At 61.2% G+C, this 115,343-nt stretch carries 87 protein-coding genes, 3 tRNA genes and 1 pseudogene (1 of these 91 running past the window's edge); 50 read left to right on the plus strand and 41 right to left on the minus strand.

Annotated elements, in window-relative coordinates:
- Positions 1–100: 100 nt before the first annotated feature.
- From HS122_10565 to HS122_10580, 4 genes are all read right to left on the minus strand, one after another.
- Entirely contained in the window at positions 101–613 is a 513-nt protein-coding gene (locus HS122_10565; GenBank protein ID MBE7538845.1) for a hypothetical protein, read from the minus strand.
- A complete protein-coding gene (locus HS122_10570) occupies positions 610–1,926 on the minus strand; it encodes an RHS repeat-associated core domain-containing protein (protein ID MBE7538846.1) in 1,317 nt (438 codons plus the stop codon). The genes HS122_10565 and HS122_10570 overlap by 4 nt, the downstream gene beginning before the upstream one ends.
- A gap of 279 nt (positions 1,927–2,205) precedes the next feature.
- Positions 2,206–3,147 (minus strand): RHS repeat protein, encoded by a 942-nt coding sequence (locus tag HS122_10575; GenBank protein ID MBE7538847.1) that lies wholly within the window; start codon positions 3,145–3,147, stop codon positions 2,206–2,208.
- The gene (locus HS122_10580; protein ID MBE7538848.1) at positions 3,144–3,638 is read right to left on the minus strand and encodes a hypothetical protein; all 495 of its coding nucleotides are present in this window, start codon (positions 3,636–3,638) and stop codon (positions 3,144–3,146) included. Before HS122_10580 ends, HS122_10575 begins: the two co-directional genes overlap by 4 nt.
- A 507-nt stretch (positions 3,639–4,145) precedes the next feature.
- Between HS122_10580 and smc the strand changes: the two genes are divergently transcribed.
- Both smc and HS122_10590 read left to right on the plus strand, forming a co-directional pair.
- Positions 4,146–8,009 (plus strand): chromosome segregation protein SMC, encoded by a 3,864-nt coding sequence (gene smc / locus HS122_10585; GenBank protein ID MBE7538849.1) that lies wholly within the window; start codon positions 4,146–4,148, stop codon positions 8,007–8,009.
- 73 nt (positions 8,010–8,082) lie between these two features.
- Positions 8,083–8,523, plus strand: coding sequence for a YraN family protein (locus HS122_10590; GenBank protein ID MBE7538850.1), 441 nt, complete (start codon positions 8,083–8,085; stop codon positions 8,521–8,523).
- Positions 8,524–8,694: 171 nt separating this feature from the next.
- On the opposite strand, the pseudogene HS122_10595 reads toward HS122_10590, so the two are convergent.
- Both HS122_10595 and HS122_10600 read right to left on the minus strand, forming a co-directional pair.
- Positions 8,695–10,106: pseudogene (locus tag HS122_10595) on the minus strand (sulfatase).
- A gap of 401 nt (positions 10,107–10,507) precedes the next feature.
- Positions 10,508–11,773, minus strand: coding sequence for a dipeptidase (locus HS122_10600; GenBank protein ID MBE7538851.1), 1,266 nt, complete (start codon positions 11,771–11,773; stop codon positions 10,508–10,510).
- A gap of 119 nt (positions 11,774–11,892) precedes the next feature.
- Between HS122_10600 and HS122_10605 the strand changes: the two genes are divergently transcribed.
- Both HS122_10605 and hisI read left to right on the plus strand, forming a co-directional pair.
- On the plus strand, positions 11,893–12,198 hold the full coding sequence (locus HS122_10605) for a DUF971 domain-containing protein (GenBank protein ID MBE7538852.1): 306 nt from the start codon (positions 11,893–11,895) through the stop codon (positions 12,196–12,198).
- Positions 12,199–12,311: 113 nt separating this feature from the next.
- Positions 12,312–12,770 (plus strand): phosphoribosyl-AMP cyclohydrolase, encoded by a 459-nt coding sequence (gene hisI / locus HS122_10610; GenBank protein ID MBE7538853.1) that lies wholly within the window; start codon positions 12,312–12,314, stop codon positions 12,768–12,770.
- A 35-nt stretch (positions 12,771–12,805) separates the two neighbouring features.
- Here the strand turns inward: hisI and lpxA are convergent, their stop codons facing one another.
- Complete coding sequence (lpxA, locus tag HS122_10615) at positions 12,806–13,597, minus strand: acyl-ACP--UDP-N-acetylglucosamine O-acyltransferase (GenBank protein ID MBE7538854.1); 792 nt, start codon at positions 13,595–13,597, stop codon at positions 12,806–12,808.
- A 3-nt stretch (positions 13,598–13,600) separates the two neighbouring features.
- Positions 13,601–14,935, minus strand: coding sequence for a bifunctional UDP-3-O-[3-hydroxymyristoyl] N-acetylglucosamine deacetylase/3-hydroxyacyl-ACP dehydratase (locus tag HS122_10620; protein MBE7538855.1), 1,335 nt, complete (start codon positions 14,933–14,935; stop codon positions 13,601–13,603).
- A gap of 190 nt (positions 14,936–15,125) precedes the next feature.
- On the opposite strand from HS122_10620, the gene efp reads away from it, so the two are divergent.
- A complete protein-coding gene (efp, locus tag HS122_10625) occupies positions 15,126–15,683 on the plus strand; it encodes an elongation factor P (protein ID MBE7538856.1) in 558 nt (185 codons plus the stop codon).
- A 92-nt stretch (positions 15,684–15,775) separates the two neighbouring features.
- On the opposite strand, the gene HS122_10630 is transcribed toward efp, so the two are convergent.
- Positions 15,776–17,119 carry a thymidine phosphorylase gene (locus HS122_10630; GenBank protein MBE7538857.1) on the minus strand — a complete coding sequence of 448 codons (1,344 nt, stop codon included), beginning with the start codon at positions 17,117–17,119 and terminating at the stop codon, positions 15,776–15,778.
- A 178-nt stretch (positions 17,120–17,297) separates the two neighbouring features.
- Here HS122_10630 and argS point away from each other — a divergent pair, with 178 nt between their 5' ends.
- The 5 genes from argS (at position 17,298) to HS122_10655 (ending at position 24,973) form a co-directional block, all read left to right on the plus strand.
- Positions 17,298–19,052 (plus strand): arginine--tRNA ligase, encoded by a 1,755-nt coding sequence (gene argS, locus HS122_10635; protein MBE7538858.1) that lies wholly within the window; start codon positions 17,298–17,300, stop codon positions 19,050–19,052.
- Between the two features lie 99 nt (positions 19,053–19,151).
- Positions 19,152–19,904 (plus strand): hypothetical protein, encoded by a 753-nt coding sequence (locus HS122_10640; protein ID MBE7538859.1) that lies wholly within the window; start codon positions 19,152–19,154, stop codon positions 19,902–19,904.
- Positions 19,905–19,917: 13 nt separating this feature from the next.
- Positions 19,918–21,408 (plus strand): YihY/virulence factor BrkB family protein, encoded by a 1,491-nt coding sequence (locus HS122_10645; protein ID MBE7538860.1) that lies wholly within the window; start codon positions 19,918–19,920, stop codon positions 21,406–21,408.
- 179 nt (positions 21,409–21,587) lie between these two features.
- Positions 21,588–23,213 (plus strand): peptidyl-prolyl cis-trans isomerase, encoded by a 1,626-nt coding sequence (locus tag HS122_10650; GenBank protein ID MBE7538861.1) that lies wholly within the window; start codon positions 21,588–21,590, stop codon positions 23,211–23,213.
- 221 nt (positions 23,214–23,434) lie between these two features.
- Positions 23,435–24,973: a TolC family protein gene (locus HS122_10655; protein ID MBE7538862.1), complete on the plus strand. Its 1,539-nt coding sequence runs from the start codon at positions 23,435–23,437 to the stop codon at positions 24,971–24,973.
- Positions 24,974–25,019: 46 nt separating this feature from the next.
- Here the strand turns inward: HS122_10655 and miaA are convergent, their stop codons facing one another.
- The 4 genes from miaA to HS122_10675 all read right to left on the minus strand — a co-directional run bounded on the left by miaA (position 25,020) and on the right by HS122_10675 (position 31,061).
- Positions 25,020–26,060 carry a tRNA (adenosine(37)-N6)-dimethylallyltransferase MiaA gene (gene miaA / locus HS122_10660; protein MBE7538863.1) on the minus strand — a complete coding sequence of 347 codons (1,041 nt, stop codon included), beginning with the start codon at positions 26,058–26,060 and terminating at the stop codon, positions 25,020–25,022.
- Positions 25,966–26,805, minus strand: a complete 840-nt coding sequence (locus HS122_10665) for a sugar phosphate isomerase/epimerase (protein ID MBE7538864.1) — start codon at positions 26,803–26,805, stop codon at positions 25,966–25,968. The genes miaA and HS122_10665 overlap by 95 nt, the downstream gene beginning before the upstream one ends.
- Positions 26,806–26,872: 67 nt before the next feature.
- Positions 26,873–30,382, minus strand: coding sequence for a ThuA domain-containing protein (locus HS122_10670; protein MBE7538865.1), 3,510 nt, complete (start codon positions 30,380–30,382; stop codon positions 26,873–26,875).
- Between the two features lie 235 nt (positions 30,383–30,617).
- Positions 30,618–31,061, minus strand: coding sequence for a CBS domain-containing protein (locus tag HS122_10675; GenBank protein ID MBE7538866.1), 444 nt, complete (start codon positions 31,059–31,061; stop codon positions 30,618–30,620).
- Between the two features lie 382 nt (positions 31,062–31,443).
- Between HS122_10675 and HS122_10680 the strand changes: the two genes are divergently transcribed.
- Together HS122_10680 and HS122_10685 are read left to right on the plus strand one after the other, a co-directional pair.
- Positions 31,444–31,920: a tRNA (cytidine(34)-2'-O)-methyltransferase gene (locus HS122_10680; protein MBE7538867.1), complete on the plus strand. Its 477-nt coding sequence runs from the start codon at positions 31,444–31,446 to the stop codon at positions 31,918–31,920.
- Between the two features lie 229 nt (positions 31,921–32,149).
- Positions 32,150–32,557, plus strand: coding sequence for a DUF1425 domain-containing protein (locus tag HS122_10685; protein MBE7538868.1), 408 nt, complete (start codon positions 32,150–32,152; stop codon positions 32,555–32,557).
- A 21-nt stretch (positions 32,558–32,578) separates the two neighbouring features.
- Here the strand turns inward: HS122_10685 and tsaE are convergent, their stop codons facing one another.
- From tsaE to HS122_10700, 3 genes are read right to left on the minus strand one after another with little or no spacing between them, the layout of a single operon-like run.
- Complete coding sequence (gene tsaE, locus HS122_10690; protein MBE7538869.1) at positions 32,579–33,022, minus strand: tRNA (adenosine(37)-N6)-threonylcarbamoyltransferase complex ATPase subunit type 1 TsaE; 444 nt, start codon at positions 33,020–33,022, stop codon at positions 32,579–32,581.
- Positions 33,015–34,037 (minus strand): thiamine-phosphate kinase, encoded by a 1,023-nt coding sequence (gene thiL, locus HS122_10695; protein MBE7538870.1) that lies wholly within the window; start codon positions 34,035–34,037, stop codon positions 33,015–33,017. The genes tsaE and thiL overlap by 8 nt, the downstream gene beginning before the upstream one ends.
- Positions 34,034–34,936 (minus strand): CPBP family intramembrane metalloprotease, encoded by a 903-nt coding sequence (locus HS122_10700; protein ID MBE7538871.1) that lies wholly within the window; start codon positions 34,934–34,936, stop codon positions 34,034–34,036. The genes thiL and HS122_10700 overlap by 4 nt, the downstream gene beginning before the upstream one ends.
- 268 nt (positions 34,937–35,204) lie before the next feature.
- On the opposite strand from HS122_10700, the gene HS122_10705 reads away from it, so the two are divergent.
- A complete protein-coding gene (locus HS122_10705; GenBank protein MBE7538872.1) occupies positions 35,205–36,140 on the plus strand; it encodes a class I SAM-dependent methyltransferase in 936 nt (311 codons plus the stop codon).
- Here HS122_10705 and HS122_10710 read toward each other — a convergent pair.
- Positions 36,137–37,228, minus strand: coding sequence for an A/G-specific adenine glycosylase (locus HS122_10710; GenBank protein ID MBE7538873.1), 1,092 nt, complete (start codon positions 37,226–37,228; stop codon positions 36,137–36,139). The two genes, HS122_10705 and HS122_10710, sit on opposite strands and share 4 nt — an antisense overlap.
- Before the next feature lie 196 nt (positions 37,229–37,424).
- On the opposite strand from HS122_10710, the gene HS122_10715 reads away from it, so the two are divergent.
- The 6 genes from HS122_10715 (at position 37,425) to HS122_10740 (ending at position 43,054) form a co-directional block, all read left to right on the plus strand.
- Positions 37,425–38,438, plus strand: a complete 1,014-nt coding sequence (locus HS122_10715; protein MBE7538874.1) for a ribonuclease HIII — start codon at positions 37,425–37,427, stop codon at positions 38,436–38,438.
- 32 nt (positions 38,439–38,470) lie between these two features.
- A complete protein-coding gene (locus HS122_10720; GenBank protein ID MBE7538875.1) occupies positions 38,471–39,256 on the plus strand; it encodes a ribonuclease HII in 786 nt (261 codons plus the stop codon).
- 142 nt (positions 39,257–39,398) lie between these two features.
- A complete protein-coding gene (locus HS122_10725) occupies positions 39,399–40,583 on the plus strand; it encodes a PAS domain-containing protein (GenBank protein ID MBE7538876.1) in 1,185 nt (394 codons plus the stop codon).
- 97 nt (positions 40,584–40,680) lie between these two features.
- Positions 40,681–42,144, plus strand: coding sequence for a sigma-54-dependent Fis family transcriptional regulator (locus HS122_10730; GenBank protein MBE7538877.1), 1,464 nt, complete (start codon positions 40,681–40,683; stop codon positions 42,142–42,144).
- Positions 42,145–42,222: 78 nt separating this feature from the next.
- Positions 42,223–42,298: transfer RNA gene (locus HS122_10735), tRNA-Gly, on the plus strand.
- 679 nt (positions 42,299–42,977) lie between these two features.
- Positions 42,978–43,054: transfer RNA gene (locus tag HS122_10740), tRNA-Asp, on the plus strand.
- A 14-nt stretch (positions 43,055–43,068) separates the two neighbouring features.
- On the opposite strand, the gene HS122_10745 is transcribed toward HS122_10740, so the two are convergent.
- The 7 genes from HS122_10745 to HS122_10775 all read right to left on the minus strand — a co-directional run bounded on the left by HS122_10745 (position 43,069) and on the right by HS122_10775 (position 51,838).
- Positions 43,069–46,266, minus strand: coding sequence for a type I restriction endonuclease subunit R (locus tag HS122_10745; GenBank protein MBE7538878.1), 3,198 nt, complete (start codon positions 46,264–46,266; stop codon positions 43,069–43,071).
- A gap of 210 nt (positions 46,267–46,476) precedes the next feature.
- The gene (locus HS122_10750) at positions 46,477–47,127 is read right to left on the minus strand and encodes a hypothetical protein (protein ID MBE7538879.1); all 651 of its coding nucleotides are present in this window, start codon (positions 47,125–47,127) and stop codon (positions 46,477–46,479) included.
- Complete coding sequence (locus tag HS122_10755) at positions 47,124–48,506, minus strand: restriction endonuclease subunit S (GenBank protein MBE7538880.1); 1,383 nt, start codon at positions 48,504–48,506, stop codon at positions 47,124–47,126. The genes HS122_10750 and HS122_10755 overlap by 4 nt, the downstream gene beginning before the upstream one ends.
- Positions 48,507–48,798: 292 nt before the next feature.
- Positions 48,799–49,464 carry a four helix bundle protein gene (locus tag HS122_10760; GenBank protein ID MBE7538881.1) on the minus strand — a complete coding sequence of 222 codons (666 nt, stop codon included), beginning with the start codon at positions 49,462–49,464 and terminating at the stop codon, positions 48,799–48,801.
- A gap of 114 nt (positions 49,465–49,578) precedes the next feature.
- On the minus strand, positions 49,579–49,758 hold the full coding sequence (locus HS122_10765; protein ID MBE7538882.1) for a hypothetical protein: 180 nt from the start codon (positions 49,756–49,758) through the stop codon (positions 49,579–49,581).
- A gap of 40 nt (positions 49,759–49,798) precedes the next feature.
- The gene (locus HS122_10770; GenBank protein ID MBE7538883.1) at positions 49,799–50,161 is read right to left on the minus strand and encodes a four helix bundle protein; all 363 of its coding nucleotides are present in this window, start codon (positions 50,159–50,161) and stop codon (positions 49,799–49,801) included.
- Positions 50,162–50,176: 15 nt separating this feature from the next.
- Complete coding sequence (locus HS122_10775; protein MBE7538884.1) at positions 50,177–51,838, minus strand: SAM-dependent DNA methyltransferase; 1,662 nt, start codon at positions 51,836–51,838, stop codon at positions 50,177–50,179.
- 422 nt (positions 51,839–52,260) lie between these two features.
- On the opposite strand from HS122_10775, the gene HS122_10780 reads away from it, so the two are divergent.
- The gene (locus HS122_10780; protein MBE7538885.1) at positions 52,261–55,023 is read left to right on the plus strand and encodes a DEAD/DEAH box helicase; all 2,763 of its coding nucleotides are present in this window, start codon (positions 52,261–52,263) and stop codon (positions 55,021–55,023) included.
- An 18-nt stretch (positions 55,024–55,041) separates the two neighbouring features.
- Here the strand turns inward: HS122_10780 and rnc are convergent, their stop codons facing one another.
- The 4 genes from rnc to HS122_10800 are packed head-to-tail and all read right to left on the minus strand — an operon-like array spanning position 55,042 to position 58,160.
- On the minus strand, positions 55,042–55,761 hold the full coding sequence (rnc, locus tag HS122_10785) for a ribonuclease III (GenBank protein MBE7538886.1): 720 nt from the start codon (positions 55,759–55,761) through the stop codon (positions 55,042–55,044).
- The gene (locus HS122_10790; GenBank protein MBE7538887.1) at positions 55,758–56,555 is read right to left on the minus strand and encodes an ABC-2 family transporter protein; all 798 of its coding nucleotides are present in this window, start codon (positions 56,553–56,555) and stop codon (positions 55,758–55,760) included. The genes rnc and HS122_10790 overlap by 4 nt, the downstream gene beginning before the upstream one ends.
- Before the next feature lie 3 nt (positions 56,556–56,558).
- Positions 56,559–57,365, minus strand: coding sequence for an ABC-2 family transporter protein (locus HS122_10795; GenBank protein MBE7538888.1), 807 nt, complete (start codon positions 57,363–57,365; stop codon positions 56,559–56,561).
- 6 nt (positions 57,366–57,371) lie between these two features.
- Positions 57,372–58,160 carry a ParA family protein gene (locus HS122_10800; protein ID MBE7538889.1) on the minus strand — a complete coding sequence of 263 codons (789 nt, stop codon included), beginning with the start codon at positions 58,158–58,160 and terminating at the stop codon, positions 57,372–57,374.
- A 160-nt stretch (positions 58,161–58,320) separates the two neighbouring features.
- Here HS122_10800 and glgA point away from each other — a divergent pair, with 160 nt between their 5' ends.
- The 3 genes from glgA (at position 58,321) to HS122_10815 (ending at position 63,286) form a co-directional block, all read left to right on the plus strand.
- The gene (gene glgA / locus HS122_10805; GenBank protein ID MBE7538890.1) at positions 58,321–59,763 is read left to right on the plus strand and encodes a glycogen synthase GlgA; all 1,443 of its coding nucleotides are present in this window, start codon (positions 58,321–58,323) and stop codon (positions 59,761–59,763) included.
- Between the two features lie 193 nt (positions 59,764–59,956).
- Positions 59,957–62,353, plus strand: coding sequence for a hypothetical protein (locus tag HS122_10810; protein ID MBE7538891.1), 2,397 nt, complete (start codon positions 59,957–59,959; stop codon positions 62,351–62,353).
- 857 nt (positions 62,354–63,210) lie between these two features.
- Positions 63,211–63,286 (plus strand) — tRNA-Ala (locus tag HS122_10815).
- Positions 63,287–63,857: 571 nt separating this feature from the next.
- On the opposite strand, the gene HS122_10820 is transcribed toward HS122_10815, so the two are convergent.
- Together HS122_10820 and HS122_10825 are read right to left on the minus strand one after the other, a co-directional pair.
- Positions 63,858–64,643 carry a DeoR/GlpR transcriptional regulator gene (locus HS122_10820; GenBank protein MBE7538892.1) on the minus strand — a complete coding sequence of 262 codons (786 nt, stop codon included), beginning with the start codon at positions 64,641–64,643 and terminating at the stop codon, positions 63,858–63,860.
- Positions 64,640–65,731, minus strand: coding sequence for a glycosyltransferase (locus tag HS122_10825; protein MBE7538893.1), 1,092 nt, complete (start codon positions 65,729–65,731; stop codon positions 64,640–64,642). Before HS122_10825 ends, HS122_10820 begins: the two co-directional genes overlap by 4 nt.
- 41 nt (positions 65,732–65,772) lie before the next feature.
- Here HS122_10825 and HS122_10830 point away from each other — a divergent pair, with 41 nt between their 5' ends.
- The 7 genes from HS122_10830 to HS122_10860 all read left to right on the plus strand — a co-directional run bounded on the left by HS122_10830 (position 65,773) and on the right by HS122_10860 (position 75,159).
- Positions 65,773–66,198, plus strand: coding sequence for a phage holin family protein (locus tag HS122_10830; GenBank protein ID MBE7538894.1), 426 nt, complete (start codon positions 65,773–65,775; stop codon positions 66,196–66,198).
- A gap of 46 nt (positions 66,199–66,244) precedes the next feature.
- On the plus strand, positions 66,245–67,642 hold the full coding sequence (gene lpdA, locus HS122_10835; protein ID MBE7538895.1) for a dihydrolipoyl dehydrogenase: 1,398 nt from the start codon (positions 66,245–66,247) through the stop codon (positions 67,640–67,642).
- Between the two features lie 123 nt (positions 67,643–67,765).
- Positions 67,766–69,232 carry a sulfatase gene (locus HS122_10840; protein MBE7538896.1) on the plus strand — a complete coding sequence of 489 codons (1,467 nt, stop codon included), beginning with the start codon at positions 67,766–67,768 and terminating at the stop codon, positions 69,230–69,232.
- Positions 69,233–69,334: 102 nt separating this feature from the next.
- Positions 69,335–69,949, plus strand: a complete 615-nt coding sequence (gene lexA, locus HS122_10845) for a repressor LexA (GenBank protein MBE7538897.1) — start codon at positions 69,335–69,337, stop codon at positions 69,947–69,949.
- Positions 69,950–69,971: 22 nt separating this feature from the next.
- Positions 69,972–70,625: a hypothetical protein gene (locus HS122_10850; protein ID MBE7538898.1), complete on the plus strand. Its 654-nt coding sequence runs from the start codon at positions 69,972–69,974 to the stop codon at positions 70,623–70,625.
- The gene (locus HS122_10855; protein ID MBE7538899.1) at positions 70,622–72,067 is read left to right on the plus strand and encodes a hypothetical protein; all 1,446 of its coding nucleotides are present in this window, start codon (positions 70,622–70,624) and stop codon (positions 72,065–72,067) included. Before HS122_10850 ends, HS122_10855 begins: the two co-directional genes overlap by 4 nt.
- Positions 72,067–75,159, plus strand: a complete 3,093-nt coding sequence (locus HS122_10860) for an error-prone DNA polymerase (GenBank protein MBE7538900.1) — start codon at positions 72,067–72,069, stop codon at positions 75,157–75,159. Before HS122_10855 ends, HS122_10860 begins: the two co-directional genes overlap by 1 nt.
- A gap of 45 nt (positions 75,160–75,204) precedes the next feature.
- Here HS122_10860 and HS122_10865 read toward each other — a convergent pair whose 3' ends face one another.
- Both HS122_10865 and HS122_10870 read right to left on the minus strand, forming a co-directional pair.
- The gene (locus HS122_10865; GenBank protein MBE7538901.1) at positions 75,205–76,230 is read right to left on the minus strand and encodes a YdbH domain-containing protein; all 1,026 of its coding nucleotides are present in this window, start codon (positions 76,228–76,230) and stop codon (positions 75,205–75,207) included.
- A gap of 454 nt (positions 76,231–76,684) precedes the next feature.
- Complete coding sequence (locus HS122_10870) at positions 76,685–77,467, minus strand: four helix bundle protein (GenBank protein ID MBE7538902.1); 783 nt, start codon at positions 77,465–77,467, stop codon at positions 76,685–76,687.
- 264 nt (positions 77,468–77,731) lie between these two features.
- On the opposite strand from HS122_10870, the gene infA reads away from it, so the two are divergent.
- From infA to HS122_10890, 4 genes are all read left to right on the plus strand, one after another.
- Positions 77,732–77,998 carry a translation initiation factor IF-1 gene (infA, locus tag HS122_10875; GenBank protein ID MBE7538903.1) on the plus strand — a complete coding sequence of 89 codons (267 nt, stop codon included), beginning with the start codon at positions 77,732–77,734 and terminating at the stop codon, positions 77,996–77,998.
- Between the two features lie 59 nt (positions 77,999–78,057).
- The gene (gene xerD, locus HS122_10880; GenBank protein MBE7538904.1) at positions 78,058–79,047 is read left to right on the plus strand and encodes a site-specific tyrosine recombinase XerD; all 990 of its coding nucleotides are present in this window, start codon (positions 78,058–78,060) and stop codon (positions 79,045–79,047) included.
- A gap of 84 nt (positions 79,048–79,131) precedes the next feature.
- Entirely contained in the window at positions 79,132–81,048 is a 1,917-nt protein-coding gene (locus HS122_10885; GenBank protein ID MBE7538905.1) for an amidophosphoribosyltransferase, read from the plus strand.
- 17 nt (positions 81,049–81,065) lie between these two features.
- Entirely contained in the window at positions 81,066–82,172 is a 1,107-nt protein-coding gene (locus HS122_10890; GenBank protein MBE7538906.1) for a phosphoribosylformylglycinamidine cyclo-ligase, read from the plus strand.
- Positions 82,173–82,190: 18 nt separating this feature from the next.
- On the opposite strand, the gene HS122_10895 is transcribed toward HS122_10890, so the two are convergent.
- The gene (locus HS122_10895; protein ID MBE7538907.1) at positions 82,191–83,492 is read right to left on the minus strand and encodes a DEAD/DEAH box helicase; all 1,302 of its coding nucleotides are present in this window, start codon (positions 83,490–83,492) and stop codon (positions 82,191–82,193) included.
- 115 nt (positions 83,493–83,607) lie between these two features.
- Here HS122_10895 and HS122_10900 point away from each other — a divergent pair, with 115 nt between their 5' ends.
- Entirely contained in the window at positions 83,608–85,329 is a 1,722-nt protein-coding gene (locus tag HS122_10900) for a DEAD/DEAH box helicase (protein MBE7538908.1), read from the plus strand.
- A gap of 19 nt (positions 85,330–85,348) precedes the next feature.
- On the opposite strand, the gene HS122_10905 is transcribed toward HS122_10900, so the two are convergent.
- Entirely contained in the window at positions 85,349–85,891 is a 543-nt protein-coding gene (locus HS122_10905; protein MBE7538909.1) for a dihydrofolate reductase, read from the minus strand.
- A 125-nt stretch (positions 85,892–86,016) separates the two neighbouring features.
- Between HS122_10905 and gmd the strand changes: the two genes are divergently transcribed.
- From gmd to HS122_10925, 4 genes are all read left to right on the plus strand, one after another.
- The gene (gmd, locus tag HS122_10910) at positions 86,017–87,033 is read left to right on the plus strand and encodes a GDP-mannose 4,6-dehydratase (GenBank protein MBE7538910.1); all 1,017 of its coding nucleotides are present in this window, start codon (positions 86,017–86,019) and stop codon (positions 87,031–87,033) included.
- 28 nt (positions 87,034–87,061) lie between these two features.
- A complete protein-coding gene (locus tag HS122_10915; protein ID MBE7538911.1) occupies positions 87,062–88,000 on the plus strand; it encodes a GDP-L-fucose synthase in 939 nt (312 codons plus the stop codon).
- Positions 88,001–88,108: 108 nt separating this feature from the next.
- The gene (locus HS122_10920) at positions 88,109–89,353 is read left to right on the plus strand and encodes a M48 family metallopeptidase (GenBank protein MBE7538912.1); all 1,245 of its coding nucleotides are present in this window, start codon (positions 88,109–88,111) and stop codon (positions 89,351–89,353) included.
- A 41-nt stretch (positions 89,354–89,394) separates the two neighbouring features.
- A complete protein-coding gene (locus HS122_10925) occupies positions 89,395–90,300 on the plus strand; it encodes an endonuclease/exonuclease/phosphatase family protein (GenBank protein MBE7538913.1) in 906 nt (301 codons plus the stop codon).
- A 68-nt stretch (positions 90,301–90,368) separates the two neighbouring features.
- On the opposite strand, the gene HS122_10930 is transcribed toward HS122_10925, so the two are convergent.
- On the minus strand, positions 90,369–91,286 hold the full coding sequence (locus HS122_10930) for a cell surface protein (GenBank protein MBE7538914.1): 918 nt from the start codon (positions 91,284–91,286) through the stop codon (positions 90,369–90,371).
- A gap of 50 nt (positions 91,287–91,336) precedes the next feature.
- On the opposite strand from HS122_10930, the gene hemW reads away from it, so the two are divergent.
- From hemW to HS122_10945, 3 genes are read left to right on the plus strand one after another with little or no spacing between them, the layout of a single operon-like run.
- On the plus strand, positions 91,337–92,512 hold the full coding sequence (gene hemW, locus HS122_10935) for a radical SAM family heme chaperone HemW (GenBank protein MBE7538915.1): 1,176 nt from the start codon (positions 91,337–91,339) through the stop codon (positions 92,510–92,512).
- Positions 92,509–93,009 (plus strand): hypothetical protein, encoded by a 501-nt coding sequence (locus tag HS122_10940; GenBank protein MBE7538916.1) that lies wholly within the window; start codon positions 92,509–92,511, stop codon positions 93,007–93,009. The genes hemW and HS122_10940 overlap by 4 nt, the downstream gene beginning before the upstream one ends.
- 42 nt (positions 93,010–93,051) lie before the next feature.
- Positions 93,052–94,035 (plus strand): M23 family metallopeptidase, encoded by a 984-nt coding sequence (locus HS122_10945; protein ID MBE7538917.1) that lies wholly within the window; start codon positions 93,052–93,054, stop codon positions 94,033–94,035.
- Here the strand turns inward: HS122_10945 and HS122_10950 are convergent.
- Entirely contained in the window at positions 94,032–96,506 is a 2,475-nt protein-coding gene (locus HS122_10950) for a DEAD/DEAH box helicase (GenBank protein MBE7538918.1), read from the minus strand. The two genes, HS122_10945 and HS122_10950, sit on opposite strands and share 4 nt — an antisense overlap.
- A 316-nt stretch (positions 96,507–96,822) precedes the next feature.
- Here HS122_10950 and HS122_10955 point away from each other — a divergent pair, with 316 nt between their 5' ends.
- Positions 96,823–101,724 carry an immunoglobulin domain-containing protein gene (locus HS122_10955; GenBank protein ID MBE7538919.1) on the plus strand — a complete coding sequence of 1,634 codons (4,902 nt, stop codon included), beginning with the start codon at positions 96,823–96,825 and terminating at the stop codon, positions 101,722–101,724.
- Positions 101,725–101,784: 60 nt separating this feature from the next.
- On the opposite strand, the gene HS122_10960 is transcribed toward HS122_10955, so the two are convergent.
- The 5 genes from HS122_10960 to rho all read right to left on the minus strand — a co-directional run bounded on the left by HS122_10960 (position 101,785) and on the right by rho (position 108,038).
- On the minus strand, positions 101,785–103,734 hold the full coding sequence (locus tag HS122_10960) for a 1-deoxy-D-xylulose-5-phosphate synthase (protein ID MBE7538920.1): 1,950 nt from the start codon (positions 103,732–103,734) through the stop codon (positions 101,785–101,787).
- 27 nt (positions 103,735–103,761) lie between these two features.
- Positions 103,762–103,953, minus strand: a complete 192-nt coding sequence (gene xseB / locus HS122_10965; GenBank protein MBE7538921.1) for an exodeoxyribonuclease VII small subunit — start codon at positions 103,951–103,953, stop codon at positions 103,762–103,764.
- A 156-nt stretch (positions 103,954–104,109) separates the two neighbouring features.
- Positions 104,110–104,871: an imidazole glycerol phosphate synthase subunit HisF gene (hisF, locus tag HS122_10970; GenBank protein MBE7538922.1), complete on the minus strand. Its 762-nt coding sequence runs from the start codon at positions 104,869–104,871 to the stop codon at positions 104,110–104,112.
- A gap of 83 nt (positions 104,872–104,954) precedes the next feature.
- Complete coding sequence (locus HS122_10975; protein ID MBE7538923.1) at positions 104,955–106,685, minus strand: hypothetical protein; 1,731 nt, start codon at positions 106,683–106,685, stop codon at positions 104,955–104,957.
- Between the two features lie 138 nt (positions 106,686–106,823).
- Entirely contained in the window at positions 106,824–108,038 is a 1,215-nt protein-coding gene (gene rho, locus HS122_10980; protein ID MBE7538924.1) for a transcription termination factor Rho, read from the minus strand.
- Positions 108,039–108,163: 125 nt separating this feature from the next.
- Here rho and acs point away from each other — a divergent pair, with 125 nt between their 5' ends.
- The 7 genes from acs to HS122_11015 form a co-directional block, all read left to right on the plus strand.
- A complete protein-coding gene (gene acs, locus HS122_10985) occupies positions 108,164–110,116 on the plus strand; it encodes an acetate--CoA ligase (GenBank protein MBE7538925.1) in 1,953 nt (650 codons plus the stop codon).
- 162 nt (positions 110,117–110,278) lie between these two features.
- Positions 110,279–110,854, plus strand: a complete 576-nt coding sequence (locus tag HS122_10990) for a hypothetical protein (protein ID MBE7538926.1) — start codon at positions 110,279–110,281, stop codon at positions 110,852–110,854.
- Positions 110,855–110,876: 22 nt separating this feature from the next.
- The gene (locus tag HS122_10995) at positions 110,877–111,461 is read left to right on the plus strand and encodes a hypothetical protein (protein MBE7538927.1); all 585 of its coding nucleotides are present in this window, start codon (positions 110,877–110,879) and stop codon (positions 111,459–111,461) included.
- A gap of 204 nt (positions 111,462–111,665) precedes the next feature.
- Positions 111,666–112,142, plus strand: a complete 477-nt coding sequence (locus HS122_11000) for a hypothetical protein (protein ID MBE7538928.1) — start codon at positions 111,666–111,668, stop codon at positions 112,140–112,142.
- Positions 112,142–112,663: a hypothetical protein gene (locus HS122_11005; protein MBE7538929.1), complete on the plus strand. Its 522-nt coding sequence runs from the start codon at positions 112,142–112,144 to the stop codon at positions 112,661–112,663. The genes HS122_11000 and HS122_11005 overlap by 1 nt, the downstream gene beginning before the upstream one ends.
- Positions 112,664–112,677: 14 nt before the next feature.
- Positions 112,678–113,823 carry a prepilin-type N-terminal cleavage/methylation domain-containing protein gene (locus tag HS122_11010; protein ID MBE7538930.1) on the plus strand — a complete coding sequence of 382 codons (1,146 nt, stop codon included), beginning with the start codon at positions 112,678–112,680 and terminating at the stop codon, positions 113,821–113,823.
- On the plus strand, positions 113,786–115,343 hold the 5' portion of the coding sequence (locus HS122_11015; protein ID MBE7538931.1) for a hypothetical protein. The gene runs 1,268 nt beyond the window's last position; the window shows 1,558 of its 2,826 coding nt (coding positions 1–1,558); the start codon lies at positions 113,786–113,788; its stop codon lies beyond the right edge, outside the window. The genes HS122_11010 and HS122_11015 overlap by 38 nt, the downstream gene beginning before the upstream one ends.

The raw sequence follows: 115,343 nt of genomic DNA on the forward strand, positions 1-115,343 counted from the left end.
GTTTCGTGGAGGTTCCATTCCTCCACACTCGCAAACCATACTGCTTAGTCGGAGAGATTGTCCTTTGATGTCGCTCGACGCCGGCGACTTTACGGTTGAACTACTTTCGTGCCTTCTGGGGAATGTATCCAGGACCAAAGACATAGCCATGGCCTTGATTTCGCTCCCCCGCCGGAGAAATCATTGGTAAGCTTCGAATAGGTTTTTCTGGACCTCGTTTGGCCAATGTCAGAGTTTCCTTATCCAAGTAGATTCCCGCATTTGTATTCAGAGAAAATAGAGCACTATCATTTGCATCACGTTCCGAGTTCCTCTTGCGCACATTCCCATTTCCGACGGCTTGAAAAGATACAAACCACGAATTTCCTTCATCCAAAATTATAATGTTTTCAAAATATTCTGAGTCATCCAGAATCAGTATATTTCGTGCGGCTTGAATTATCCGCCCAACATTTTCCAATGTTGGCCTACTAGTCCTTCCATCCCGAAAAGGGAAGGCCTCACGAGACAGGAAAAATACAGTTGGATAGATTGGCACGTAATCCACCTTGCGCGAATCTTGTGCAAAATTCGTCAAGCAGAAAATGACTGCAAATACAATAAATCGGCTCATTTTTCGCATCCAGTCATTATAGCATCAACAAATTCCTTACTGGAGGTAACTTCGATGCCAGGCGAACTACTCAGCACTGGATAGGATCCTCTATAAGATGATAATTCACCTGACTTGTCCTCAATTGCCTTCACTCCAACCGAAATTACTGTCGCACTTTCGGGATTGAATAATACGATTGGTACTACTGGCGCCCCGGTGCTAAGTGCTACCGATTCGGGAAGATCTGATGAATTCACGCGGGAAGAGTGCGTCATGAATATCGCAATCACGCCAATCTCCTCAATCGTTTCTTCTATGATCTTACTTTGGAAGTAGCTATTCAAAGCCTCTGAACTTGAGAAAATATGTGTATCAAATACTTCTAGCGCTTTCCCCGTGACTATATCTCCGATGACTGCAGGGGCTTCATTCTTCCCACCAAAGATTACTTGAGTGAGTTCAGCTATCATTTCTCCCCACTTGTTGAATGCAGTCCCAGCTCTATCTATTAGTTGCTTGCGCTTGTCGCATGGCAACTGCTGAAGTTTTTCAACCAGTCTCTTAGTAGTCGGATTTCTCTCTGTTTCAATTGGAGTTGGATCCGATGAACCACCCCCTTCGTCCGAACTGCTGTCTCCGCTACCGTAGTCCACAGTTGTGTCGCCGTAGTCGAGATACCATTCAGCCGCGGAATATCCATTACTACGGATCCGCGCCGCTGTAACAGTGAACGCATCCAACTCGATGATTTCTTTGAGTCCGAGATCATCCCATTTATTGATTGGGTTGTTTCTCACGAAGGCATACAAATTCAATCCTCCGTTCTCCTGAATCGGATCCCGGCCGATGAAGCGGCCGGTTTTTGGGTCGTAGAATCGTCGGCCATAGTTGTACAGCCCGATGTCCGAAAAGTATTCCTTGGTTCCGTGGGCGTAGGTGAGGAGACCTATCGGCATGTTGGCAGGCAGGCCACTGGGATAGAATGCCACCTCGCCGAAGGCGCTCAGGCTTCGGCTGTAGCCGCCGCTGAAGCCCCAGATGTTTCCGCGTCCGTCATAGTGCGGCAGGTAGCCGATTCCATTGGACCACACAACGAGCAAGCCTCCGGTGCCGTCGCCGCTCGCATGCCGTCCGGCCAGATCCCTTCCCCAGAGGTATTGCGCGGTCTGCGTGTAGCCTCCCACGGTGTCGTACCGCAGAGCGACACGGTCACCATCGTAGAGGCGCCATGAGGTGCCTGGCACGCTGTAGCCGTAACCGGGCCACGGTTGCCAATAGCCGGTGTACTTCACGAGCCGGTGCCGATAGTCGTAGGCAAAGCTGTAGACCATCGAACCCTTTGTCACCTGAACGAGCCGATTCTCCGCATCGTAGACATTGGTCTGCGTGCCATTGCTGAGGAGATTGCCGTCGGCATCGTGGGTCCACGCGCTGCCCCCAACCGCCGTGTACTGGTTGAGCGCATTGGCCTGATAGGCGGCTCCATTTCCGTCACGCGGTTGCCTTGTTCGTCATAGCTCGACGCTTCCCGGTCCGATGTCAGTTCCGATCGTGGATTGTAGGAGAAGGGAATGCCGGAAAGAGACTGTCCTCCTTGTACTGCGTTTCGATCACGATGCGCGAAAAATCTCATCGCGGGTGTACTCGAAGCGGTGCGCGCTGAAACTCCCGCCACTGTACCGATTGTCATAAGACACGAGATCATCGCGGTGCGCCGCCCAAGTAAGTTCCTTTGTGTCGCTTCCGCCGATCGAAGCCGGCAGCCCTGAATTCGCGAGGTACGTGTAGGTGAATGTCGCCGGTCCGCTGACCGAGGACAGGAGCCCGGTTCCCGCTGCACAGGCGTAGTTCACCCCTTGCCCGAACGCAGTTGAGCCGGTGGGCTGCATCATCGGCGAGCTCTGCGTCCGCCGGCCATAGACATCATGGGTGTATGCAATCGACCCTGTGCCGAATCCAGTCAGCGTCAGCGCCTCGTTGGAGAGTTGATCGTAAGCCGTGTAACTCATTGTACGGCTGCCCACGCCATCGACAACCGTGGCGATGCGCCCGCGTCGGTCGTAGGTGTAGGTGATCCCCGGTGTGCCGTCCGAATAGGTCGTCGACAGGAGCTGTCCGGTGGCCGGGTCGTAGCCATAGTTCGTCACCACCCCGCGCGCCCAGGCGCGCGAGCTCATGCGTCCGGCGGCGTCATACGCATACGTCACGCTCATGGAGTTTGCATCGGTCTTCGCCAGAAGCAACCCTGTCGCCGATCCATATGTCCAAGTCGTCCGGTCATACGCGCCGGTTGTCGCCGTCGGCCAGGTGGCGCCGCTCCAGCCCGTGCCTCCCCGGTAGCTGCGCAGTTCAACGATCTTTCCGCACGAGCAGTAGCTGCGCTCGACCGGGTACGATGCCGATCCCCATTCCCTCACAACCCGGCCATGGAGGTCATACTCGACGCGCCGCGTCTGATTCTTCGCATCGGTGGTGGCGATGCGGCGCCCCGCAGCATTGTACTGGTAAACCTCGGTGATGCGGCTTGCGGCCAGATCGGCGGGATCGATCATGGCGCCGCCTCCTTTCCGCGGCCAAGTCGCGGTGTGAGTTTGCTCGGCGGAGCCGCCTTCTCCGGTCCGCGATCCGGCTTTCGTTCCTGCGCGTTCAGCCGGGATTCAAGTGCGAGCGCCTCCGCGGAAATCGGGTTCACCGCGAGCACGCGGGCCAGTTCGCGCCGCGCAGTTGTGCGGTCGCCGAGAATCAAAGCATGAACCCGGGCCTTGATCAGAATGGCCTGCTCCCGGCGGGCGGGATTCGAGTCCAACTCGCCCAGGAGGGAAAGGACCGCCGCGAAACCCTTTCGCGCTTCGTCCAGGCGGCCGTTCTCAAGATCGGCGCTGGCTTGCGTCCACGCCTTGAAAAACGCCGTTGCCTGAGCCTTCGGCAGGCTCAGCTTCAGGAATGCATTGGGATCCGACGGCGGTGCCTGCTCGCGCGCGGCCGTTTGCCCGCTCAGGCGTCCCTCGCTGGGCAGCACCGCCAGCAGCAGAATCGCCAGCAAAACTCCTTGGACAAATCGCCTGCACGCCGGCGAGCACGCAACGAGATGAAACGATCCTTTACGATTGTCGCGGTAACCGCCTACGGCACGGCAGCTTGTGTGTGTTGGGGGCGAACATGGGGTGCTGCACGAAGCCTCCGTGAATGCGATGATCGGGGGAAGGATCAGAGCCTTGGTGCGCTGCGAGATCAGCCGACACTCCTCAAGGTCCGCAATGAAATTCTTCAGTCACCGCCCCAATTGCGTGAGCTTCGCAAACTTCGGTGAGAGTTTTTTTGCGACACTCTGTTCGTGCCTCGATCTTCATGCCTCTCGTTCAGTCGACCCTCCTGCCAGCCTGCGGGCATTCACCATTTAACCCGTCGTTGAACCGGTGGCCGAATAGGATGCGTGAGCATGCCTCGGTTTGATCGCCCAGCCAGATGAAATGTCCGTGCACCGGCCCCATGCCGGGCAAATTTTTCCTTTGCGCGGGTAGCGTGGGGCGTCTGAATCGAGCGCTTATTCATGCATCTCAAGGCCCTCAAGCTTCATGGGTTCAAGTCATTCGCGGATCCAACCACGCTTCGTTTTGAACCAGGCGTCACTGCGGTTGTGGGGCCCAACGGCTGCGGCAAGTCCAACATCGCCGACGCCATCCGGTGGGTGCTGGGTGAGCAGAGCGCCAAGGCCTTGCGCGGCGGCAGGATGCAGGATGTCATTTTCGAGGGAGCCGACACCCGCAAACCCGCGCAGCTCTGCGAGGTATCCCTGCTTCTGACGGAGTGCGAGAAGCAACTCGGCAGCGAGTTTCATGAGATCGAGATCATGCGCCGGGTGCATCGCGACGGGCAGGGCGAGTATTTTTTCAACGGTCAGCCGTGCCGCCTGAAGGACATTCAGAAGCTATTCATGGACACCGGCATCGGCCGGACCTCGTACTCGATCATGGCGCAGGGGCAGATCGACCAGATCCTGTCGTCGAAACCCGAGGAACGGCGCGCGGTGTTTGAGGAGGCGGCCGGGATCACCAAGTACAAATCGCAGCGTCGCGAGGCGATGCAGAAGCTGGCGATGACCGACCAGAATCTGGCGCGCGTGGCGGATGTGATCGGTGAGGTGTCGCGGCAGATCGGCTCGCTGCGCCGGCAGGCGGCGAAGGCTTTGCGCTACAAGCGGCTCAGTCATCGTCTGCGGCACCTGGCTCTTGCCCAGTCCGGACACCAGCATGGCGGTCTCGCGGGCACGCTTGAGCAGCTTGAAACCCAGGTTGTCGCGCTGCGCGCCGCTGCTGAAACGCGTCGCGTGGAGCTGCAGCAGCGTCAGTCGGCGCTGGAGGAGAAACGCGCCGAGCGTTCGCGTCTCAATCAGCGCGTGCAGGAGGCGCAGCAGGCGACGTACGATCTTCGTTCCGAAAAGGAGCAGGCCGAGAACCAGGCCAACCTCGCGCAGATCAGGCGCACGGGTCTTGTGGAGCGGCTCGAATCCTCGCAGGAGAACCTCGGCGAACTGGAGATGCAGTTGCATGAACTGGCGTCGCAGGTCGATTCCGGCGCGAGCGACAAGCAGATGCAGCTCACGCTCCTCGGCAGTTCCGACGATGTCTTCCAGCAGCGCAACCGCGACCTCGCGATCGTCGAGGGCGAGTTGTCGAAGCACGAGCAGGAGCTGCAGCAGGCGAAGTTCCAGTTGCTCCAGCACGAGAGCACCGTGGCGCGGCTGCGCACCGACACAACCAGCCACGAGATCGACCAGCGGACCAGCGCGCAGCGCCACGACGCGATGACCGAGGAAATCGAAGGCGTGCGCGGACAGCAGGCGGCGGCCGCCGCAGCCCTCGCCGAGGTCGAGGCCCGCGTTGAGGAGGCGATGGTTGAGAAATCGCGCGCGCACCAGGAGGTCGGCGAGGCGCAGCAGGCGATCTCCGATCTGACGAAGGAATTTCGCGAGGCGCAGCGCAGGCTTCAGGAGATCGATCGCGGACTCGCCCAGCGCAGCGCCCGGTTGAAGCTGCTGCAGCAGCTTCAGGAAAAGCTGGAGGGCTTCGGCGAGGGTGCGAAGGCCGTGCTTCAGGGGAGGCTGCAGGACAGTCTCGCCGGGGCGACCGCGACACCGATCATGCAGGGACTCGAGGTGAAGCCCGAGTTTTCCAGGGCGGTCGAGGCGCTGCTGGGGTCGGCGGTGGAAGCGATTGCCGTGGCGGAAATCGGGACCGCGCAGCGGATTCTTGCGCAGTTGGAAAATGAGCAGATCGGCGCCGTTGTGCTCCGCGTGGCGGAGGTTGTCCCGACGGGCGATGCCGCCGCGCGCACGCTGCCCGCGGGACTTCGTCCAGCCAGCGAGGCGCTCGGCGTTGTCGACGAGAATCATCCGGCGCTGGCCCTGCTCGATTCCTGCTACCTTGCGGACGACATCCATGCGTTTCTTGAGTTCTGGAAGGCCAATCCCTCGTTCGCATTCCTGTCCGTGGCCACACGATCGGGCAGTCTGGTCGACCGTCGCGGTCTCGTCTACGGCGGGCACCGGAAGAAGTCGTCGAACAGCATCATGCAGCGCGAGGTGGACCTGCGCGAAACGGCGCGCGCGCTGGCGGATGATCAGCTTCAGCACGATTCGCAGCGGCAGGCCATCGACGCCCTGCAGGCGCGGCTGGCGGAGAACGAGGCGCGACTCGAGCAGGCGCGGCAGGATTTGCTGCTCGTGACGCAGAGTGTGGCGTCGGTTCAGCAGGAGCAGCGCGGCGCGGCAAGGTCCTGCGAGGACATCGGCAACCGTCTCGCTCGCCTGGAGCACGAGGTGTCATCGCTCGAGCAGGCGCGGCATGAGGCGGAGGCGAGATTTGAAAAGGCGCAGCGCGGCCTGGCGGAGGCCAACGCCGCTGCTGAAGCTCAGCGTGAGCGCATTGGCGCGCTCGAGGCGAAGATCGTTGAACTGCGCACCAATCGCGATGTGAAGCGCGAGACGCTCGCGCAGGCCCGCCTTGAACTCGCGGAGCACCGCCAGCGCGTGGAGGTGCTCGACCGCGGTCTCGCCGACATGCAGCGCCGCAGCAGCCAGCTCTCCGAGCTGCTGATTCAGCGCCAGCAGGAAATCGAGGTCTGGACCGCGCAGGTTTCCGAGCTCGAACAGGATGCCGCCCGGCAGAAGACCCGTTCCGCCCAACTGGCGGAGACTCTCGTGGTCGCGCAGGAACAGGTCGAGGTCATCCGCTGCGAGCTGGTGGCGATCGAACAATCCATCACCGGAGTCGAGTCCGGGCAGCTCGACATCCGCAATGACGCGGACCGTGCGCAGGCGGAGCTGAACCGCTGCGAAATTCGGCTGGCGGAGGACAGGCAGCGCGCGGCCTTCATCGAAGAGGAGGTGCAGCGGGAGTTCCAGATCCGCGTGGGCACGTACGACTGGCGCGCGCTGCTCTGGCGCTCGGATGACGATCCGCCCGACCTGAAGCAGCTTGACCTCGATGAAGAGGATGAGGATGCGGGCTCGCATTCGGGCGGCAGCCAGCCGGCGTCCGCAGAATCGGATGTGGCGACTGCCGCGCAGTCGACTGGGACCGCGTCTCCGGCACCGGCGCGGCGCAGGAAAAAGAAGGGTCCGCGCCCCGATCCCACCGAGGATGACCTGAAGCAGCAGGAGAGCACGGCGGACTGGGTGGCCATCAAGGCGGAGATCGAAGCGCTGCGGCAGAGGCTCTCCTCGATGGGCGCGGTCAACCTGGTCGCGATCGAGGAGTATTCCGAACTGAAGCAGCGCTATGATTTCCTGAAGACGCAGAATGACGACCTGACGAATTCAAAGGCCTCGCTCCTCGCGATGATCGATGAAATCAACCAGACCTCGCAGAAGCAGTTCTCCGTCACATTCGAGCAGATCAGGAAGAACTTCGCGTACACGTTCCAGACGCTGTTTGGCGGTGGCGTTGCGAATCTCGATTTGATCCAGACGGAGGACATTCTTGAGAGCGGGATTGAAATCACCGCGCAGCCTCCCGGCACGAAGCTCAAGAGTATCTCCCTGTTGTCCGGTGGACAGAAGACCCTGACGGCGGTCGCGCTGCTGTTTGCGCTCTACATGGTGAAGCCGTCGCCATTCTGTCTGCTCGACGAGCTCGATGCGCCGCTCGACGAATCGAACATAGGGCGGTTCACGGACCTGTTGAAGAAGTTCGTGGACGAGTCCCAGTTCATCATCATCACGCACAACAAGCGCACGGTTTCCGCGGCGCAGGCGATCTATGGCGTGACGATGGAGGAGCGCGGCGTGTCGAAGACCGTTTCGATGCGGTTCAATCACCTTGTCGGCGAGGCGGAGGCCGCTCCGGCGACGATCGCCGACGCGGTCCGCGGCTCCCGGGCCCCGGTTGAAGCACCCGCGGAAGTGGGTGTGTAGCGGGGCGAGGTCCCCCGCATCCGGTGAAGCGCGCGCGGGCATCGATCTATTGCTGAACACCGATTGACGGGGAATGGTCATGTGGACGCGACTCCAGAACCTGCTCGGCCTGGGCGAACCGCTTTCGACGGGGGCTTGGGGGGAGCAGGCTGCGGCCGGGTGGCTGGAGCGCGAATGCGGATTCAAGATCCTGGCCCGCAACTGGCGGAGCCCCGGAGACAGGCGCGACGAACTGGATCTTGTGGCGCTGGATGGGGCGATGCTGGTGTTTGTCGAGGTGAAGACCCGGCGTGCGTCGGCCCGGGTGTCAGGATACCATGCGATCAACCGAAGAAAACGCGCCGTCTTGAGAAGGGCCTGTGATGCATTCCTGCGGTGGCTCCCGCCCTCGCAGCGACCGGAGCACTTTCGGTTCGACGTTGTCGAGGTGGCGGTGAAGACGGGCGCCCAGCGAACGGCGACGATCTCCCATTTCAAGAACGCGCCGCTTTTCAGAAGGTACTACCGCCGGTGAGCCGAAGGAGAGTTTTTCCCTTCCCTGAGCATGACAAAGCATGCCCCTCCAACGGAGGGGGGAAAGCGAGCGATGGGTGGATGAATGCGATTCTGGAGGGGCACGCTCCGTCGTGACCGGATTGAGATCGGTGCAGACCGCCGCGTGCCGCCTGAGTGAACCGGCGTCAGTTCAGTTCCTGGAAAACCGGGCGTGAAGCTGGGCGCGGAGGCCCGCCACGACTTCGGTTTGTGCGGGTTGTTTGGCGAGATTGTGGCTCTCCAGCTGGTCGCGGCGGTGATCGTACAACTCCACGCCGTCCGCTCCGGCGGCGCCCCATTCCGTGTAACGCCAGTCTTCTGTCCGGATCGAGCGGCCATTCCGGACCTGGGTGAATGCGGGATACGGCCAGGGAGCGTCCGCATTTTTCAGGAGGGGCGCCAGGCTCCGCCCTTGCAGCGTCACTGGCGCGGGCAGACTGGCCAGCTCGGCCACCGTCGGGTAGATGTCGAGGAATTCGACGATGCGTTCGGTCTTGCCCGGTTTGGCATATCCGGGGCGTGGAACGATGATCAGCGGAGCTCGGGCGGATTCCTCGAACAGGCTTTGCTTCTGCCACTGGCCGTGCTCGCCGAGCAGATAACCGTGGTCGCTCAGAACACGACGATCGTGTTGTCGGTGAGGCCAAGGACATCGAGTTCGTGCAACAGGCGGCCCACCTGCGCATCCATGAATGAAACACACGCGTAGTAGGCGCGGATGATCTCCCGCTGCTGCCGGGTGGTGAGTCCCCAGAAAAGCGGATGACTCCTGACGTTGTCGGGCAGCCACAGTGCGGCGGATGGCACCTGGCTGAGGTCGGGGATGGCGGGGGCCGGGATCGAATCGGTCGGGTAGAGATCGAAGTATTTCTTCGGAGCGATGTACGGCGTGTGCGGACGATAAAAACCGGCCGCGAGAAAGAAGGGCTGGTCGCGGTGGGCGCGCATCAGCTCAATGGCGTGCGTGGCGACAAGGCCGTCGGTCTGCTCCCCGTCGGTGCCGTCGGCGGCGAGAAAGGAAGGGGCGATGCCGAGGCCCATCTTTGGAATGAAATTGGTGACGAGATCCTCCTCCTCCTTGTCGCGACCGCGGGGATTGACGGTTTCGTCCCATGACGCCGGGTCGTCGAGCCCCGGTGTGCCGACTTGTTTGGGAACGCCATAGTGATAGATCTTGCCGACGCGCATCGCACGATAGCCGTGGTTTCGAAAAAGCTGGGGCAGCGTCACGACATCGGGGAGTCTTTCGCGGAAGTGGGTGGTGAGGTTAAACACGCCAGTGGAGTCCGGGCGCATGCCGGTCATGACCGATGCGCGCGCGGGATTGCAGAGGGGAAACTGCGTGTAGGCGCGGTCGAAGGCCATGCCCCGGCGCGCGAGCGCATCGATGTTGGGAGTCCTGACGATGGGATTGCCATAGACACCGAGAGCGCAGGTCAGGTCGTCGACGGCGATGAAGAGCACGTTCGGCGGACGAACGGGCGCGGGCGCCTGCGCGCCTTGGCCGACCGTGGCGGCGCCTGCGAGGAAGAGGAGGGCAAGGATTGCGTCGATGGCCTTCATGGAGTTGAGGCGTTGATCATTTCTCGCTGGCGGCGGCGAGTCGACATCCCAATTCACGGTCGGCCGGGCAGCGGAGAAAATGAATGATGATGGGATTGGTGATACAGAGTCGGAGTTTTTCACGCGGAGCCGCGGAGCAGGCGGAGAGGAGAGAAAATCGAGGGGATTGACTTTCATCTGGAGGGGCACGCTCCGTCGTGACCGGGGGACGCGCGTCGCGGCTTGTTGGCGGAAGGATTTAACGCGAAGAGGCGGAGACGCGGGGAGGCAAGGGTCCGCAGATTGCGCGGATTTTCGCGGATTGAATTCCGAGATCGGAGAGTCTGCGCCAATCTGCGAAATCTGCGGATGGCGCGGTTTGCTCAGGCCTTTGCGCCCGCACAGGGCGGCAATGTCCTGCGCTACCTGGCCGCAAGGGACGGCGGTTTAGCATGTGCCGCGGCGTAGTCCTCCGCGACTTTCAGGACGCGCAGGGCGTTGCCACTCCAGAATTTTTTCACGTCGGCCTCCGTGTATCCGGCCGCGAGAATGCGTTCTGTGATTCTTGGGGCGCCAGTCACGTCCATCAACCCTTCCACGCCGCCGCCTCCGTCGAAATCGCCGCTGAACCCCACGTGGTCGGGTCCCGCGACCTTCAGAGCGTGGAGCACGTGCGCCATGTACTGGTCGAAGGTGGCCATGGGCATGGGATACTGACGCTCCAACTCGGCGCGCGCCTTGAGGTATTCCGCAAAACGTTCGGGTGACTCTATGTTCGAGCGACCGCCGAACCGGGCCATGAGGGCGGCCATGGCGTGATTGCGCTCCGGATTGATCTTCAGCGGCGCCACGTACGCGCTGAAGGCGTTCACCTGAATGACGCCCCCCTTGGCTGCCAGCGCTCTCAGGAGGTCGTCGCCGATGTTGCGGGGATGATCGTAGACATCCTTGCACCCGGAATGCGACAGGATGACGGGAGTCGCCGACAGTTCCAGAAAGTCGCGGAGCACCTGGTCCGACGCGTGCGACGCATCAAGCACGATGCCCAGCCGGTTGCACTCCTTCACGAGCTGTTTTCCCATTGCGCTCAGCCCGCCGTGCTCCGGACCATCTTTGTCGGTGGCGGAGTCCGCGAGATCATTGTTCGCCAGATGCACCGGCCCGAGGATGCGCACGCCGATGTCGTAGAACGTCTGCACGAGCGTGAGGTCATTGCCGAGCGGATAGCCGTTCTCCATCGAAAGGTAGACGATCTGCTTCCCCTCGGCGGCAATGCGCTCGGCATCCTCGCTTCGGGTGGCCAGCTCGAAATGGTCCGAATGCCGGGCCGCCATCTCGCGTATGCGAAAGGCGATCTTCAGCGCGGTGTCGCGCGCCTCCGCGTTGCCCGCCGGCGTGCGCGGCCCCTGCCGCACGTACAGCGCCCAGAAGCCTCCGTCGAAGCCGCCGTCCACCAGACGCGGGTAGTCCACCTGGGTGAAGTCGTCCCTCCAGGTGTGGCGCTGCATGACATCCCAGCCCGGACGCGCCAGGTTCACTGCGGAGTCGAAATGCGTATCGAGCACCAAGGCGCGTGCATGGATTTCAGCGGCGGTTTCGGCCATGCCCGTGGCGGCAAGCGTCATGCTGGCAATGATTGCCAGAAGGCTGGCGGATGCTTCGCGCAGACGCGATGGGAGTATCTTCATGGGAAAGGGCGGGGATTTCACTTCCAACGTGGACAAACAGTCGCCAGGGGCAAGCGTGGCGACTGGGGATTTTTTTCTGGGCAGTGCCGGGTCGCATTGATTGGCTCGCTCACTTGCCAATGCACACGCCGGTCGACATCCAACTCGTCGGGCCCGAGGTCGCCATTCGCTGGAGCGACGGACTCGAGTCGTTCCTGTCCGGCGAACAATTGCGCGCGGCCTCGCCCAGCGCGGAAACGCAGGGCGAAAGGGACATCTTTGGCAGGCAGTACGGCGGCGACGGCCCGAAGCGTTTCCAGGGCGTGTCCGTGCTGGGCTGGGAAAAGATCGGAAACTACGCGCTGCGCTTCGAATTCAGCGACGGTCATCGCACCGGGCTCTACAGCTACGATCTGCTTCGCGATCTGGCGGACCGACATTCGTAGGATCCCGCCGGATTGCCGGTCGTCGACGGAGTGGCGCGTCTCCGCTGCCCCCGTACGAAATTTGCGAACTCGTTCAGCACCGTTTCCTCCATCACCATCATCAACAATCCTCCATGTCACTTCCCCTGCGAACCACCACCACCGAGATCGAGCTAGGCCGGCAGCTTCAACCCAAGTTTGGATCCGATGGGTTGATTCCGTGCATCACCCAGGACTTCTCCACCGGCGAGGTCCTGATGTTTGCCTACATGAATGCGGATTCCCTAGAGCACACGCTGAGGACGCGGAAGGCCACGTACTGGAGCCGGTCCCGTCAGAAGCTCTGGGTGAAGGGGGAGGAGTCCGGCAATGTGCAGATGGTGCGCGAACTCCGCACGGACTGCGACCAGGATGTCCTCCTCATCCGCGTGGATCAGACAGGCGCGGCCAATGCGTCGTGCCACAATGGATACAGGAGCTGTTTCTACCGGCGCCTGGTCGATCTGGATTCGGCGGCTAACCGGGGTGACTTCTCGCTGGAATACACCGCGGAGCGGCTTTTCGATCCAGCGACGGTTTACAAGAAGAAGTAGCCCGCCGCGTTTCACGGCGAGATCGTCCGGGTGGATCAGGCACCGGGCCCGGGGGCGAGGCCCCGTTCGCTTTCGTGGGCGAAGCAGATCACCCGTTGAAATTCATCGGTGCCGGCGGACCCGTGCTGCGAGAGTCGTTCAAGCGCCTGGGTTCGATTGAGTCCGTCGCGGAAAAGAATCCGGAAGATCTGCTTCACCCGCTCGATCTGATCGGGTGTGAAGCCCTTTCGCTCCAGCCCGACCTTGTTGAACGCACGGTGAATCGCGGGCTGGCCGTCGGCGATGAGAAAGGGCCCGACGTCCTGAACGACCTTCGCGTACGCGCTGACCATGGCGTAGGCTCCGATGCGGCAGAACTGGTGGACGCCGCACACGCCGCCCAGGGTGGCGTGGTCCTCGACGACAACATGTCCGGCGAGCGAGATCGAATTGCTCATCACAATGTGGCTTCCAAGCCGGCAGTCGTGCGCCACATGGCTGTAGGCGAGTATCGCATTGTCGTCGCCGATCACGGTGAAGTTCCCGTCGTCCGTGGCGGCGTGTACTGAAACATATTCCCGGAGGATGTTGCGCGAGCCGATCCTCACCCCGGGCGATCCGCCCTTGTACTTCAGGTCCTGGGTTCTGGCGCCGATGCTTGTAAACGGGTGGATCTCGCAGTCCGCCCCGAGCGTGGTGAGTCCCTCGACGGAGGCATGGTGAAGGAGACGGCAGCGGTCCCCCAGGGTCACACCCGCGCCCACATAAGCGAAGGGGCCCACGTCGACATCGGCGCCCAGTTGCGCGGAGGGATCGACCAGGGCCGAGGGATGAATGCGCACGCCCATGCTTCAGGCCTCGTCGGGATTGTCGACCAGGGCGAACATCAGCTCTGCGGATGACACCAGCAGGCCATCCACGGTGCAGTTGCATTCGGCGGTGGCAAACTTGTCCCCGCGCGTCTTGGTCAGTTTGGCGACGATGGTGATGCGGTCGCCCGGTCTGACCGGCTTGCGGAATTTCGCCCGGTCGGCGCTCATGAAATAGGCGGTGCGCCCCTCGCTGGTGGAGCGCCGCAGCATGAGCACGCCGGCCGCCTGGGCCATGCATTCGAGCTGAAGCACGCCGGGCATGACGGGATTGCCGGGGAAGTGGCCCTGGAAAAACGGCTCGTTGATCGTCACGTTCTTTATCGCGACGAGCTCGTCATCGCCGCGGAACTCCGTCACGCGGTCGACAAGGAGAAACGGATAACGGTGAGGCAGGGCCTCGAGCAGGCGGCGGATGTCGAGTTCGGTCTCGGTGGGGCTGACCGTTGACGTGGTGCCCGCCTTTTTCCTGCCGGAGGGTTTGGCCGTCTGCTGCATGCGCTCGAAGATGGCGCGGGTGAGTTCAGCGTTGAGCTGATGTCCCGGGCACGTGGCGACAAGGTGGGCCTTGAGCGGCATGCCGAGGAGCACGATGTCCCCGATGATGTCCAGAATCTTGTGGCGGACAAACTCGTCCTTGTAGCGCAGGGCCTCCTTTGAGAGGATCGTGCCGCCCTTGATGACTATCGCGGAATCGAGGCTTCCCCCGCGGATCTTGCCGAGTTTGAGGAGCTCCTCGATGTCCTCGTAGATGGTGAAGGTCCGCGCACCGGCGATCTGCGCGATGTAGGTCTCCGGGTCGATTTCGATCGAGAGGTGCTGCGTGTGGTAGCCGCGATCGTCGGTGGATGTGCAGGTGATCTTGAGACCGTCGTGGGGCAGGGCGACGATCGAGCGGTTGCCCTTGATCACGGAGACCGGGGCGTCGAGCCGGTAGTAGACGCGGTCCTTGTCCTGCTCGACCGGTTCTCCCTCGAGGATGAGATTGACGAATGGCCGTGCGGAACCGTCGAGGATCGGCGGCTCGGCGGCATTCATTTCGATGATGACATTGTCAATGCCGCAGCCGTGCAGGGCGCTGAGCACATGCTCGACAAGATTGATCTTCGCGTGCCCCTCCTGGACCGTGGTATTGCGGACGAGATCGCCGACGAATTCGATCTTCGGTTTGATCTCGGGGTGACCGTGCAGGTCCGTGCGCCTGAAAACCAGACCATGGTTTGCAGGTGCGGGCTTGAAAGTGAGCTGGACGGGAGATCCGGAATGGAGGCCGGTGCCAGTGATGGAGACGGCGCGCGCGAGCGTGCGTTGTTTCATAGCGGAGGTCGCGAGAGTGACGTTGCGACCTCGGGAAGCGCAAGCGCGGAGGCGGGTTCGGCGGTCTGATAATCAGTCATTTGCCGGAAGATGAACCGGAAATTTGCCGGGAGTCCGGGAGTGGAATTCTTGACATGGCGTCTCTCAGGGGGGTATTTCCATACCCTTTTAACCCGATTCATCCCAGCCCATGCCCGCAGCCAACGACATCCGCAAAGGCCAAGTCATCAAGTTCAACGGCGAGCCCCACCTCGTCATGGAAACGCAGCACAGGACGCCCGGCAACCTGCGTGCGTTTGTGCAGATCAAGATGCGGAATCTCCGGTATGGGAAGGCCCTCGACCAGCGTTTTGCGTCGACGGACACGATTGAAGTGCTCCCGACCGATCGCCGGACGCTGGAATTCAGCTACGCGGATCGCGACTCCTATGCATTCATTGATCCGGAGAGCTTTGACCAGATCGAGCTGAGCGAGGGCACGTTGGGAGACGTCAAGAATTACCTGACCCCGGGCGGCAAGGTGGACGTTCTCTTTGTCGACGAGAAACCACTTTCCGTGGACCTGCCGTCTGCGGTGAATCTAAAGATTGTCGAAAGTGCGGAAGGTGTGAAGGGTGATACCGCCAGCAATGTCCAGAAGCCTGCGAAGCTTGAGACAGGACTCGTGGTCCAGGTGCCGCTCTTCATCAAGGAAGGCGAGGTCATCCGAGTCAGCACGGCGGATGGCACGTATCTGGGTCGCGCCTGAGGACGGGCGCATCATCCGGGCACGCTCCGTCGTGACCAAAGAAAAAGCCGACCTTCCTGGTCGGCTTTTTCTTGGTAGGGTTTGTGGGCCGTTCAGGCAACCCGCTCGACCACAAGGGGCGGCGGGGTGGGGCGCTTGGGTGCGAGGCGGTAGGCGTCCTTGAAGTAATTGAGCGCCTGCTCAAGCTTGGATTCGTCGTTGTAGTGAATCATCATGAGCGGCTCGCCCTGCTTGACCTGGGTCCCGACCTTGCGGATCTCGGACACTCCAACCGCGTGATCGATCCTGTCGGTCGGCGAATTCCTGCCGGCTCCCAGAATGTGCACGCCGTGCGCGATCATCGCGGCATTGATCGTATGCACGTAACCGCGTTTTGGCGCCGGAAGCTTCCGGATGTGCCGGGCCTGCGTGAATTTCTCCGGATGATCAATGTAGGTGGCGTCGCCCCCCTGCGCCTTGACCAGCTCCTTGAGTTTCTCGAGGGCGGTGCCGTCGGTGAGGTGGCGTTCGACCGTCTGTTTGGCTGACAGCGTGGAACCGGCAACGCCGGCGAGGCGGACGATTTCCATGCCGAGTTTGAGCACGAGTTCCTTCATGTCCTCGGGGCCCTCTCCCTTCAGAAGCTGGATCGCCTCCTTGATCTCCAAGGCGGTGCCCACGGAGTCGCCAAGCGGCTGGTTCATGTCGGTGACAAGCGCGACGCAGCGCCGTTTCATCGAGCGGCCCACGCGGGTCATCGAACGGGCGAGCTGCTTTGCCTGCTCGAGGTCCTTGATGAAGGAACCGTTGCCCCACTTGACATCGATGACAAGGCCCTCGGATCCCTCCGCGAGTTTCTTGGAAAGCACGGAGCCGGTGATCAAAGGCAGGCTCGGGATGGTTCCCGTTTCCTTGCGCAGGTCGTAGAGCCTGGCATCCGCGGGGGCGAGATCCTCGGACTGCGCCACGATCGCGCCGTTGATGCGTGCGAGCTGGTTGACAAACTGTTCGTTGGAAAGGTGCGCCTTGAAGCCCGGGATCGCGGCGAGTTTGTCGAGCGTGTTGATGACGTAGTCATGTTCATTGCCGCACATCATCGGAACGACGACGCCGGCGGCCATGGCGAGCGGCACGAGCACAAGCGAAGTCTTGTCGCCGATGCCGCCCGTCGCGAACTTGTCGATCTTCGGTTTTGCAATGCCGGAAAGATCGATCACCTCGCCTGACAGCATCATCTCCTCCGTCAGATCCGCGGTCTCCTGGGCGGACATTCCCTGAAAATAGATCGCCATCGCCAGCGCGGCGAGCTGGTGCCGGGGCATTTCACCGTCGAGCGTGCTATCGATCAGATAGCGGACCTCGTCCTTGGTGAATTCTCCGCCGTCGCGTTTCTTTTCGATCAGGAATTCAAAACTTGGCTTGATAAACCTCCTGGGAGGGATGTTGCGTTTCGTCATTGTGCTGTGTGAATAACTCGTCGCGGCCCGTGAGCCGGAAAAGTTTACGAGCCAAACATTCCTAGCTGTAATGTCGAGCCAAAACGGGCTGTGATGCCGTGGTTTTGCGCAGAGAAACCCGAGGGCGGGTCTCAGATCTCGCTTGCCCGTACCGGCTTGGATTTGTCTCGTGGGACCGATGCACGCATCGTTCCAAGTCTCGGCTGACCTGAATGCCGCCTTTCTCGCGGCCGCACGGGCTGCAGATCTGAATTCGAACTTCAGACCGGAGGTCCGCACCGCTGACCCCCGGAATGGCGATTTCCAAGTGAATGGTGTGCTTGGTTATGCGAAATCGAATGGCCTGAATCCACGCGCCTTGGCCGAGAGGCTTCTGGGCGAGCTGGGTGCCGAATTCCGAGAGCAATTCGATGTCGCTGTCGCTGGTCCCGGCTTCATCAACATCCGCATGAAACCCGAGGCCGTGCTTGCCTGGCTGCGCACGTATGGGAGCGCCGGTCAATTGAAGGAAGGGGCCGCAAACTTTTATCGGGGCAGGCGCTATGTCGTGGACTTTAGTTCACCAAATACAGCCAAACAACTGCATGTTGGGCATGTCCGGGGGATGGTCATTGGAGTGGCCATCTGTCGTTTGCTTGCGTTTTGCGGCGCCGAGGTGATTCGCGACAATCACATTGGTGATTGGGGCACGCAGTTCGGGAAATTGATCTGGGGCTACAAGCATCTGCGTGACGACGCGGCATTGGGCGACGATCCGCTCGAGGAACTGGAGCGCATTTACAAGGCTGCGGATGCGGCGGCAAAGGCTGATCCGGCGACGCTCGACGCCGCCCGGGGTGAGCTGGTCAAACTCCAGGCGGGAGATGCGGAGAACCGTGCTCTTTGGGAGAAGATCAATGCGATCAGTTCGGGAGCGTTTGAAGAAATCTACCGAAAGCTCGGCATACATTTTGATCACCAGTTGGGGGAGAGCTTCTATAACGACCGGCTGGCCCAGGTGTACCGCGAGTTGTCGCAGGCGGGCCTGGCGACGGAGTCGGAAGGCGCGCTCGTCGTTTTCCATCCTGAACACCCGCGCTTCAATGAGCAGCCCTTCATCATTCGCAAGTCCGATGGTGCGGCGAACTATGCGTCCACCGACCTTGCGACTATGCTTTACCGCGTGGAGCATTTCAGGGCCGATGCGGTGGTTATCCTGACCGATGCGCGACAGACCGATCATTTCGAGCAGCTCTGGCTGACAACGCAGAAGTGGTTCGCGGCGACCAAGCGCCCGCTTCCGCATTTTGAGCACGTGTCCTTTGGCTCGATACTCGGTGAGGACGGCCGGGCGATCAAGACCCGCTCCGGTGACCCCATCAAGCTGAAGACGCTCCTTGCGGAGGCGGAGGAACGCGCATTGAGAGTCGTGACCGAGAAATCTCCGGAGCTGCCGGAATCGGAGCGCCGGGAAATCGCCTCGGCGGTTGGAATCGGCGCGGTGCGTTATGCGGATCTTTCCCAGAACAGAAGCAGCGACTACGTTTTCTCCTGGGACAAGATTCTTTCCTTTGAGGGCAACACCGCGCCCTACCTGCTTTATGCAGTGACGCGGATTCGCTCGATCTTCAGGAAACTCGGGGTGGATCCGGCGGACGCTTCGGTCACAGCCGGCGCGACTGCGCCCGAGACCGAGGCGGAGATGACCCTGGCGAGAAAACTGATCGGGCTTGCCAGTGTCCTTGAGCTCACGACGCAGCAGCTTCGTCCCCACTATCTTTGCACCTACCTCTACGATCTGGCGGGTGCATTCAGCGGGTTCTACACGGCGGACAAGGTGATTGTCGACGAAGCTCCCGTGCGTGCGCGCCGTTTGCTCCTTTGTGCGAGGACGCTCCTGGTTCTGGAGGAAGGCCTGCATCTCCTAGGGCTGCGCACCCTTCAACGTATGTAGGGTTTCTGGGGGGGGGCGCCCTCAGGGGCGGGATCCGCCGATTCATGCCAAAAGAGCCTTGCGGCTTGTCGCCGTGCCTAGCAGCATTTCGGCAAACCAATGGCCACGCAGGAGTTTTATATCCGCGCCGCGACAGAGACCGACGCGCGAGGTCCGTTCACCCTTGAGCAGTTGACCTCCCTTGCCGAGGCCGGGCAGGTATCACCAGCGACGCTCTACTATGATGCGTCGACGGAGCAGTGGGCGACGATCGATTCCAATCCGGAAGTTCTCGCGGCGCTTTTCCCCGAGAAGAAGCGCCTGCGGATGAAGCCGAAGGATCTTCCTGGAATCGGCAGCAGCGACCGCTCCTCGACGCCGATCACGGTTGATGACATGCTCCTTGCGGCGGAGGGCAAGACCGCGGACACGCGCGATCGTTCGGATCCAATTGTCACTCAACTGCGTGCCGCCCGGATCGGCATGTGGGCGCTGATCGTCCTGCTTCTGGCGAGCGCCGCGTCACTCATACTTTCCCGCCCGTCGATCGATCTTCTGATCGCAAAGGATTTCGGCGCGCTGCTGGGCCAGCCGTTCGCGATCCTCGGCGCAATCGATCTCTTCTTTGCGGTGATGCTTCTGCTGCAGATGGTGAGCCTTTATTCAGTCATTCGATTCAGGATCATCTTCGGCCTCGGGTTCATTGGTTTTGTCCTGTGGTCGCAGAGCGACGTTGTGCCGATGATCGCGCTCGCCGTTGCCTCGGCGGGAATGTACCTCTGCACCATCTTTGTGTCCTACGTGCCGCTTGCCGTTGCGATCGCCGCAGGGTTTACGGGCATGGCTGGGTTCGCCTATTTCATGCTCGCCTAGCGGCGGTCCGGCCATGGAGACGCTGGCAACCCGGTGGGCGAGACTTGTCCGCCTTTTCCAGGTCACCATCTGGCAGGTGCAGTTCTTGAACGAGCGCTCCGTCCGCGGGCGCGTTTTCGCGATTCTGCGCGTCATATCGATCACGTACTCGGGCCTGACGAAGACCAATGCGGCGAGCCGTGCCGCGGCACTGAGCTTCAGCTCGCTGCTGGGCATCGGACCGGTGGTGGCCATCGCCGTGATGGTCGCGGGGTTTGCGCTGGACAAGGACGACCCCAACCTCGTCGCCAACACGGTGCATCGCCTCGTGGGATACGTCGCTCCCCAACTCGTCCAATACGAGCGCATGGCCGCCGCGGAGCGCGCGAAGGAGGGGGGCGCCGCAGTGGACGCAGGCGCGGCGGCGCAGCTCAATCCCGAGCTGATTGAGATCGTCAATGGATTTGTCGCGAGTTCGAGCCGCGGGGCGCTGGGTGCCTTCGGTGCGCTCATGCTTGTGGTGATTGTGCTCCAGCTGTTCACCTCGATTGAAACGGCGTTCAATGAGATCTGGGGTGTGCGGCGCGGCCGATCATGGCTGCTGCGCCTCGTGTTCTACTGGACCATACTGACGCTGGGAGCCGCGTTGTTTTTCACCGCCGCGACCGGTTTGTCGGCGGGGGCGCTGCTCAATGCCTTTGCGGAGAAACTGCCGTTTCGAAATGAGATCCAGTCCCTGCTGCAGCTTCTCCTGCCCGTGGCATCGGCTGTACTTCTGACGGTTCTGCTCGCCGTCTTCTACCGGACAATACCGAACACCCGGGTGCTTTGGAGCGCGGCGTTTGCCGGTGCCGTTGTTGTCGCCTTGCTCATACTCCTGAACAATTTCCTGGCGGCGCTATATCTGAAGCGCGTGCTGTTGACGCGAAGCCTCTACGGTTCCCTCAGCATTGTGCCGGTGCTGATGCTGGGCCTGTACATCTTCTGGCTGTTTGTGCTTCTGGGCGGGACCGTCAGCTATGCGGTTCAGAATGTGCACTTCCGAAACAGCCAGGCGGCGTGGAACAGCCTGTCGGAAACACTGCGCGAGCGCCTGACATTGATTGTGCTCCTGAGCATCGGCCGGCGGTTTGAAGCCTGTCTGGAACCGTGCACAGCGACTCAGCTGAGCGAGAAGCTAAAGGTGCCGACGCAGATCCTGAATGAGTGCCTGAACCGCCTCGTGCAAATCCAGCTCGTGTCGCCGGTGCCCGCGCAGGAGGCCGACACCGCGGCTGACTTCCGCTACCAACCCGCACGGCCGCTTGGGCGCGTGACCCTGAAGGATTTCAAGCGCCGGGATGACGAACTCGGCGAGACGCCGATGTCGATCTCGCTCACGCAGACCGATCCCATTCTGGCGCTTTATGATGCAGAATTGGGGTCGATTCTCTCGAACGAGCTCTTTGCCACTCCGCTGGAGGTTCTGTTTGAGAAGTATCCATATGAGGCGGCAAGACAGGAGCAACGGGGAGTTCCGGCCTGAGCGGTGTCCAACAGCGGCGGCTGGCGTGATGGAGGGATGCCTTTGGCGCGCGATCGTCGGTTCACGCGGCCTCTGTATCGGACGGTTGACACTTGGAGCCGCGAATCTAGCGTCGGCGGTTTCATTCAATGATTTCTTGGATCCAGAGAACGTTCCAGCAGCACTTTCGACTGATATTCATGGTCCTGCTGGCACTCACGATTGTTGCCTTCGTCTTCACGATCGGTGCCTCCCCTGGCATCGGCAATGCGGGCCAGAAGCAGCTGAGCCGGCCGTTTTTTGACGTCAATCTCGGCAATCAGGATGATGTGGCCCGCGTCATGGGCGACGCGCAGCTCAGCATTTACCTTCAGGTCGGATATCCCGCTCTCAGCGGCGATCAGCTCGAGCTGTTTGGACTGCATCGTCACGCGGCGCTGGTGCTCGCCAACAAGCTCCGCATCCCGGGTCCGACGCCGGCGGAACTCGAGGCATTTGTCAAAACACGCGGCGCATTCATGGGGCAGAACGGAACCTTCGACCCCGCCCGCTATTCTCAGTTTCGCGATCGCATCAAGCTGAACCCGGGTGCGGGAGAAGGTGATGTGGCGCGGGTGCTTGCCGACGACTTTCGGTATGAGAAGATGCAGAAACTGCTCGCGGGGCCCGGTTATGTGCTTCCCGGTGACATCAAGGCCGAACTCGCCCAGAGCGACACCTCGTGGACGCTTGCGGTTGCGACTACGGACTATGCCGCCTATTCTCCCAAGATTGAGCCGACCGATGCAGACCTGAAGAAGTACTTCGAGGAAAACAGCTTTCGGTATGAGATTCCTCCGCAGGTGCGCGTGCGTTCCGTCGACTTTCCGGCTTCATCGTTCCTGGCGCAGTTGAAGATCAAGGATGCCGATGTCCGCGCCTACTATGACGCCAATCCGGCTCGTTTTCCGAAAGCGCCCGTGAACGGGCCGGACAGCAAACCGGCGGTCCAGCCCGACCCCGGTGCCGCCGCAGATGCCGATTTTGCGGCGGTGCGCCCCCAGGTCCTTGCGGCGTTGACGCAGGAGCGCGCGCAGCACCTGGCCGCTGAGGCTGCGAGCAATCTGACCCTTGCGCTCTATGAGGGGAAGGTCACCCGGGCTGGAGTCGAAGCCTTCCTCAAGGAGCGAAACCTGGTTGCGCGCAGCATCCCGCCTTTCGGCCGCGATGCGGTACCCGCGGAATTTGCGGCGTCATCAGAAGCCGGCGAGGCGGCTTTCAATCTCAATGACAACCGGTACTATTCCGACGCCGTTGCCACACCAGGCGGAAGCGCCGTGCTTCTTTGGGAGGAATCGATTCCCGCCAGACATCCCGAGTTCGCTGAAGTCCGCGCGCGGGTTGTGACCGACTATGTGGAGAACGAGAGGCGGAAGCGTTTTGTCGCAGCAGGACAGGCTGCGCGGGGACAGATTGCAGCACGGCTCAAGGCTGGCGACAGTCTTGAGGCTGCAGTGGCTGCAGCGGGCACCTCGGGGCTGAAATTTGAGGTGAAAACCTATCCGGCCTTCACCGCGCAGTCGCCGGCGAAAGACCTGGACCACTCGATCCTTGGGGCGATTCAGAATCTTTCGAAGGGTGCGTTGTCCGAGATGATCATTTCCGGGCCCAAAGGCAGCATTGTGCAGGTGGTTGATCGCAAGATGCCGGTTGTTGATGATACGAACCCCCGCTATGCGGAAACCCGCGCGCAACTGGGGCAGTATCTCGGTGCAACCGCGGCCCGCAGCCAGCTCTCCGCCCTCGTTGACGCGGAACTTGCGAAATCTGCGCCGATCAATCCCTGAGCACCGGCATCCCGACCGCGCTTTTCACCGCAGCGTGAATCGGGTCCGGCGGTTTGGAAATTGATGCTTGTTCCTGAAACCGCGGACGGTCTCGCTGCGTCATGAAAGCCGAGCTGTCGGCATTCACCACGATTCGCCAACGGTCTCACGTAACCCGAATTTGGGCGAAACTTTCCAGTCGCGCCCATGATCACATTGCATTCTCATCATCGTTTCGCCGCATGAGTCGTCGCTTCCTTCCGGTTCTGCTCCTGAGTCTTGCATCCAGCCTGTCACCGGCGATTCTGGCGCAGGAGGCAGCGGCAGCTCCGGCCGCCACCCAGTCGAGCCCTGCGCCCGCTTCCTCCACAGCGTCGGAACTGACCCTCGAGGAGTGCATTGCGCGTGCGCTTCAGAAAAATTTTGCCCTGGAGGTTCAGCGGATAACAACAAGTCAGGCGAAGGAGAATGTCATCGTCGCTGAATCCGCCTTCGATTCGGCACTTCAGATTGTGGCCAGCCGCAGCACGCTTCAGCGGCCGGATGCCGTGACAACCGTCGACGGCATTACGACGGGAGGATCCCGCAATGACGCCGACAGCCTGCGTGCGGGCGTCACCAAGACCCTCGCAACAGGAGCGACGGTCAATGCCAGCACCTCTCTCGACCGTGGCAAGAGCTCGCAGAGTCAGTTCCTGAATCCCGCCTACAACGGCGATGTCAGTTTCTCCATCACGCAGCCTCTGCTTCGAGGCGGTGGCACGGAGGTGAACCGTGCTGCGATCCGCCGGGCTGAGATCGGCGTCGATCGCTCGAATCTCGATCTGAAGGGGAGCGTTCTCGATCTGGTCCGCGATGTGGAGGAGGCGTACTACAATCTGGTTTATGCCCGCGGAGACCGGGCCGTGCGTGATCTGAGCCTCCAGCTCGCACAGCAGTTGGTGGAGGAAAACGAGATCCGGCGGCAGGTGGGAAGCGCGATTGAACTAGACATCCTGACCGCGCAGGTGGGGGTTGCCAATGCCCGGCGCAATGTGCTGCTGTCCCAGCAGACCGTGAACAACCGGGAGGATGCGCTGCTTCAGCTCATCGGACAATTTGAGTTCAACCAGCACCTGGGAACTGTTGCATTTCCTGTTTACGAGGTGCCTGAACCGAGTTTTGACACCTCCTACAAGCTCGCGCGCGACAACGATCCGTCGCTGGCGTCGCAGCAGGCGTCGGTCCGGCAGCTTGAGATCGACACTGCCGTCGCACGCCGCAACCGCCTGCCCTCGCTCGACCTGGGCGGCGCCGTTGGATTGACGAGTCGGGAGGGAACCTACCAGGACGCCGCCACCCATGTTTGGGACGGTGATGGCTACGACTGGCAGGTGGACCTGACCTTTCGCATGCCGTGGCGTTTCCGCGGGGAGAAGGCCCGGTATCGCATCGCCCAAAGCAGTGCGATCCGGGAGGAGGTTCGCTTCCGGCAGCTCGACCAGGCGCTGATGGGCCAGGTTAGATCGGCCGTGCGCGCCGTGCAGACAAACAAGGAGAGCGTCTCGATTTCCGCGCTGGCCACCTCTCTGAGTGCACGCCAGTATGACCTTGAACGCGAGCGGTTGAAGGCCGGCCTCTCGACGAGTAGACGTGTGCTCGAGGCACAGGATGACCTTGAGTCAGCCCGCGTGAGCGAGCTTCAGTCCAAGGTCGCGCTCAGGATCGCCATGGCTGAATTGCAGCGGCTGGAAGGAACGTCGCTCGCGCGGTTCAAGATAAATGTGAATGAAGTCCGGTGAGCATCCGGATCGCTCCGGAGCCCGGCAGCGGGCGGAGGAGTCCGTTTCATTCACCTGAAAAAAGAGAGTCCAATGTGGCCTCGCCCGTCGCGACCACCCGGTGTTCAGGCAATTGCGTTCGGAACCAGGTGCGCTGCTTCTTGACCAGCTTCCTCGTGTTTGAGGCAATCTCCGATGAGAGCCTCTCGACCGGGAGACTGCCGTCCAGCATGGCCAGGGTTTCGCGGTAACCGATGGCCCGGGAGGCGCTCGGATTTGACTCCAGCCCCCGGCCCCGAAGCGAACGCACTTCCGCGACCAGTCCGCGTTTCAGCATCTGCTCCACGCGTCGGTCGATGCGGGCGGCAAGCGCCTCCGGCGTATCATCGAGCCGGGTGAGCCTCACGGTGCATCCGGCGAACGGACCGGGCTGCCGGGAGAATTCCTCAGCCAGCGAAGCCAGGGTTCGCCCTGAGCTGAGACATCGCTCCAAGGCCGGCAGTACGCGCCTCGGGTTGGAGGTGTCCAGCGTGCCAAGGCCGTCTGGATTCAACTCTTCCAGAGCTCTGACAAGCGCGGGCAATCCTTCACGCTCCAGGCGAGTCCGCAGTGAATTCCGGAGATCGGGGGAGACCTGCACGTGATCACCGACCGGACCAAAAAAGCAGGCGAGATAGAAGCCGCTGCCTCCAGTGACAAGGACCTTGCGGTTCCTCGCCTGGATTTGGGAGACGACAGTCCTGGCGCGTTCGACGTAATCGACGACATTGATCCTCTCATTCACGTCGCAGATGTCGATCAGGTGGTGGCGCACACGTTGCTGCTCCTCGGGGGTTGGCTTGGCGGTGCCGATGTCCATGCCGCGGTAGAAGAGCAGGGAGTCGCAGGAAACAATCTCCGCCCGCCGCGACTCCGCCCACCGCAGGGCCCATTCGGTTTTTCCCACCGCGGTCGGGCCTGTCAGGACAAAGATCGTGCCGGCCACGGAACAAAAAACTGAATCACCGGTTCGATCAGGAGGATTTCCAAACCTTCGCCAGTTCCTCGCGAAGCCGCACGGCGTCGGTCCAGGCGGGGGGAAGACCGGTGATGTTGTAGCCGCCGCCATTGGTCTGGTGGGGCCCCATCTCGGGACACACAAACAAAGTCCGACTGCGGTTGCGCGGCGCCGTTTTCCAGCACTTGAAGAGCGCACGCACGAATTGAAGGTAGCTCTGCACCTCCGGGGTCAGGGAACCGTTGCGGGTGACTGCGACCTGGCAATGGTGCCCGTTGAACGGCCGGCAGTGAGACTGGTCCGAATTCCTGACCAGATCAGGGTGATCAAGCAGGCGCGCCGCGTAGTTGTCCGGGTTCAAGTGCTTGACGACGGCGAAATGCGAGAAGTCGAAGTTTAGCCGGATCAGATTTCCGGTCGCTCTGTGATAGCGCTCGGCGATCTCGTAGGTCTTTTCGGGTGTCTCCGTGCAGGTGTCCCGATGAACTTCCAGCGACGGTATGAGTCCGCCGATTTTCTCAGCGAGTCGTTCAAACTGGATCCAGTGCCGCGCGGCCAGGGCGGGCGGCGTGTCATGGTCGTCGAGCTGGACATTGATGTGTGCGGCGCCTCCCTCCTTCTGCTCCTTCAGCATCCTGGCGAATTCCGCGGGGTTGCTTGTCGAAATGAAGCCGAGCCGGTGTTCGAGCCCGTGTTTGTCCGCGGCGCGGCGGTGCTCGGGAGTGAGTGCCGCGGTCAGGCCGTCAAAGCCCGCCTCCGCGACGGCCCTGATTTTTGCATCGAGCGACCACTGCCTGCGAGGGGAGGGATGGTCGACCAGGGACCAGAGGTTGGCGATGTGCAGGATCTTCGGCATCGAGATGGGCGATTGGGTGCGTTCGGCGAGAGACAATCGCCGTGCCGTGCCGAGGCAAGAGCGCAGGCTATTTTACGACCAGGACGCTCTGCATCATGCGCCAGTGTCCGGGAAAGGTGCAGATTATCGGATAGCGGCCGGGAGTTGTGGGCGCGGTGAAGTTCACGCCGACTGATTCACCCGGATTCACGAGGGGAACCGCGAAAAGCACGTCGGGACTCTCCGGAATGTAGTTGAGGGAGAGGGCCCGGGGATCGGCCAGCATCGTGTCGGCCAATGCACCGACCGCGTCAATGCGACCGGGCTGGATGACGATCGCATTGTGCTGCATGTGGTCGTTGTTCTGCAGCACCAGGCGGCCCTTTTCCCCGGCCTTGATGCTGATCTCCGCCTGGTCGTATTTCATGACATCGGGGATCACCCCCAGTTTCAACACGACCGCGCCGCCAGCCGCGCCGGCATCGTCTCCGTCGATCCGGCTGCCGGTCTGCTGGAGCAGATGGGCCAGGACCGGCATGAGCGGATCCGCAATGGTTTCATCCGAAGGCCCGAGGTCAGCCAGGGTGATGTCGTCGATCCACGACTTTCCCGTGACCAGTCCGCCTCCTCCCATCGTGTACCTGACGGTGATTTCCGAGAGGCCGCCCGTGTCGAACGAAACCCGCATCCTGCTCCACTTGTTGGTCTCCTTCATGGCCTGGCTGACCGCCTCGCGGGGGCCCTGTATTTCTGGTATGGATACAAAAACGCCGAGCGCGCCCGCCTTCGCTACGACGTCGGAGGTTTCGAGGTAGGTCGAGAGATCGTACCGGGTCTCCGGTTTCACCTTGAATTTCCGGCTCACCTGGATCTCAGCCCCCTCGCCGGTCCCCTGGATGAGGAGGCTTCGGCTGCTGGCGCGGCCGTTGTCCGTCACCTGGACGCTGCCCGAGCCCGAGAGGATGGAGACCTTCCAGTCGGAGGGATTTCCGAGCGGTTGATTCTCGAAGGTGTCGAGCGTTGTTGTGGCAAGCCCTGACCTGGCGGTGAATTCCCGCGCGGCTGCAATCTGTTCCGGAGTCGCACTCGCGAGAAACGCCGGACGCTGGGTTGATGCGGCCATCGTCGCTCCATCCACGGTCCACTGGTCGAGTCTGAGGCCGGAGTGATTGAGCATGGCAAAGACGGCCTTGCCTGCGTCGGGGAATGCCGGTCCGGAGGCGAGCGCGAGGAGAGCGGCGAGTCGCACCTGGGCATCCCTGTCGGTGAGGAGACCGGCCTTCAGGACGGCGGCGACGGTTCCCGATGTGTGCGGCAGCACGCTGACTGCGGTGTATCGCACGGCCGCGGACGGGTGGTGGAGCGCCTTCACCACGGCATCCTGGACCTCCGGAAGCGCATCCACTGCACCGAGGCCTTGAAGCGTCCAGAGGGCGTGAATCGCCGCAACATTGAGTCCCAATTCGTCAGTGGAGGGGTTTTCCACGAGCTTGATCAGCTGAGGGGCCACATCCTTGCGACTCCGCTCGACAAGGAGGCGCTGGGCGTGGCGGCGCCAGAAGAGGTTGTCGCTGGCAAGCGTGGCAACGAGCTTTTCGGGCGAGGCATCGGCGAGCGTGAAAGGCGCGGTCGCAGGCTTCGTCGTGTCGCCGCCTTTCCAGACAATCCGGTAGATGCGGCCGTATCGCTTGTCGCGGAGTTCATTTTCGTAGGCATTGCCGGCCCCGACCTTGAAGCCCTTCGGAGTTGGATTGTGTTGAACGATGTAATTGTACCAATCGATGACCCAGACTGCCCCGTCAGGCCCCACCTCAGCCATGATGGGTGCAAACCACTCATCATCGCTCGAGATGAGGTTGTTTGGGTTGTGGGCGTGAAAATTGGCTCCGGAAGGCTCAATGATGAACTGGCCGACCAGGTGTCCGGTGGGCTCTGCGACGAAGGCGATTCGATTCCAGTATTTTTTCGGATAGGCGCGCGCGGTGTAGAAGGCGTGCCCGGCTGCGGCCGTATAGCCCCAGTGAACATCGACCTGCCGTACCCGGCTGGTGACCGCCAGAAATCGCGCCGTGTCGGAGATGCTTCCAAGTGTCTTCAGGCGCATTCCAGCCGTCGCATAATAGCGATTCGGAATGGGCAGATAGACATTGGGATTGTTGTTGGCCGTCGACGCAAAGGGAATGCCAGCCTCGTTGAAACCAAGACCCCAGGTGTTGTTGTTTGTGGTGCGCAGGCACTCAAGGCGATCACCGGTGGGACTGAACCGGTAGAAGGCCTGCGAAAATGAGAGTCCCTCTCCGCCCACACTGCCTGTGAAGCCGGAATAGCCCAGCACGCCCCAGATCCAGTTGTCGAATCCGTAGACGAGATTGCTCGGACCGGCATGGGTATCCTTTCGACCCCAGCCGCTGAATAGAATTTCATTGATGTCAGCTTTCCCGTCACCGTCGGTGTCCTTGAGGAAAAGCGTATTGGGAGACTGCAGGACAATCACTCCGCCACGGGCGAAGGTGAATCCGGTCGGGATATTGAGTCCGTCGGCAAAAACGGTGAACTTGTCCATCCTCCCATCCTGGTCGGTGTCCTCGCAGATCAGAATTCTATCCCGTCCCTTTTCTCCATAGGGAAGCACGCGGTTCGGGTAGTCCAGCGTTTCGGCGATCCACAGACGACCGCGTTCGTCCCAGTTCATGGCGATAGGCTTGCGGATCTGCGGTTCGCTCGCCACGAGCTGGATCTCGAAGCCGGCTGGAACGATCAGGTGCTTCATCGAGTCTTCGGGCGAAAGCGGTTCCTGCATCATCGGCCAGCTCGCATCGCCCAGGGAGCGCTGCCCGGGGGTGTAGTAGGGAATGCCCTTCTGTTCAACCAGCTGCAGCGGAGGCACCGCGGGCCGATGGGCGAGTGCGTCGGGAAGTGTCTGTCCGCTGATGTAGCGCAGGCCGCGCTCGACAAGCTCCTGAAAACCGGGATTCGACCAGGTGCGCTTGTCGTGACCCCAGGCGGTGTAGAAAACCCGGCCCTTGCCCTGCGTGCGAATCCAGGTCCAGGGCTCGTCGTCACGCTTTTCGAGGACGGTGCGGTTCGTTTCATTGTGGCGGATGTGCACGTAGGTCTCGTCCCAGCTTTCGAAGCCCTTGAAACCGCGCATGACCGGGTTGTCGGCCGCCACAATCCGGGTTTTGACGACGCCGGTCCCGTGGCTGTTGAACTGGGCTCCAACGAGGTCAACATAGCGGTCGGAGTTGCGGAAGCAGTAGGAGGCGCAGTGCAGCGCGAACAGGCCTCCGCCGCTTTCGACGTAGCCGATCAGCGCGCGTTCCTGAGCCGGGGCGATCTGATCGATGTTGGCATAGATCAACAGGCCATCGTAGCGCTTGAGCGCGGCGGCGCTGATGTCGTCCATGTCCTCCGTATAGACCAACTGGACACCGCGTTCCATCAACACCGGCGCAAGGGTCCGGAGCAGCAGGGCGGGCTGGTGGTGGCCGCTGTCTCCGAGAAAGAGGATTTTCAGGATCCGCTCGGATTCAGAGCGGAGCGAACCCGCAAGAATCAATGCAAGGCAGAAGATGCGAAGGATGGGAAGGCTGGTCATGAAAGATCAGGGGTGATGCTGGACCATGAACGCAACCTCCTTGGCGCGCCATTGTTGAGCAAAAAATTTTCGTACTGTCCAAATCATGCGGTTCCCGAGGGATCCCCGACTTGGAACGGAAATTAGCCCCCCTCCGGATGCAAAACGAAATCGCCTCTCCGTCAGGAAGCGGCGATCAGGACTCCGCGGAGGTCCGCCGTGATTCCCCGGGCCAAGGTGCCGGGGGGGGAATTGTTCAGGCGATGACGCTTCCCGAGATGTAATTCTTGAGGTGCTCCGCTTCCGCGCGGTGCTGATCCGTCATCCATCGCGTGATGTCCCCGATGGAAATCACCCCAAGCAGGCGGCCCTCGGAAATGACGGGCAGGTGACGGCAACGCTTTTGAGTGAACATTTCCATCGCGTCTTCCATCGTCGTATTCGGGCTGACTGTAAAAACCGAGGAGGTCATGACATCCGAGACGAGTGTCCTGGAGGGATCCAGCCCGGCACCGACGATGCGGCGGAGCACGTCACGCTCAGTGAACATGCCGACCAGGATGCCTCTGTCGACGATGACAATGGCGCCCACCCGGCACTTGTTCATTTCGTCAACCGCGGAGGAAACAGTGACGGATGAGGGAACGGAATAGACGAAGTTGCCCTTTCGCTCCAATAGGGCAGATATTGGCGTATCCATGGGAATGGGGGGTTTTCCCAAAGCATGGGAAAGCAATCGGCGGCTTCAACCCTCAATCGCAGAAATCGGGAAATTTTCCCGGTGTGCATGGGGGCGGATGCCCAGCCTTCGGGGGGGGCCGGCAGCGGATCTCCTTCAACTTTGTATGAGAATGACCGATACACGGCTCACGCTGTCCGCGCGATCCGACGTGCCGCCTGGCACCGAACAGACTGCGAGGCCCTTGGTCGGATCGCCGGACTCCTTCACCGCCGCGGGTGGCCGCGATTGCCGCGCGGCGAAACCCCCGGTGACCCGCGATTGCGGGGCACGGAGCATTTCCGTTCCAAGCGGGCTCGCGTTCCCCCGCGTTTCCGACTCGAATCCGGGTGCGACCGACGCGATGATCCACATTGTTCTCTTTCAACCTGAAATTCCGCAAAACACGGGCAACGTCGGACGCATGTGTGCGCTCACCCGTTCGCGCCTGCATCTCATCCATCCGCTCGGATACGTGATCAACGACCGCAATCTCAGGCGCGCCGGCATGGATTACTGGCGCTCGCTGGATGTGCATGAACACGCGGACTGGCCCGCATTCCGGCGCAGCGACAAGGCTCCCCGCCGCCTCTGGCTTTTCACCACCAAGGCGGCGAAGTCCTTCTGGGACGTGACCTACTCGGATGAGGATGGCCTGGTTTTTGGAAACGAGGGCTCCGGCGCGCCAGACTGGCTTCATGCTGAAATGGGAGAGGAGTCGCGGGTGACCATTCCGCACGCAAATCCGATGCTTCGCTCGCTCAATCTGAGCACTGCCGCTGGTATCGCCTGCTATGAGGCGCTCCGCCAGACGGCGCTGCTGCCCGGTGTGCGGCGTTGACTTCCAATTGATGATGCGAGTTGAACCCTTTGCCTCCTGCGGGAGTTCAGCCCTGCCTCAATGCCTCAATGGCCTGCCCACCCTTCAGGTCGGCAGGAATGAACCGATGGAACATTTTTGGGATGCGGCGACCTAAGAGTCTACCTGAACCCACACCATGCCAACGCCAAGAGTCCGGCCAAGAGGCCATCAACTCCCCGCATTTTTGCGGCGAATCCTGCCGTTGGACATGCGGACCCGATTCACCTGCGTTCTTTTCCTGATCGCCGGTGCCGGCTGCAGGATGATGGATACCTCGGGGGTCACGCTAAATTCCCCCAAGTTCACCCTGGAGCAGACCGAAAGGCTGCAGTTCGTTGATCCGGAGCTGCAGAGTGCCGTGACGAGCACGGGAATCCAGCACTCGACGCTCGCGGACGGCCGACTCCAGATCGTGGTCAACGTTCATAATCGCAGCAAGATGCCAATGACCGTGCAGTTGAGCACGGCGTTCAAGGACTCGACGGGTTTTGCGACCCTCGATGAAACCGCCTGGCAGACCCTGCTCCTGAGGCAGAATTCGACCGAGGCGGTTCGTTTTGTGTCCAGTCAGGCCGGTCTGCGACAGTTCACCGTGCGCGTCCGCCACTCGCCGTAGGCTGCGAACTGACGGCACCCCTCAGCGCATGCGCAGGCTGTGGGACTCGTCGGGGAGAACGGCAAGATCGAGATGCATGGCATCGCGGGGAATCCAGGCGCTGATCCTTTCCGGCCACTCGACCGCCAGGCACCAGGGCGTGGTGAGGAAATCCTCCAGCATCAGGTCGTCGGCCTGGCGGTCATTCTCGAGGCGGTACGCATCAAGGTGGACCAGCGTGCGCGAAGGCCCCTTGTGGAGCGAGAAGAGCGTGAATGTCGGGCTCGTAATGGGATCGTGAATACCGAATCCGCGCGCCAGTCCCTGGACGAACGTGGTTTTTCCGGCACCGAGATCGCCGTGCAACGCAAGGGTGGCTTCGGGTGGAAGGATCCTCGCCAGCGCGGCGGCGTATTCCTGCATCGCGGCGGGATCGCGCGTGACCACTCCGGCCTTGAGTTCGGCGATCAATGGATGGTCAGTCATGGGCGGCTGGCGGTCTTGCGTCCCTCTTGGTCCTGTCCTCCGTCCGGCTCAGGTGTTCATAGCCGCCGAAACACGCCGCATCGATCCATTCCACACGCAGGTCAGCAACCGCGGATGGCCTGAAGAAACGCCCGATGCGGGTCAGCCGCAGACGGGGGAACCTTCGCCTCCAGTCGCGCGCGAATGACTCGAATTCGGTGGTGCCCCGAAGTGCAAACACCAGCTCGTAATCCTCGCCATCCCCGAGGGCGTGCGCCAGAGCGGAGCGACCGCTTGAGCGGGACGCCCTGCGCGCGTCACCGCTGATCGGAATCATGCGGGAATCAAGGCGGGCCATGGCACCGGGCGGTGTGAGCGAAGAGAGGTCCTTGGCCAGCCCGTCGCTGACGTCCATCATTGCGACGACCTCCCTTCGCGAAGCGAGCCATGCGCCCTCGGCGAGCCGGGGGGAGAAATTCCAGTGGTGGGCCTGGCGGCTTCCGCCCAGACTCCCTGTCACGCAGATCCAGTCTCCCGGCCTTGCGCCGGACCGGGTGAGGATGCGCTGGTGCGGCGACCGCGCGCCGCCCAGGAGCGTCAGCGTTGCAACGATGCCGCCGGTGAGCTGGGCGACGTCACCCCCGACGACGGGAACGCCGTGCATTCGGCTGACGCGGGCGATGCCCCTGTAGAATTGCTCCAGCCAGCGGATGCTTACAGCGGGGTCGATTGCGAGGGCAACGACGGCCGCACGCGGGACGCCGCCCATCGCCGCGATGTCGCTGAGGTTCCGCTTGAAAAGTTTTGCTCCCGCAGCCGCAGGCGGCACTTTGTCATCGAAGTGCCGGCCATAGATGACGGGATCGACCGTGATGAGCTGGGGTGCCTTGGACGACGGCACCACGGCACAGTCGTCACCCAGCCCGAAGGGGCTCCTGGGGCTCGCGGTTCCGAGCCAGCGGCGGATCTCGGCTATGACACCGCGTTCGCCCAGGGATCCGATGGACAATGCGGGGTCGCCGGTGAATGGGTTCATGGCTGCGCGATGGATGACGCCTGATCCTTCATGGTCATGAGGAGAATTGCCAGCGTGTGCAGGTTGAAGAACGCATGGGCGAACATGCAGATCGCGAGGCGCCCAGTGCGCTCGTAGACGAAAGCCAGCACGATGCCAAACATCACGAGCGGCACGAAGGCGGCCGCATTGGCGTGAAGGGCGGAAAAGAAGATGCCCGAAATGAGGTAGGCCGAGATGCCGGGAACGCGGGTGCGAAGGTAGCGGAAAACCCCTGCGCGAAACACGAGTTCCTCGATGATCGGCGCGATCACGACCGCGAGAGTGGCCATGGCCGCCACGAGCAGCCGCGAGTCGGAGCGCGTCAGCATGTCGACAAGCTCCTGCTGCTCCGTATTCACACCGACGGCGCGAAGAACTGTGGTCGAGATGAATCCGGAGAGCCCCACCATGGGAAGGGCGGCAAGGAACACCATCAAACCCGCGGCAAGCGCGTTGGCTCGAAACGGTGCGACGGGTGCTGAAGCGAAATCGTCGGGCGGGATGAACGGCTCCTCCAGGGGTGCCTCGCGTCGCATCACCCGGTGATAGGCGTTTCCGAGAAAAATGCCGCCAAGAACGCCGAGCTGAAAGGCGAGATTGTAGAGGACGAGCCAGACATCGGCGTCCATCAGATCCTTGAACTGCCGCTCGATTGTCTGCGTCAGGAACTGCAGCGCAAGGCCGCCCACCACTGCAAAAAGGGCGCGGGTCAGGAAGTCCCCGACGGAGATCGACCAGGGGTGAAGGCGGATCGCCTTGAGTGAGGGCGATCGCGAGCCGAGCAGCCACCGATGGAGAATGATGCAGCCCGCAATCAGGAGGGCGATTTCGATGAGGTTGGCGGCGATGAGCGCAGGCTCGTCGAAGGAAAATTCCATAGGGTGGACGGGAACGACGATGCCAAGCCGTTCGGAAGCGTCACGGAAAATCCCGACGAACGTTCCTCCATGTGCAAACCATCGGATGAATGTTTGAAGCCTGGTCCCGCGAACCAGGACGCGAGAGTGTGCCCGGGCGGCAATTGATGATTTGATTCAATCAAAACTGAAGTCGCTGAGCATTCCTCACTGGAACTCCGGAAGGGATTGCCGAGACCGCGCAGATGGGCTAGGAATTGCCGCGAACTGAAATATTCCAGCCTTCGTTGTGTATCGAAATCTAGACTACCGGGAATTTCTCGAGCGTGGGAGCTGGCCGGTGCACTTCCGATCGCAGCTTCCGCATCCTTGTCCGATCTGCGAATTCACCACCGAGCCCGCAGGTGAGACCGCCGGCCGGCGCACCGGCCGCACCTTTCAGCTCCAGCGATGCATCGTTTGTGGGTTCGTCTTTGTCATCGATCCCTGCACTGATCAGGCCGGCGCCATCGATGCGGTGGGTCTCGGGGGGAAGCGCGCGGATGCCGGAGCTGCTTCTGAATGCGAGCGTGATGACTCGGGCAGGTGCATTCAATTCTATGAATGGCGGGGTGTGGAGCGGGTCGCCCGGCACTTCCTGCCGTCCGGTGGAAAGTGGCTGGACTACAGTTGCGGCGAGGGAGGGATGGTTCGATTCGCCAGGGCAGCCGGGCGCTTTGATGTGAGGGGATTTGAGGCGGGCCCATGCGGGGAGAAGGCGCGGGCGAATGGCCTGCCAATCCTGACCGAGGACGAACTTGAATCGCATCAAGGAACATTTGATTTCGCGACCTCGCTGGACGTCCTAGAGCACCGGGAGGACCCGGTTGCTGAACTGTCGAAAATCCACTCGATGCTGAAGCCCGGGGGAGTGCTCTTTTTCCTCACGTCCAACACCGCTGGTGCTCCTGCATCAATCAGCAAGTGGCCGCGGATCGATCCCGAGATTCATGCCAGTTACTTCAACCACGTTTCCATGAAGGTCGCGCTGGAGCGCGGGAGATTCATGCTGAAGTACATTTCCTGGCTGCCGGGTTTCAGCGATATTGTCCGGTACAAGACCCTCAGGTGCCTGGGGGTCAGGCGAAGGAATATTTTTGAGCAGGCCGTTCCCTGGCGGCTGGTTTCCCGGCTGTTTGCGGCCAGGCAGCACCTTGTCGATTACTCGGTGGGCATTGCGCGCTAGGCAGGCGGTCGCTTTCGAGCGAGCGCCACAGCGCGGCGCGCTGCTGGATCCGTTGCGAGGATTTCATTTATCCAGCGTCGGTGAGGACCCGAAACCGGGATCGCCGGGAGTTCGCCGAGGTCAATCCAAACGAGCTCCGGGTGCGGGGCAATGCGCCTCTTAAGGGAAACGCGGTAAATCAATTCGGTGATCGAATGACGCGTGATGGTTCGCCTCCTCTGCGCGATCAGATCCATGGGTGCCAATGCCCTTTCCTTGAGTCCGACCTGCGCAGCCGTTGGAAGCTCATGGAGTTTCGCGAGTCTTCGCGCGCCGGATGTGGCCCGATGAAGCAGCAGCGCGCCGCGCCTGAGCGTCCATGCGCGGGTGACCGTGCAGTATTCGATCTCCTTCGGAGCCAGCCTGGGATACCGCTCGGGCGAGCCTTCGGCCGCGGCTGCGCACCAGCGGCTGACCGGACAGAGCAGGCAGAGCGGATTCCGCCGATGACAGACCGTGGCTCCAAGTTCCATCATCGCCTGATTGTGGTCCCCCGGTGCTTCAATGCTCAGCAGTTCCCTTGCGACCGGAGTCAGATGTTTGGCCGCCGCCGCCCCGTCCTTGAATCGGGTGGAGTCTCCGGTGAGCCGGGCGATTATGCGCACAACGTTGCCGTCCACGCACGCCTCCGCCGCACCGAAGGCGATGCTGGTGATGGCCGCCGCCGTGTAGGGACCCACACCGGGAAGTTTGCGCCACGCCCGTGCTGCGCTTGGAATTTCAGGCTCGGCGACGAGCGCTTGGGCGAGCCGGTGAAGGTTGCGCGCGCGCGAATAGTACCCGAGCCCCTCCCATTGCCTGAGCACCTCCTCCTCGGACGCCGAAGCGAGCGACGCAAAATCGGGAAATGTCTCGAGCCAGCGCTCGAAATAGGGCAGCACGGTTTTCACCTGTGTTTGCTGGAGCATGAATTCGCTCACCACCGTGCGATAGAGGGAGGGCTTCACTCGCCAGGGAAGCGGGCGCTGGCTCGACCGATACCAGTCGAGCAAGGCGCGTTGGAATTCCGTCTTTTCTGAGGATGACCTGGATACGGCGGATTTGGGCACGGGTGTCGTGAGACAGGCAGGGGTGGGCTGCGGAGTGAACCTCAAACATTCGCGCCCGCGGTCAAACGAGCGGAGCACGCGCCAGTTCGGTTTGAATCGGCGCAAGGAGGCGAGAAGACGCCTTTCCCGCACATCTCATGCAAATTCCGAATTCATTTTTCGTGCCTTTCCCCGCCGGGTCATGGTTTAACCCGTCATGCCAAAGCCACGCTCCGGGGATGCGTTCGCATCGGACGCTCCCACGAAGAAACTCTCCTCCTACACCGTCAAGCTGGACGAAGCGCAGATGGAGGCGCTCAAATCCATTCTGAACGGTCGCGGATGGGAGGCATTCGACGTCGCCTACTCGCGCTACGCGTTTCGCGGCAGGGACTGCAATGTGACGGCCTATGAGAGCGGCAAGGTTGTGATAGCCGGCAAGGGCACGGAGGAGTTTGTGACGATGACCCTTGAACCCGAGGTCACGCGCGCTCCCAAGCTGGGTTATGACGAGGAGCTCAATCCCGAATGGTTTGAGGCCCATGCGGGCCTTGACGAAAGTGGAAAGGGGGATTTTTTCGGCCCGGTCATAGCGGCCACCGTCATCGCGCAGCCGGCCATGATTCGCGCGTGGCGCAAGGCTGGGGTGCAGGATTCCAAGAAGCTGTCGGAGGGGCAGATTCTCAAGATGGATGAGATGATACGCGGCACGCGCGGTGCGGTTGTGAAGACCTGCCATTGCAGCATGCCGAAGTACAATGAGCTCATGGCGCGCCCGAGGGCCAACCTGAATCTGCTGCTGGCCTGGCTGCACGGAACCGCGCTGATGCAAGCGCTGGCGGAGAGTGCGGTGCCCTGGGGTCTTCTCGACCAGTTTTCCAAGCAGCCGCTGGTGCAGCGGGAGCTCGCGCGCAAGGGGCTCAAGGGATTCGAGCTCAGGATGCGCACAAAAGCGGAGGAGGATCCGGTTGTGGCCGCGGCCTCGGTCGTGGCTCGCGCGGTGTACGTGCGCGAGATGCACAAGCTGTCGCAGCGCTTCGGGGAGAAGCTTCAAAAGGGCGCGAGTTCAAAGGTGAACGAGCAGGCTGCGCGCATCATTGAAAGGTTCGGCGTGCGGTCACTGGGAGATTTCGCGAAGCTGCATTTCCGCACCGCCTACGATGTGGTCAGGGCCGCGGGAAAGCTGGATGAACTCCCTTTGCCCGAGCCGAAGGAAAAAATGGATTGGTGAAACCGGCGCCGGTTTGCTGGAGTTGAGTATCCATGGCGAAACGTCGTCAACTGCGGGCATTTGATCTGAAGCAACTCGATGGTGTCGCTGAGCTCATTGGCGTCGATGAGGCGGGCCGCGGCGCGCTCGCCGGTCCTGTTGTGGCGGGAGCGGTTCTCGTGACGCGCGAATTCCTCAACAGCCGCTGGTCCGAGGTCAACGCCCGGCGGATCAATGATTCAAAGCAGGTCAGCGCCGCGGAAAGGGAGTCGCTCTGGATGGAGTTCGAGGGGCTCGTGGCCGAAGGCAGGATTCACGTGAACTTCGGATCGGCGGATGTCGCGGAGATTGACAGACTGAACATTCTGGGCGCGACCAAGCTGGCCATGCGGCGGGCGATTGAAGGCATTTATCCGCCTGACGCTTTCCGGAGAACGACGGAGCCCGACCTCTTCTCCACGCCGGAGGAGGTCGCCGGCTACCAGCCGCAGGTTTCCGCGCGCATCCTGGTCGACGGCCTGCCGCTGCGGCATTTTTCCTACCCTCATTCGGGACTTGTGAACGGGGACGCGCGTTCGCTCTGCATCGCCATGGCGTCGATCGTTGCGAAAGTCGTGCGCGATCGCCTCATGGTTGAGATGGAGTCAGCCCACCCGGGCTATGGTTTCGCCCAGCACAAGGGTTATGGCACGGACGAGCATCGCGACGCAGTGCTCCGTCTCGGACGATGCGTCCAGCACCGGGAGGTGTTCCTTCGGAAGCTTCTGGCGAAACGCACGGATCCGGGGCAGATGGACTTCCTCGACGGTGCGGATCAGGAGTCTGTGAGCGATTGCTGAGGATCCTGGAGCGGGATGCCGGATGGGAGTCGAACGGACGATCCGGGAATGGCGGGACGCGGAAGCGGGCATTCCTTGCGTTTCCAATCGAATTGCCGGGAGAGTAAGGCTTCGTAACATGGCATCGAAACCCGCTTCCTCCATGGCGACCAAACGAAGCACCTCACTCGACCGCGTGCTGGGACGCCTCGACCAGCTCGACACGGTGAACCTGACGAATCTCGTTCAGCGTCTCGCGCGCGAGCGGGGGGTGTTTGAGGATATTTTCAACACGCTGCAGGAGGGGGTCCTGGTCATTGATGCCGAAGGCGTGATCGCCTATGCGAATGCCGCCGCGCATCAATTGATCGGGCTCGGGTCGGGCGACGATCTCGCCGGGAAAACGCTCTGGCGCCTGATTCCCGGACTCCGGCCCTCGCTTGGATCCTCGCTCGATGACGACGCCACGCTGCCGGTCCTGGCGCGCGAATTTGAGCTGACGTATCCCTCGCCGCGGACGGTCCGCCTCTACATGGTGCCATTCAAGTCGGAGGCAAAGGCGGTGGGAAGCGGGCGGCGTTTTGCAGTGATCCTGAGTGATGTGACCCGCGACAAGGTGAGCACCGAGGAGCGCATCGAGAATGAACGCACGTCGTCGATACTGCTGCTGGCCGCCGGCGTGGCGCATGAGCTGGGAAATCCGCTCAATTCGTTGAACATTCACCTGCAGTTGCTGGAGCGGCGCATCCGGAAACTGAAGGGCGCGAAGGAAAAGGAGACTGAGGCACTCGTGGAGTCGGTGGCGGTATGTCGCTCCGAGGTTCAGCGGCTCGATGGCATCATCGCTAACTTTCTCGAGGCGATTCGCCCGCGTGCACCGGACCTTGCCGAGACAAACCTGGGTGAAGTCCTCTCGGAAGTTCTGAGTTTCCAGCACAATGAACTGGCTGACCGCGGCATTCAGGTGGAGGTTGACGCCTCAGAGACGCTGCCTGCGGTGATGGCCGACCGCAATCAGATCAAGCAGGTCTTTTTCAACATCACCAAGAACGCGATGGAGGCCATGGCTCCGGGCGGCTTCCTTCGCATCGCGGTCCGCCCGGATGACGAGTATGTTCATGTCCGGTTTGGTGACACAGGGGTGGGCATCAGACAGGAGGACCTCGTGAAGCTCTTTCAGCCCTACCACACGACGAAGCCCAGCGGGCACGGCCTGGGGCTCATGATCGTGCAGCGCATCCTGCGCGAACACGGCGGACAGGTCGGAATCGAGAGCAAGGAAGGCGTGGGCACCGTCGTGTCACTGCAGTTTCCGCGAAAGGACCGCCGCGTGCGGATGCTGAAATGACCGCGGACTTTCGAGCGCGGGACGGGACTGCGAAGCCATTGAAGCATTCCAACACGCTTGACCGATCCCGCTCCGGCGGGAGACTCCCCCTGAAGCCATGGTGCCCAGTGTCCTGATTGTTGATGACGAGAAGCACACCCGCGAGGGCCTGCAGCAGGCGCTCGAGGAGCACTACGACGTGGCCGTGGCAAGCAATGCCGACGAGGCGTTCAACCTGATGGATGCCCAGGAATTTGACGTGATCCTGACGGACCTGCGCATGCCGGGAAAAAGCGGCATGCGGGTGATCGACAAGGCTCTCGGCGTGGCAAGCAAGCCCGCCGTGATCATGATGACGGCGTATGGAAACATCGACACCGCGGTCGAAGCGATGAAGCGCGGCGCTGTGGACTTTCTGACGAAACCGGTCAACATCGAGCGCCTCGAGATCCTCGTGCAGCGGGCGCTGAAGAACAAGACGCTCGAGGTAGAGGTCAAGCAGCTGCATGAGCGCCTCGACGAGAAATTCAACATCGAGGGCATCGTCGGCAGTTCGCCCGCGCTCGAGGCCGTGATCGGCCGCGTGAGGCTCGTCGCGCCCTCGCGTGCCACGATCCTGATCGAAGGCGAGAGCGGCACCGGCAAGGAGCTGATCGCGCAGGCCATCCATCAGATGAGCCCGCGCGCGCGGGCGCCGTTTGTCGCGGTGCATTGCGCGGCGCTGTCGGAGAGCCTGCTGGAAAGCGAAATCTTCGGACACGAACGCGGTGCCTTCACCGGCGCCACCGAGCGGCGCATCGGACGCTTTGAGGCGGCGGATGGCGGCACGCTCTTTCTCGACGAAATCGGGGAAATCTCCCAGAGCACGCAGGTGAAGCTGCTGCGTTTCCTTGAAACGAAGACCGTGGAGCGGGTGGGGGGGAACAAGCCGCTTGAGCTTGATGTGCGTCTCGTGGCGGCGACCAATCGCTCGCTGGAAGCGATGGTGCGAGAGGGGAAATTCCGTGAGGATCTGTTCTTCCGTCTCAACGTCGTTCGCATCGCGCTGCCGCCGCTGCGCGAGCGCCAGCAGGACATCCCGCTTCTGCTGGCTCATTACCTGAAGCACTACGCGCAGGAGAACGGCTTCGCGCCACTGACGGTCGAGCCGGGGGCCATGCGCCACCTCCAGACCTACTCCTGGCCGGGGAACATCCGCGAATTGAGGAATTTTGCCGAGAACATGGTTGTGCTGCACCATGCGGGCAAGGTGACGGAGTATGACCTCGAGCCCAGGTTTCGCGGGGCGGCACCGGCGACGCTGCAGGCTGCGGACGGACGTGCGGTGTTCCCCGGCAGCGTTTCCCCGGGCGCGGCATCTCAGCCGGCTGCGGTGCCCGGTTATGGATCCGCAACGCCCGGATGGCAGCCGACGCCGGATCGTGCGCTCTCCGTGGAGGAGAATGAAAAGCGGCTGCTGCGCGAGGCGCTCATCAAGGTGCGAGGCAATCGAACCAAGGCGGCCAGGCTGATGGGAGTCAGCCGCCGCACGCTCCATCGCAAACTCGCGCAGTGGCCCGAGTTGGATGTCATTGACAACTGATGATTTGGCAGCCGCCACGGCGAGTTCAAAAAAGCTGTTGACGCTGCTGAAGCCACCGTATCTCTTCGCACCTCTCTCGCGGGCGTAGCTCAGTTGGTAGAGCACCACCTTGCCAAGGTGGACGTCGAGAAGTTCGAGCTCTTCGCCCGCTCCATTTTCAGAAAAGCGCCTCTTAACACCAGAGGCGCTTTTTGCAGGTACATTGCGTTGAGGTTTTGCTTGGGCGAGCGCTTTGGTCGACGACTCTCATGAGCATCCTTTAGTTTGACGGAAGTGTACCTCCGGATAGGATCGACACATGGAGTTGGTCTTTCGCGTCACGCACTGTCCTGACACGGATGGATACGTTGCCCGTTGGGATGATCCTACGGGAGGAGGCATCTGCACGCAGGGAGACACACTTGCCGAGCTTCAGAGCATGGTGACCGATGCGGTTCATGGCTATTTTGAGCCGAAGGCAATGCCCCGACGCCTGCGGCTGCATTTGTCCGGGATCCGGTACTTACCGTAAAGTGAAGGTTCCACGTGATGTGAGTGGCAAAGATGCGGAGAAGGCGCTGAGAAGGCTTGGCTTCGAGGCATAGCGTCAAACGGGATCCCACTTGATCATGCGAAAGAACAATCGAACGGTAGTGGTGCCGCTGCACAAACCGGATCAAGCCGGATACACTGTCCGGTCTGATTGAGCAGGCTGGTGTGAGTGTTGGGAGTTCTGTTCCGAACTATGATGCAAATCGCCTTGTGATGGGGATTTGTGGTGCCTGAAATCCTTCGTCAAAACAGCGCTTGACTCACCCTGCGCGAACCCTACGGTTCGCCCTCTTTTCCCAACCGGGGTGGTAGCTCAGCTGGTTAGAGCGTCTGCCTGTCACGCAGAAGGCCGCGGGTTCGAGTCCCGTCCATCCCGCCATTTTTTATGGCTCCTCACGCCGCCCAGTCGGCGCAGAGCAGGGCGGCTTGGGCCAACACCTCCTGCACGGCGGCTTCCTGCATGTCCGGCGGGTAGCCAAAGCGCTTGAGGATGCGCTTCACCAAGACGCGGATCTTTGCCCGGGCACCTTCACGCAGAGTCCAGTCAACGGTCACGCTCCGCCTGACTTGCGTCACGAGTTCGGTGGCGATCACCCGCAACTTGGCGTCGCCCATGACCTGCACGGCGCTCTCGTTGGCCGCCAAGGCGTCATAAAAGGCGATTTCCTCGTCGCTGAGGCCGAGCGCGACGCCGCGCTGGTCGGCTGCTGTGAGCTGCTTCGCCAGCTTGATGAGCTCCTCGATCACTTCCATCGTGCCAATGGCGCGGTTGTGGTAGGCGTTGAGGGTCTTTTTAAGCTTCTCGCTGAAGAGCTGGCTCTGCACGAGGTTTCGTTTCGCACGCACTTTGAGTTCGTCCCGGAGCAGTTTCTGCAGCAGCTCGGCGGCGACATTCTTGTATTTCAGGCCGCGCACCTCGGCGAGAAAGCTGTCGCTCAGGATGGAAATGTCCGGCTTGGGCAATCCGGCGGCGGTGAAGACATCAATCACCTGACCTTCAGTGGTGATTGCCTTGCTCACAAGCTGGCGGATCGCGGCGTCTATTTGTTCGGGAGTCCTTTGGGTATGGGCGCTCCGTTTGTTGAGGGCGGCTTGTAGGGCCTGAAAGAAGCTCACGTCGTCTCGGATTTCCGTGGCCTCATCGCTGGCAGCGCACAGGGCAAAAGCACGGGAAAGCTCGGTGACGACCTGATTCCAACGCGCCTTACCGTCCTCCTGTTCGAGGATGTGTTCTTGTCCCGCAGGGATGAGTTGCAGGCGTTCCGGCGGAGTGCCTGTCGTCCACTTGACCCAGGAAAAGCCATGCAGCATGGCACCGGCGATGCCGTGCTTTTCCATCATGATGGCGATGGCCTGTTTGGTGTCGTAGGTCGGATCGCCCCTGCCGCCGCTTTCCGCGTAATCGGCGAGCGCGCGTTTGAGTTGGTCGGCCAGCCCGAGATAGTCGACCACCAGCCCGCCCGGCTTGTCGCGGAAGACGCGGTTCACACGGGCGATGGCCTGCATGAGGCCGTGGCCCTGCATCGGCTTGTCGGCATACATCGTGTGCAGGCAGGGCGCGTCGAAGCCGGTCAGCCACATGTCACGCACGATCACGATGCGGAACGGGTCTTTGCTGTCCTTGAAGCGGTTCGCCATCGCGCGGCGCTTCTCCTTGTTGCGGATGTGCGGCTGCCACTCGGGGCCATCATCGGCACTGCCGGTCATGATGACCTTCACCACGCAGGCCTTGCCCTTCTCCGCTTCCACATCGTCGTCCTTCGCGCTGGCCCAGTCCGGCCGCAGCTTGATGAGCGCCACGTAAAGGTCCACGCAGATGCGGCGGCTCATGCAGACCACCATCGCCTTGCCGTCCATGGCTTCCGTGCGCTTCTCAAAATGCGCCACCAGATCGGCGGCAATGAGCGCGAGACGCTTCGGGTCGCCCACCAGAGCCTCCAGCGCGGCCCACTTGGTCTTGAGCTTCTCCTTCTTGGTCAGTTCCTCGCCTTCCGTGATCTCCTCAAACTCCGCGTCGAGCTTCGGCAGCTCGCTGGCGTTCAGGCCCAGCTTGGCAATGCGGCTCTCGTAGTAGATCGGCACCGTGGCCTTGTCGCCGACGGCGCGCTGGATGTCGTAGATGGAAATATAATCGCCAAACACCGCCCGCGTGTTGGCGTCCGTCTTCTCGATGGGCGTGCCGGTGAAGCCGATGAAGCTCGCGTTCGGCAAGGCATCGCGCATGTGCCGGGCGAGACCGTCAATGAGATCGTATTGGGAACGGTGCGCTTCGTCGGCGATCACGATGATGTTCCTGCGCCCGCTCAGGCACGGCATCTTCTCGCCCTTCTCGGGGAGAAACTTCTGGATAGTGGTGAAGACCACGCCGCCGCTCGCCACGGTCAGCAACTCACGCAGCTTGTCACGACTCGCCGCCTGCACCGGGGTTTGCCCGAGAACGTCATGGCAGCGCTGGAACTGGCCGAAAAGCTGGTCGTCGAGGTCGTTGCGGTCGGTCAGCACCACCAGCGTCGGGTTCTGCATCGCGGGCTCGCGGATCACGCGGGCAGCGAAGAAGAGCATGGTGAGGCTCTTGCCGCTGCCCTGCGTATGCCAGACCACGCCCGCGCGACGGTCGCCCGGTTTGCCGCCGTGCATTTTCCCGGCCCAGTGACGGCCCGGCGGTTCCTCGCGCAGCATGCTGCTCTCGCTCATGCCGCTGGCACGCACCGTTTCCTCGATGGCTGCGTTCACCGCGTGGAACTGATGGTAGCCCGCGATGATCTTGTGAATGGCTCCCGTGTCCGGGTTCTCCTCGAAGACGATGAAATGTAGCAGCAGCTTGAGGAAGCGTTCCTTCTCGAAGACGCCGCAGATGAGCGTTTGCAGTTCGAGCGTGGCCTTGCTCCCTCTCGCGCTGGGAGAGGGCTGGGGTGAGGGTGGAGGGAAATCGGCATCGATTTCCCTCCATACCTTGAACCACTCCTGGTTCGCCGTCAGCGATCCCATGCGGGCTTGCAGACCGTCGCTCACCACCAGCGTGGCGTTGTAGGCGAGCAGGCTGGGAATCTCCGCCTTGTAGGTTTGCAGTTGGGCGTAGGCGCTCCAGATCGTCGCGTCCTCATCGGCGGCGTTCTTCAGCTCGATCAAGGCCAGCGGCAGGCCGTTGATGAACACGACGATGTCCGGCCGCCGGTTGTGCCGGCCTTCGATGACCGTGAACTGGTTCACCGCCAGCCAATCGTTCGCCTTCACGTCGGAGAAATCCACCAGCCAGACCTTGTCGTGCTTCGTGCTGCCATCGGGCCGGGCGTATTCGACATCCACCCCGTCGCGCAGCATCCGGTGAAAGGCCCGGTTCGTCCGCACCAGCGACGGCGTTCCCACGCGCAGCACCTTCCGCAGGGCCTCCTCCCGCGTTTCCTCGGGAATGGCGGGATTCAACTGCCGCAACGCCTCACGCAGTCGCCCCACCAGCACCACCTCGCCGTAGGACTCCCTCTCCTCGTGGGAGAGGGTAGGGGTGAGGGCTTCTGCCCCAAGGCAGGAGTAGCCCAGCTCCCCGAACCACGCCAGGGCGGCGTGTTCGACGATGGATTCGGTGAGGCTCATAAAATGGGCTTAAATAAGCAATCCCGTGATTTTACGTGGTTTTCGCCGCCTCGGGGCGAGAAAACAGGTTTGCGATAAAATAGAAAAGCGAAGCAAGAGGCCGGGCCGTCAGAAGCCACGCTTGACCTTCGGCAAGTCATTGCCGATACTTTGCTCAGCTCATCAACCATGTGTTGAAGGAGTAACGAGGCCGTCCCGCAAGGGGCGGCCTCAGCTTTTTTGTGTGGCCCAGTAGACATGGTATTCCTTTCGGTATTTCTCCCGGCGGTGCTCACGGTCCACATGATACTGAGTCCACGGCAGCACGTAGTCGCCACGGTCGGCCACGACCATGAGATAGCTGAAATCAGGCAACGCCAGCAGGTAGCGCCCCTCTCCCCGGCGCTCATTCTTCCACCAGACGATGCGATCTCCTGGCGCCGGGCGACGATCGACGAAAGCCTCCATCGTCGGGCGCGGCCAGCGGATGCGCTCGCAGCGGCGCATGTCCATCAGGCGATCTTCCTCATTTTCGCCCTCGGAGATGAAATGCCAGAACGTCGCGTCCTTGCCCCGGCTCATGGGGTGGCGCTTCAGGCCCACACGCTTCCCCGGCCAGCGCGGCAAGGATTTGAGAAAGTCAGCCGTGAACCAGCCATACAGCACCTCCATGTAGTAGCCCAGTTTGGCAGGCGAAACCTTGGTCCACTTCAACTCGAAGTCCGCAGGCAGACCATGGGCTCGTTTGATTTCCCGCAGCCGCACCGCCGTCTCCCGCGCCTTGTCTTGCAGGCACCACACCGCGCCCAGCACCATCACAGGCAGATGGTCATGCTCCAGATGGCAGCTTTCGTCGCAGTAGAGATTGAAGACTTGGCTCATGGCATGGACTCCGGTTGGAATTCGACTTCCGCCACGCTCAACTCCCCGCTCAGCAGCTTCGGCAGCAGCGTGTCGCGCAGGGTGGCGAGGGTGCGGGATTGGTCGGCGTTAGCTTTGATTTTCGCCATCATCGGTGTGGTGAGTTCGTCGAAACGGTGGGCGATCTTGGGCGGCGGGACTGCCAGCCAGAAGGTGTTGAAGCACTCGGAGGGGACACGCTGGCGTCCGCTGGTACCGGTCATGTTTTGGATGGCGTGGGAGCGCAGCGCATCGGAGCGGGCGAGCAGATAGCCGAACTGCGGGGGCAGTGGCGGCTTGGGCGCGAGGACGATGTATTCGGTGGAGCCCCATCCGACTTCGCCGTCTTTGAGGAAGTCCACGTAGCCGGTTTTCCCGTTCTCAAGGCATGGCGTGATGCGGGCGAGCAGCGTGTCGCCGTTTTGAAACTTGGTGCCGGAGTTGAACTCGCGGTCGATGACTTCCTCGGCGGAATGGCCCTGCGTGGGCAGGTTCTTCATGTCGAGATAAGGTGCGACGGTTCCGGCCTTCAAGGTGCGGCGCGGATTTACTTCGATGGCCTCGGGCAGCCGCTTGGCGCTCCAGCCTTTGGGAATCGGGCCGAGTTCGGAGTCTTGGAAGGAGTCGGGGAAGAGGGGGGCGAAGAGTGAAGAGTGAAAATTGAAATTGGAAAGGTTGGGCGGCGAATCAATTTCACTCTTCACTTTTCCTCTTTCACTCTTTGGCCCGCGCCGATCCAGATTTCGTCTTACGGGGTCGAAGTTCCCAAACCACGACTGAAACAAAGCGCGGGCCATCGCCTCCAGCGTCGCGCCCATCCGCCGGTTCAACTCGATCTTGTCGTCCAGCGCCCCCAGCACCGCCGCGATGGCTTTTTGCTCGGCGAGGGGTGGGAGCGTGATTTTCATCGCCCGTTGGTCGCGAAGGCTGACGTATTCCGCCATGTCAGTCTGACCAGCAACACCCTTGAACTGGAGAAAGAACTCACGCCCATTCATCCAGTAAAAAAGCCAACGGGGATGAATGCGTGAAGCATCACAAGAGCGCCAGTAGCAGAGTTGCGGGGAGTAAACGAACTTGGGCGTTCCTTCGCGGACGAATGCGAAACGACCAACGGTTCCTTTTGACGTGAACACTACGTCACCGGGCAGGCTGCGCTTCAGGCCGACTTTCGCGAGTGTGTGTGCTGGAACGCGGTCGGCGTCTTCAAAGTGAAAGCCGCCATCGATGTTTCCAGCCCGCGCAAACGGAATGCCGGTATCAGAAAGCTCGCTGTTCTTGGCGCGGTAGCCATCATTGATGAGCAACGCGCCTTCGCCGAGCAGCGTCTCGACTTCGTGTTCCTCGTAATCACCCGCCATAACCCAGCCCCCTCAGGTTTGCTTTGATGGCAATGCTGGCTTGGGGCCAGCAACCCTCACCCGGCCTCTCCCAGAGGGAGAAGAGTTTTGCGCTTTGGGTCGGGTGAGCCGTGTTCATTGGAATCCGAGTCCTTTGAGGTTGGCGCGAATCGCAGCCTCCAGTTTCGCGGACTCGGCGAACTGGGCGGGCCGCTTGAGAGAAAAAAGGGACGGCAGGGACGCAAGTGACACAAGGGGTGGGGAGGGAGGGTGGAGCGTGCGGTTTTCTGCTGCTCCACCTTTTGGAGTTTTGCTAGTGGTCATGAGGTCTTTCCCGGTGTAGTTTCGTTCGGGAGGCGAGGCGGGCGCGGGTCATGCGCTCGCGCAGGCCTCCCTCGTTCAGGAAATCCTGTTCGAGCCGCTTGAGCTGCTGGTCGAGCAGGTAGTTGGTGAGTTTGATGAGGCCAATCATGACATTGGCGGCGATGGCCGGGTCGGGGTGTTCGATGCCTTTCTTGAAGGTGTCGTAGCTGGCGTTGGGCTGGCGGTTGAGTTCGCGGAGGCGGCGGGTGTGGGAGTGCTCCCTGGGCCATTCGGCGATGCCGCGCACGCGCAGGAAGTCGCGGTAGTCTTCGAGCAGTTCCTCGAGGCTGGCGCGGGCGACGTTGGTGAGCTTGATTTCGGTTTCCTTTGATGTGCCGCTGGCCTGGCTGCCTTCGAGGATGTTCTGTTTCCCGGAGCGGGCGGCCTGCACCATCTGGTCGTGGGTGCGGGATTTCCGGTCAACGAAGCGGTCGCAGAAGCGCACGGTGCCGTCATAGACGATGCGGGCTTTCTGGAAGGAGTGGAGTTGCTCGTAGCCGCCGTGGGGCGGGATGAAGCTCTCGGTTTCAGAAAGGGACGGAAGGGACGCCGGGGACGGAAGCGGCCTTTCGTCCTTTCGAGTCCTTTTTGTCCCTTTGTGTTCGCCGTCAGACATACCCCAGCCCCCTCAGGTTTGCTTTGATGGCAATGCTGGCTTGGGGCCAGCAACCCTCACCCAGCCTCTCCCAGGGGGAGAGGCGTTTTGCGCTTTGGGTTGGGTGAGCCGTGTTCATTGGAATCCGAGTCCTTTGAGGTTGGCGCGAATCGCAGCCTCCAGTTTCGCGGACATGCAGGCACCCTCACCCGACCTCTCCCAGAGGGAGAGGGGAGAAACGAAAAGGGCGCGCAGTTCGGCGACGAGGGGCGACGAGCAGAAGAGTGAAAAGTGAAATTGGAAGAGTGAAATCATGACGGATAGAAGAGTGAAAAGTGAAATTGGAAGAGTGAAATCATGACTGATTCTCGCGGCTGCGTTTCACAATGGTCGTCAGGATGGCGATCAGCTGATCAGACTCGTCGGTGATATCTCTGAGTTTCTCAGGGGGGACGACGTTCGATGCCGCGAGCAGTCTCAGCCAGTAGTTGGTTTCGCGGGCCTCTTTGTTCGCAATCGACATCTTGGCGATGAAATCTGGTTTGCTGTGGCTGCCGTGAGCCTCCTCGACATTTGCACCAACAGATGTGCCTGAGCGCAAAAGCTGGTTGGCCAGCGTTCGCGAGACGCCAGCGGATTCCTCCAGAGCACGGCAAAGCCTTACCACGCGAGTGGCAAACTCGAACGTGCGCTCTTTGATCTCTCGCTGCTCAGTCATTTCCATTTTCGCTCTTCACTCTTCACTCTTCGAGAAAAGTCCCGCCAGGTTGGCCCGGATCTGTGACTCCAGTTTTGCAGACTCCGCAAACTGCGCCTCCAACTCTGCGATCAGCCGGGGCATTTTCTCGTCAAAGGGTTCGCCGTCGTCCTCGACCTCCTCGGCGCCGACATAGCGGCCGGGTGTGAGCACATGGCCGTGGGCGGCGATTTCGGCCGTGGTGGCGGATTTGCAGAAGCCGGGGATGTCTTTGTATTGCGAGCCGGGCACGGCGGGGAGCGTGCATCCAGCCTTGCCCGCTTCGCCCCGCCATTCCAGGTCGTCGAAGCGCCATTCGTGATAGGTGCTGACGATTTTATCGATGTCTTCCTCCGTCAGTTCACGATGCACGCGGTCAATGAGCGTTCCCATCCTCCGCGCATCAATGAAGAGCGTCTCACCTTTGCGTTCGCGGATGCAGTCGGGCACATTGTCGTTGGCGCGCTTCACTTTGTGAGCGGATTTGCTTTTCGTGAGGAACCACAAACACACCGGAATCTGCGTTGAATAGAACAATTGCCCCGGCAAGGCGACCATGCAGTCCACGAGGTCGGCCTCGACGAGGGCTTTGCGGATTTGACCCTCGCCGGATTGGTTCGATGACATGCTGCCATTGGCGAGGACGAAGCCGGCCATGCCCTGCGGCGCGAGGTGATGGATGAAGTGCTGCACCCAGGCAAAGTTGGCGTTGCCCTTGGGCGGGATACCGAACTGCCAGCGCACGTCGTCGTCCTTGCGGAACCAGTCGGAGTCGTTGAAGGGCGGGTTGGCGAGGACGTAGTCGGCGCGGAGGTCGGGGTGGAGGTCGCGGCGGAAGGTGTCGGCGTGCTCGGGGCCGAAGTCGGCCTCGATGCCGCGGATGGCGAGGTTCATGATGGCCAGCCGCCGCGTGGTGGCGTTGCTCTCCTGGCCGTAGATGGAAATATCACCGAGCTTGCCGCCGTGGTTTTCCACGAACTTTTCCGACTGCACGAACATGCCGCCGGAGCCGCAGGCGGGGTCGTAGATGCGGCCCTTGTAGGGTGCGAGCATCTCGACCAGCAGCCGCACGACGCAGGACGGCGTGTAGAACTGCCCGCCGTTCTTCCCCTCCGCGCTGGCGAACTGTGTGAGGAAGTATTCATAGACGCGGCCGAGGATGTCCTTGCTGCGGTTCTCCTTGTCGCCGAGGCCGATGGTGCCGATGAGGTCAATGAGCTCGCCGAGGCGGTGTTTGTCGAGCGCGGGTCGGGCGTAGTCCTTCGGCAGGACGCCTTTCAGGCGCGGGTTGTCGCGCTCGATGGCAACCATGGCGTCGTCAACGATCTTGCCGATGGTGGGCTGCTTGGCGCTGTTTTGCAGGTAGCTCCAGCGCGCGGCGGGCGGCACCCAGAAGATGTTCTCGGCACGGTATTCGTCGGGGTCTTCGGGGTTGGCCCCGGCGTAGTCGCCTTGTCCGGCGATCAGCTTGGCGCGATGCTCCTCGAAGCTGTCGGATATGTATTTGAGGAAGATGAGGCCGAGGACGACGTGCTTGTATTCCGCCGCGTCCATGTTGTTGCGCAGCTTGTCGGCGGCGAGCCAGAGCGTGGCCTCGAAGCCGAGATGTGCGGTGGTGGATTTGCCAGATTCTCGGGCGGAAGATCGGGAGCGGGCCATAGGGTGCCCGCATGACAGACCGCACCCGGCGGTGCGGCAAGCGCGGATGCCCCGACCGCACCGCGCAAAAGTCCAACCTTGCGCCGCCATCTATCGTGCCATGAGTGCCCGCGCACCACCCGCTGGAAGTCCATTTCACCGTTGCGGCGGACACGTGCGGTCACCTGCTTCTGTTGCTGGGCTTCAACACGGACCTGCGCATCACGGGGTGCCTGCAGGCGCATCGGTGATCGCTACGAAGACCATCGCAGACCGGGAACATGCGGTGGCATCGCCGGCGGTTGCAGCAGAAGCTCCTGTGTCGCCGGATTGAAAGATTATCTGCCTTCGAGCGAAAATGCATTGCCGGCCTTTGGCATTTCAGTTCGGAAATTTGGGTTGCCCGGCAGGTGAACCGATCTAAAACGGATCCTTTTAGCCGGATGCAATCCCACGGTCCCAAACGAATCTACACACCTCGTTCGGTCGAATTTTGGTTTGAAAAGCTGTCGAACGAGTGGGAATCGACGTTTTCGCCCCGCCAGTTGGACGAAGGTGCAAGGATCTATCGACACGGCGAGGTGAGGGAGCTGGAGCTGACCGACACCGATGCCATCGTGCATCGCCGGGTGGAGAAAAAGGATGAATATGCCGTGATCGAGTGGCGGGCGGATGGATTGAATGTCCGCTCCTCGTCGACCGATCTGGATGTGGCCCGAGCCCTCGCTGTCGCGGGCATGCATGAGATCGAGGAACTGGTCGCGGATGAGATCTCGCCGCTTCCGGGAGATCGCGTGGCGACCGAGGGTCTGGCACCGGCGACTGCCGGGGCACCTGCACCATCCAACCCAATTTCCCCGGGGGATTCTGGTCCAATTTCGGAAACTACGGAACGTCACGACAGCAACGGATCGAATGGCCATGCGGGCGCGGGCGCTGTGGCACCGTCGGTCGGGCGAACCTCATCCGCTCCGGCGGCCTCTCGCGGAGGCGAAACCCAGGCTTCGTCCGCCGTTGTCAGTTCGGTGCGTGCGACAGGTGCAGGCGTCCCGCCTGCGCGTGCCACGGGCTCCGTCAATGGCGGGCCGGCACGCCCGCTGATTCTCGTGTTTCGCACGCGGCCGGAGGGTTTGGTTTTCCAGGCGTTCTGGCTCAACCCGGACAAGAGCAGGATCGCTGCGCATGGTTCAGCGACACATGCGAGCGGCGCCGGCTACTTCACCTCCAGCGAGCGCGCGAAGTTGATCGGCCTGGCGGCCTATGCCCGCAAGGCGCACTTTGCCTACAACGCGGCAAGCGGCGAGTACACACTCTCGTCCGTGGTGGAGATTCCGAATTTTCTCAAGGGCACGCTGCCTGCGTGGAAACGTTTGTTCGGCGTCGAATTGGATGATGACTCCTCGCGTCTGCTGCAGGGACCGCTCTCCATCGAGATCGAAGCCGTTGCCGAGCGGCGCGGAAGCAGGGGTTCGGGTGCCGGCAGCCTGGATCTGCGCTGGATATTCCGGGCGGGCGAACGGATGCTGACCGACGAGGAGGTCGCGGCGGTGACCAGGAGTGGCACGAATCCGATGATTCTGCCCAGTCTGGGAATCGTCACGCTGCCGGCCGAAAAACTGGCATCGGTGAATGCCTGGCAGAAAAACGTCGCGGATTTCCAGACCGATGGCGCGATATCGCCCTACCTGATCTTCTCCCTGTTCAACGATTCGAAGGTCAAACTGACAATCTCCCCCGAACTCGAGGCCTGGCGCCAGCAGGTGCTGTCTCCGAGCTCCGAACCGCGGGCGTTGCCTTCCCTGCTGCGACCCTACCAGAAACGAGGTGTAGAATGGCTCTGGCACCTGTGCGAAACGGGATGCCACGGTCTGCTGGCGGATGAAATGGGACTGGGCAAGACGCTGCAGGTCCTGACGCTGCTCAGCGCCCGCGGGATTTCCGACCGCCCGAACCTGATTGTCTGCCCCGCAAGCGTCGTGCCCGTCTGGAGGGAGGAGGCCGCCCGCTTTTTTCCGGCGCTCGAGATCGAGGTCCTGAAGACCAATCACGATTTTTCAACGCACAAGGAACCCGTGCTCTGGCTGGCGAGCTACACGCAGTTGCGCAAGCACCGCGCGCTGCTGGACGCCGTGGATTTCGGTTATGCCGTGCTGGACGAGGGGCAGTTTATCAAGAACCCCGACGCGAAGGTGACGCAGACCTGCTTCGCCATTCGGGCCAGGCATCGCGTTGTCCTGACGGGAACCCCCCTTGAAAACCGGCAGTTGGATCTGTGGAGTATTTTCCGCTTTCTGCTTCCGGGCCTGCTGGGCTCGCGCGCGGGGTTTGAAGCCGCGCTGGGTGCGGACCGCGCCGCCACGCTTGAACGCCTTCGGGCGCAACTGGCGCCTTTCATCCTTCGCCGCACGAAAGACGAGGTGGCCACGGAGCTGCCGCCCAAGGTCGAGGTGGAGCTGATCTGTCCGATGACCGACGTGCAGCGCACGGAATATGCGCGCATCTGCGCGGAGGGGCTTCAGCGCCTGGGCGACGATGTGGGGACGGCGATCCGCGAAAAGAGCTTCGGTTTCCTCGCACTGCTCACGCGTCTTCGCCAGGTCTGCTGCGACCCGAACATGCTGCCCTGGCTGCGGGCGCCGCTTTCGGATTCGGGGAAGATCAACCTGCTGGTCGAAAAACTCGCAGAGGTCGTGAGCAATGGACACAAGGCGGTGATCTTTTCCCAGTTCGTCATGCTGCTCGATCGCGTGAAGCTGGCGCTCGCACAGAGTTTTCCAGATCTTCCCCGCTACGAACTGACCGGCATGACGCTCGATCGCCAGAAGCCCGTGCAGGGCTTCCAGAATGCGCCCGGGGCGGCGGCGATGCTCGTTTCCCTCAAGGCCGCCGGCACCGGAATCACCCTGCATGCCGCGGACTATGTGTTCCTGCTCGACCCCTGGTGGAACCCTGCGGTTGAAGCGCAGGCTGTCGACCGCGTGCACCGCATCGGCCAAAAGAGCACGGTGTTTGTGTATCGCATGGTGACCGGCGGAACGATCGAGGCTCGCATCGAGGCGTTGAAGGCCTCCAAGCGCGATCTTTTCGACAAGCTTGTCGGAGGACTTGGAGGGGATTTCGACCTCAGCCAGCACTTCACATCCCTGCAGGAGCTGACGCAGTTGACCAGCGGGGTGACCGATCCGACGGAAATCTCCTCAATGTAGGCGTCCGCGCAGCCTTCGCTATTGCGGCTTGAGCGCCGGAATTCCGTTTTTCTGAATCCACGCAAGGCCCTCCCGCGCCGCCGCTGTTTCGGCCTTCTTTTTGGATGAGCCGGATCCTCGACCGATTGTCGACTGATTGAGCAGAACAGTGACGTTGTAGGTTCGATTGTGATCCATGCCGTCGATCGCCGCGACATCGTAACGCAGCGCTGAGTTTCCCAATGCAGGCTGGATCAGTTCCTGGAGCCTGCCTTTCGGGTTGTCGCCTGTCTCCCTGGAGTCGATCAATTCGACAATATCGCCCCACCAGGAAAGTATCCGGTCACGCACCGTGGGAAGATCTGAATCCACGTAAACAGCGCCGATCACGGCTTCCCAGGCATCCTCGATGGCGGCGTCGCGGGTTCTCCCGCCGGTAGATTCCTCGCTCGCGCTCAGCCGCAGGTGACGCTCGATCTGGAATCGCCCGGCCATTTCCACAAGGAAGGATCCCTGTGTCAGCAGGGCGCGGCTCTGCGAGAGGCGGCCCTCCCGGTCGTTGGGATAGAGAGAGAACAGCCGCTCTGTCAGGACGAAATGCAGGACGGCATCCCCGAGAAATTCGAGCCGCTGGTTGTTGGGTCCCGCGTCGGGATGATCCGCCAGGAAGGATGCGTGGGTCAATGCCTCCAGGAGAAGTGCGGGTGTGCGGAAGGCGTACCCAAGGCTGCGCTGCAGCTCGGCGAGATCTGGGGTCATGAGCTTGCGCTGGTGTAACGGCGGACGCCGCATTGGAAAACCGTGATGCCCACGGCAAGCCAGAGCACGGTGACGCCAAGCAGCCATGCCGACTGTCCGGCATCCGGCCCGTAAAGCAGGGTCTGGGAGGGGACATTCGTGACGACGGCGACCGGAAGCGTGTACACGAAGACGATTGACGCGACACCGCGCAGCGCGCTGCGGGGGAGGCGGGAAAATTCGTTGAGCATGAAATAGCCGCCCTCAACCCCCTTTGCGCTCTGAAGCCAGAAGACCAGAGAGATGAAGATCAGCAGAGTAGAGTAGTGGATGACAAGACCGCACAGGATGAAGCATGCGTAGAGCAGGATCTGGGTCGTCGATGGCGTGAGACCGAGCTGGTGCGCGGAGTACGCGACAACGCCGATCGCAACGGGTGCATTGAGAAATCCGTCCAGATCGACCTTCCGGGTTGAAACCATGAACAGCAGGCGGCCGGGCTGGGCGATGAAGAAATCGAAGGCGCCGGAGCGGACGTTCCGACCCATTTCGAAGAGATTGCTCCAGAAGAAACCCATGAGCAGCCGCTGGATCAGCAGCGATGTGCCGACGAGGAGGGTCATTTCCCACTGGTTCCATCCCGCTATGCTGTCCGTGTGGCGGTAGATCACGCCGATGAGCAGCAGGTTGACGCTCATCCAGAACAGCTCGACCAGCGACCACATCAGGAAGTCGCCCCGGAACATCATGGTGCGCACGACGGAGTAGCGCGCACAGGCCAGCCACAATCTCGCGTAGTGGAGCAATGAGCGCATGCGTCAGCCTCCGACGGCGGTGTGCCGCCGCAATCCTCGGGTCCACAGCAGGTGGGCGATGCCGTAGAGTGCAATCATCCAGAATGTCTGAATGCCCAGTCCCCGGACAATAAGGGCGGGATCCTCGATCCGCCCGGTGATGATCGCCGCTGGGAAGTACATTTGATAGTAGTACGGCAGGTAGGTGGAGATCTCGTAAAGCCAGCGCGGGAAGAGATCCAGCGGGAATATCTGGCCGCCGAGGACGGACTCAACGGCCAGGGAAAGAATGACGAATGACTGGATCTCGAGGAACCAGAAGGTCAGCAGGCCGAAGCAGTAGGCGAGGGTGAACTGGATCAGCGCGGAAAGGACGAGGGCGGGCAGGGCGAGGACGTAGGTCACTCCCCATGCGGGCAGAGAAAGGTGGTCCTTCAGGAGCGGGAGAGCGATCACGAGCGGGATGAGTGAAAGCCCGCCGGAAATCAGTCGCGCAGCGGAAAAAATGCTGAAGCGGTAGACAAAATAATTGATCGGCTTCAGGAGGAACTGATTGATGAGGCCGTTGCGGATCTCCTCCGAGATTTCGTAGTCCTCATTCATCGCGCTGATGAAGAACTGCAGCACGAGGACAACGATGAAGTAGGTCAGCGTCTGGCCAAGGTCGAAGCCGCCCACCTGGGTCCTCCCCTGGAAGGCCGCCCCCCAGAGGATGAAGACATACGCGAGGTGGATGAAGGAGAAGCTGGCGCGCACCGCGAAATTCCAGCGGTACACCAGATTGCTCTGGAGCCCGATCAGGAACGCGTGGCGATACTTGGCGAGGGACATGCTGGCCTAGGACGTCTCCTTCAGCTTGAAACGGGAGATGACTTCCTTCGCGAGATTCCTGTAGGCGGTCGCTCCGGGTGAAACCGGATCGTAGGCGAAGATGGTTTTTCCGAAGCTGGGGGCCTCGCTCAGGCGCACGGTTCTTGGAATGACGGTGTCGAAGGGCTTTTCAGGCAGGTGTTTTCTCACCTCCTCCACAACCTGTCGGGCGAGGTTGGTGCGGATGTCGAACATCGTCATGACCACGCCGCCGAGCTCGAGCCCGCTGTTGACCCCCGCCTCCCGGATCCGGTCGACGTTGCGCATGATCTGCCCGAGGCCCTCGAGCGCCAGATACTCGCATTGGAGCGCGATCAGCAGAAAGTCGGCGGCGGCGAGGCTGTTCATCGAAAGCATTCCCATCGACGGCGGGCAGTCGATGATGATGACGCGGTAGGTGGCGGCCTCCTTGAGGGGCTGGAGCACGGATCGGAGCTTGCTGAGATAATTCTCGGACTGGGCGATTTCGATTTCCGCGGCGGCGAGGTCCTCCTCGCTTGGGATCAGCCAGAGATTCTCGCAGGACGTCTTCACCACCATGTCCGCCGCGTCGCCTTCGCCACGGAGCGGTCCGTAGAGGCTCCGGCCTTCCGTCTTTTCGATGCCCAAGGCGCTTGTGGCGTTTGCCTGGGGATCGAGATCGACCAGCAGGGTGTGGATTTTCCTGTCTGCCAGAGCCGCGGCGAGGTTGACGGCGGTGGTGGTTTTGCCGACCCCTCCCTTTTGGTTGGCGATCGTGAATATGGTGGAGCGCATGTGGAGCGTGGAAACAGTTGCTTCCCAGCCTCGGAAACCTCCCCGCGCTTGTCGACACCGGTCAGCGACAAAAATTTTGTTGAGATTTTACGGCTTGGCGCAGGGCGATGGGTCGAGCCATCCTTCCCACAACGGCGAGTCAATATTCAAGAAACATCCGATGAAGATCGTCCATGCTGCCAGCGAGCTGTTTCCGTACGTCAAGACCGGCGGCCTGGCGGACGCGGTGGGTGCGCTGGCGACCACCTTTGCGGCGCGCGGGCATGAGGTGATCGTTTTTCTTCCCGGGTATCGCGCCGCCCTCGGGCACTCCGATGCGGCGAAGGCGAGGCGCCGGCTGCGCTTGAAGATCGAGATGGGGGATCGTTTCGCGTCCTGCGACATCCTGGAATTCTCCCCGCGGGAGAATCTCTCGGTGTTTCTCGTCGCCCGGGAGGAGTTTTTCGATCGCGGCGGGATCTATGGAAACGGGGAGCGCGACTATGAGGACAACGACAACCGCTTCATATTCTTCGCCAAGGCCGTGGTCGAAACGCTGCGCGTGCTGGAACTTCGCGCGGACATCATTCACGCGCACGACTGGCCGACGGCCCTGCTGCCGATTTTTCTCCGTTATGCGGAAAGACGGCATGGAGTGACCCTCGGGCTGAAGACGGTCTTCACGATACACAACCTCGCGTTTCAAGGCGTTTACCCGCGGACCTCATTTGCCCGGATGAATCTTCCCGATGAGCTGATGAGCATTGATGGCCTGGAGTTCTACGGCCAGGTGAGTTTCATGAAGGCGGGGATTCTGTTTGCCGATCAGGTCACGACGGTGAGCCCGCAATACGCGCGGGAAATCCAGACATCGGAGTTCGGCTGCGGCCTCGAGGGTGTCATTCAAACGCGCGCTGACGATCTTGTCGGTCTGCTGAACGGGATCGACACGGCGATTTGGAATCCGGCTACGGACGCGCTTCTGCCCGCCCGGTATTCCGCCCGGGACCTTGCGGGGAAGACCTCCTGTCGCACCGAGCTGCTCAAGCGCATGAACTGGCCTGCGACTTTTGCCGGACCGATCTTTGGAGTGGTGGCGCGCCTGACAGAGCAGAAGGGCATTTCGCTGATTCTTGCCAATCGCGATTTCTTCCTGACTCAGGATGCGAAACTCGTGGTGCTTGGAACCGGTGAGGCTGCGCTGGAAAAGGTCCTTGCGGACCTCGCGGAAGGCGCGCCGGAGAAGGTCAAGCTCCTGCTCCAACTCGACGAGTCGATGAGCCACCTGGTCGAGGCGGGCTGTGATTTCTTCCTGATGCCGTCCCTGTTTGAACCCTGCGGACTCAACCAGATGTATTCCCAGGCCTACGGCACGGTGCCCGTTGTCTCCCGCGTGGGCGGATTGGTCGACACTGTGACGGACATTGAAGAGAGCCCGGCGGAAGGCACGGGCATCATGTTCCCGCCGACGGCGCGGGGTCTGGGGCTCGGGCTGCAGCGAGCACTTGAGCTCTTCGGAAACCAGGCGGCCTATCGGGCGGTTCAGCAGCGCGGAATGCGGCGTGATTTCGGCTGGTCCCGTGCGGCTGAACTCTACGAAAAGCTCTACGCGGATGTCATTTGAACGTGCGCGTGGGGCGCGCCGCCGGGATGTGAGGCTGCATCCCTGAATCCTGGGGCCGCGAGGCCGTCCGGACAGGCGTTGCACGGGCGGTTGATTCCCTGCCCACACCCAACATTTCCCAAATTCTTCATGTGCGGTTACTCGGCGGGGCGCCCCGGCCGTGATGAGATGAATTCCAAAACGCCTTCATTTCATGATTCAGGATTTGCTGACACTGGTGGATTACGAGCCCCCGATGGGCGACCTGTTTACCAACTCGCGGTTGGACGCGGGCCGCGCGGTCTGGACAGCGCCGCTTTCCGGCGAGCGTGACGTGCCCGAAAGGCGGCTGATTCATCAACGTGTGGTCCGGCTGCATGGACGCGCGCGGCTTCACCGCCTGGGAATCAGACGCGGACAGGGCTACCACAAATGCGGCAGCCGCCAGGATCTCGATTGGGTGACCGGGGTGCGCCTGCTTGGATGGAAGGAAGGGAAGTGGCAGGTAGTCTGGCAGAAGGAGAGTCTGCCGCAGGAGATTCCGGCGCTGGTGCGCTGGTTCCGGCTCCCGCGCGTGGTGGTGTCGGGCGTGATCCTTGAGCTGAGGAAGTCCGGCATCGACGGTGGATGGACGCCGTGGAATCTCGCGTTGTCGGCATTTGTGCTGGAGGGGGAGCTGATCGACCCCATCGCGCCCCGCAATGAGAAGCTGCTCCGCATCTCCACTGTCGATCTTCACGGACAACCAGCCGGTGTGAGCGCCCGGCTGTGCGATGGAGCCGTGCGCTATCGCACGAGGGACTTTGAAGTTGGCTTCACACTCGGGCGGCCGGGCTTCTCGTTTCTTGGGCTGCACATCGAGGATCGTGCAAACGCCGGGAAGAATCTTCTTTCAACACGACCGCCCGTTTTCTCCCAGGGCCCCCAGCTCCATCCCGTTGGCAGCGCACCGGTGGCGGCACCTTCGGTTCGCTGCAACATCGAGGGCGCGACGCAGGTGAGGGGGAATGCCGTGACGTACAAGTTCAGTGCGGGCGGCCAGCGCTACCGGCTTAAATGGGTGGTGACTCCGGAGAAGATCACGCTGCAGGCCGAACGCTCGGCGAAGCACAGCGAGGTGGCGTGGCACAGTGCGGCATGGATGATCGGACTGCGAAACAGCGTTTCACCGTCGCAGGTCCTCGGCCGCCTTTCCGAAACGGGCGAGGCCGGCGGGGTCATCCTGCCCGCGCTTCTGACGCTGCCGGCCTTTGGAAGCTGGGAGGTGGCGAGTTCGTCGGCCGTTGGATGGGCGAGAAGCGATTGCCGCCGGTCACAGGACATCAACGTGCTCGAACTGAAGGTGGGCGAGGAGCCCACAGCCGAAGGATTGTATCGCCTGGGAGCCGGCACGCATCGGGCGACATTCACGCTGACGCCCAGGACCCCCCGGCCGCTGCTGCGTGCGGACGCGCCGGCGGTCGCCAGGCGCGCGCTTGCACGCACGCAGTGGACGGCACTGACATTCCGGGCGGACACCGGTACGCTCAGCAACAACGGGGCATCGATGCATTGTCCCGTCTGCATGGATACGTGGGCGGCGGTGACCCGTCCCCAGGGAGAGGTGCTTCCCGGGCTGCCTGCGGTCGAGTTTCTCCGCTACTCCCTGGAGCGGTGGCTGACGGGGGGGCCCGGTTACGCGGCCGGGCGTCTGCTTCAGGACGGGACCTCGCACGATGCGGACGACGAATACCTTCAGACCGGGGCATCAGCCCTGCGGGGAGTGGGCGAATACCTGCGCCACAGTGCGACGACGGACTGGTACCGCAGATTCAAGCCCTTCATCGCGGCAAAGGTTGATGCGGCGTACGGGCGCGATCTCGATGACGACGGTCTCATTGAAAGTCCGCATCGGACAGGCGAGAGTGGAACGGGGCAGTGGAGCACCTGCTGGTTTGATGTCATCTCGTTTGGCTGGAAGGACGCCTTTTCCAATGCGATCCTTTACGGCGCGCTGCGCGCCCTTGAAGTGGGGCTGGCGCGCTTTGGAGAAAGGCGTGAGGCCGAGCGCCTCTCGTTTTGGGCTGACCGACTGCGTGCCAGCTACCGGAAAGCTTTTTGGAACAAGGACACCGGCTGGCTTGCGGGCTGGCGGTGCCGGGATGACAGGCTGCATGACTACGCCTTTCTTCCTGTCAATGGAGCGGCCATTGCCGAGGGGCTGATCGACAATCCCGAGGCGCGCGCGATCATGGAAAGGCTGCTCGCCGAGGCGCACACGGTCGGCATGCCTGATCCCTCGCTGGGGCTTCCCGGCAACCTGTGGCACATTCCCGACCATGATTTGTCGGACATCATTCCCGGGTATCCCCTGGGTTATTATCAGAACGGCGGCCGCACGCATTCGCAGACCCGGCATTTCGTGATGGCGCTTTATCACTGCGGTCTGAAGCGTGAAGCCGACAGGATGCTCACCCGACTCTGTCATGGGCTGGCCGAAGCGCGCGTTTTCGGGGGGAACCAGAGTGGCGTTGACTGGCGCTACTGGGATGACCGTCCGTGCGGTTACGAGGGATTGCTGACCGATCAATTCGGAGTGCTTGAGCCGATTTTTTATCGCTGGGGCAAATGAAGCGGAACCGGCGATGCGTGCGAAGGGATGGCTTGCCGCTCCATCCACATGAAATCATTTGGAGGGCCACGCTCCGTCGTGACTGGCTTGGGGTCCCAAATCACCTGGATGGGCACGCTTCGCCGTGACCGGGGGGCGCGCGCCGCAATACGGTGCCGGAGATATTCACGCGACGCAGCGCGAGGATGCGAAGGAGCGGGATGCGGTGGTTTGGGAGTGGAGGAATGTGCGCTGAAGGCGCAACATACGTCAGCCCATGGCAACGCCATGGGTTTCTGTTGTGATTGAGAAGTTCAGCCCTGAAGGGGCGGCCCAATGGGTGTTGCCGCGGCGAGGGTTGGGTCGCCCCCACAGGGCTCGAATCTTGCTGGTGGGGTTTTCCTTGGGCGTTGCCCAAGGCTGGCATAGGGTACCCCGTTGGGGCCACGGAGCGTGCCCCTTCGCATGTCGGCAGTGCAGGATTTCGCTTGGACCTGAATGAAGGGACTGCATGGGAACCCCATGGGGAGTCGCGTTAGCGACCGCAGTTTATCTGGATCGCGGTGGATAGCGATCGAATGACCTCGGAGTAAATCGAATCTTTGGTGCGGAATTGAACACCAGCGCCTGTGCGCTGCGGCAATGCCTGTCCCCAATTCCAACTCCTCTGAAAGTTTTTTTCTCACGTGCGCCAACTGCGGAACTCGGGCAAACTCTCGGGTAACAGCCTGTCCATCATCGTCGCATGGATGAAAACCACATTCTCTGTGGCGTTTCTGTCACCATTTTCCGCAATGTACGCGCGCTGCTGGTTTCGGCCTGCGTGAAAATTTCTATTTACTCTCGCCGCCCAGTTGCCCAAAACGTCCCTTCCCATCGGGGCAGTAGCTCAGTTGATAGAGCGCTTCGTTCGCAATGAAGAGGTCGTGGGTTTGATTCCCATCTGCTCCACCAAACACTCGGGACAATCCTGTCCCTCCAAGTTCATCCTCCCGTCGTTGCCTATCTTCGCCGAGACTGGAGGCACCTCCGAATTGCGCTCTTCACCTGTGACTTGGGGCGCGCACAAATCAGTCGCCTGCATTCCGAAGCAAGAGTGCTTGAATGAACCCTCCCACAAACAATCAAGATCAGCGATCCAAACTATCGCGTGCCCGTGGCTGCCTCGTTGGCCAGATAGCCGGAGACGCTCTCGGCAGCCTGGTGGAGTTTCTGTCACCACTGCAGATTGGCCGGCGCTATCGGCAGGGGTGCGAGAGCTGGCTGATGGAGGTACCAACGCCGCCATCTGCGGGGCGCTCCTGGGCGCCGTGTACGGAGTGGAGGCCATACCCAGCCAATGGATCGACCGCGTGCTGAATTGCCGTCCCAAGGCAGGACGTCCCGGCGTCCATCAGCCTCGGCCCGCGTGCTTCTGGCCAGTGGATGTGCTGGACCTGGCTGAACGGCTCCTCCGGAGCAACGAATGAAGGCTGGGATTGTCTGCCAGAGGAAATCCACATTCAGCCGCCCAAGGTCGACCGCTTCAGCTTTTGCCCGCGCCATTGGCGGAGGTCAGAATCAAGCGTGCGCCTGATGACTCCATGGCCCGCGTCATCACTCCGCTGGGTTGCGCATCCGTCACTATGCTGAAACGCCTGTCGAATCCCGCGGTCAGCGCGAGGGCCTTGCGTCCAAACTTTGAGTGATCCAGCGCAAAGATGCTGTGTTCGGACGCCGCAATCATCCGCCGTTGAGCGGCGACAATGTGGGCGTTGTGATTCCAGACACCCGCTTCTGTGATGCCGGCGCCCCCGAGGATCGCGAGGTCCGCGTGGATCTGTTCGAGCGACTGCTCGCAGAGCGGTCCCACCAGCACGCCGAGGCGGCTGTAGACGATACCTCCGGTGACGATGGTTTCAACAGTCCCGACATCGCCAAAAAGTCCCGCAATCGGGAGTGAATTGGTGATGACCTGCAGGCGCTTGGCGGTGAGCAGACGAGCCACGGCATAGGTGGACGTGCCGCCGTCAAGAATGACCGTCATGCCTGGCTGCACGCGCTCGGCGATCGTCGAGGCGATCGCAAATTTTTCCGCGGCCATGCGTTCGTCACGCGCGATGAAATCGTATTCGCGCGCGATTTCGTCGGTTTCCACGAGCGACGCACCGCCATGATGCCGCCGCAGCAGGCCCTTCTCTTCCAGTTCATCCAAGGCACGGCGCACGGTTGACAGGGAAATGGAGAAACGACGCGCCAGCGTGTGCAGATCCGCATACCGATGCTCGCGGATATGCTTTTCGATCAGATCGAGGCGCTGCTTGTTCGTCATGGGGAAGGTGTCTGGCAAAGCCGGTTGAACAATTCCAGACAGGCCACCGTCTGCAGCTCTGGCGAGAAATGCTTTCGCGCAAAGTCGCGCACGCGCGCACCCTCAGCGGCAAGCGCGGACTTGTCGCTCATCAAGCATGTGAGCGCGGTCAGGAATGCATTGCGGTCCCCGCGGGGCACGATGATACCCCCGCATTCGCGCGCGCCTGTGACGTCGTATGCGACCGACGGCAGGCCGTGTGCGTGGGATTCAATCAGAAAATTGGAGAGCGATTCACGCGTCGAGGTCAGTACCGCAATGTCGGCCGCGCGATAGAGCTCGGTCGGATTCTCCTGAAATCCGAAAAACTTCACTTGATCGGAAAGACCCTTCTGATTCACCAGGGCGATACATTCATCACGAGTGACTCCGTCCCCTGCGAACCAGAGCTGCCATGAAGTTTCGCGCGGAAGGCGGGCAACAATTTCGATCAACTCCCGCTGGTTCTTTTCCGGACGGAACATGGCAGTGCAGAGCATCACCAGGCAGTTGGATCCGGCAGCCTCCCGCTTCCGACGCCGGGTCCTGCCGGCACTGGCGGTTGCTCCATCGATTGCGTCTGGAGAAAAAACAAGCGCGTTGCGGATCACACTTGCCCGCTCCGGAGGCACGCGATGCTGCGACAAGAGAGTCGCGTGTGATTCCGCGCTGTTCGCCACAACATGCGCCACGCGCGCGAGCGAGCGCCGAAACAACCAGGGCAGGGGCTTTCCCGTTCGCAGGGTGCAGACAACGCGTGCCGACGGAAGTGCTGCGGCGAGCCCCCCCCCGCGGCAGTTGGCCATGCGTCCCATGCAAAGGACTATGTCGGGTGCCCACTCCCGAGTCTTTCGGATCAGCATCGGCGCGAACCAATCGCAGCCGGTGTCGAGCGATTGCAGCACCAGGCGTTCCACCCGCGGGGATGGCATTGCGTCCAGCGCGCCGCCAGGACGAAAAGTCATCAGCGCGACCGTGTGACCGGCGCAGGAAAAAGCATTGGCCAGCAGGCAGGACTGGCGCTCGGTGCCGCCATTGCGGAGAAAGTCCTGGACGATCAGGATTTTCAATCGACGCCCCGGCTTCCGAGAAGCATTGTCACCGACTGAAGATGTATCCGTTGCTGTCACTGCTGTTTCGCTATGCGGTCCTGGCTTTGGGAGTCGTGCTGGCCGCGCAAATTGTTCCGGGCATCGACTATGACTCCAATCGCACGCTCGTTGTGGTCGTGCTGGTGATGAGTCTGCTCAATACGGTGATCAAGCCGCTGCTTGTCCTGTTTACACTGCCTTTCATTCTGATAACGATGGGCCTTGGGGTGATATTGATCAACGCGTTGTTGTTCCTCTTTGTGGGACATATCATCAACGGTTTTCATGTGGCCGGATTCTGGTCGGCCCTGGGTGGAGCGCTGATCGTCAGCCTGACTCATGTGATTGTGGGACTTACCTCCCGGGGCAGGGGACCTCGTCCGCCGCGCGGTCCGGGTGCGGGCGGCAGGCCGGGGCGGTCCGATCCGGACATCATAGACGTCTAACCAGTTTCACCTTGCGGGGTTTTCGGCTCCGGGAGAAAGTGCAAGCATGGCTGAAACTACGGAATACGACCTTATTGTGATCGGTGGCGGACCTGCGGGCTATGCGGGTGCTATTCGCGCCGGCCAGCTTGGAAAGAAAGTCGCCTGCATTGAAATGGAACGCGCTGGAGGCACCTGCCTCAACTGGGGTTGCATTCCCACAAAGGCCCTTCTGAAGAGCGCCGAATTGTATCAGAAGATGAAGAAACCGGAGGTCTACGGGCTGAGCGCAAAGGACGTTGCCTTCGATTTTTCCAAGGTCATGGATCGCTCCCGCAATGTCTCGGCGCAGATGGCCAAGGGTGTGGAATTCCTTTTTCGCAAGAACAAGGTCGACTACATTGTCGGCAAGGCACAGGTCAGCGCCCCCGGCATGGTGTCCATCACCGAGGGCGAACAGAAGGGGAAGTTTTTCAAGACAAAGAACATTCTCATCGCCACGGGCTGCCGCATGCGCCGGATCCCCGGCATCGACTACAACGCGCGCAATGTGCTGACATCCCGCGAAGCGCTCGCCTCGACGACCCTTCCCAAATCGGTCATCATCGTCGGCGCCGGCGCGATCGGCATTGAATTCGCCTATTTCTACAATGCGTTCGGTTCCGCGGTGACCGTCGTCGAAATGCTTCCGCAGGTGCTTCCGGTCGAGGACGAGGAAGTGTCCAAGGCGCTGCAGCGCTCGCTGGAAAAGCAGGGCATCACCTTTCGACTCGGCGCCACGAGCGACAACTACCGGATTTCTGACAACTCAGTGAAGGTGACGGTCAAGCAGGGCGACAAGTCGGAGGAGCTCGAGGCGAGCGCGCTCCTGTCCGCCATTGGTGTGACGCCGAATCTCGACGGCGTGCTCGCTGCGAATGTGAAACTCGATCTTGAGCGGAACTACCTGAAGGTTGGCGACGACTACCAGACCAGTGTGAAGGGTGTTTATGCGGCCGGTGACATCATCGGTCCGCCCTGGCTGGCGCATGTGGCGACATTCGAGGCGGTCAACGCGGTCAATGGCATGTTCGGGCACGCCAAACCGAAACGCGTGAAGAATTTTCCCGGCTGCACCTACTGCCAGCCTCAGGTGGCCAGCACCGGCCTCACCGAAAAGGCGGCAAAGGAAAAGAAGCTCGACTACAGGATCGGCAAATTTCCCTTCACGGCATCAGGCAAGGCTGTCGCATCCGCGGAGAGCGAGGGCTTTGTCAAGGTGATCAGCGATGCGAAAACGGGCGAGATCTATGGCGCGCACATCCTGGGCAGCGAGGCCACGGAGCTCATCGCCGAGTATGGGCTCGCGATGGACCTTGAGGCGACGGTTGAGGACATTCATCACACGATTCACGCGCATCCGACATTGAGTGAGGCAATCATGGAAGCTGCTGCGGCCACGACGGGCGAGGCGATCCACATTTGAGTCGCTGAGGTCGCAGCGGTTTGACGGGTTGCGGTGAACGACATCGCAACCTGTGTGCGCAGTCTGCTCTGCGGCGGAGAAATGGCGCTCGCTAGGCGGAACAATTCGCTCAATCGTACAGAGATGAATTGCGTATTCTGGCGATCCCACCGTTCCGGTTTCCCCCACCGAATCCCTTCCGTCGTTCTTCTGTTCGCCGCGATTGCCGCGACAGCCGCGGCCGCGATCGCCTCTCCGGCGCCGAACGTGCTGTTCATCGTCGTCGACGACCTCAACACCGCGCTGGGCTGCTATGGCGATCCGCTCGCGAAGACACCCAACGTCGACCGGCTCGCCGCCCGCGGCGTTCGCTTCGACCAGGCTTCCTGCCAGTATCCGCTGTGCAATCCCAGCCGCGTTTCCTTTCTGAGCGGCCGGCGCCCGGAATCGACCGGCGTCTATGTGCTGAGCACCACCGCCCGCGCCGCCTTGCCTGACGCGGTACTGCTGCCGCAGTTTTTCAAGCAGCACGGCTATTTCACCGTCGGTCACGGAAAAATTTTTCACAATGCCCATGGCAGCGACCCCGCATGCTGGGACCGCTATACGGACAACGATGGCAATGACCCGGGGGAAAAGCAGGCGATCAAGGACCGCTATGGCCTCGGAGACGGACGTCCGGCGTGGACGATGCTCGACAGCGACGGCACTCAGACGCGGGACGGCCTCACGGCCTCGGCGATCGCAGGATTGCTTGCGGACAGAAAGGAAGGTGCGCCTCCCTTCTTCCTTGCGGCCGGATTCCACAAACCCCACCTGCCATGGACCGCGCCCCGCAAGTTTTTCGATCTTCACAAGGTGAAGGATTTTGAGAGGCCTGCCGAGCCGGCGATGACGGGAATTCCGCCGATCGCCCTTCAGACGGAGCTCACCGGATTCGAGCAGCCCAATACGCCGGCTGACGCGCGCCGGGCCTATTACGCCTGCGTCTCGTTCATGGATTATCAGGTTGGATTGTTGCTGAACGAACTCGATCGCCACGACCTGTGGCGGAATACGATCGTGGTGTTTTTCAGCGATCATGGTTTCCACCTCGGCGACCATGGCGGACTCTGGGCGAAACTGAGTGCGTTCCAGATCGCGACCCGCGTGCCATTGATCATCGCCGGTCCCGGTGTGCCCGCCGGCAGGACAGTGGGCAGCCCCGTGGAGCTGATTGACGTCTACCCGACGCTTGTCGCGCTTGCCGGGCTGCAGGCACCGCAAGGCCTGCAGGGACGTTCGCTGACGGATCGCTGGCAGGGGGCCAATCCCGCGCAACATCCCGCCTACAGCTTGGTTTTCCATTACGATGTCGCGCACAAGCGAGACGTGATGGGGCGCTCTGTGATGACGGATTCCTGGCGCTACACGACCTGGGACAATGGCGCGCAGGGCCGCGAATTTTATCGCTGGTCGCTCGATCCCGGTGAATACGTCAACCGCGTCGATGACCCCGCACAGCGGGATCTGGTCACCCAGGGAGAATCACTTTTGAAAATGGTTCCGGTGCCCAAGCCCGGACCTTCCCAGCGACCGCGCGCGCTGATTCCTGCCAAGGGAAAAAAGTAGTCGCGTAAACGGAAGCCGTTGGACGGCAACTCTGTAGTTGGAGGGTGAAATGATGGGATTCTCGCCTTGACGAATACTGCTCACTTGAGCAGTACTGTTCACATGAGCACCAGGCTGACTGAAACACAGGAGGCGATTCTCGCCTTCATGGTGAGGCACCAGGCGGAAAAGAGCCGTCCGCCCTCGCTCCGGGAGATTGCCGGAGAGTTCGGTTACGCCAGTTCCAATGCGGCGCGCAGCCACATCCTGGCGCTGGTTCGCAAGGGTTGTGTCACCGACACCGGCGACGGTCGCAGCTATGCGGCGAAGGCCAGGGAGGTTCAGGGGCATCTCTTCACGGTGCCCGTTTACGGCGTGATTCCCGCCGGTCTTCCGGCGGACAATGCCGCCCTCGCGGATGAAAGCGTGCGCATCGATCCCGCCGCCTTCGGACTGCGGTCCATACGCGGGCTCTTTGCCCTGCAGGTGCGCGGCGACTCGATGGTGGACGCCCAGATTGCCGATGGCGACATTGCCCTCCTGCGGCGCGAGGAGGCGAGTCCCGGACAGATTGTCGCCGCGCTGATCGACGGCGCATCCACACTCAAGCGCCTCGTCCGCGAAGGCCGGCGCAACTACCTGCGGGCGGAGAACCCGCGCTACCGCGACCTCATCCCCGCCGAGGCCCTGATCATCCAGGGTGTTCTCGTCGGGGTGATCGGCCGCGGCAAACGATGAAGCCCTCACGCGCAACACCACCATGTGCGCCGGTTCCGACAAGGTCGTTGCCTTGCGTCGTCTGCTCGACGAGCGCTTCCCCTCCGCGCGCCGTCGCGAAGTTCGCCGGATTCCCACGGGGGTTCCCGCTGTGGATGACGCCCTCGGCGGCGGGCTCCGGACCGGTGCGCTGACGGAGTTTGTTTCGGAGCAGCCGAGTGCGGGCTGTCAACTGAGCATCACGGCCCTGCTGGGCTCCACACGGGCCGGCCGCCAGCGTGTCGCGCTCATTGATGCGGCCCGGTCCTTCGACCCCGATGCGTTCGATGATCATGCCCTTGCGCACCTGGTGTGGGTGCGCTGCGGATCGCTCGACGCCTGCTGGCGGGCGGCGGATCTTGTCGCGCGCGACCCCAATTACGCGGTCGTCGTCGTCGATGTCCGCGGACTTCCGGAACGCACGCTGCTCGCCGTGCGCGATTCCATCTGGGCTCGGCTTCAACGCGCCTGCGAACAGGCGGAGACCGCGCTTGTCGTGCAGACATCGACGGCCCTGGTGCCCAACGCCACCCACCGGCTGGCTTTCCAATCCCCGCTGGACGCCCGGGCGCTGACAGCACCGCGGGCGGAGTTGATTGCGGCGCTTCCGGTCGAGCTCAAGCGCGAGCGCCACCAGGCGGGGGAGCACGCGGGATGATGTTCGCCGTCCTCCAGATTCCGGATCTTGCACTGCACGCGCTGCTGCGTTTCAATCCCGCCATGCGCGGCGAACCGGTGGCCCTGCTGGAAGGCGAGGGGCGGCGGGCGCGGGTCGCCAGCCGGAGTGCCGGGGCAACCTCGGTTGTCACCGGCATGACCGCCGCCCAGGCTCTCGCCGAATGCGCGGCGCTGCAACTGCTGAGCCCGTCGCCAGCCGCTGAACGCGAGGCGGGGGCGCTTCTGCTTTCAGCGGGCTGGTCGATTGCCCCACGAGTGGAGGCCACCGACAGCGGCTGTGTCACCATCGATCTCGACGGCGTCGACCTGCAGGGACTGCGCCGGCGGTTTCCCGCGATTCGCGCGGGCCTCGCGGCCGAGGGACTGCCGGTGTGCCTGGGGGTTGCGGCGACTCCGCTGCTCGCGCGTCTCGCGGCCGACAGCGGCGCGCCGGACTGCTGGGTGGATGACAACCGGACGTTTCTCAAACCGCTCCCGGTCGAGTGCCTCGGGCTCATGGAGGACGAGCAGCAGCTCCTGCAGGGTCTCGGCTTGCGGACATTGGGGCAGATCGCGGCGTTTCCCCGGGCTGCGTTCGCAAGCCGCCTGGGTGTGCGCGGGGATGAGCTCTGGGCCAGGGCGACGGGTGAATACTTCCGGCCGATCCAGCCCACAGCACGACCCACACGGCATCGCGCGGAGATGGATCTGGAGGAGCCGGTTGAGACCCTGCAGCCCCTGCTGTTCGTGCTCCGCCGTTTCTGCGACCGCCTGGCTCTCGAGGCCGGGCAGTTCGGCGGCGGCACAGCGCGTCTCTCGCTCACCCTTCGCCTGGAGAATGAGCAGGCGTGGGCGCGCGATTTCGAGCTGCCCGAGCCCACTGCGCGCGCGGATCTTCTCTTCTTCGTTCTCGAAAATCATCTCGCGTCGCTGCACACGGAGTCGCCAATCGTCGGTGTCGCCCTCGAGGCCCATCCCGCGCGCCGGCTCCATGTGCAGGAGGGGATCTTTGACACGGGGCTCAAGGATGCGGCGATGTTTTATGCGACGCTCGGACGACTCGCCGCGGTGACCGGATCCGAGAATGTCGGCACGCCGCGTCGCCTGGACACCCACCGGCCCGACGCCTTTCGTCTGGAGCCGCCGGCCGCGGCCGTTGCGGAGGATCCGGTGCGTGCCGCGCCTCCCGCGGTTGGTCCGAGCCTGCGCCGCCTGCGCCCGCCGGTTGCGGCCACGGTCGAGCTCACGGAAGCGCGCCCCAGCTTTCTCGTGTCATCCCTGGTGCAGGGCGAGGTCGATGTCCTGCGCCGTCCGGTGTGGCTGAATGGCGACTGGTGGGCGGCGGCCTGGGCCCGCGAGGAGTGGGATGTCCGCATTGGCCCCGGTCTTTACCGCCTCCTGCACACGCCCGAGGGCTGGTTCATCGAGGGGATCCATGATTGATGGCCTACGTCGAGCTTCACGCCCGTTCGGCATTCAGTTTTCTTCGCGGGGCATCGAATCCGGAAAGCATTGTCGAGGCCTGCGCGAGTCTGCAGGTGCCGGCGCTGGCGCTGTGCGAGCGCAACGGCGTCTATTCGGCGGTTCGCGCGCATCTGGCCGCGCGGGAGAACGGTGTCCGTGCGCTTGTGGGTGCCGAAGTCGTGCTGGAGGATGGCGGCGTCCTTCCGCTGCTGGTCGAGAACCAGGCGGGCTACCGCAACCTCTGCCGCCTGCTGACGCGCGCAAAGCTGCGCTGCGAGAAGGGACACGGTCGCGCGCGCTGGGATGAAGTGGAGGAACACGCCACGGGGATCTTCGCCCTTACCGGTGACGAGGAGGGGCCGGTTCGCAGCGCCTGGCGGCGCGGTGATGCCGCCGGTGCAGAAGGGGCCGTGCGCAGGCTGGCGCGGATTTTTCCCGGAAGGTTGCACATGGAGCTTCAGCGCCACCGGCTGCGCAACGAGGACATCGAGGAAACCGCGCTGATCGGCCTTGCGCGCAGGCACGGTCTGCCGCTGCTGGCCACCAATGGCGTTGCGTATGACGTGAAGGAAAACCGTCGAGTCGCCGACGCCTTCACCTGCCTGTGGGAAAAGCGCACCCTCGACACGGCTGGACGTCTGCTCGAATGCAATGCGGAGCGCTGCGTGAAATCCCCTGCGCAGATGGAGTCGCTCTTTGCGGATCTGCCCGAGGCCGTTGACGCAACAGCCCGGCTGGCGGAACGGATCACCTTCAGTCTTTCCGAACTCGGCTACCGTTTCCCGGATTTTCCGGTGCCGGCGGGCGAAAGCATTGATTCGCATCTGCGAAAACTGACCTACCGCGGCGCGCGCGATCGTTATGCTGTCATGGGAGAGGATGTGCGCAGCCAGCTCGACAAGGAGCTCGCCGTCATTGGCAAACTGGGCTTCGGCGGCTACTTTCTCGCGGTCTGGGACATCTGCTGCTTTTGTCGCGAGCGCGGGATCCTGGTGCAGGGCCGCGGATCCGCGGCAAACTCGGCCGTGTGTTATTCGCTCGGCATCACAGCGGTCGATCCCATCGCGCAGAAGCTTCTTTTCGAGCGATTCCTTTCGGAGGAACGCACCGGGTGGCCGGACATCGATCTCGATCTGCCGTCGCGCGAGCGCCGCGAGACGGTCATTCAGGAGGTGTACCGCCGCTACGCCGGGCGCGCGGCGATGACCGCGAATGTCATCACCTTTTCCTGCCGGAACACCCTGCGCGAAATGGGGCGTGTCCTCGGGTTTTCGGACGATGTGCTCGACCGCTACACGTCGCTCTATTCGGGAGGCGAGTATCCGGAAACGGTCGGTTTCCTGGAGCAGTTGAAGCTCGCGGGCATTGCGCGGGCCCATCCCCGGACCATGCATCTGGTCGATCTTGTCCGTCGCGCGCGCTCCCTGCCGCGGCATCTGGGGCAGCACTCCGGTGGCATGGTCCTGTGCGCCGGCCGCCTGGATGAAGTCGTGCCGCTCGAGAATGCGGCCATGGAGAACCGCACGGTCATTGAGTGGGACAAGACCGACTGCGAGGAGATGGGTATTGTGAAGGTCGATCTTCTCGGCCTCGGCATGATGAAGGCCGTCGAGGAAACGCTGTCCATCTGCCGGGAGCGCGGACGTCCTGTGGATCTCGCCACCATGCCCAAGGACGACAAGGCGACCTACGAGATGCTTTGCCGGGCGGACACCATCGGGCTCTTCCAGGTGGAGTCCCGCGCGCAGATGGCGACGCTTCCGCGGTTCAAGCCGCGCACATTCTATGATCTCGCCCTGCAGGTCGCCATCATCCGTCCAGGCCCGATCCAAGGCGATGCGGTTCACCCGCTGATCGAGCGACGCAATGGACGGCAGGCGGTCAGCTACTGGGATGCCCGCCTCGAGCCGATCCTCGGTCGCACCTACGGCGTCGTTCTCTTTCAGGAGCAGCTCCTGCGAATCGCCATGGAGCTCGCGCGGTTCACGGCGGGCGAGGCCGATGAACTCCGCCGCTCCATCGATTTCAAGCGCAATCAAGAGCGCATGAAAAGGATGCAGGAGAAGCTGCGCGGGCGGCTCATGGGAAATGAGACGAGCGCCGAGGCGACGGACCGCATCCTGCAGGCGCTCGGTTCATTCGCGCTGTATTCGTTTCCTGAATTGCACGCCCTGTCCTTCGCCCTGATCGCCTATGCCTCGGCCTATCTGAAGACGCACCGATCGGTGGAGTTCTACACGGCGCTCCTGAATGCGCAGCCGATGGGATTCTACGCACCCGCCACGCTGGTGCAGGACGCGCGCCGCCATGGCATCAGTGTGCGCCCCGTGTGCGTGACGAAGTCGCACGACGGCGCGACGGTTGAGTCGGACGCAGCATTCCGCATCGGGCTGCGTTCCGTGAGCGGGCTGCGCGCCTCGGGCATCGAGTCGATTCTCAGCGCCCGCTCGGAGCGCGCCTTTGAGTCGGTGGCAGATTTTCTGAGGCGTACGGACCTGAACAGTCGCGAGCGACGGACACTCGCCTCATCCGGTGCGCTCACGACGCTTGCCGGCAGCCGCCGCCAGGCACTCTGGGAGGCCGCATCCACGGACCTGGCTGACGACCTGTTTGCCGGTGTGCAATCCGGGGATGACTCCGCGGGCCTGCTGACGCCGATGTCGATCCTTGAGCGGATCAACGCCGACTTCGCCGCGCTGTCGCTCACCACCGGTGAACATCCGATGAAACACCTGCGCCCGCGTTTTCCCGATCTGTGGCGTTCGGATGAACTGGCGCTGGGAAGGAACGGTGAGCGCATCCGAATCGGCGGCTCGGTGATCTGCCGTCAGCGTCCAAGCACGGCCAAGGGAGTTGTGTTTCTTTCGATCGAGGATGAGAGCGGCGTGGCCAATGCCATCGTTCCCCCGGCGCTTTTCGAGCGCGACCGCCTGACCATAACGCAGAACCCGGCGCTGATCGTGGACGGCAGGCTGCAGCAGCGTGATGGCGTTATACATGTGAAGGCGCAGGCAGTCCGCGCGCTCCGCTGCGACGATCTGCCCGAGCAGGCGAGTCACGATTTTCACTGAGCGAAACCCGTGCGGCGATGCCAGGCCCGCCGACAACCTTCGCTGTCAGCGCGCTCCGCCATTCTTGATCGAAACCTTCTTGTCCATGCCGAGCCTGATGACCTCGTCGAGAGGCCCGGACACGTTCACCTCGAAATCGATCCGATCGACGGCTGAGGAAACGGCGGGACGGGCGGAGATCCGCACTGTTGCGGTTCTCCCCTGCGCGTCGCCCGCGGGATGCAGTTCGACGCTCAATGTTTCGACATGGAGACTCATCAATCCCATCTCGATCTGGCGCAGTGATTCGTAAGCCGGATTTTTCGGCGAGAACCATCGCTGCAGGACGCCCGTCCATGCGGGAAGGATGGTCAGACGTTCGGGTGTGTGCGACGTCAGGAAGCCAGGCTGCGGGTTGAAGCGGATTTCCACCGATTCCGCACGGTCAATTTGAAACCGACCATTGCCGAACTTGAAGCCGTTTTTTGCCGACCACGCCACGCGGATCTGTCCGCTGAGGCGACCGTGCGCTTCGGCGATGACATCGGGAAGCATCGCACTGATTTCCGCCAGGCTCAGATTGGAAAGATGAATGCCGAGGCTGACCTCCCTGGAGAGCACTGACTGCAGGGGAATGGTCTCGTCACGAATTTCAACCGCACCGCCGAACAGGTCGAGCCGGGCGCCTGCAATATAAAGCGCACCGCTTTTGGAGAGTGAAAAGGCGATATGGCCATTGCGAGCGATGACCTGATTGAAACGCGCTTCCCTGAACGAGAGTGTCGGTGTGCCTTGGGAGAGCAGGGGAGCAGGGCCTTCGAGATCCAGTGAAACATTGAGCCCCTCGACGCGCAGTCCTCGGGTATCACTTGAAAGGCTGGCGTCGGAGAGACGGCAGTGCAGGCGTCCGCAGATGCTGCCTCGAGAGATGGTGCCGGAGGCTTCCCCCTGCAGATTGCCGGCAATCCTGAAATCGCCGAGAGAGTCGCGCAATCCCAGGTAGCCGCTCAAGGGAGCGATCCACTGCTCAACGGAAATGGATGATGCGTTGAGGGTCCAACTTCCGGCTTGCGAGGCATGCTGCAGCTCCATCCGTCCTGACAGGGACAGGCCATCTCCGTCTATTTGCGCATCGATTGTGCGATTCGTTGCTGACGGTGCGCTTGGAGCAACGACCACTCGCCAGCGTGCCTCGAGTCCGTCCTTCAGTTCCAGTACGCCGCTCGCCGTGCCGGAAGGAATCCGCGCCGCGACATCCGCGAGAATCGGGGAGGATGCAAGCAGGATGACGATGGGAAGAACGTGAGTGGGGGAAGGCAGTGGCGTGACGACCGCACAACCGTGATCAGGTTTTCCCCCTTATCAAGAGCGCGAAATTGCCTCAACAGGCGGGCCGGACGCGGATCGATCGAGCTTTTTCCCCGATGGATTTGCACCGCAAATCCATGCATCCGAGGTGAAGGAGTAAGACACCGTTGCGTTCAACGGCCGCGTCAAGGGCATGGAAGTTCGGCCGGTGCTGTCTGATCAGTTGGATCGGATTGTGCTAAACGGGCAGCGTGCCTTTACACTCCGGATATTTCGTGCAGCCCCAGAACTGGCTGCCAGGTGTGTTGCCGGCCTTGGCTGTGCGCAGCCCCATGAGCGAACCGCATTTTGGGCAGTTTGGGGGCTGAAGGTTGGAAGAATCTGGCGGATTGGACTGATCCGACTGATCTCTCTTCCTTTGGCGCAGGCGCTCGGTGGCGAGGTGCTCCGAGTAGCCTCCTTCCTTGACGAAGGCGGCTTCCAAGGCGGCGATCTGGCGGTCGAGCAGATAGTTTGCCTGATGTATTAGGCAGATGAGCGCATTGGCGCGCACGGCGGCATCGGGGTGGTCGAGCCAGCGGGAGTAGAGCGGCCAGCGCTGTTGGTCGTTGAGAGCGGTAAGATCGGACTGATCTGTCTGATCAGACGGATCAGTCCGATCTTTTCTCGAAGCCACGCCGCGCACTGCGCCCGCCTCGGAACTGCTGGGTGCCCAAATCGCATGACGGCGGTGGCGCAGATAGTCTTCGTAGTCGAGGAGAAGCTCCTCGAGGCTGGCTCGGGCGACATTGACCAAGCGGAGCTCGGTCTGAGAAGATGTAGCGGAGGCGCGGCTGCCTTCGGCGATATTCTGCCGGCCGGAGCGCGCGGCTTGCACCATCTGATCGGCCATGCGGGAACGAGGATCCAGAAACCTTTCGCAAAACCAGTAGGTGGCATCGTAGATGATCGTTGCGGTCTGGAAGCTGGCAGTCTGGCGGTACCCCCCGCTCGGGCGCAGTTTCTTGTGGGGTCCTTGCATGGGGGGAGTTGGATCGGACAGATCAGACGGATCAGTCTGATCTATCTGATCAATTAATTTGCATTTGGCAAGTGTTTAGCCAAGCACCGTTTGGTCGAGGGCGTGCTTGCACTCAAAACTACAGCTTATTTTCAGGCGAAAGCCAGAACAGCACGCTGGAGTAAACCCTTGACTTCTCGCGGTCGTTTTGGAGTTTAATCGACCTCTTTTTCCACTTTTCCTGCATGATCCTACTCATAGCGCCCAGCGTCCGGACCACCTGATATGGCCGACGATAAATCGATAGAAGTTGAAGGCAAGATTGTCGCGGTGCTGCCGGGCACGATGTTCAAGGTCGAGCTTGCCAACGGGCACATTGTTCTAGCGCACATATCGGGCAAGTTGCGGAAGAATTTCATCAAGATCGCCGCGGGCGACAGCGTAAAGATGGAGATGAGTCCGTATGACTTGGACAAGGCGCGCATCACCTATCGCATGAAGGATGAGCGTCCCGCGATGGCACGGCGGCCGGCACCCCGGCGACGCTACTAGTCTGGGGCAATGAGAATCGCCTGCGCACATCCGACCCAGCCTTGTCGGAGGAAGCGCACATGCATGCGGGACCAACGATCGTGATCCCCGCGCCTGATCGTGTGCCGGCATCATTTGCCGAGGCTATCGAGGCGTACCTGGGATTCCTGCAGCTTGAGCGCGGGCTGTCTCCCAATTCAGTCGCCGCCTACTCCAACGACCTGGCGCAATGTGCGCTGTATCTCAGCAGGAAGCGAACGTGTGCTGGATGGCCGGCGGTTCGGTCAGACGATCTGTCCGCATGGCTGCAGTCTCTGACAACCAATGAACTGGCTCCCGCCAGTCTTGCGAGAAAACTGTCAGCGCTTCGTGGTTTGTACCGCCACCTGGTCAAGGAGCAGCTGTGCACCGTAGACCCCACGGAACTGCTGGTCGCACCGAAGTCGATCCGACCACTGCCGGGAACGCTATCCTTCGATGAAATCACGCGTTTGCTTGAGGCTCCGCGCTCAGGCGACGCCTACGGGCTGCGCGACAAGGCGATGCTCGAGCTCTTTTATGCCAGCGGCCTGCGGATTTCCGAGCTGACCGCGCTGACTATCCAGCAAATCGACCTCGAGCACGGAATGGTGCGCGTTTTTGGAAAGGGCTCCAAGGAGCGGGTAGTTCCCGTGGGCAGGAACGCCACAAAGGCCCTTGCAGTCTATCTGGAGGCTGGCCGTTCCCATTTTGTCAAAGCCGGGCGCACGCGCAGCCATCTTTTCCTGAGCGAACGAGGCGGGCCGCTTTCCCGCGTAAGGCTGTGGATGCTGGTCAAGCACTACGCCCGGCTCGCGGGAATCACGCGCACCGTGAGACCCCATTTGCTAAGACACTCGTTTGCCACACATTTGCTCAGCGGTGGCGCCGACCTCCGGGCAATTCAGGAAATGCTGGGGCACGCAAACATCTCGACCACAGAAATCTACACGGCTGTAGAACCATCGAGATTGCTGGACCAGCACCGTCGCTATCATCCGCGGGGTCGGAAGTCGCGGAGCCGGCTCGATGCGGGCAAGAAAACCCCTTGACCGTTTCCGCCTGCGCCCCGTGATCCTTTCCCTTCCAACATCAGTGAAACCAACCGCCTTCGAGCCGAAGTCTCGCACCCAACCATGAGCGATCCGATTCGCCACGAATGCGGCATCGCGCTGGTGCGACTGCTCAAACCCTTGTCCTACTATCAGGAGAAATACGGCACACCGCTCTGGGGGTTCTCGAAGCTCTTTCTCCTGATGGAAAAGCAGCACAACCGCGGCCAGGACGGCGCGGGGGTCGCGTGCGTCAAGCTGGATGTGCCCGCGGGCGAACCGTTCATGTTCCGCGAACGCCAGGTGAAGGTGAACCCGTTGGACAAGATCTTCAAGGCGCTGCTCAAGCAGTACCAGGAAAAGGTCACGTCGGGGACGATTCATCCTGAGTTTCCCGACACTGTTAAGAAGCACTTCGATTTCGGCGGCGAACTGCTCATGGGACATCTTCGGTATGGCACGAGCGGCGGATACAATCTGAGTTCGTGCCATCCCTACTTTCGGCGTTCTCCCTGGCCGACGCGCAATCTGGCGCTGGCCGGAAACTTCAACATGACAAACACCGGGGCGCTGAACGATTCGCTGATTGCGATGGGTCAGCACCCGATCTTCGCGACCGACACCCAGGCGCTGCTCGAAAAGATCGGCTTCTACCTCGATGAGGAGCATGAGGACCTGTACCGCTTTCTGCGGACGCGAAACCTGAATGGCGCGGAAATCTCCCGACGCATCAGCGAGGATTTCGATCTCGGCCGCGTGATCACCCGGGCTTCAAAGGACTGGGACGGCGGGTACGCATTGGTTGGAATGATGGGAAACGGCGACGCTTTTGTGGCGCGCGATCCCTCGGCAATTCGTCCGTGCCACTACTTCCAGAACGAGGAAGTCATCGGCGTCGCTTCGGAACGAGCTCCGTTGATGACGTCCTTCGATCTTGCCGCGGAGGACGTCCGTGAGGTCGAGCCGGGGCACGTCCTCGTCATCAAGAAGCGGGGTGATCTCAGGTCCATTCGCTTCACGGAGCCGCTGTCGCGCACTTCGTGCTCCTTCGAACGGATCTATTTTTCCCGCGGCAACGACGTGGACATCTACCAGGAGCGAAAGGCGCTGGGCGCGAGGCTTGCGAACCAGGTGCTCAAGGCGATCGATCACGACTGGGCGAACACGGTGTTCAGCTTTATTCCAAACACGGCTGAAGTCGCCTACTACGGACTGATGTCGGCGCTTCGCGAGATTCGGCGCGACGAGGTGAAAAGCGCGATCCTGGACGCAAGCCGCAAGGGAAAGCTGACGGATGCGCTTCTCGACGAACTCATTCTCAGGAACTGGCCGCGGGGAGAAAAGGTGGTTGGCAAGGACGTGAAGATTCGGACGTTCATTGGACAGGAGAATTTCCGGAATCAACTGGCGAGCCACGCCTACGACATCACCTATGGATCGATTCGCGCCGGCAACAATCTCGTGTGTGTCGACGACTCCATTGTGCGCGGCACCACGCTGCGGCGTTCCATCCTTCGCATTCTCGCGCGCCTCAATCCGAGGAAGATCGTGATCCTTTCGACCGCACCGCAGATTCGATATCCCGACTGCTACGGGATCGACATGTCGGAGCTTGGAAAGTTCATCGCGTTCGAAGCCGCGGTGGCTCTGCTGAAGGAGCGTGGGCAGGGTGATTTGCTGGAGGAGGTCTATCGCGCCTGTCGGGATGAGCTGGCCAAGCCCGCTGATGAGGTTCTCGAAAACCAGGTTCGGCGGATTTATGAGCCGTTCAGCGCCGAGGAGATCTCAGCCAAGATCACCGATCTCGTGCGTCCACGAAAAATGGACTGGAAGGGGGAGACGGAGATCATTTTCCAGACCATAGAAAACCTTCATCTTGCCGTGCCGAATCACACGGGGGACTGGTATTTCACGGGCAGGTATCCGACTCCTGGCGGCTACCGGGTGGTCAATCAGGCATACCTCAACTACTACGAGCAGAGCGAAGGCCGCTCGTACTAGGATTGGATCCGCCCGTCATGAGCCTAAGCTACGATTCATCCGGCGTCCGATACGACCAGCTCGATCCATTCAAGCGCGCCTGCCAGCAGGCGGCCCGCCGCACGAGCGGAGCTCTGAAGGGACACGGCTACCGGGAGCCAGAAAACACCCGCGGGGAGAGCGCCTACCTGATGGAGGCCGACGATCATTTTCTCGCACACGTCGAGGAAGGACTTGGCACGAAGAATCTCGTCGCCGACGCCATGCAGCGCGCGTCCGGCAGGTGTTTCTATCACGAGATCGCCATCGATACGGTTGCCACCATCGTCAACGACCTGATCACCTGCGGCGCGCTTCCCGTTTCCGTCGCCATGCACGCAGCAGTCGGGGATTCCGCATGGTTCAGTGACGAGACGCGGATGAAGGCGCTCGTCGATGGATTCGCCGAGGGCTGCATTCAATCCGGGGCGGTCTGGGGCGGGGGGGAAACCCCGACGCTGCGCGGTATTGTTTCTCCGGATACAATCGTTCTCGCGGGATCTGCGGTGGGTGCGATTCGTCCCAAGTCCAGGCGGATAACGGGCCGCATCCAACACGGCGATGCCATTGTCTTTCTTGCATCCTCGGGCGTGCAGACCAACGGACTTTCGCTGTGCCGCTTGATTGCCGAATCGCTTCCGAATGGTTATCTGACGCCGATCGGGTATGGTGATGCGCGCACCTACGGCGAGGCGCTTCTCGCGCCGTCCGTGATCTACGTTCGTTTTGTGAAGGCCTGCCAGGACGCCGGAATTCCACTCAATTACGTCGCTCATGTCACAGGCCATGGCTGGCGCAAGCTCATGCGGCTCGACGAGCCGTTTGTCTACGAGATCCACACGCCCCGGGCCGCACCGGCGCTTTTCCGGTTTCTGATGGAGAAGGGACCGATCGCCCCCGCCGAGGCCTATGCCACCTTCAATATGGGCGTGGGTTTTGCGGCGTACGTGGATCCATCGTCCGCCGATGCGGTCGTGGCACAGGCCAAAGCCTCGGGGTACGATGCCTGGGTGGCGGGCACCGTCCGCAAGGAGGGCCGCCACAAGGCGGTGACCATTCCCTCGCTCGGTCTCGCCTATGACGGCGAGACCCTGCAGGTGCGATAGCCACCGCAATCGCGCCAATCAGCCGGATCTCCGTCGCCAGTGCGCGCCGGGTTTTCCCTTCGGGTGGTGCCCGGGTTCGTTTCGCGGGCGGTTCCCGGGGGGCCGGCCTGAATTTGCGGGGCGGCCTCCATGCCGTTGCCTTGGACGCTGGGGCTGCTGGCTTGATCGGCCCGCATCCAGCGCGGGCGACTGGCCGCCGAGATAGCCGAAGTTCTCGAGTGTCAGGCGCGGAATCTTCTGTCCGATAAATCGTTCGATGTCCCGGACATCGCCGGAATTCTCCGGCGTCGCCAAAGTGAATGCATCCCCCACCGACATTGCCCTCCCCGTCCGGCCTATGCGGTGAACATAGTCCTCGGGGTTTTCCGGCACGTCATAGTTGATGACATGGGACACACCGGCGACATCTATGCCGCGTGCGGCGATGTCGGTCGCGACCATGATTTCGTAGCGGCCCGCCTTGAATCCCTCCAGCGCCTCCACGCGCTGGTTCTGGGAGCGGTTCGCGTGCAGGACGGCGACGGAGTGGTTCGCGGACTTCAATCTTCGCGCGATGCGATCCGCTCCGTGCTTGGTGCGGGAGAAGATTATCACACTCTGGAAGTCGGTCTTCGCCAACAGCGCAAGAAGCAGCTCGAACTTCTGTTCGTGCAGGACAGGGAACAGCGCGTGATTGACCGATTCGTTTACGGACCTTGCGACCCCGATTTCCACGCGGACTGGATTGGTTAGGGCGAACCTGGCCACGGCCTCGATCTCGGGAGGTACGGTTGCCGAAAAGAATAGCGTCTGACGTTTTCCGGGGCACATGCCCACGATGCGCTTGACGTCGTGAATGAACCCCATGTCGAGCATCCGATCGACCTCGTCGAGGATGAGGACCTCAATCTGGTCCAGCCGCAGCGCCTTTTCCTGAAGAAAATCGAGCAGCCGTCCAACAGTGGCGATCACAATGTCGACGCCTTGGCGGAGTTCGCCGCGCTGGCGCCCGTAACCGACACCGCCATGCAGGACGGTTGCGCGCACATCGGTGAATCGTCCGAGGTCGCGGAAGGATGTTTCGACCTGCGCGGCCAGCTCCCGTGTCGGCTCCAGCACGAGGACCCGGGGCTGACCCGGGCGATGCGGTCCCAGCCGGTTGAGCACGGGAAGGGCGAATGCGGCGGTCTTGCCGGTGCCCGTCTGGGCTGAGGCGATCAGGTCGCTGCCTGAGAGCACGACAGGAATTGCCCGGAGCTGGATGGGCGTCGGATCCGTGTAGCCCATGGCTTGAACGCCCCGGACAAGACTGCTGTGCAGGCCAAGCTTGGAAAACGGCATGGGTTCGTTTGCAGGATCGGGGGATGGAACGCGAGCGAATCCGTGAACGGCATGAGGCAATCGGGGTGCGAAAGATTGTTCTCTCGTTTGGCGGAACTTCGGGCATTGTCGGTGAATGCAAAAACGTCCCTTCAGCGAACTCGGACTCTCGCCCGAGATTCTCAAGGCGGTCGACAAGATGGGTTTTGAGGAGGCTTCGCCGATTCAAACCGCGGTGATCCCGCTGGCGCTTGAGGGGCGCGACATCGTGGGGCAGTCCTCGACGGGCTCCGGCAAGACGGCGGCTTTCGCAATTCCCGCGATTTCCAAGGTCGACTCCCACGTCCGTGCGGTGCAGGTCCTCATCCTGTGCCCAACGCGCGAACTTGCCGTCCAGGTGTGCGAGGAGGTTGGCAAGCTCGCGCACTTCAAGCGCGGCATTCACGCGGTTCCCATCTATGGAGGCCAGTCCTATGACCGGCAGTTTCGTGCGCTCGCGGCCGGCGTGCAGGTGGTGATCGGCACGCCTGGACGTCTGCTGGATCACATGGAGCGCGGCACCCTGAAGCTCGATGGGCTTCGTCTGGTTGTGCTGGACGAGGCGGACCGGATGCTCGACATGGGATTCCGCGACGACATTGAGCGCATCCTCGCGGCGGTGCCGGCCATGCGGCAGCTGCTCTTCTTTTCGGCGACGATACCGCGCGGCATCCAGGACATGATCAGGCGCTACTCACAGGATCCATCATGGGTGAGGATCGAGGCGGTCACCCAGAATGCGCCGAAGGTTGACCAGGTCTATTTCGAGGTGGAGCGCCGATCGAAGGTGGAGGTGCTCACCCGCGTGATCGATCTTCACGATTTCCGCTACGGCATCATTTTCTGCAGCACGAAGATCATGGTGGACGAGCTGGACGATCTGCTCCATTCGCGCGGGTATGCGACCGACCGCCTTCATGGCGACATGAGCCAGGCGCAGCGGGACCGCGTAATGGAGAAGTTCCGGCGCCGCGGCTTCGAGTTTCTCGTGGCCACGGATGTCGCCGCGCGCGGGCTGGACCTGGATGATCTGGAGGTTGTCTTCAACTTCGACCTCCCCAACGACGCCGAGGACTACACGCACCGCATCGGTCGAACCGGACGCGCGGGCAGGGAGGGCAGGGCATTCACCCTCGTTTCCGGACGGGAGCTTTGGAAGCTTCAGAGCATGGTCCGATTCGGAAGGCTGAAGATCCGGCGCGAAAACATCCCCTCCCTTGATCAGGTGGAGGAAGCGCGGACCAACCTGTTCTTCGAGAAGCTCCGTGCGACACTGGATCAGGGGACGTTCAAACGCCAGGACCGTCTGCTCGACCGCTTGCTCGAGCAGGGATATCCGAGCACGGACATCTGCTCTGCGCTGATCCATCTGCTTCATGGCGGCGAGGAAAAGGCGGAGGACGGGCAGGACCCGAAGGCAGCGGATTCTTCGAAGAAGGCCAGGAAGGCTGGTCTGACATCCGCGTCGGAAACGGATCCTGCCGGCCAGGATCGGGGAGGAAGCAGGGGACCCGACAAGGAGAAGCACGCGTGGACGCCGCCCGCGCGGACGGGACGCGATGCAGGTTTCACCACGATGTTCCTCAATGTCGGGAGGAAAAACCGCATCACGCCCGCGGATGTCGTCGGCAAGATCGCGGGCGTCACCCGTCTTCCCGCGGGGGTGGTCGGGGCGATCGACATCCGGCAGCGTCACACGCTGGTGGACGTATCCGACGAACACCTACAAATGATTCTGGAGAAGATGAAGGGCATCCGGGTGAAGGGGCAGTCGCTTGCTCCAGCCCTCGCGACGGAAAACGACGTCGCCACGGACTGAAGTTCCGGATCGCCAAGGACTACACCCCGCCTGGCTTGATCAGGGAGTAGGTCGCAAGCAGGGAGTCGCTTTCCGGGAGACGGTGGATGTCATCCAGGCGAAGCCGGGAGTCCGCGCGGCGGTGGAGAAGCGAAACTCCCTGCCCGAAAAGTCGGGGTTCGATGGTGATGACCAGTTTGTCGATGAGGTCGCTTTCCAGAAAGAGCGAATGGATCTGGCTGCCGCCAAGCACCGCGCAGCGCCTGCAGCCACGCGCGCGGAGCCGGGCTATCAATGCAGCCGGTGAATCGCTTGTGAATTCCAACTGGCCATCGACAGACTCTGAAGCCCATGGGATCGGATTCCGGGTCATTACAAATCGCGGGCTTGACGGGCTGAGGCGGCTTCGGATCGACCTCTTGGATGCCTCATAGCTCACGCGTCCAAAAATCATCGCGTCGAAGGTTTGGAGCACGCGCCTGAAGTGCAACTTGTCTGCCTCGGAGGTGAAGCCGCTTCCAGGCAAGTCGTGCTTTGCGATAAACCCGTCGAGAGATTGTGCCGCTATGACAGAAATTTCCATGGCGCATTTCGCCGGGCAATTCATCCCAGCGCAAATTCAATCACACCTGATCCGGCGCGGTCTGGAACGCCGGCGGCATGAGGCTTGCAGCGATGCCGGGATGCCCCAACCCTGAGGAACAATTGATGAAAAAAGCGCTGATCACCGGAATCACGGGCCAGGACGGTTCGTATCTCGCCGAGTTTCTGCTCTCCAAGGGCTACGAAGTGCACGGAGTGATACGCCGTGCCTCCACGTTCAACACGAGCCGCATAGACCACCTCTATCGCGATCCCCACGTGAACGGGGTTCGTCTTTTTCTGCACTACGGTGATCTGGCTGACTCGGTGCAGATGGTTAAGCTGCTTTACCAGCTCCAGCCTGACGAGATCTACAACCTCGGGGCACAATCCCATGTCAGGGTGTCGTTCGACATTCCGGAGTACACGGGCGATGTCGACGGGCTTGGCGCGCAGCGAATACTCGAAGCCATTCGCGAGGCGGGCCTCGTGAAGAAGGTGCGGTACTACCAGGCATCGTCATCGGAGATGTTCGGCAAGGTGCAGGAGGTGCCCCAGGTCGAGACGACTCCGTTCTGGCCCCGCTCGCCCTACGGGTGCGCCAAGGTCTATGCGTACTGGCTGACGGTGAACTACCGCGAAAGCTACAATCTGCACGCGAGCAACGGCATTCTCTTCAACCATGAGAGTCCCCGGCGCGGCGAGACTTTCGTCACCCGCAAGATCACCCGCGCGGCCACCCGCATAAAGGTCGGTCTCCAGGATTCCCTCTACCTCGGCAACCTCGATGCCCAGCGCGACTGGGGATATGCAAAGGAATACGTCGAGATGATGTGGCTCATGCTGCAGCAGGACAAGGCGGACGACTATGTGGTCGCCACCAACGAGACCCACAGTGTGAAGGAATTCTGCCAGGAGACGTTCGGGCTGCTCGGACTGGACTGGGAAAAGCACGTGAAGTACGACCAGCGTTATGAGCGTCCGGCGGAGGTCGATTTGTTGATTGGCAATCCAGCCAAGGCCGAGCGCCAGCTCGGATGGAAGCCCAGGGTGCGCTTCAGGGAACTCGTAAGAATCATGGTCGAGGCCGACTTGGAGCTCGCAAAGCGCGAGGCGCAGATATCGAAGCTGCCGATGCCATGAGCACACGGACATCCGGGGGCGTTTGACGATGAGGCTTTTCATTGCAGGCCACCAAGGCATGGTGGGATCCGCACTGGTGCGCCGCTTTCGGCGCGAAGCCGGAGTGGAGCTGGTCCTGCGCTCGCGGGCGGAGGGGCTCGACCTTGCGAACCAGCAATCGGTCGCTGCCTTCCTGGAGGCGGCAAGGCCGGATGTCGCGATCATCGCCGCCGCGAAGGTTGGCGGTATCCACGCGAACAATACATACCCCGCGGAATTTCTTTTCGACAACCTTGCCATCGCCGCCAACACAATCAACGGCGCCCACAGGCATGGAGTCAGGCGGCTGCTGTTTCTGGGCAGCTCATGCATTTATCCAAAGCACGCGCCGCAGCCCATGCCGGAGTCGTGCCTTTTGACCGCTGCGCTGGAGCCCACCAACGAGGCCTATGCCATCGCGAAGATTGCGGGCCTGAAGCTGGCCCAGTACTATCGCAGGCAATATGGAGTGCTCTTTCATTCGGCAATGCCCACGAATCTCTACGGCCCCGGGGACAACTATCATCCACAAAATTCGCATGTTCTGCCCGCTCTCATCCGCCGCTTCCACGAGGCGGCAGGTTCGCGGAAGGCGGAGGTGACGGCTTGGGGGACGGGTTCTCCCAGGCGGGAATTTCTCCATGTCGACGACCTGGCGGACGCCTGTGCGTTCCTTCTCCGACAGGAGCAGCCACCGGACTGGGTGAATGTCGGGACTGGATCCGACATCACCATCAAGGAGCTGACCGAGGCGGTTGCGCGGGTGACGGGGTTCCAGGGAAGCATTGCCTGGGATGCCTCCAAGCCCGATGGCTCGCCGCGGAAGCTTCTCGATGTGTCGATGCTCTCGTCAATGGGATGGAAGGCGCGCATCAGCCTGGAAGATGGGCTGAAGTCAACCTACGCATCATTTCTTGACGAACTGAGGAGCGGCACGCTTCGAGATTGATCGCCGCCGCGGGGCAGGCGGCGTGCCCCCGGAAAGGGGTGAAGCTGCCGCACGCAGACTGGCGGTTTGAGCTCGCGGGATTGGGCTTCACTCCGTTTTTGTCCACTTATGAATCATGTTCTGCAGGGCGTTGCCGTCCTGATGGTCGTTCGTTTGGCGGGTGAGCTGTTTCTGGCCATCCTCAATTGCAGGGAGGTGCGCCGCAACAGGCCCAGCCCGCCGGCGCCGCTGCTTGCGATCATGGATGTTCCGACCTTTCAGAAGGCGGCGGACTATACGGTCGCCAGGCTGAAATTCCAGATGGTCGAGACCGTGTTTGCCACGCTCGTGCTGGCATTGGTTGTTTTCGGGGCGATCCTGCCGACGCTTTTTTCAAGGATTGCGGCTTGGTCGCCGGGGGCGGCGAAATGGGATGATGCGCTTTTTGTCCTGGTATCGGCTGTGCTCGTGGGCATCCCGGGGCTTCCGTTCGAGTGGTGGTCCCAGTTCCGGCTCGAGGCCCGTTTTGGCTTCAACAAGAGCACGCCCGGGCTTTGGGTGGTCGACAGGATCAAGGCGCTGCTGCTCACGTTCGCAATTGGGTTCCCGCTGCTCTGGGGTCTGCTTTCCCTTGTTGGAGTCGTGGGCAGATTCTGGTGGATCTGGGGGTTTGGGCTGTTTTTCGCGTTTCAGCTCCTGATGCTTGTCCTCTACCCGAAGCTGATTCTGCCGCTGTTCAACAAACTGACACCGCTTGCCGACGACAGCCTGCGCAACCGGTTGATGGCGCTTGCGGACAGAACCGGATTCAAGGCGAAGGCGATCGAGGTCATGGATGGATCAAAACGTTCAGGACATTCCAATGCCTTCTTCACGGGTTTCGGCCGGTTTCGCCGCATCGTGCTTTTCGACACACTCATCGCCCAGTTGACGCCCGAGGAGCTCGAGGCGGTGCTCGCGCACGAGGTGGGACACTACCGCAGGGGGCACATCCCGAAGATGCTGCTCGTGTCGGCTGCACTCCAGTTCATGGGATTTGCACTGATCGCCTGGCTGGCACAGTCGTCCTGGTTCAATCCCGCGTTCGGCTTTCCTGAAGGTGAACTGGCACCGGCGTTCCTGCTGTTTGGACTGCTCAGCGGGCTGGTGACCTTCTGGCTCACGCCCATCAGCAATGTCTTTTCGCGGAAACATGAATTCGAGGCCGATCGATTTGCACGCGAGGCGATGAACGGACCGACCGCCATGGTGAGCGCGCTGCACAAGCTCGCGCAGAAGAACCTTTCGAATCTGACGCCTCACCCCTGGTACAGCGGCTTCCACTACTCGCATCCCACCATGGTTGAAAGGGAACGGGCCCTGCTGGCTTCGTAGCGATGGGGACGGAGAGGGTTCCCCGTTTCTCCGTGAAATGCATGAAGAAACCCCGCCTTCGGGGATTCCTGAATCTCGCGATCGCATTGGTCGCAGGCAACGTCGCGGGCTTCACGGTGGCGACCTACAACGTCGAAAACTACACGCTGGCGGACCGCATGGTCGACGGCGTGTTTCGCAGGGCCTACCCGAAGCCTGAGGATGCGAAGGCCTCGCTCAGGCGTGTGCTGCGGGCCATCGACGCCGATGTTGTCATACTCCAGGAAATGGGGCCCCGACCGTTTCTGGCCGAACTGCAGGAGGACCTGGCGAGGGAGGGGCTCCGCTATGGGTTTGCGCATGTGATGTCGGCCGCGGACCCCGACCGCCATCTGGCCGTATTGTCGCGCAGCGAGCCGCATTCCTTCAGCGACTACACCGATTTGACCTTCAAATACCTTGCACGGCAGGAGTCGGCGAAGCGCGGTCTGCTTCATCTGGAGTATCGCCTCGGATCGCATCGATTGAGCATTTTTGGCGTGCACCTGAAGAGCCGGCATACGGACACCCCGGAGGATCCGGAATCGGCGGGGAGGCGGGCGGGCGAGGCGACGGCGATGCGGAATCGCATCCTGGAGAATCACCCCGATCCCGAGCGCGATCTTTTTCTCATTCTTGGTGACTTCAACGATCACAAGGCCTCGCGCCCCGTGCGCGCGTTCCTGCGGCGCGGAAAAACCATCATTGCCGACCTCGTGCCGGCGGCGGACAAGGATGGCGATGCATGGACCTATCGCTACGCGAAGGAGGACTCCTACGATCGCGTCGATCTGATGCTGGCCTCCCGGGCGCTCATGAGACACATCAGCCCCGGGGCCGCGCGCATTCCTGACGGACCGGACGTCGCCGCAGCCAGCGATCACCGTCCGGTCGTGGTTTCAATCGACCTGCCCGGCGTGGCCAAGTGACTCAACCAGGCTTGGTGGCTGGGATGCGCACACGAGGTGCGGGACTGCTGTGACACGTTTCCGTCCAGCTACTGGACGGAAACGGGAATCGTCAGTTCGCCGGTGTCGTAGCCTTTGAGGAAGAGGCTGCCGCTTCCGGGGCGTCCACCCTGCACGTTGACCGTGACCGTGGATTGTCCCTCCGGCACGAGCACTTCCGGCATGATGACGCTCTCCGGAACATCCGTTGTGATGTCGAGGAGGAGTCCACCGGGAGGAGCTGCATTGGGCAGAGTGAAGGTAAGGGTCTGGGTTTGTCCGCCGCGCAGGGAAAGGGAGGTGGGCATGACGCTGACGGTTCCGCTGTCGACACGGAAGGTGCCGACTGGAGAGTTGCCGCTGGCTCCTCCGATGGAGACGCGGTAGTTGCGATTGGGCTCGACAGCGGGGACAAAGACGCCTAGGGCATTCGGCGATTCAAAGACCGTTCGCGCGGGCGTGCTGTCGAAGTAGACAACATCCTGTGGCGTAAAGCCGCGGCCGAGGACACTGACGCGTGCACCCACCGGTCCGCGATTGACCTCGAGGGACAGCACATAGCGGCCAACGATATCCAAGGTTCTGACGGGAGTGTAGGCTTCCCGCGGTGTGACGATGCCGCTGCTCTCTACCTGGAAATTGACCAAATAGTAGTAGGCCAGCTTGCTTGCGCCTGGAGGCAGCGGGTATTCAAACTCGTAGATATCCTGCCCCAGCGCACTGGGTTTCATCGCGTGGCTCCTGCCAGCGATGATGACGGTCGGCGAGACGCTTCCGTCGACAATCGCGGAGCTCTTGGGGGTCGCGCGCATTGAAAACGTGTAGATCTGGGACGGATTCTCGGCGAGCGTCGACGGCGTGAGGTCGATGATCTTGACCTCATCGCAGCCGGTGAAGAGGAAAAGGCTGAAGGCGGAGGTGAGCCCGAGGAAAATTCGTCTCGCGTGAAGGAAGCGGCTGTTGTGCATTGGTCGTTTAGGAGAAATATCGGATGGGAACGCAACACAAACACTCTTCCATGGCAATGAGTGAGTTTGCATTGCCAGGATTGTACGTCCACGTGCCTTTTTGCGCCTCAACCTGCGACTTTTGTGCGTTCTATCAGGTGAAGCCGGACGCCAGGAAAATCGCGGAATTTTTCGAAGGCATCCAAGCGGAAATCGCTATGGTGGACTGGGATGAGCCGATAGGCACGGTTTTCTGGGGTGGCGGCACGCCCGGTCTGCTTTCGGCCGATCAGCTCCGCCACCTGGGGAGGCTGGTCCACACGATTCCAGGCGCAGCCGGTGCTGTGGAATGGACGGTTGAGCTGGCGCCGGGATCGGTCACGGTCGAACGACTTGCAGCGCTGAAGGAAATCGGGGTGACGCGACTGTCCATCGGCGTGCAAAGTCTGCAGCCCGACCTGCTGATCTCCCTTGGTCGAAAACATACGCGAGAGCAGGTTTTGCGCGCCTATGAGCGGGCGCGAAAGGCAGGGTTTCGCAGCGTGAGCCTCGACATGATGTTCGCGCTGCCCGGGCAGTCGGAGAGCGACTGGCTGAAGGACCTTGCCGAGGCGATCGCATTGCAGCCCGACCACCTTTCGACCTACTGTCTGACCTTTGAGGAGGATACGGCTCTCTGGGTGAAACTCTCGCAGGGCAAGGTTAAGCGAAGCGAACAACGTGAGGCGGATCTCTATCTCGCAACCTGGGGCACCCTTGCAGCGGCCGGCTACGCCCAGTACGAGGTGTCCAACTTCGCCCGCCCAGGGCACACATGCCTGCACAACCTGAACACCTGGCGCATGGGAGCATGGATCGGCCTGGGGCCGTCAGCCGCATCCCAGCATCAAGGCGTGCGGGGAACCAATGTGAGTGACCTCCAAGTGTGGCGGGAAAACATCGGACGGGGCATAAGGATGACGGAGGACCGCTGCGTGCTGGCCGATCGAAACCTGCTTGAGGACGCCCTGATATTCGGCCTGCGCATGAACGCGGGCGTGGATTGGCGGCAGTTGATCGAACGGTTCCCGGAAGCGGTCGAAGGTTTGGGTGAAAGGCGGGCGGTTGAACACATGATGGCGAGACTTGAGGTCGATGGATTGGTCAGGATTTCGGAAGCTCGATGGTCGCTGACGGATCGTGGACGTTTGCTTGCAGATGCGGTTGCCACCGAGGTGATGGGCGCGTTCGAATCGGTTCATTCATGAGCGGATTTCGAATCGTCATGTCCCTGGTGGTCGCGGCAATGGGCGCGATGCTGGCGTCCTGCCAGACGAACCGGCAGGTTTCCGAGCCCCACGAACCGCTGATCGCGCGCTTTTTCGTGGAATCGCGTGCATCGGAACTCGGGCGCCCGGTGACGCTCCCCCAGAGCGAGGTTTTCATTTCCATCGATCCGAAACCGGTGATCATGGAGTTCGACATCACGGATGCCGAGGTTGCCCAGGTCGCCATGGGGAAGTGCCTGCTTGTCCGCCTGACCACGGCTGCGGCGCGCGACCTCTACCGATTGACAGGTACGGCGCCTGGGCGCCGCCTCGTCCTTTCGCTCAACGACCAGATCGTGGGTGCGCGCAAGATCGATCGCCCGCTGGACGATGGAACGATCCTCATATTCCTGGAAAAGCCCGACAGCGAACTTCCAGATCTGGTTGCACGGTTGAAACGCACGTCCGCAGACATCAGAAACAAACTGGCTCGCTGAGCGATGGGTGCGAAACGATGGATGCTCGCCGTTCTGGCGACGATGGGTGTGGGTTGGAAAACGCGTTGCGCCGAGAGGATGCAACTGGTTTGGCCGACTCCGAATTCCGCCTGGTCGGATGGAAGGACGATCGAGGATTTCATCCAGCCGACATCATCCGGTGAGGCATCGTCCGGCTGCTTCGGTTGCGTGAGGACCGGAGGCGCACAATTTCACGAGGGCATTGATCTCAAGCCCTTGAAGCGCGATCGCAGCGGCGAACCGACGGACGCCGTTTCCGCCGTCCTTGGCGGGGTCGTGCGACACGTGAACAGCCATGCGGCGGACAGCAGCTATGGCCGTTATGTTGTCATCGAGCATCTCGGAGCGACTCCAGCCGTTTATTCGCTCTACGCGCATCTGGCCCGGATCGCGGACGGCCTGAAGGCAGGGGATGCCGTTGTCGCCGGGCAGACACTGGGTGTGATGGGGCGGAGCGCGGGCGGTTACACCATTCCCCGGGAGCGTGCGCACCTTCACTTTGAGTTCGGCCTGATGGTCACGAGCGGGTTTCAAGCCTGGTACGATCGCAGGAAGTTCGGCAGCCGCAACGAGCACGGGCTCTGGAACGGAATGAATCTCATGGGCTTCGACGCCCTGGATTTCTTCAATGAGCATCGTGCTGGAAAAGTGGATACATTCCTGCAGTATCTGCAGGGAAGCCGGCCAGCGGTGACACTTCGAATCGCGACACACCGATATCCGGATTTCGCCAGACGATACCCCGATCTTGTCGTGAGGCAGCCCGAGGGTCTTGTGGCGGGCTGGGAGATCACAACGGACAGCACCGGACTGCCGTTTCGCTGGCGGGCGCTGAGTTCGATGGAAGTGTCCGGTTACCGCGGCAATGAGGTCCGGATCATCGGGCACGACGCGGCCCTCGCGAAGGTGCATCGCTGCAAATCGCTCGTTGTTTCGCAGCGTGGAAAACCCGTTCCGGGGCGCGACCTCCTGACACTGATTCAGCAGCTCTTCGGAGTGGACTAGGCGCGCACAAGCTCGCGCAGATCCGCGAGGGAAAGCCTGGAAGATGCTGCGTCGCTGGCCTCAAAGACCCCGGCAAGCAGGGCCCGTTTCTCATCCTGCAGGGCGAGCACCTTTTCCTCCACGGTGCCCGAGCAGATCAGCTTGTAGCTCGTGACCACGCGGTGCTGTCCGATGCGGTGGGCCCGGTCGGTTGCCTGCGCCTCGACGGCGGGATTCCACCAAGGGTCGAAATGAACAACGGTGTCGGCCGCGGTCAGATTGAGTCCCGTGCCGCCGGCCTTGAGGGAGAGCAGGAAGACGGGAATGTCCGACGCCTCCTGAAAGCGGTCGACCTCTTTCTGGCGCGCCTGCGGAGTCATGGATCCATCCAGATAGGCATGGGGGATGCCTTGGGCGTCCAGTTCCTGCCTGAGGAGGGCGAGCAGAGTGGTGAACTGCGAGAAGACGAGCAGCCGGTGGCCGTCATCCAAGGCCTCGGCCAGCAGTTCGCGGAAGGCGCCGAGTTTGGCGGACGTGGCGGCGGAATCCCCCTCGCCTTCGTTGGGCGAGGATTTCCCTCCCAGGAGACGTGGATCACAGCAGACCTGGCGAAGCCGGAGAAGCTGGGTGAACGCGGCCATGCGAAGTGCCTGCTCGGAGGCGCCGCCGGCCTCGAGGGCCTGCAGGTCGCGTTCCGTCCGTTCCCGCACCTGGCCGTAGATCGCGGCCTGTTCCGGTGAGAGCTCGCACCAGACGACCTGTTCAATCTTCTCGGGCAGTTCGCCCGCCACCGCGCGTTTTGTGCGCCGAAGGATGTACGGGGCCGTCTGCGAGCGGAGTCGCTCATCATGCCAGGCGCGTTCGTCGCCGCGGGTGCCTGGGGGAATCGGCTTGAGAAATCCGGGCATGAGGAATTCGAAGAGCGATCTCAGATCGTCGAGGGAGTTCTCCAGGGGTGTGCCGGTCAGCACGCAGCGTCCGCGACTTTTCAGCGCGCGCAGGGCCTGGGCGTTCTGCGAGCGGCGGTTCTTCACATGCTGCGCCTCATCGGCCACGATGTAGGCAAACTCGATTGCGGAAAGGACTTCGCGGTCGCGCACCAGGGTGCCGTATGAGGTGAGGATTACGTCGAAGCCGCGCAGTTGTCCGGCATCGGCCAGGCGGGTCGCACCGTGATGCAGGTGCACGGCGAGGTGGGGAACGAAGCGGAGGCATTCGCGGCGCCAGTTCTCCAGGAGTGACGCCGGGCACACGACCAGGCTGGTGCCGGCCTTCGATCCCCCGGTCCTGGCTTCCTCCACCGCTGAGGAAAGCGTCGCGAGTGCCTGGAGAGTTTTTCCGAGGCCCATCTCGTCCGCAAGAATTCCGGCGAGCTGGTGCCGCCGCAGATGAGTCAGCCAGGCGACACCGAGGCGCTGATAGGGACGGAGCAGGCTGTCGAGCGGTTCCCGCAGTTGAACAGGTTGAAGCAGGCTGAGGTTGCGCAGCGCTTCGCTGCGCAGCCTCCACGTGGACGGCGGACTGAATCCGGGCGCGAGTTCCTCGAGAATGCCCTGGGCTTCCGCCAGGTGCGCATGCCCGAGGCGCAGCACCCGCCGGGAGACTGGCGCATGTGGACCGGCCTCCCCAGAAAGTGCGCGCTGCGCGTCCGAAAGTCTCTTCAACAATGCGGGGTCCAGCAGATAGATCTTTCCATCGGCCTCGACGTAGCCGCGATTCGAGGCGAGGGCGGATTGGAGGGAGGAATCCGCGACCATGCCCGCACGCAGGCCCAGCGTGACCGAGAATCCGTCGCGACCCTCAGTGGTGTCCGTCACAATTTCGGTCGCATGCAGGTGCGCGGTGTTCCTTGAAAAATTTTCGGTGAATTGGACGCGGAAATCGTTGCGAAGGGTGGTTCCGTGAGCCGCCAGAAAATTGAGAACACGGAATCGATCGCGCAGCCACCATTTGCGGTTCGAGGGTTCCAGGGTGAATCCTGAAGTCTTGAGGAGCTCGAGGACGGCTGCATGGGAGGCGTGATCCCTTGACGGAAGCGTGAACGCCAGGAAGTGCTCCGAACCATCCACCGTCGCGGCTGATGCGTGCGAATCGGTTGTGGAGGCATTGGGAATGCGCGGGTTTTCCCTGGAACCGAAGGCGGGGGGCTTCGTCTTCGGAGGAGACGCCTGTGCGACGGTATTCTGGCCGGAATCGAGAAGCTCGCTGACTCCGCGAAGGATGTGACCGATCCACGCGAGAGGGATGGAAGGCGCCGTCTGCTTGAAAAATACGGGCATTCCCCGGAGAAGTCGTGTGAGTTCGCCGAGCTGAGCCCGGTTCAGCTGGAGGAAGAGAAGAGGGCCGGGCCGGGCCCCGAAGCGTTGCAATGCCGCCAAGGCGGGAAGAAATTCGGCCTTCGGAGGATTCTGAAGATCAAGCTCGATCCTTGTCGGGATGGCATCCCGTGCCGCGGCAGACTCGATGTTCGGCGGTAGCAGGATGCGAATCATGGAAGCAGGGCAGTCAGCACCTCATTGAGCGACCGTCAAGTTCGTGGGCCTGTTACGGAGCTTGAGGCTGTGTGGCAATTGAGCGAAGGTGAGTTTGGGAGTTAAAAATGAATGTGAATCCTTGAGGTCGCGGGCATCGTATCAAGTGTGCGAACCGATTTTTCGAGCCGTTCATTGTCATGCCCTATCTACTTCACCATCATCATCTCGCAGCAAGAATGGTTGCGGCAGTCATCAGGCGTCATGTCGCCGGCGATTCGCATCCGGGGAAAAGCCCCGCGCTTGCAAAATGCGCTAAGCCTTGTTGCGTCATCCCGTGAATCTTCGCTCTCCCTGGGTCCGGATCCTTGCAATTGTGGTGGCGATCGTTGGCGCGTGGACGATCACGAAGCACTGGAGTGAGGTTCGAACCAATCCCATTTCCCCGGCAACGTTGGGCGATCGAGATGCGGATCGCCACTCAGATGGGGCTGATCTGCGGAATGTGACAAGCTCGTCGAAGCCTGGAGTGCTGAATGCACCGACGCAGGCGATTGATTCGCCACGATCGGCCGTCGTCAGCAAACGCTTTCCGCACGGTCAGGTGCGCGACGAGCGACTGGAAAGCCTTGGACCAGGACGTGAACGTTGGAGTCAGTGGATCCAGACTGACGGGCCTTTCCCAAATGTGCGGGCGGATCTGGTCTATGAAACGAAGGGCGGTGTCGTTTCCCTGGTAGAGGAGACCTATTACCTTGCGGACAGTGTGATTGTTGAACGCCCTTCCGGGGTTTCGCTGGAGCAGTTTGCCCAGAGACTGAATGCCTTGGGGCTCAAACCGGCCGCCCAGTATGCATTCTCCCCGGCGGTTCGAGTCATGGTTCCGGAACCGCTGCATCTCGATTCGGTTCCGGAGGCTCTTCTCCGCGTTGCCACAGGGGAACCCGGCTGGAAGGCGCTTCCTGACCACGTCGCATTCTCCGATGCAAGACCCAGCGACTATGATCCGCGGATGCTCTGGGGACTCGAAAGGGTGGCAGCTCCATCGGCCTGGGAGGTAACGACCGGATCAAACAATGTGATAGTGGCGATCATTGATTCAGGGATTACTTTGAATCATCCTGATCTGGCGGCGAACATCTGGCAGAACCCTGCTGAATCGGGAAATGGACTGGATGATGATGCCAACGGACTTGTCGACGATCTCCATGGATGGGATTTTGCCAACAACGACAACGACCCGACCGATCAGGACAGCCATGGCACTCACGTGGCGGGAATCATCGGTGCAGTTGGAAACAATGCGATCGGAGTCACTGGCGTGGCGCAGAGGGTCAAGATCATCGGACTGAGGGCGGGAAACAACACGCTGTCGACTTCAGCGATCATCCAGGCGCTCGACTACCTGACCAACCTGAAGCTGAGGGGCGTGCCGATCGTGGTCGTCAACAATTCCTACACGTCGTCATTTCCAAACACGATGCAACGCGAGTCGATTGTCCGGGCTCGCGATGCAGACATACTGTTTGTGGCGGCGGCGGGGAACGATGGCCGGGACATAGACAACACGGGTCTGCTGTATCCGGTCGGCTTCGGACTCTCGAACATCATCGGTGTGGCGTCGACGAGCCTGAGCGACACCCTGTCCGACTTTTCAAACTGGGGGCTGAGCAGCGTGCATCTTGGCGCACCCGGCACCGGAATACTATCCACTGTCCTGAACAATCTTTACGGTGTGAAGGAAGGCACGTCGATGGCGGCACCCATGGTGGCCGGAGCGGCTGCGCTATTGCGGTCGGCTGAACCGTCTCTGGGTGCGACACAACTCAAGGCGCGGTTGATATCCTCTGCAAAGGCGCTGCCGGGCCTCGCAAATCGGGTTGTCAGTGGAGGACGGCTGGATCTGCAGGCGTTGATCAACCCAGGTGTGAGCCTTCCGGTCATCACAGCGCCGCAGCCGACCGCCGAGTTGTATGCTGTTGAGTCGCCTTCGCAAAGCGTCATGCTTGCCGCCCGCGGAGCCGGCGTTCACAATGGGGAGGAACAGGGGGAGATTCCCGTGGTGTGGACCAAGGTGTCCGGTCCGGGAAATGTCGCGTTTTCAACGCTGACGAACAACCGCGTCGCCGCGTTGTTTTCCCAGGCTGGTCTTTATCGGGTCGCAGCGACAGCCACCTCAGGGGGGATGGAGGCCAGACTTTACCGGAACATCCTCGTGGGAGCCTCGAGCAGCGTGAGTTCGACGCAACTGATGGCGCAATGGAGATTTGATGAAGCTTCGGGAGCTCCGCAGGACAGCTCCGGACAGGGTCGGCATGGCACGATGCTGGATGGGCCAACCCGGGATTCCGGCCCAAATGGAGATAGTGCTCTACGTTTCAACGGGACCGTCTCCACCATGAAGTTTGCCGCTCCCGGACCGAATCAGGTGACTCTGGCGGGTTGGGTGAGGATGGACGGACGGGGCAATAGCATTTTCCCACGACTGATTCATTTTCCTGCCTATTATCTCTTTGCCGGAATGGACACTTCTCCGAATGCGGACCCCAACATTGGGACGGTCAAGTTTCTCGCAAACTGGTCCGGCACCGATGGCGTCTGGTATTCCCCCAGAAACCTCGTCGCCGAGGGAGCTTGGTACCACATGGCTGCCACGTATGACGGAACCAAGGGTGCGCGGGAACTGCCGCGCCTTTACTTGAACGGAAAGGAACTGGATGTGGCCGCCCAAGCCGGAGCGGAAGGCGTGATCGATCTGGCAACCGGCGATGGCTTCCTTGGAAACAATGAAGAGAGAACCCGTGCATTGCAGGGACGCCTTGCCGACGTCCGAATTTACGGACGGCAGTTGGGAGGCGAGGAAATTGCGGTTCTGGCAAAGGCAGGCACGGTGGAATCGCTCAGGAAATGGGAAATCTACGTCAAGTCAGCTTCGGCGACACAGTCCGTGGTCGGCCTCCGCATGGCTGATGGACGCCTTCCCTCGTCCAGCCTCAGTGCCGTCTGGCAGCAGATATCCGGGCCTGGATCCCCAAGCATTGTCAGTTCAAATGGAACTGAGGCCACGCTCGAATTCACTCAGGCAGGTTCGCATGCGGTAACGGTTGATTTGTTTGAAAATGGAGCGATGGCGCATCGTGAAATCTCGATCATTCTGCCGGGCTCGGTGGCGAATCCCGTGGCGCCTGGATTTGCCCGGCCCCCGGCCAATCGGATTGCGGCAGTCGGTGCGTCGATCACGCTCGATTCAGAGGCGACAGGAACTCCGCCACTATCCTTCCAGTGGTTTCATGATGGAGTGCCTGTCAATGGGCAGATTCTATCCCAGCTGACTTTGACATCCCTCAAGCTGGCCGACTCGGGAAACTACACTGTCCGGGTAACGAATGTCGCTGGCTCAGCAACCAGCGCGCCTTCCCAGGTTACGGTGCTTGCACCGCCGTCGATTGTCACGCATCCGGCAAACAAGCTGGTTGCCGCCGGCAGCACAGTCGAACTGTCGGTAGTTGCAAACGGAAGCCCGCCGTTGACCTTTCAATGGTTCAAGGATGGCGTACCCTTGGTTGGATCCACGGCATCGACGCTGGTTCTTGCGAACATAACGATCGCGCAGGACGGCAAGTATACCGTGGCGGTGTCCAATGTCGTCGGGAGCGCAACAAGCAATGAGGCGGATGTGGAGGTGTTGCAGGCGCCGTCAATCGTTTCGCAGTCCACGTCCCAGACCGTCCTCGCTGGCAGGACCATCACGCTTGATGTGCAGGTCACGGGTTCGGTGCCCTATTCCTTTGCCTGGTACAAGGACGGTGTGCTGCTGCCCAACGAGACGCAGCCGAGTCTCCGGTTTACAATCATCAGGATTGAGGACTCGGGAACCTACACTTTCAAGGTGAGCAATGCCGTTGGTTCGGCGACGACGACGCCAATTGTCCTGCGTGTTGTCTCTGCGCCGGTCATCACGCGTCAGCCCGCCACTGTGGCCGTGCTCGCTGGTGGCCGGGCGACATTCACGGTCGAGGCAACCGGTACGCAGCCATTCACCTATCAATGGCAGAAGGACTATGGAAACATTCCTGGTGCGACGACATCGCAATGGGTGATTCCTGCCGTAGGGCAGCAGGATGTCGGCACTTATACCGTCGTGATCACAAACGAAGTTGGAAGCGTCAGAAGCCAGGAGGCCTATCTGGCAATCGTGCCGGCGCCGAGGGTTACGCTCCAGCCTCAGAGCGTGACGGTGGCCCAGGGAAGTCCTGCGACACTCGAAGTCACCAGTCCGGATGAGCCGTCGACGCTTTCGTATCGCTGGTGGCGCAATGGCGAGCTCGTGACGGGCGCCAACTCCGCCAAACTGGATCTTCCGGCAGTGCAACCCGGCCAGGTGGGCATTTACCAGGTCGAATTGACGAATGGAGGTGGCTCGACCTTCAGCCTCCCCGCAATTGTCGCAATGACAATTTCCGCCAAGACGGCCGGTGCCGTATCCACGCGCCCTGAATGGCAGAACATCGTGCATCCCAACGGCAACATCTATGATCAACATGTGATGAGTGGAGATGTCGGCTCGATAACGGCTGATGCAGGGCAGATATCACGAATTTCCTTTGTCGATCCCCAGGGAGACATCGTCCAGGTCGAGATGTCCGGGCAGGGGACACTCACTCTGGCGCTCGCCAATGCATCGGGACCTGCTGAAGCCGCCATGTACAACCAACCCGGTGTCACTTACATGAAGGGCCAGGCAACGCTTGTTCTCGCGAATTCCAACGAGATGACCTACGTCGCGGCATTTTCAGTGGGATCCGCAACGAATCCCGCGGTCATCAAGCAAGGTGTGACCTATGAGGGTTGGGCGACGCTTCGCGCACTGGCCGTGCGTTCAGGGGACAATCGCATCGGTGGCATCCGATTTGGAAACGGCCGGTTCGAGTCTACGACGGGAGTCACCGGGCTCTGGGCGCCAGGGGTGGCGTCGCCGACGGTTTTCCTGAGTGACATCGCGGCCTTCTCGGCAGCGTTGCCGGTCCTTGCGGTTTCGAACACCACCGAAGTAGGCATCACTGGCGGCGGACTGTTTCAGCCGAACCAGAAGCCGGTTCTCGCTGAGGGAATCAGCGGGCTGCGGCTCCGTGCGGGCATGTCTTCGAGTGGTCAGATTGCAGGACCAAGCCTGCTTCTGGGCAGGATATTTCGCGATGGAGTCGATGTGACAAACACCATTGTCCTGCCCACCCAGTAGGTTGAATGCAGGCGAACGTGGTCCCCGCGCATCGGCGGCCACGGTTCCCCCGCCGAATTTTCAGAGAGTCGACGCCTCAACAGAGGCGGAGTCACGGTTTCGCCAGCGTGCGCGCACGCGCTGGAAAATGGCTTCGGGCGACAGACCATTCGCCTCGCGAAGGGCGGCGACCGTGCTGCCGTGATCGATGAAGCGATCCGGCCAGCCTATGCGCTCGACAGCAGTGGTGCATTCGGCTTCCTGGAGCACTTCAAGCACGGCGCTGCCGAAGCCGCCTGAAAGGACGTGGTCCTCCATGGTAACGAGCAGTGGTATGCAGGCGGCGTGGCTCAGGAGCAGGGTGCGGTCGAGCGGTTTCACGAAACGGGCGTTGACGACACCCACACTCAATCCCTCATCGCGCGCGAGGCGATCCGCCAGTTCCAGGGCATCCTGGACTTGGTTGCCCAATGCCCAGATCATGATGTTCGAGCCTTCGCGAAGGAGTTCGGCATGCCCGACAGGCAGTGCGGCCGGGGTCTCCTTGATGCTCACACCGCAACCAGCGCCGCGGGGATAGCGGATGAAAGCCGGACCATCCAGTGTGAGGCTGGTGTGGAGCATGTCGACGAGTTCGTCCTCGTCCCTGGGTTGCATGACCGTGACGTTCGGCACACACCGCAGGTAGGCGATATCGAACAGGCCGTGATGCGTCGGCCCGTCATTCGGTGAGAGCCCGGCCCTGTCCATGCAGAATACAACGGGAAGATTCTGCAGGGCGACATCGTGTATGATCTGGTCGTAGGCGCGTTGAAGAAAGGTCGAATAGATCGCGACTACCGGACGTATGCCGCGTGTGGAAAGTCCGGCCGCGAATGTGACCGCGTGTTCCTCGGCGATCCCCACGTCGAAGAACTGGCGCGGGCATTCCCTGGCAAGATGCGCAAGTCCCGTGCCGCTCGGCATCGCTCCGGTTATCCCCACAATCCGACGATCCGTCCTGGCCATTTGGACGAGAGCCTGTCCAAAGACATCCTGATAGTTGAGTGGGGCGTTGGGCGCTGACTTTCTGCTTTCTCCGGTGAGACGGTCGAAGGCGCCAAGGCCGTGGAACCGTTCCGGATGTGCGATCGCCGCATTCAATCCCTGGCCCTTCTTGGTGAGAACGTGGAGAATGACCGGACTTTCGAGCTGTTTTGCAAACTCAAGGTTCTTGATCAACTCGTCCAGGTTGTGTCCGTCAATCGGTCCCAGGTAGCGGAGACCGAATTTTTCAAAGAGCGATGACTCGACGAAGAAGTCCTTCGTTTCACGCTTCCATTTCATGTAGAGCCGGTTCATTTCCGCTCCGCGTGGAAGGGACGTGAAGAATTTCTCCAGATCCTGATGAATGCGGTTGTAGGTTGGGTTTGTTGAGAGTCGGTTCAGGTACCTTGAGATGGCGCCAACGTTCTTCGCTATCGACCATTCGTTGTCGTTGAGGATGACAATCAGCCGGCGTGTCGAGGAGACGACATTGTTGAGAGCCTCAAGAGTGACCCCGCAGGTGAAAGCGGCGTCGCCGCAGATTGCGACCACGTGTTCATTGGTCCCCCGGAGATCCCGGGCGCTGGCCATACCAAGCGCGGCGCTCAATGCCGTCCCCGCGTGCCCTGCACCGAACGCGTCGTGCGGGCTCTCGCTTCTGGTGAGAAAGCCGCTTGCGCCGCCCGAGTGACGCAATTTGCGGAAGAACTCACCGCCGCGCCCTGTCAGAAGCTTGTGGATGTACCCCTGGTGCGCGACATCGAATACGAACGGATCGTTTGGCGAGTCGAAGACGCGGTGCAGAGCCAGCGTCAGCTCGACGACTCCGAGATTGGGACCGACATGCCCTCCGTTTTGCGCCGTCACGGAAATGATTTCCTCCCTGATTTCCGCGGCAAGCTGGGAGAGCTGCGTCAGTGCGAGGCTCTTGACATCAGACGGGCCGTGGATGCCAGGAAGCAGGGGTGATGAAGATGCCGGAGAATCGGCGGGCGATGGATTCATCGACGGGAGAATTCAGCATGCATGCACTTAAGCGTCATTTGGGGTGCCCGTGGATTCGTCCTCAAATGGCACACAGGCCGACACTCCATCCCTTCGCTTTTTCAACAACTCGATCTTCAGCTCGGCATCCTTGAGGTGATCTTCGCAGGTTTTCAAAAGTCTGCTTCCCTCCTCAAAGCGCGAAAGAAGGTCCGCCAGCGGGACGTCGCCGCCCTCCATCGACTCGACGATTGATTCGAGCCGTGAGAGGGAGGCTTCAAAACTGAGTGGTGGTTCCGGTTGCGATTCCACAGTGAAGAATGCTAAATCTCGCTGGCTTGCTTTCAATCCCGCTTTGCTGCCTGTCAGCAACCATCTAAATCCAATAGGCGTTGACTAAAGGCGGACGGGTATTCCAGCCGCATGAAGGAAGCCCTTCACTTGCGGTATGGTGAATGTGCCGAAATGAAACAGGCTGGCGGCCAGCACGGCGCTGGCTCCTCCTTTAGTCAGCGCCTCGGCAAAATGAGCCAGCTCGCCTGCTCCTCCGCTGGCAATGACGGGCACGGAAACAGCGTCGCTCACTGCGCGCGTGAGAGTGCAATCATAACCAGCCATGGTTCCATCGGCGTCCATGCTTGTCAGTAGAATTTCGCCTGCTCCGAGCTCGACAACCTGTTTGGCCCATTGAACGGCGTTCAGGTCAGTCGAGTTTCTTCCTCCGTGGGTGTGGACGCGCCAGAAAGCGCCGTTGGGTTCCCGCCTGGCATCGATGGCTACAACGATGCACTGCGCGCCAAAGCGATCCGCAGCCTCTTGAACAAGCCTTGGGTTCTTTATAGCCGCCGTGTTGAGGGAAACCTTGTCCGCGCCGGCGCGGAGCATGGTTTCGATGTCGGCAACGTTGCGCAGCCCTCCACCGACAGTGAGTGGCATGAAGCACTGCTCGGCGGTTGCCGCGACCACATCGTGCATGATGCGCCTTTCATCACTGGATGCGGTGATGTCAAGGAACACCAGTTCATCAGCACCCTGGGCGTCATAGGCACGGGCGGCCTGGACTGGATCACCGGCGTCGCGGAGTTCCTGGAACTTCACGCCCTTGACGACACGCCCGGCGGTGACATCCAGGCAGGGAATGACTCGCCGTCGCAGCATTTCGGGAAAGGATTGGGAGGAGTCCGGCACCGGCTGAATCCAGCGGGCGCGGGCAGGCGCGGCATGCGTGCCAGGATGACGGTCTATTGATCCGTGTGGGTGATGTCGGGCTCGAATTCGACCGCGAGTCGATAGACCTGCCCCGGACGCATGACCAAGGGGTGGTCACGGACGAGATACTGAAGGTAGTGAATCTTGCCGTAATTCGTGCGATACGTTGGGTCTGCCGAAACAACTTCCGTCTCCTGCCAGTGTGCCAGGAAATCATTCTTGCTCACGCCGCAGCGGCTGCCTTGAGGGCCGAGCGCCAGTGCTCCCGCGACATGATATCGTGAGTGGGGCGCGGCAATCGCGAGCATGTAGCGAAACTTGTCGAGCGTGACCTGCTGCCTGACGGTGTAGGCGAATTCGCAGGATATCTTGCTGCCGGAAAAATTCCATTGCACCTTCACGCTTCCGAGTCCCTTGACAAGATTCTCCTTCGTGTCGATGAGGTCCGGCTGTTCGTAGCGAAAATAGAAGCTGTTGCGAAGACCCAGCCCCGTAACGCAGTTCTTGCCGTAAAACGCAGGAATTGTGACATGCTCTCCAAAAGTGAGCTCGGGCAGCATGATGGGTGCGTAGATGTTGTTCGGCCAGTCGAAGACACCCGGGCAGTGTGGGAAGGTGAGCGCATCGGCCACGGCCGTGCCGCCGCAGGAGATGATGGGAATCTGGAAATGCAGTCCGCTGCTGGCGTCGCGGTAGAGAAAAACGCCCTGTTCCTTGCGGTTCGACTTGTCGAATATGACAAACCGTCCGGCTGTTCTGGGCTGGTCGATTTTTTGCGGGGCCGCCGGAAGGCGGACCGTCTTCGCAAGGCGGGACCACTGGCAGAGGTAGCGCGCGGCATCGAAGTTGGCCATGCGCGTCGTGTGGTTGGAATAGGCGGTGCGTTCTGCGTCACGGAGGTCGAGGAAGCCGTTCTCCTGATCCAGATACGTCTGGTAGAAGAAGAAAAACAGGCGGCGCAGGAGATCCTGATAGCGTGGTTTCTGCTCGTCCGGAATCCATCCATCACGCAGCGCCTGAAGGATGAGTGTGATGCAGTGCATTTGTCCGTAGGCCCCTGCCGCTCCACCGAACGCCCAGCCCAAGCCGTCCGCGCGCACCAGATCAGGCATCATGCGGATGTATTTCTCAGCGTAGGTGCGCAGCGTGGGCAGCTTCCGGTCGCGCACGCCGCTGTTTGCATGCAATTGCAGCGCGGAGCGGATGAACACGAAGGTCATCACACCATAGAGATTGAAGTTGCCTCCGATTCCTTCGGTGGCGTCGTCAAAGAAACCGGTCGAACTCGTCTGGTTGATGCGGTCCACCAGGCGTTCGATCAATCGCGATGTCTCGTCCTTTTTCGACAGGCCAAAACTGAAACGCGCGACGGCCTTGGCAATGTTGAACGCCTGCCAGTGGTTGTCGTAGTCGCTGCGGTGGAGCAACTGCTTGTCCATGCGCTGCTGGGTTTCCTCCACCAGGCGTTCCCAGACCACATTTCGCTCCTTTGAGGGGCCAAAACAAAGCAGGCCGAGGGATGCGTAGGCCAGGCCGTTTTCGGCGGGCGGCTCCGTGAACATCTGGGCTGTAACGCATCGGGCGGCAAGGTCGACGAGATCGAAACCCTTGAGAGAAGTCTCGCCAGTGGCGCGATAGTATTCGCCCAAGGCCAGGACCACATGGCCGGGCTCGTCAAGACGACGGTTCTCACCCAGGGCAGGAACAACGGTGCCGTCCGGCTGGATGGCGTCCAGATTTTGACCCAATATTGAACGGGCCATGTCTAGGCACTGCTCGGAAAAACTATGCATGCGAATGGATTGGCTGGCTGGCTGCACCGGCCGGCGCATCGGGCACGCGGACGGAAATGAAATTTTTCAGAAAGGGCGCGTCTGGCGCAAGCGGGAATTCTGTAGCCATCAACGTGCGATCAATTTGAGGAATTCGTCGTTTGTCCGCGTCTTTGAGAGACGGGTGATCATGGTCTCAGTGGCCTCCTCGATCTTCTGCTGGACCAGTGCCCGTCGAAAGAAATGGATTGAATCAAGGGTCTTTGGATCGAGAAGCAGCTCCTCCTTGCGCGTTCCGGATTGCTGGACATTGACCGCCGGCCAGAGGCGCATCTCGGCGCACTTGCGGTCGAGCACCAGGTCGCTGTTGCCCGTGCCCTTGAATTCCTGGAAGATCACGTCGTCCATGCGGCTGCCGGTTTCCACTAGAATCGACGCAACAATGGTGAGTGACCCCGCTTCCTCCGTTCGCCGGGCGGAGGCAAAAAGCTGGCGGGGTTTTTCAAGCGCGCGTACATCGAGTCCACCTGAGCCGGTCCGCCCCGAGTTGCGCATGGTGTTGTGGGCGCGGGCGAGGCGGGTCAGGGAGTCCAGATAAAGCACCACGTCCCGGCCGCATTCCACGAGCCGGCGGGCGCGTTCGATGGCAAGGTCAGCGATGCGAACATGGCTCTCCACCTGCTCGTCATTGGACGAGGCCCAGATTTCGGCCGGAACGCTTCGCTTGAAATCGGTGACCTCCTCCGGGCGCTCATCCACGAGCAGGACCATCACGTGACATTCCGGATGGTTTTCAATCACACCCAGGGCCATGTCGCGCAGCAGGGTGGTCTTGCCCGTGCGTGGAGGAGCGACAATCAGACCGCGTGTGCCCTTGCCAATCGGGCAGAAGAGGTCGACCACCCGCGTGGTCATGCGTCCGTCCTTGGTTTCCAGTCGAAGGTGCTGGTTTGGCGAGACCGTGGTGAGGCTGGTGAATTCGAGTTTGGCGCGACGATCTTCAATCGACAGGCCGTCGACGGATTCGATGAACTTGATCTTGGGATTTGGAAACTTCCCTTCCGCCGGGAATGCGGTCCCGGTGATCATCTGGCCCGACTTCAGCTTGAATCGGCGAATGAGTTCCTTGGGGACAAAAGTATCGGTCGGCCGCCGTTTGCCGAATCTGGCGATGTCGATCAGCTGACCGTTCCCGCTCCTGGAATGGTCGATGTCGAGTATGCCGGAGACGTTGACGAGATTTTCGGCAGGCTGGACAGTTGTGCGATCGGTGGAGGCAGAATCGGTGGGGGAACGCGGTGCGGAGGACGATTCCGCAGACGCGGGTACGGGATTGGTTTCCATGTGAACTGGGAGAATGGACAATAGAGTTCAAGGCGAACGCTTGACGCTCAAAACTTGTAGCGAGATACTTTCTGCGCTCGCTGCGAGCCAACGTTCGACAGAATTTATCTCCAACAACCACTCACGTGACGGACCAAACGATAACCTCAGTATCCCGAGAAAATCGGGTTTTTAGGCCTTCGGCCGAGTTTCAACGCCAAGCAAACCTTGGGAGTTTCGCCACGTATAAGAGGCTTTACGCAGAGTCTGTCAATGCTCCAACAAAATTTTGGGCTCGCCAGGCGAAGGAAATGCTCACGTGGCGCAAGCCATTCAAGGAGGTTTTGAAGTGGAAGCTGCCACATGCCAAGTGGTTCACAGGCGGGCAGTTGAACGTGGCAGAGAACTGCCTGGACCGTCACCTGCAGACCGCCCGGGCCAACAAGGCGGCAATTATTTTTGAAGGTGAACCGGGTGACATCCGAACAATCACCTATAAACAGCTTCATCGCGAGGTTTGTCAGTTTGCCAATGTGCTGACCGACCTTGGAGTGAGGCAGGGGGATCGCGTTGCAATTTACATGCCAATGGTCCCTGAGGCGGCGGTGGCCATGCTTGCCTGTGCGCGCCTGGGTGCCATCCACACCGTCATTTTCGGCGGATTTTCAAGTGAAGCGATCAAGGATCGGGTCAACGATTGCCAGGCGAAGGTCGTGATCACGGCGGATGGCGGGTGGCGCCGGGGAAAAATCATTGAACTGAAAGCAAACGTGGATCGGGCGCTGGCGGCCACCCCTAGTGTTCAGAAAGTGGTCGTATTGAGACGCACGGGGAATGCGACCGCCATGGTCGAAGGTCGCGACCATTGGTGGCATGACCTCGTTGCGGAAGCCTCGCCCGTTCACAAGGCGCGGGGCTTCGCGAGCGAAAATCCCCTTTTTATTCTCTATACCTCGGGTTCGACTGGAAAGCCAAAGGGAGTTCTTCACACGACCGCCGGGTATCTGCTCGGCTCGATGATGACGACGAAGTACGTGTTCGATCTCAAGGAAGCCGATGTCTATTTCTGCACTGCGGACGTGGGGTGGGTGACGGGCCACAGTTACGTTGTGTACGGGCCGCTGGCCAACGGTGCCACAGTGTTCATGTACGAGGGTGCGCCCAATCACCCCGGTCCCGATCGGTTCTGGGAGATGATCGACCGGCATGGCGTGACAATCTTCTACACCGCGCCGACGGCCATTCGTGCCTTCATGCGCTGGGGAGATGAATACGTGGCGAAGCACAGCCTCGCCTCCCTTCGCCTGCTTGGCTCCGTCGGGGAACCCATCAATCCGGAAGCATGGATGTGGTATTACACGAACATCGGGAAGAAGCGCTGCCCGATCGTCGACACCTGGTGGCAGACCGAGACAGGCGTCATCATGGTCACCCCGCTTCCTGGAATCACCCCAACGAAGCCGGGATCGTGCACGCTTCCATTCTTTGGTGTTGTCCCGAAGGTCCTCGATGAAAATGGCAAAGAGGTGCCGAGAGGTTCTGGCGGACGACTCTTTCTCAAGCAGCCCTGGCCATCGATGCTGCGCACCTTGTGGAATGACGATGAGCGCTTCAAGAAGCAGTACTGGAGCGAACTTCCCGGCTATTATTTTGCCGGCGACGGCGCTCGATTTGACAAGGATGGATACCTTTGGGTGGTTGGGCGAATCGATGACGTGCTGAATGTCTCGGGACACCGCATAGGAACGGCGGAAGTTGAAAGCGCGCTCGTCTCGCACCCTGCAGTTGCAGAAGCGGCCGTCGTCGGACGCCCCGATGATCTAAAGGGCCAGGCGCTGGTTGTATTCGTGACCGTCAAGGCGGGGATTACTCCCTCGAAAGAGCTCCGGGAAGATCTGCGTGCTCACGTAACCAAGGAAATTGGCGCACTGGCGCGCCCGGATGACCTGCGCTTTGCCGCCGCATTGCCCAAGACACGTTCAGGCAAGATCATGCGGCGCATTCTGAAGGAAATTGCCGTCAGCGGAGAGGTTAAGGGTGACACAACAACGCTTGAGGATTTTTCAGTTGTGGCAAGCCTGCAGGCGCATGAAGAGTAGCATATCATGCTATTATAAAAGTGTTTACATGTTGATGCAATTAAACCACTTCTAGGCTTGACCGATTAAGGCTATTTTATTGCATGTGTGGCGATGCAGAATATCGCCCACTTGGAATCCAAGTCATGGAAGCCGCTAAGGCGTGCTCCCATGACTTGTGCCGTGAGTCGCATCTCAGGATTTTCCTCCGTGGAAATGCTGACGGTGCTGGTGATTCTGGGCTCCCTGGTGGGGACTGGAATCAACATTTTCGGAACGCTTCAGACGAGGAGCTTGCGAGCCCGTGCCGCGGCTGAACTCGCGGTTATCCGACAGGGGCTCGAACGGTTTCGGGCTGCGCATGGTGACTTTCCTCAAACTGGAGAGCGCCCATCTCTTGCGAGCGGGGCTGGCATCGATCCCCAGGCGGCCGAAGTGAAATTGTTCAATGCATTGATCGGGAGGCTCGATGCGCGTTTGAACTCCGTGACAACCAAAGCGATGCTCGACTGGCGGGCACTGTCGACTGCATCTCCCGGGCTAGATGTCGAAGGTGCGGAGAGCGGCGAGGTGGCCAATGCCTTCCTGGATCCGTGGGGAAACCCGTATGTCTATCGGTATCGAGGCACAAGCAATGGGGTTTGGATGGCTCCGACATGCCTCATTTATTCCCTCGGCCCAGACGGCCTGGAACTCGCTCCCGAGCATGGAGCATTTGAACGCACGGCGGCTTTAAACCAGGACAACATCCATGGGTAACCGTGCCTTCTCTTTGGTGGAAATGCTCGTCTGCATCGCTGTCGCTGCGATGCTCTACGGTCTCATTGTCCCCACTACTGCAGCCATCAGGGGGGCTGCCGGGCGACATCAATCCCGTGTCCGGTTCAATCAGTGGCGGCTCGCCATTGAGGAATTCCGGACTGAGTACGGCCACCTTCCAGATGTGGCAACAGGAGGGAGGCTGGATCCAGGCAAGATGCTGGCCGCGTTAACGGGGTGTGATTCCAAAGGTTCCCCAGTGCCGGCTGAGGACCTTCAAGGCAACATCCGCAGGATTCGCTTTCATGCCTTTGGTGCAGGCGAACTGATTCCCGTGACAGGCACCATGCATGGGGCTGAGCTTGTCGATGGAAACGGAAACAGTCAGATCGGTGTTCTCATTGATCGGGATGAGGATGGTGCGATCCATGGAAGCGAAGTTGTTGCAGTGCCAGTGGCTTCGGGCAACTCGCGGGATGGTTTTACCGCGCCGTTCACTCCACCCGCATCCGCCGTTGGGCCGGGTGTGAGCATTCCTGCCCGAATTGCGTTTTATTCCACAGGATCCGGACGGGATCCGGAAGGATTTGTCTATAGCTGGAGATGAATGGGCGGAAGAGGCGCCATGAATATCCGGAGCATGTGCGGTCGTTCGACTCTGTCGGCTTTCTCCCTCGTGGAATTGCTCATCGCATTGTGCCTCGCTGGCACACTTTCAATTCCCATTGCCCTTACAGTTCGGGAAGGAAGGGAGACTCGGACGATGGAAAGTGCTCAGGATCTTGTGGGCGCACATTTGAACGCCGCGCGCATGCACGCGATTGTTTCCGGCAAGCCCTGCCGGCTGCTGGTCTATTCGGGCCGCCGGGAGAACTCCGAGCTGCAATGGAAACTGCGCAGCCTCATTGTCGCGATCTCAAATGGCGATGGAACCTGGTCGGCCCGCGATGAGCCGATTTGCCTGCCGGGCAACATTCGCATGGTCCCCAGAATCGCACCACCCACGCTGAATCCCGGCGGCTGGGGGACAGCACCGCTCTCCACAATTTCCGGCGACACTTTGCAGGTGATTCATCTGGGTGACCGGCATCAATCCGGCTATTTCTACTTCGTCGAATTCAACTCCCTCGGAAACACCGGAGGTGGAACGATCGTGCTGTCCCCGGGAATCAACCGAACAGTCGGGGATGCCGGCGAAGTTTCATTCAATCATCCGAATGAAATCAGCGGCATCCGGGTGAGCCAGTATGGAGCGTTGACGATGCTGGCGAGCGCCTCCGCATTCTGATGAACCCCGGCAGGCGAGCGTTCACGATGGTCGAGATTGTCATGGCGTTGGGCATCCTCTCCGGGGGCATCCTTGTCCTGCTCGGCATGTTTTCAGCCGCGCTCCGGGGAGCGAATGACCAGGAGCTCCGCCGAACCGCAGGCATGGCTGCCAGCAAGGTGCTGGACCGACTCGCAGAACTTGGAGTTCAACGCGGCATGGCTTCCTGTCTCATCAACGGCAATGAGCGCGACGGATTGTCGGCATGGGACGGTCGAAAGCTCTTCGTAGATCGGAATGCAGAAATTGTGGGTTCATTTGAGGAAATCGGCATGCGCGGGTACGAACGCTTCGATCGGGCCCACTACTATGAGGCGGTGACGGTCATCGATGACGCGCAAATGCGGAGCGGCGAATCCGGACAGACCGGGGTTTGTCTGGTCCATATTGAAATGGCCTGGCCGGCAGCGAGGGCGGACGGAACACCCACACCCGACAATTCGCGAGACCGACTCGTTGTGACGGCCTCTATTCGGGAGTGAACTCCTGATCCAACATGAAGGCATTCCCTCAAAGGACACGTGGAGCAGGGGCATTCACGCTCATCGAGCTGATTGTCGCCCTGTCGATTGGCGGATTGTTGATTGCGCTCACCTCGCCGATTGCGCTTCAGGTGGCGGAGGTCTGGAAGCGGACGTCGGGGAGGCTTGCGACAAGTGCCCAGGCCGAGATCATTTTCGACAGGATCGCGCGTGACCTCGAGAGTGCCGTTTTCAGACGGGATGGGAACGTCTGGTTTGTCGCCACCTATCAGGCTTCACCCCAGAAGGGCAGGGGAGATTCGGGTGTTTCCGATGCGACGTGGGACGGCCGAGTGAAGCCTTCCTTCGAGCATCAGGGTGATCCTTCGTCTTCGCTGCACACAGCCTCCGAATCGGAGCAGTTTTCCAGAAGCCGATTCGGGCAGTCAGGCATTTGGCTTCGGTTTTTCACCGTGCAGCCGGACACGCAATCCGAGTTGCACGACCTTTCTGCCCCGCGCGCGGTCGCGTATCAGATCGTCAGACGACGCGCCACGGCGTCAGCATCCGCATCGGTGTCATCAAACACACCAACACGCTACTTTCTTTATCGCAGCGCGGTGCGGCCGGCGAGTGAGAACCTGCAGGACGTTGATTCCACGTTTTCGGCCGGCTATGACCTGTTTTCATCCATGTCTCCTGGCTATAACCAAGGGGACGCCTCCCGCATCGACAATGTCGGAAACATCAGGACACCGCGCCGCTATGAGCAGGTGATCGGGAACAATGTGATCGACTTTGGTGTGCGATGCTGGGTTCGCGATGAAGTTTCGGGAGAGTTGTTCGAGCGTTTTCCTCTGCGCAATCCAGGCGGGACGCCCGTTCGTGGATTTGCGGCCACAGTGCGCGACGGAATCTTCCGAGCAGCCGCGGTGCCACCAGTGGTCAGCGCGGAACCCAGCCTGGGCGCGACTGAGATGTCCTACGGATTTCCAGAACGAGTGGATGTCTTTCTGCGGATTCTAACGGATGAGGGCGCACGAATTGTTGACGCTTTTGAGCAGGGGCGAGCCGGTGGTTTTGAGGATCAAGGTGACGAGAATGCCCGTTGGTGGAGCCTCGCGATCAGACACTCCCATGTCTATGTCGCAAGCGTTCGGATTTTCGCCCATGCCCTTTGACCGGCGAAATGCTCCCTCCAAGCGCGGTGGTTTCGTGCTGGTTGTCTCCGTAATGGTGCTCTCTGTCATTTCCGCGGTCTTGCTCAGCCTTGGGTTGTTGCTTCGCGTGGAGACCCGTCTCGGAGTCAACCGGGAGGCAGCCGCGCAGGGCAGGCGAAACGCACTCTGCGCCCTGGATCTTGCACTTTCACACCTTCAGTCCGCGGCGGGTCCGGATCAGCGCTGGACCGCACGCGCCGAGGTTGCATCGCCACAAGCGCTTTCGCAGCCCTATTGGACGGGTGTATGGCGGCGGGATGCTGGAGTGCCGGTTCTGGCAACCTGGCTGGTGAGCGGCAATCATGGCTCAAATGCCTTGGCGGTGGCGCCCGACTCCGCTCTCAATCCGCTCACAGCTCCGCTGGAGGATGAGGTCCTCCTTGTGGACTTGGGAACGGTTGCGAGTTCCTCGCAGCGGATCAAGCTGGCCACCATCCCAATCACCCGACCGTCAAGGGAGGTCGATGCAAACGGACAGGCCTCCGCTGACACCGTCGGGCATTTCGCGTATTGGATAGGTGACGAGGGCATCAAGGCGAGTCTCGTGGGGCCTGCGAACGGGAGCCTGCTGAATTACGACAACTCCATGCCGGGAGCGCTTGCTTCGCTTGGAATAGCCCCGGGGGTGAACTGGCAGTCCAATGACGGATCAAGTGTGCGATTGGAGCAGATGCGGCCGTCATGCTTCCGAACCGATCTGCTGTTTCCGGGGTTCGATGCCCAGGACTGCGCGAGTCGCCTCAATCGTGTCGTTGAGAGGGGGCAGCTCCCGATGGTCAGTCCGGCACTCAGCCGATTCCGGACCCGCTCGCTATACCACTCCATCACGGACCGTAGTCGCGCCGTCCTTCTTGACCACGGAGGCGATCGAGCAAGGCTGCGCGTGGATCTCTCCGATACGCCCGATGTCGGTGATCCTTCGGTGAAGCGGATGCTTCTCGAACGTCCAATCAGCAACGCGATTCCATGGATGGCGAATCACTCCATCCAGCGGGGCAGTGATCCGGCGCAATCTTCGCACGGTCTTGGATTTTCGTCCGGTCCGGTGCTTACGGAGTGCCTGTGCAGATTCCACCTTTATAGAAACCCGGCCGATCAGTCCCTTTGGCTTCGCCGAGAAGTTCAGGCTGAACTGTGGAATCCTTATTCCTGCAGTTTGTCCATTGAAACTGAGCCTTTGGAACTTGAGATCACAGGGCTCCCCGAGATCAAGGTGTCACACGGCAGTCAGATTGTGACTGTGAATCTGAACGATCATTTCAAGATCCTCCGCGTTGATCGGCAAATGCATTGGGAACCAGGGGAGATTGTCATCCTCAGGGGACATGACGACCTCAGCCGCCCGGGCTCTTTGGGAGATCTTCGTGTCAGTGCAGAAGGATCCCTGCCCGACGATCCGAATGCGGACCGGCTCGTGGTGGAGTGTCCCGGCATTCTGCCGGACCATGGGCCGGCATATCGATTGCTGGCGGGCGGCTCAC

The organism is Opitutaceae bacterium (genome assembly GCA_015075305.1).
Lineage (GTDB): Bacteria > Verrucomicrobiota > Verrucomicrobiia > Opitutales > Opitutaceae > UBA6669.

Coding starts and splice junctions, on each gene's coding strand:
- hisF (MBE7538922.1), bottom strand. CDS start 104,871: ATGCTGCGACGGCGAGTCATTCCCTGCCTGGATGTCACCGCCGGGCGT.
- HS122_10730 (MBE7538877.1), top strand. CDS start 40,681: ATGGTGCCCAGTGTCCTGATTGTTGATGACGAGAAGCACACCCGCGAG.
- HS122_10720 (MBE7538875.1), top strand. CDS start 38,471: ATGGCGAAACGTCGTCAACTGCGGGCATTTGATCTGAAGCAACTCGAT.
- HS122_10565 (MBE7538845.1), bottom strand. CDS start 613: ATGAGCCGATTTATTGTATTTGCAGTCATTTTCTGCTTGACGAATTTT.
- HS122_10950 (MBE7538918.1), bottom strand. CDS start 96,506: ATGATTCGCATCCTGCTACCGCCGAACATCGAGTCTGCCGCGGCACGG.
- HS122_11005 (MBE7538929.1), top strand. CDS start 112,142: ATGAACCCCGGCAGGCGAGCGTTCACGATGGTCGAGATTGTCATGGCG.
- HS122_10895 (MBE7538907.1), bottom strand. CDS start 83,492: ATGCCGTTTTCCAAGCTTGGCCTGCACAGCAGTCTTGTCCGGGGCGTT.
- HS122_10905 (MBE7538909.1), bottom strand. CDS start 85,891: ATGGAAATTTCTGTCATAGCGGCACAATCTCTCGACGGGTTTATCGCA.
- HS122_10960 (MBE7538920.1), bottom strand. CDS start 103,734: ATGAATCCATCGCCCGCCGATTCTCCGGCATCTTCATCACCCCTGCTT.
- HS122_10750 (MBE7538879.1), bottom strand. CDS start 47,127: ATGAGCCAAGTCTTCAATCTCTACTGCGACGAAAGCTGCCATCTGGAG.
- HS122_10930 (MBE7538914.1), bottom strand. CDS start 91,286: ATGCACAACAGCCGCTTCCTTCACGCGAGACGAATTTTCCTCGGGCTC.
- smc (MBE7538849.1), top strand. CDS start 4,146: ATGCATCTCAAGGCCCTCAAGCTTCATGGGTTCAAGTCATTCGCGGAT.
- HS122_10860 (MBE7538900.1), top strand. CDS start 72,067: ATGGCCTACGTCGAGCTTCACGCCCGTTCGGCATTCAGTTTTCTTCGC.
- HS122_10725 (MBE7538876.1), top strand. CDS start 39,399: ATGGCGACCAAACGAAGCACCTCACTCGACCGCGTGCTGGGACGCCTC.
- tsaE (MBE7538869.1), bottom strand. CDS start 33,022: ATGACTGACCATCCATTGATCGCCGAACTCAAGGCCGGAGTGGTCACG.
- HS122_10675 (MBE7538866.1), bottom strand. CDS start 31,061: ATGGATACGCCAATATCTGCCCTATTGGAGCGAAAGGGCAACTTCGTC.
- HS122_10620 (MBE7538855.1), bottom strand. CDS start 14,935: ATGAAACAACGCACGCTCGCGCGCGCCGTCTCCATCACTGGCACCGGC.
- HS122_10575 (MBE7538847.1), bottom strand. CDS start 3,147: ATGATCGATCCCGCCGATCTGGCCGCAAGCCGCATCACCGAGGTTTAC.
- HS122_10670 (MBE7538865.1), bottom strand. CDS start 30,382: ATGACCAGCCTTCCCATCCTTCGCATCTTCTGCCTTGCATTGATTCTT.
- HS122_10940 (MBE7538916.1), top strand. CDS start 92,509: ATGAGCGGATTTCGAATCGTCATGTCCCTGGTGGTCGCGGCAATGGGC.
- HS122_10945 (MBE7538917.1), top strand. CDS start 93,052: ATGGGTGTGGGTTGGAAAACGCGTTGCGCCGAGAGGATGCAACTGGTT.
- HS122_10795 (MBE7538888.1), bottom strand. CDS start 57,365: ATGTCCCTCGCCAAGTATCGCCACGCGTTCCTGATCGGGCTCCAGAGC.
- HS122_10630 (MBE7538857.1), bottom strand. CDS start 17,119: ATGACGAAACGCAACATCCCTCCCAGGAGGTTTATCAAGCCAAGTTTT.
- infA (MBE7538903.1), top strand. CDS start 77,732: ATGGCCGACGATAAATCGATAGAAGTTGAAGGCAAGATTGTCGCGGTG.
- HS122_10600 (MBE7538851.1), bottom strand. CDS start 11,773: ATGAAGATACTCCCATCGCGTCTGCGCGAAGCATCCGCCAGCCTTCTG.
- HS122_10915 (MBE7538911.1), top strand. CDS start 87,062: ATGAGGCTTTTCATTGCAGGCCACCAAGGCATGGTGGGATCCGCACTG.
- HS122_10830 (MBE7538894.1), top strand. CDS start 65,773: ATGTATCCGTTGCTGTCACTGCTGTTTCGCTATGCGGTCCTGGCTTTG.
- HS122_10780 (MBE7538885.1), top strand. CDS start 52,261: ATGCAATCCCACGGTCCCAAACGAATCTACACACCTCGTTCGGTCGAA.
- hemW (MBE7538915.1), top strand. CDS start 91,337: ATGGCAATGAGTGAGTTTGCATTGCCAGGATTGTACGTCCACGTGCCT.
- HS122_10840 (MBE7538896.1), top strand. CDS start 67,766: ATGAATTGCGTATTCTGGCGATCCCACCGTTCCGGTTTCCCCCACCGA.
- HS122_10700 (MBE7538871.1), bottom strand. CDS start 34,936: ATGGAATTTTCCTTCGACGAGCCTGCGCTCATCGCCGCCAACCTCATC.
- HS122_10650 (MBE7538861.1), top strand. CDS start 21,588: ATGGTCCTGCTGGCACTCACGATTGTTGCCTTCGTCTTCACGATCGGT.
- HS122_10810 (MBE7538891.1), top strand. CDS start 59,957: ATGATTCAGGATTTGCTGACACTGGTGGATTACGAGCCCCCGATGGGC.
- gmd (MBE7538910.1), top strand. CDS start 86,017: ATGAAAAAAGCGCTGATCACCGGAATCACGGGCCAGGACGGTTCGTAT.
- HS122_10800 (MBE7538889.1), bottom strand. CDS start 58,160: ATGCGCTCCACCATATTCACGATCGCCAACCAAAAGGGAGGGGTCGGC.
- HS122_10760 (MBE7538881.1), bottom strand. CDS start 49,464: ATGTCTGACGGCGAACACAAAGGGACAAAAAGGACTCGAAAGGACGAA.
- HS122_10570 (MBE7538846.1), bottom strand. CDS start 1,926: ATGGTCTACAGCTTTGCCTACGACTATCGGCACCGGCTCGTGAAGTAC.
- HS122_10685 (MBE7538868.1), top strand. CDS start 32,150: ATGCGGACCCGATTCACCTGCGTTCTTTTCCTGATCGCCGGTGCCGGC.
- HS122_10775 (MBE7538884.1), bottom strand. CDS start 51,838: ATGGCCCGCTCCCGATCTTCCGCCCGAGAATCTGGCAAATCCACCACC.
- HS122_10605 (MBE7538852.1), top strand. CDS start 11,893: ATGCACACGCCGGTCGACATCCAACTCGTCGGGCCCGAGGTCGCCATT.
- thiL (MBE7538870.1), bottom strand. CDS start 34,037: ATGAACCCATTCACCGGCGACCCCGCATTGTCCATCGGATCCCTGGGC.
- HS122_10715 (MBE7538874.1), top strand. CDS start 37,425: ATGCCAAAGCCACGCTCCGGGGATGCGTTCGCATCGGACGCTCCCACG.
- HS122_10820 (MBE7538892.1), bottom strand. CDS start 64,643: ATGACGAACAAGCAGCGCCTCGATCTGATCGAAAAGCATATCCGCGAG.
- HS122_10850 (MBE7538898.1), top strand. CDS start 69,972: ATGTGCGCCGGTTCCGACAAGGTCGTTGCCTTGCGTCGTCTGCTCGAC.
- HS122_10640 (MBE7538859.1), top strand. CDS start 19,152: ATGGCCACGCAGGAGTTTTATATCCGCGCCGCGACAGAGACCGACGCG.
- HS122_11000 (MBE7538928.1), top strand. CDS start 111,666: ATGCACGCGATTGTTTCCGGCAAGCCCTGCCGGCTGCTGGTCTATTCG.
- efp (MBE7538856.1), top strand. CDS start 15,126: ATGCCCGCAGCCAACGACATCCGCAAAGGCCAAGTCATCAAGTTCAAC.
- HS122_10655 (MBE7538862.1), top strand. CDS start 23,435: ATGAGTCGTCGCTTCCTTCCGGTTCTGCTCCTGAGTCTTGCATCCAGC.
- HS122_10765 (MBE7538882.1), bottom strand. CDS start 49,758: ATGATTTCACTCTTCCAATTTCACTTTTCACTCTTCTGCTCGTCGCCC.
- lpdA (MBE7538895.1), top strand. CDS start 66,245: ATGGCTGAAACTACGGAATACGACCTTATTGTGATCGGTGGCGGACCT.
- HS122_10885 (MBE7538905.1), top strand. CDS start 79,132: ATGAGCGATCCGATTCGCCACGAATGCGGCATCGCGCTGGTGCGACTG.
- lexA (MBE7538897.1), top strand. CDS start 69,335: ATGAGCACCAGGCTGACTGAAACACAGGAGGCGATTCTCGCCTTCATG.
- HS122_10645 (MBE7538860.1), top strand. CDS start 19,918: ATGGAGACGCTGGCAACCCGGTGGGCGAGACTTGTCCGCCTTTTCCAG.
- HS122_10680 (MBE7538867.1), top strand. CDS start 31,444: ATGATCCACATTGTTCTCTTTCAACCTGAAATTCCGCAAAACACGGGC.
- HS122_10590 (MBE7538850.1), top strand. CDS start 8,083: ATGGTCATGTGGACGCGACTCCAGAACCTGCTCGGCCTGGGCGAACCG.
- xerD (MBE7538904.1), top strand. CDS start 78,058: ATGCATGCGGGACCAACGATCGTGATCCCCGCGCCTGATCGTGTGCCG.
- rho (MBE7538924.1), bottom strand. CDS start 108,038: ATGGAAACCAATCCCGTACCCGCGTCTGCGGAATCGTCCTCCGCACCG.
- HS122_10925 (MBE7538913.1), top strand. CDS start 89,395: ATGAAGAAACCCCGCCTTCGGGGATTCCTGAATCTCGCGATCGCATTG.
- xseB (MBE7538921.1), bottom strand. CDS start 103,953: ATGGAGGGCGGCGACGTCCCGCTGGCGGACCTTCTTTCGCGCTTTGAG.
- HS122_10890 (MBE7538906.1), top strand. CDS start 81,066: ATGAGCCTAAGCTACGATTCATCCGGCGTCCGATACGACCAGCTCGAT.
- lpxA (MBE7538854.1), bottom strand. CDS start 13,597: ATGGGCGTGCGCATTCATCCCTCGGCCCTGGTCGATCCCTCCGCGCAA.
- HS122_10995 (MBE7538927.1), top strand. CDS start 110,877: ATGCTCGTCTGCATCGCTGTCGCTGCGATGCTCTACGGTCTCATTGTC.
- HS122_10865 (MBE7538901.1), bottom strand. CDS start 76,230: ATGGAGCTGCAGCATGCCTCGCAAGCCGGAAGTTGGACCCTCAACGCA.
- argS (MBE7538858.1), top strand. CDS start 17,298: ATGCACGCATCGTTCCAAGTCTCGGCTGACCTGAATGCCGCCTTTCTC.
- hisI (MBE7538853.1), top strand. CDS start 12,312: ATGTCACTTCCCCTGCGAACCACCACCACCGAGATCGAGCTAGGCCGG.
- HS122_10790 (MBE7538887.1), bottom strand. CDS start 56,555: ATGCGCTCATTGCTCCACTACGCGAGATTGTGGCTGGCCTGTGCGCGC.
- rnc (MBE7538886.1), bottom strand. CDS start 55,761: ATGACCCCAGATCTCGCCGAGCTGCAGCGCAGCCTTGGGTACGCCTTC.
- HS122_10745 (MBE7538878.1), bottom strand. CDS start 46,266: ATGAGCCTCACCGAATCCATCGTCGAACACGCCGCCCTGGCGTGGTTC.
- HS122_10900 (MBE7538908.1), top strand. CDS start 83,608: ATGCAAAAACGTCCCTTCAGCGAACTCGGACTCTCGCCCGAGATTCTC.
- glgA (MBE7538890.1), top strand. CDS start 58,321: ATGAAGATCGTCCATGCTGCCAGCGAGCTGTTTCCGTACGTCAAGACC.
- HS122_10975 (MBE7538923.1), bottom strand. CDS start 106,685: ATGGCCCGTTCAATATTGGGTCAAAATCTGGACGCCATCCAGCCGGAC.
- HS122_11010 (MBE7538930.1), top strand. CDS start 112,678: ATGAAGGCATTCCCTCAAAGGACACGTGGAGCAGGGGCATTCACGCTC.
- HS122_10920 (MBE7538912.1), top strand. CDS start 88,109: ATGAATCATGTTCTGCAGGGCGTTGCCGTCCTGATGGTCGTTCGTTTG.
- HS122_10770 (MBE7538883.1), bottom strand. CDS start 50,161: ATGACTGAGCAGCGAGAGATCAAAGAGCGCACGTTCGAGTTTGCCACT.
- HS122_10870 (MBE7538902.1), bottom strand. CDS start 77,467: ATGCAAGGACCCCACAAGAAACTGCGCCCGAGCGGGGGGTACCGCCAG.
- HS122_10755 (MBE7538880.1), bottom strand. CDS start 48,506: ATGGCGGGTGATTACGAGGAACACGAAGTCGAGACGCTGCTCGGCGAA.
- HS122_10665 (MBE7538864.1), bottom strand. CDS start 26,805: ATGCCGAAGATCCTGCACATCGCCAACCTCTGGTCCCTGGTCGACCAT.
- HS122_10855 (MBE7538899.1), top strand. CDS start 70,622: ATGATGTTCGCCGTCCTCCAGATTCCGGATCTTGCACTGCACGCGCTG.
- miaA (MBE7538863.1), bottom strand. CDS start 26,060: ATGGCGGCGGCTACAACATCACCGGTCTTCCCCCCGCCTGGACCGACG.